This is a genomic window from Rhodovulum sp. 12E13 (assembly GCF_003340565.1).
Lineage (GTDB): Bacteria > Pseudomonadota > Alphaproteobacteria > Rhodobacterales > Rhodobacteraceae > HLUCCA09.
Window position 1 is genome coordinate 167479 of sequence record NZ_QPLK01000003.1, and the last position, 111708, is coordinate 279186.

At 71.8% G+C, this 111708-nt stretch carries 99 protein-coding genes, 1 tRNA gene and 1 pseudogene (1 of these 101 only partly in view); 52 read left to right on the plus strand and 49 right to left on the minus strand.

The annotated features are described in order from the left end of the window. Together fabG and DLJ49_RS04045 are read right to left on the minus strand one after the other, a co-directional pair. Positions 1–4: the 5' end (the start) of a 3-oxoacyl-[acyl-carrier-protein] reductase gene (fabG, locus tag DLJ49_RS04040; protein WP_115392233.1), read on the minus strand. 734 nt of this gene lie to the left of the window's left edge; the window shows 4 of its 738 coding nt (coding positions 1–4); it begins with the start codon at positions 2–4; its stop codon lies off the left edge, out of view. Between the two features lie 139 nt (positions 5–143). Continuing rightward, positions 144–449 carry a BolA family protein gene (locus DLJ49_RS04045; RefSeq protein WP_115392234.1) on the minus strand — a complete coding sequence of 102 codons (306 nt, stop codon included), beginning with the start codon at positions 447–449 and terminating at the stop codon, positions 144–146. A gap of 138 nt (positions 450–587) precedes the next feature. On the opposite strand from DLJ49_RS04045, the gene DLJ49_RS04050 reads away from it, so the two are divergent. Then, entirely contained in the window at positions 588–1217 is a 630-nt protein-coding gene (locus DLJ49_RS04050; RefSeq protein WP_115392235.1) for a J domain-containing protein, read from the plus strand. Positions 1218–2188: 971 nt separating this feature from the next. Here the strand turns inward: DLJ49_RS04050 and DLJ49_RS04055 are convergent. Together DLJ49_RS04055 and fabD are read right to left on the minus strand one after the other, a co-directional pair. Next, the gene (locus DLJ49_RS04055; protein WP_115392236.1) at positions 2189–2653 is read right to left on the minus strand and encodes a hypothetical protein; all 465 of its coding nucleotides are present in this window, start codon (positions 2651–2653) and stop codon (positions 2189–2191) included. 282 nt (positions 2654–2935) lie between these two features. Then, the gene (gene fabD, locus DLJ49_RS04060) at positions 2936–3877 is read right to left on the minus strand and encodes an ACP S-malonyltransferase (protein WP_115392237.1); all 942 of its coding nucleotides are present in this window, start codon (positions 3875–3877) and stop codon (positions 2936–2938) included. A 524-nt stretch (positions 3878–4401) separates the two neighbouring features. On the opposite strand from fabD, the gene rpsF reads away from it, so the two are divergent. From rpsF to DLJ49_RS04080, 4 genes are all read left to right on the plus strand, one after another. After that, positions 4402–4755, plus strand: a complete 354-nt coding sequence (gene rpsF / locus DLJ49_RS04065) for a 30S ribosomal protein S6 (protein ID WP_115392238.1) — start codon at positions 4402–4404, stop codon at positions 4753–4755. Positions 4756–4779: 24 nt separating this feature from the next. Beyond that, the gene (gene rpsR, locus DLJ49_RS04070; protein ID WP_115392239.1) at positions 4780–5004 is read left to right on the plus strand and encodes a 30S ribosomal protein S18; all 225 of its coding nucleotides are present in this window, start codon (positions 4780–4782) and stop codon (positions 5002–5004) included. A gap of 10 nt (positions 5005–5014) precedes the next feature. Continuing rightward, positions 5015–5650 (plus strand): 50S ribosomal protein L9, encoded by a 636-nt coding sequence (gene rplI / locus DLJ49_RS04075; protein WP_115392240.1) that lies wholly within the window; start codon positions 5015–5017, stop codon positions 5648–5650. A 130-nt stretch (positions 5651–5780) separates the two neighbouring features. After that, on the plus strand, positions 5781–7001 hold the full coding sequence (locus DLJ49_RS04080; RefSeq protein WP_115392241.1) for a PQQ-dependent sugar dehydrogenase: 1221 nt from the start codon (positions 5781–5783) through the stop codon (positions 6999–7001). A gap of 46 nt (positions 7002–7047) precedes the next feature. Here the strand turns inward: DLJ49_RS04080 and DLJ49_RS04085 are convergent, their stop codons facing one another. The 5 genes from DLJ49_RS04085 to dksA all read right to left on the minus strand — a co-directional run bounded on the left by DLJ49_RS04085 (position 7048) and on the right by dksA (position 10812). Beyond that, positions 7048–7500, minus strand: coding sequence for a hypothetical protein (locus DLJ49_RS04085; protein WP_115392242.1), 453 nt, complete (start codon positions 7498–7500; stop codon positions 7048–7050). 131 nt (positions 7501–7631) lie between these two features. Beyond that, positions 7632–8957: a trigger factor gene (gene tig / locus DLJ49_RS04090; RefSeq protein WP_115392243.1), complete on the minus strand. Its 1326-nt coding sequence runs from the start codon at positions 8955–8957 to the stop codon at positions 7632–7634. A gap of 31 nt (positions 8958–8988) precedes the next feature. Continuing rightward, positions 8989–9073: transfer RNA gene (locus tag DLJ49_RS04095), tRNA-Leu, on the minus strand. Positions 9074–9164: 91 nt separating this feature from the next. Further along, a complete protein-coding gene (locus DLJ49_RS04100; protein WP_115392244.1) occupies positions 9165–10322 on the minus strand; it encodes an FAD-dependent oxidoreductase in 1158 nt (385 codons plus the stop codon). A 67-nt stretch (positions 10323–10389) separates the two neighbouring features. Next, the gene (dksA, locus tag DLJ49_RS04105; RefSeq protein WP_115392245.1) at positions 10390–10812 is read right to left on the minus strand and encodes an RNA polymerase-binding protein DksA; all 423 of its coding nucleotides are present in this window, start codon (positions 10810–10812) and stop codon (positions 10390–10392) included. Between the two features lie 260 nt (positions 10813–11072). Here dksA and DLJ49_RS04110 point away from each other — a divergent pair, with 260 nt between their 5' ends. Continuing rightward, entirely contained in the window at positions 11073–11927 is an 855-nt protein-coding gene (locus DLJ49_RS04110) for an AAA family ATPase (RefSeq protein WP_115392246.1), read from the plus strand. Positions 11928–11969: 42 nt separating this feature from the next. Here the strand turns inward: DLJ49_RS04110 and DLJ49_RS04115 are convergent, their stop codons facing one another. Beyond that, positions 11970–12809, minus strand: a complete 840-nt coding sequence (locus tag DLJ49_RS04115; RefSeq protein ID WP_115392247.1) for a lytic murein transglycosylase — start codon at positions 12807–12809, stop codon at positions 11970–11972. Positions 12810–12881: 72 nt separating this feature from the next. Then, positions 12882–13562: a cupin domain-containing protein gene (locus DLJ49_RS04120; RefSeq protein ID WP_115392248.1), complete on the minus strand. Its 681-nt coding sequence runs from the start codon at positions 13560–13562 to the stop codon at positions 12882–12884. Positions 13563–13750: 188 nt separating this feature from the next. Here DLJ49_RS04120 and DLJ49_RS04125 point away from each other — a divergent pair, with 188 nt between their 5' ends. Continuing rightward, positions 13751–15052 (plus strand): O-acetylhomoserine aminocarboxypropyltransferase/cysteine synthase family protein, encoded by a 1302-nt coding sequence (locus DLJ49_RS04125; protein ID WP_115392249.1) that lies wholly within the window; start codon positions 13751–13753, stop codon positions 15050–15052. A 47-nt stretch (positions 15053–15099) separates the two neighbouring features. On the opposite strand, the gene DLJ49_RS04130 is transcribed toward DLJ49_RS04125, so the two are convergent. After that, entirely contained in the window at positions 15100–15840 is a 741-nt protein-coding gene (locus DLJ49_RS04130; protein ID WP_233488710.1) for an SIMPL domain-containing protein, read from the minus strand. A gap of 102 nt (positions 15841–15942) precedes the next feature. Here DLJ49_RS04130 and DLJ49_RS04135 point away from each other — a divergent pair, with 102 nt between their 5' ends. Further along, entirely contained in the window at positions 15943–19413 is a 3471-nt protein-coding gene (locus DLJ49_RS04135; RefSeq protein WP_147277259.1) for a hypothetical protein, read from the plus strand. A gap of 676 nt (positions 19414–20089) precedes the next feature. On the opposite strand, the gene DLJ49_RS04140 is transcribed toward DLJ49_RS04135, so the two are convergent. The 9 genes from DLJ49_RS04140 to DLJ49_RS04180 form a co-directional block, all read right to left on the minus strand. Continuing rightward, positions 20090–20602, minus strand: a complete 513-nt coding sequence (locus DLJ49_RS04140) for a CarD family transcriptional regulator (RefSeq protein ID WP_115392251.1) — start codon at positions 20600–20602, stop codon at positions 20090–20092. A 258-nt stretch (positions 20603–20860) separates the two neighbouring features. Then, positions 20861–21196, minus strand: a complete 336-nt coding sequence (fdxA, locus tag DLJ49_RS04145) for a ferredoxin FdxA (RefSeq protein WP_115392252.1) — start codon at positions 21194–21196, stop codon at positions 20861–20863. A 64-nt stretch (positions 21197–21260) separates the two neighbouring features. Then, positions 21261–21611 carry an RNA-binding S4 domain-containing protein gene (locus DLJ49_RS04150; protein WP_115392253.1) on the minus strand — a complete coding sequence of 117 codons (351 nt, stop codon included), beginning with the start codon at positions 21609–21611 and terminating at the stop codon, positions 21261–21263. Positions 21612–21694: 83 nt separating this feature from the next. Continuing rightward, positions 21695–24928: a helicase-related protein gene (locus DLJ49_RS04155; RefSeq protein ID WP_115392254.1), complete on the minus strand. Its 3234-nt coding sequence runs from the start codon at positions 24926–24928 to the stop codon at positions 21695–21697. Between the two features lie 186 nt (positions 24929–25114). After that, complete coding sequence (gene nusB / locus DLJ49_RS04160; protein ID WP_115392255.1) at positions 25115–25600, minus strand: transcription antitermination factor NusB; 486 nt, start codon at positions 25598–25600, stop codon at positions 25115–25117. Then, complete coding sequence (locus DLJ49_RS04165; protein WP_115392256.1) at positions 25597–26145, minus strand: 6,7-dimethyl-8-ribityllumazine synthase; 549 nt, start codon at positions 26143–26145, stop codon at positions 25597–25599. The genes nusB and DLJ49_RS04165 overlap by 4 nt, the downstream gene beginning before the upstream one ends. Continuing rightward, on the minus strand, positions 26145–27257 hold the full coding sequence (gene ribB, locus DLJ49_RS04170) for a 3,4-dihydroxy-2-butanone-4-phosphate synthase (RefSeq protein WP_233488712.1): 1113 nt from the start codon (positions 27255–27257) through the stop codon (positions 26145–26147). Before ribB ends, DLJ49_RS04165 begins: the two co-directional genes overlap by 1 nt. Before the next feature lie 350 nt (positions 27258–27607). After that, positions 27608–28561, minus strand: a complete 954-nt coding sequence (locus DLJ49_RS04175; protein ID WP_115392257.1) for an alpha/beta fold hydrolase — start codon at positions 28559–28561, stop codon at positions 27608–27610. Between the two features lie 13 nt (positions 28562–28574). Beyond that, positions 28575–28865: an SCP2 sterol-binding domain-containing protein gene (locus DLJ49_RS04180; protein ID WP_115392258.1), complete on the minus strand. Its 291-nt coding sequence runs from the start codon at positions 28863–28865 to the stop codon at positions 28575–28577. Between the two features lie 140 nt (positions 28866–29005). Between DLJ49_RS04180 and DLJ49_RS04185 the strand changes: the two genes are divergently transcribed. Next, positions 29006–29620, plus strand: coding sequence for a tetratricopeptide repeat protein (locus DLJ49_RS04185; protein WP_115392259.1), 615 nt, complete (start codon positions 29006–29008; stop codon positions 29618–29620). Between the two features lie 119 nt (positions 29621–29739). On the opposite strand, the gene DLJ49_RS04190 is transcribed toward DLJ49_RS04185, so the two are convergent. Both DLJ49_RS04190 and DLJ49_RS04195 read right to left on the minus strand, forming a co-directional pair. After that, on the minus strand, positions 29740–31044 hold the full coding sequence (locus DLJ49_RS04190) for an NAD(P)/FAD-dependent oxidoreductase (RefSeq protein ID WP_115392260.1): 1305 nt from the start codon (positions 31042–31044) through the stop codon (positions 29740–29742). Next, positions 31044–32456, minus strand: coding sequence for an aspartate aminotransferase family protein (locus DLJ49_RS04195; protein WP_115392261.1), 1413 nt, complete (start codon positions 32454–32456; stop codon positions 31044–31046). The genes DLJ49_RS04190 and DLJ49_RS04195 overlap by 1 nt, the downstream gene beginning before the upstream one ends. Positions 32457–32709: 253 nt before the next feature. On the opposite strand from DLJ49_RS04195, the gene DLJ49_RS04200 reads away from it, so the two are divergent. Genes DLJ49_RS04200 through DLJ49_RS04230 form a run of 7 tightly spaced genes read left to right on the plus strand, consistent with a single transcriptional unit; the run spans position 32710 to position 40947 of the window. Next, positions 32710–33798, plus strand: a complete 1089-nt coding sequence (locus DLJ49_RS04200; RefSeq protein ID WP_199533295.1) for a polyamine ABC transporter substrate-binding protein — start codon at positions 32710–32712, stop codon at positions 33796–33798. 55 nt (positions 33799–33853) lie between these two features. Beyond that, positions 33854–35029, plus strand: coding sequence for an ABC transporter ATP-binding protein (locus tag DLJ49_RS04205; protein WP_115392262.1), 1176 nt, complete (start codon positions 33854–33856; stop codon positions 35027–35029). Positions 35030–35033: 4 nt separating this feature from the next. Next, the gene (locus DLJ49_RS04210; RefSeq protein ID WP_115392263.1) at positions 35034–35915 is read left to right on the plus strand and encodes an ABC transporter permease subunit; all 882 of its coding nucleotides are present in this window, start codon (positions 35034–35036) and stop codon (positions 35913–35915) included. Beyond that, positions 35912–36760, plus strand: a complete 849-nt coding sequence (locus tag DLJ49_RS04215; RefSeq protein ID WP_115392264.1) for an ABC transporter permease — start codon at positions 35912–35914, stop codon at positions 36758–36760. Before DLJ49_RS04210 ends, DLJ49_RS04215 begins: the two co-directional genes overlap by 4 nt. After that, positions 36757–38097: a glutamine synthetase family protein gene (locus DLJ49_RS04220; protein WP_115392265.1), complete on the plus strand. Its 1341-nt coding sequence runs from the start codon at positions 36757–36759 to the stop codon at positions 38095–38097. Before DLJ49_RS04215 ends, DLJ49_RS04220 begins: the two co-directional genes overlap by 4 nt. 4 nt (positions 38098–38101) lie before the next feature. After that, positions 38102–39445: an NAD(P)/FAD-dependent oxidoreductase gene (locus tag DLJ49_RS04225; RefSeq protein WP_115392266.1), complete on the plus strand. Its 1344-nt coding sequence runs from the start codon at positions 38102–38104 to the stop codon at positions 39443–39445. Then, the gene (locus DLJ49_RS04230; RefSeq protein ID WP_115392267.1) at positions 39442–40947 is read left to right on the plus strand and encodes a class I adenylate-forming enzyme family protein; all 1506 of its coding nucleotides are present in this window, start codon (positions 39442–39444) and stop codon (positions 40945–40947) included. The genes DLJ49_RS04225 and DLJ49_RS04230 overlap by 4 nt, the downstream gene beginning before the upstream one ends. Here the strand turns inward: DLJ49_RS04230 and DLJ49_RS04235 are convergent, their stop codons facing one another. Then, positions 40948–42081: a DUF6456 domain-containing protein gene (locus tag DLJ49_RS04235; RefSeq protein ID WP_115392268.1), complete on the minus strand. Its 1134-nt coding sequence runs from the start codon at positions 42079–42081 to the stop codon at positions 40948–40950. A 225-nt stretch (positions 42082–42306) separates the two neighbouring features. Between DLJ49_RS04235 and DLJ49_RS04240 the strand changes: the two genes are divergently transcribed. After that, positions 42307–42600: a DUF6477 family protein gene (locus tag DLJ49_RS04240; RefSeq protein ID WP_115392269.1), complete on the plus strand. Its 294-nt coding sequence runs from the start codon at positions 42307–42309 to the stop codon at positions 42598–42600. 92 nt (positions 42601–42692) lie between these two features. Here the strand turns inward: DLJ49_RS04240 and DLJ49_RS04245 are convergent, their stop codons facing one another. From DLJ49_RS04245 to purS, 4 genes are all read right to left on the minus strand, one after another. Next, on the minus strand, positions 42693–44285 hold the full coding sequence (locus DLJ49_RS04245; RefSeq protein ID WP_115392270.1) for a trimethylamine methyltransferase family protein: 1593 nt from the start codon (positions 44283–44285) through the stop codon (positions 42693–42695). A 141-nt stretch (positions 44286–44426) separates the two neighbouring features. Then, on the minus strand, positions 44427–45101 hold the full coding sequence (gene purQ / locus DLJ49_RS04250; RefSeq protein ID WP_115392271.1) for a phosphoribosylformylglycinamidine synthase subunit PurQ: 675 nt from the start codon (positions 45099–45101) through the stop codon (positions 44427–44429). 10 nt (positions 45102–45111) lie between these two features. Then, positions 45112–46155 (minus strand): alcohol dehydrogenase catalytic domain-containing protein, encoded by a 1044-nt coding sequence (locus tag DLJ49_RS04255; RefSeq protein WP_115392272.1) that lies wholly within the window; start codon positions 46153–46155, stop codon positions 45112–45114. 118 nt (positions 46156–46273) lie between these two features. Beyond that, on the minus strand, positions 46274–46513 hold the full coding sequence (gene purS, locus DLJ49_RS04260; RefSeq protein WP_115392273.1) for a phosphoribosylformylglycinamidine synthase subunit PurS: 240 nt from the start codon (positions 46511–46513) through the stop codon (positions 46274–46276). 184 nt (positions 46514–46697) lie between these two features. Between purS and guaA the strand changes: the two genes are divergently transcribed. The 10 genes from guaA (at position 46698) to DLJ49_RS04315 (ending at position 57257) form a co-directional block, all read left to right on the plus strand. Beyond that, the gene (gene guaA / locus DLJ49_RS04265) at positions 46698–48299 is read left to right on the plus strand and encodes a glutamine-hydrolyzing GMP synthase (protein ID WP_115392274.1); all 1602 of its coding nucleotides are present in this window, start codon (positions 46698–46700) and stop codon (positions 48297–48299) included. Between the two features lie 270 nt (positions 48300–48569). After that, on the plus strand, positions 48570–49466 hold the full coding sequence (locus tag DLJ49_RS04275) for a DMT family transporter (RefSeq protein WP_115392276.1): 897 nt from the start codon (positions 48570–48572) through the stop codon (positions 49464–49466). 175 nt (positions 49467–49641) lie between these two features. Then, positions 49642–50847, plus strand: coding sequence for an OmpP1/FadL family transporter (locus DLJ49_RS04280; protein ID WP_115392277.1), 1206 nt, complete (start codon positions 49642–49644; stop codon positions 50845–50847). Between the two features lie 187 nt (positions 50848–51034). Beyond that, positions 51035–51916 carry an ATPase gene (locus DLJ49_RS04285; RefSeq protein WP_115392278.1) on the plus strand — a complete coding sequence of 294 codons (882 nt, stop codon included), beginning with the start codon at positions 51035–51037 and terminating at the stop codon, positions 51914–51916. Positions 51917–51950: 34 nt separating this feature from the next. Further along, on the plus strand, positions 51951–52898 hold the full coding sequence (gene metA / locus DLJ49_RS04290; RefSeq protein ID WP_115392279.1) for a homoserine O-succinyltransferase: 948 nt from the start codon (positions 51951–51953) through the stop codon (positions 52896–52898). Continuing rightward, a complete protein-coding gene (locus DLJ49_RS04295) occupies positions 52849–53829 on the plus strand; it encodes an alpha/beta fold hydrolase (protein ID WP_115392280.1) in 981 nt (326 codons plus the stop codon). The genes metA and DLJ49_RS04295 overlap by 50 nt, the downstream gene beginning before the upstream one ends. 85 nt (positions 53830–53914) lie before the next feature. Then, the gene (ppk2, locus tag DLJ49_RS04300) at positions 53915–54811 is read left to right on the plus strand and encodes a polyphosphate kinase 2 (RefSeq protein WP_115392281.1); all 897 of its coding nucleotides are present in this window, start codon (positions 53915–53917) and stop codon (positions 54809–54811) included. Further along, the gene (locus DLJ49_RS04305; RefSeq protein ID WP_115392282.1) at positions 54804–55421 is read left to right on the plus strand and encodes a TetR/AcrR family transcriptional regulator; all 618 of its coding nucleotides are present in this window, start codon (positions 54804–54806) and stop codon (positions 55419–55421) included. Before ppk2 ends, DLJ49_RS04305 begins: the two co-directional genes overlap by 8 nt. 160 nt (positions 55422–55581) lie before the next feature. After that, positions 55582–56517, plus strand: coding sequence for a glycosyltransferase family 2 protein (locus tag DLJ49_RS04310; RefSeq protein WP_158547387.1), 936 nt, complete (start codon positions 55582–55584; stop codon positions 56515–56517). A 200-nt stretch (positions 56518–56717) separates the two neighbouring features. Further along, the gene (locus DLJ49_RS04315) at positions 56718–57257 is read left to right on the plus strand and encodes a GNAT family N-acetyltransferase (RefSeq protein WP_115392284.1); all 540 of its coding nucleotides are present in this window, start codon (positions 56718–56720) and stop codon (positions 57255–57257) included. Between the two features lie 134 nt (positions 57258–57391). Here DLJ49_RS04315 and DLJ49_RS04320 read toward each other — a convergent pair whose 3' ends face one another. The 6 genes from DLJ49_RS04320 to DLJ49_RS04345 all read right to left on the minus strand — a co-directional run bounded on the left by DLJ49_RS04320 (position 57392) and on the right by DLJ49_RS04345 (position 64682). Then, entirely contained in the window at positions 57392–58171 is a 780-nt protein-coding gene (locus tag DLJ49_RS04320; protein ID WP_115392285.1) for an HpcH/HpaI aldolase family protein, read from the minus strand. Continuing rightward, entirely contained in the window at positions 58171–59268 is a 1098-nt protein-coding gene (locus DLJ49_RS04325; RefSeq protein ID WP_115392286.1) for an ABC transporter ATP-binding protein, read from the minus strand. Before DLJ49_RS04325 ends, DLJ49_RS04320 begins: the two co-directional genes overlap by 1 nt. A gap of 30 nt (positions 59269–59298) precedes the next feature. Then, entirely contained in the window at positions 59299–60966 is a 1668-nt protein-coding gene (locus DLJ49_RS04330) for an alpha-glucosidase (RefSeq protein WP_115392287.1), read from the minus strand. A 9-nt stretch (positions 60967–60975) separates the two neighbouring features. Continuing rightward, on the minus strand, positions 60976–62205 hold the full coding sequence (locus DLJ49_RS04335; RefSeq protein ID WP_115392288.1) for a carbohydrate ABC transporter permease: 1230 nt from the start codon (positions 62203–62205) through the stop codon (positions 60976–60978). 15 nt (positions 62206–62220) lie between these two features. Then, entirely contained in the window at positions 62221–63210 is a 990-nt protein-coding gene (locus DLJ49_RS04340; RefSeq protein WP_115392289.1) for a carbohydrate ABC transporter permease, read from the minus strand. Between the two features lie 128 nt (positions 63211–63338). Continuing rightward, positions 63339–64682: an ABC transporter substrate-binding protein gene (locus DLJ49_RS04345; RefSeq protein ID WP_115392290.1), complete on the minus strand. Its 1344-nt coding sequence runs from the start codon at positions 64680–64682 to the stop codon at positions 63339–63341. A 323-nt stretch (positions 64683–65005) separates the two neighbouring features. Here DLJ49_RS04345 and DLJ49_RS04350 point away from each other — a divergent pair, with 323 nt between their 5' ends. The 10 genes from DLJ49_RS04350 to DLJ49_RS04395 all read left to right on the plus strand — a co-directional run bounded on the left by DLJ49_RS04350 (position 65006) and on the right by DLJ49_RS04395 (position 74380). After that, positions 65006–66034, plus strand: a complete 1029-nt coding sequence (locus DLJ49_RS04350) for a substrate-binding domain-containing protein (protein ID WP_115392291.1) — start codon at positions 65006–65008, stop codon at positions 66032–66034. 321 nt (positions 66035–66355) lie between these two features. Then, positions 66356–67681, plus strand: coding sequence for a GH1 family beta-glucosidase (locus DLJ49_RS04355; RefSeq protein WP_115392292.1), 1326 nt, complete (start codon positions 66356–66358; stop codon positions 67679–67681). 23 nt (positions 67682–67704) lie between these two features. Continuing rightward, a complete protein-coding gene (locus DLJ49_RS04360; RefSeq protein ID WP_115392293.1) occupies positions 67705–68718 on the plus strand; it encodes a glucokinase in 1014 nt (337 codons plus the stop codon). 192 nt (positions 68719–68910) lie between these two features. Next, the gene (locus tag DLJ49_RS04365; RefSeq protein WP_115392294.1) at positions 68911–69558 is read left to right on the plus strand and encodes an STAS domain-containing protein; all 648 of its coding nucleotides are present in this window, start codon (positions 68911–68913) and stop codon (positions 69556–69558) included. Next, positions 69555–69932, plus strand: a complete 378-nt coding sequence (locus DLJ49_RS04370; protein WP_115392295.1) for a response regulator — start codon at positions 69555–69557, stop codon at positions 69930–69932. Before DLJ49_RS04365 ends, DLJ49_RS04370 begins: the two co-directional genes overlap by 4 nt. Continuing rightward, on the plus strand, positions 69932–72211 hold the full coding sequence (locus DLJ49_RS04375) for a chemotaxis protein CheA (protein ID WP_115392296.1): 2280 nt from the start codon (positions 69932–69934) through the stop codon (positions 72209–72211). Before DLJ49_RS04370 ends, DLJ49_RS04375 begins: the two co-directional genes overlap by 1 nt. A 5-nt stretch (positions 72212–72216) precedes the next feature. Beyond that, positions 72217–72687, plus strand: a complete 471-nt coding sequence (locus DLJ49_RS04380; protein WP_115392297.1) for a chemotaxis protein CheW — start codon at positions 72217–72219, stop codon at positions 72685–72687. Further along, positions 72684–73586 (plus strand): CheR family methyltransferase, encoded by a 903-nt coding sequence (locus DLJ49_RS04385; protein WP_115392298.1) that lies wholly within the window; start codon positions 72684–72686, stop codon positions 73584–73586. Before DLJ49_RS04380 ends, DLJ49_RS04385 begins: the two co-directional genes overlap by 4 nt. A 3-nt stretch (positions 73587–73589) precedes the next feature. Then, positions 73590–73976 carry a response regulator gene (locus tag DLJ49_RS04390; protein ID WP_115392299.1) on the plus strand — a complete coding sequence of 129 codons (387 nt, stop codon included), beginning with the start codon at positions 73590–73592 and terminating at the stop codon, positions 73974–73976. Continuing rightward, entirely contained in the window at positions 73976–74380 is a 405-nt protein-coding gene (locus tag DLJ49_RS04395; RefSeq protein WP_115392300.1) for a hypothetical protein, read from the plus strand. The genes DLJ49_RS04390 and DLJ49_RS04395 overlap by 1 nt, the downstream gene beginning before the upstream one ends. Positions 74381–74646: 266 nt before the next feature. On the opposite strand, the gene DLJ49_RS04400 is transcribed toward DLJ49_RS04395, so the two are convergent. Both DLJ49_RS04400 and DLJ49_RS04405 read right to left on the minus strand, forming a co-directional pair. Next, entirely contained in the window at positions 74647–75186 is a 540-nt protein-coding gene (locus tag DLJ49_RS04400) for a chemotaxis protein CheD (protein ID WP_115392347.1), read from the minus strand. Beyond that, a complete protein-coding gene (locus DLJ49_RS04405) occupies positions 75183–76244 on the minus strand; it encodes a protein-glutamate methylesterase/protein-glutamine glutaminase (protein ID WP_115392301.1) in 1062 nt (353 codons plus the stop codon). Before DLJ49_RS04405 ends, DLJ49_RS04400 begins: the two co-directional genes overlap by 4 nt. Positions 76245–76597: 353 nt before the next feature. On the opposite strand from DLJ49_RS04405, the gene DLJ49_RS04410 reads away from it, so the two are divergent. Beyond that, the gene (locus DLJ49_RS04410) at positions 76598–77695 is read left to right on the plus strand and encodes an AbrB family transcriptional regulator (protein WP_233488715.1); all 1098 of its coding nucleotides are present in this window, start codon (positions 76598–76600) and stop codon (positions 77693–77695) included. Between the two features lie 146 nt (positions 77696–77841). Further along, positions 77842–77988, plus strand: coding sequence for a hypothetical protein (locus DLJ49_RS21655; protein WP_158547388.1), 147 nt, complete (start codon positions 77842–77844; stop codon positions 77986–77988). Between the two features lie 67 nt (positions 77989–78055). Here DLJ49_RS21655 and ndk read toward each other — a convergent pair whose 3' ends face one another. Next, positions 78056–78478, minus strand: a complete 423-nt coding sequence (ndk, locus tag DLJ49_RS04415; protein ID WP_115392303.1) for a nucleoside-diphosphate kinase — start codon at positions 78476–78478, stop codon at positions 78056–78058. 197 nt (positions 78479–78675) lie between these two features. Between ndk and DLJ49_RS04420 the strand changes: the two genes are divergently transcribed. Further along, positions 78676–80538 carry an ABC-F family ATP-binding cassette domain-containing protein gene (locus DLJ49_RS04420; protein WP_115392304.1) on the plus strand — a complete coding sequence of 621 codons (1863 nt, stop codon included), beginning with the start codon at positions 78676–78678 and terminating at the stop codon, positions 80536–80538. 176 nt (positions 80539–80714) lie between these two features. On the opposite strand, the gene DLJ49_RS04425 is transcribed toward DLJ49_RS04420, so the two are convergent. The 3 genes from DLJ49_RS04425 to DLJ49_RS04435 form a co-directional block, all read right to left on the minus strand. Then, positions 80715–81305 (minus strand): retropepsin-like aspartic protease family protein, encoded by a 591-nt coding sequence (locus DLJ49_RS04425; RefSeq protein ID WP_369932485.1) that lies wholly within the window; start codon positions 81303–81305, stop codon positions 80715–80717. Positions 81306–81469: 164 nt separating this feature from the next. Continuing rightward, positions 81470–82102, minus strand: coding sequence for a MarC family protein (locus DLJ49_RS04430; RefSeq protein ID WP_115392305.1), 633 nt, complete (start codon positions 82100–82102; stop codon positions 81470–81472). 217 nt (positions 82103–82319) lie between these two features. Beyond that, a complete protein-coding gene (locus tag DLJ49_RS04435; protein WP_115392349.1) occupies positions 82320–84182 on the minus strand; it encodes an ABC-F family ATP-binding cassette domain-containing protein in 1863 nt (620 codons plus the stop codon). Positions 84183–84434: 252 nt separating this feature from the next. On the opposite strand from DLJ49_RS04435, the gene DLJ49_RS22825 reads away from it, so the two are divergent. The 8 genes from DLJ49_RS22825 to DLJ49_RS04475 all read left to right on the plus strand — a co-directional run bounded on the left by DLJ49_RS22825 (position 84435) and on the right by DLJ49_RS04475 (position 90875). Continuing rightward, positions 84435–85001, plus strand: a complete 567-nt coding sequence (locus tag DLJ49_RS22825) for a DUF4177 domain-containing protein (protein ID WP_115392306.1) — start codon at positions 84435–84437, stop codon at positions 84999–85001. A 388-nt stretch (positions 85002–85389) separates the two neighbouring features. After that, entirely contained in the window at positions 85390–86382 is a 993-nt protein-coding gene (gene cobS / locus DLJ49_RS04445) for a cobaltochelatase subunit CobS (protein WP_115392307.1), read from the plus strand. Continuing rightward, positions 86379–87347, plus strand: a complete 969-nt coding sequence (locus DLJ49_RS04450) for a serine/threonine dehydratase (protein ID WP_115392308.1) — start codon at positions 86379–86381, stop codon at positions 87345–87347. Before cobS ends, DLJ49_RS04450 begins: the two co-directional genes overlap by 4 nt. A 218-nt stretch (positions 87348–87565) precedes the next feature. Next, on the plus strand, positions 87566–87979 hold the full coding sequence (locus tag DLJ49_RS04455; protein ID WP_147277260.1) for a hypothetical protein: 414 nt from the start codon (positions 87566–87568) through the stop codon (positions 87977–87979). Between the two features lie 286 nt (positions 87980–88265). Continuing rightward, on the plus strand, positions 88266–88499 hold the full coding sequence (locus DLJ49_RS04460; protein WP_158547389.1) for a hypothetical protein: 234 nt from the start codon (positions 88266–88268) through the stop codon (positions 88497–88499). Between the two features lie 53 nt (positions 88500–88552). Then, positions 88553–89116, plus strand: a complete 564-nt coding sequence (locus DLJ49_RS04465) for a hypothetical protein (protein ID WP_115392311.1) — start codon at positions 88553–88555, stop codon at positions 89114–89116. 70 nt (positions 89117–89186) lie between these two features. Continuing rightward, on the plus strand, positions 89187–89663 hold the full coding sequence (locus tag DLJ49_RS04470; protein ID WP_115392312.1) for a hypothetical protein: 477 nt from the start codon (positions 89187–89189) through the stop codon (positions 89661–89663). Positions 89664–90011: 348 nt separating this feature from the next. Next, entirely contained in the window at positions 90012–90875 is an 864-nt protein-coding gene (locus DLJ49_RS04475) for an urea carboxylase-associated family protein (protein WP_115392313.1), read from the plus strand. Between the two features lie 204 nt (positions 90876–91079). On the opposite strand, the gene putA is transcribed toward DLJ49_RS04475, so the two are convergent. After that, the gene (gene putA, locus DLJ49_RS04480; protein WP_115392314.1) at positions 91080–94550 is read right to left on the minus strand and encodes a bifunctional proline dehydrogenase/L-glutamate gamma-semialdehyde dehydrogenase PutA; all 3471 of its coding nucleotides are present in this window, start codon (positions 94548–94550) and stop codon (positions 91080–91082) included. Between the two features lie 159 nt (positions 94551–94709). Between putA and cobT the strand changes: the two genes are divergently transcribed. From cobT to DLJ49_RS04495, 3 genes are all read left to right on the plus strand, one after another. Next, positions 94710–96614: a cobaltochelatase subunit CobT gene (gene cobT, locus DLJ49_RS04485; protein WP_115392315.1), complete on the plus strand. Its 1905-nt coding sequence runs from the start codon at positions 94710–94712 to the stop codon at positions 96612–96614. Then, positions 96614–98407 (plus strand): aminopeptidase P family protein, encoded by a 1794-nt coding sequence (locus DLJ49_RS04490; protein ID WP_115392316.1) that lies wholly within the window; start codon positions 96614–96616, stop codon positions 98405–98407. Before cobT ends, DLJ49_RS04490 begins: the two co-directional genes overlap by 1 nt. Before the next feature lie 82 nt (positions 98408–98489). Next, a complete protein-coding gene (locus tag DLJ49_RS04495) occupies positions 98490–98837 on the plus strand; it encodes a DUF427 domain-containing protein (RefSeq protein WP_115392317.1) in 348 nt (115 codons plus the stop codon). Positions 98838–99376: 539 nt separating this feature from the next. Here DLJ49_RS04495 and DLJ49_RS04500 read toward each other — a convergent pair. Beyond that, positions 99377–101008 carry a chloride channel protein gene (locus DLJ49_RS04500; RefSeq protein WP_233488734.1) on the minus strand — a complete coding sequence of 544 codons (1632 nt, stop codon included), beginning with the start codon at positions 101006–101008 and terminating at the stop codon, positions 99377–99379. A 244-nt stretch (positions 101009–101252) separates the two neighbouring features. Here DLJ49_RS04500 and DLJ49_RS04505 point away from each other — a divergent pair, with 244 nt between their 5' ends. Beyond that, complete coding sequence (locus tag DLJ49_RS04505; protein ID WP_115392319.1) at positions 101253–102629, plus strand: FAD-binding oxidoreductase; 1377 nt, start codon at positions 101253–101255, stop codon at positions 102627–102629. Positions 102630–103113: 484 nt separating this feature from the next. Here the strand turns inward: DLJ49_RS04505 and DLJ49_RS04510 are convergent, their stop codons facing one another. From DLJ49_RS04510 to DLJ49_RS04540, 7 genes and pseudogenes are all read right to left on the minus strand, one after another. After that, entirely contained in the window at positions 103114–105219 is a 2106-nt protein-coding gene (locus DLJ49_RS04510) for a 3'-5' exonuclease (RefSeq protein WP_115392320.1), read from the minus strand. Positions 105220–105529: 310 nt separating this feature from the next. After that, positions 105530–105910, minus strand: a pseudogene (locus DLJ49_RS22320) (response regulator transcription factor); the annotation flags it as partial. Positions 105911–105962: 52 nt separating this feature from the next. Further along, entirely contained in the window at positions 105963–106475 is a 513-nt protein-coding gene (locus DLJ49_RS04520; protein ID WP_115392322.1) for a hypothetical protein, read from the minus strand. Between the two features lie 229 nt (positions 106476–106704). Continuing rightward, complete coding sequence (locus tag DLJ49_RS04525) at positions 106705–108552, minus strand: DUF294 nucleotidyltransferase-like domain-containing protein (RefSeq protein ID WP_115392323.1); 1848 nt, start codon at positions 108550–108552, stop codon at positions 106705–106707. A 166-nt stretch (positions 108553–108718) separates the two neighbouring features. Next, entirely contained in the window at positions 108719–110506 is a 1788-nt protein-coding gene (locus tag DLJ49_RS04530; protein ID WP_115392324.1) for a sodium:solute symporter family protein, read from the minus strand. 18 nt (positions 110507–110524) lie between these two features. Further along, the gene (locus DLJ49_RS04535; RefSeq protein ID WP_115392325.1) at positions 110525–110785 is read right to left on the minus strand and encodes a DUF4212 domain-containing protein; all 261 of its coding nucleotides are present in this window, start codon (positions 110783–110785) and stop codon (positions 110525–110527) included. A 104-nt stretch (positions 110786–110889) separates the two neighbouring features. Next, the gene (locus DLJ49_RS04540; protein ID WP_115392326.1) at positions 110890–111579 is read right to left on the minus strand and encodes an adenylate kinase; all 690 of its coding nucleotides are present in this window, start codon (positions 111577–111579) and stop codon (positions 110890–110892) included. Between the last annotated feature and the right edge of the window lie 129 nt (positions 111580–111708).

Sequence of the window (111708 nt, forward strand, 5' to 3'; positions counted from 1 at the left end):
ACATGTCCGTCTCCTTCTCGTCGCCGGCCGCCCCGCGCCCAGGCAGGCGCCGGCCCGCACTTCCCGCCCGTGCCCGGGCACCGTCTCGTTCGCCGCCGTCCGTCACCTGGTCCGACGCGCGCGACCGCGCGCGCCCCGCTCCGTCAGGGCACGTCGATGTCGAGGGCGAGCGCGTGGATCCGGCCCACCAGATCCTCGCCCAAAGCCGCGTGCACCGCCCGATGTCGCGCGAGGCGCGGCTGTCCGCGGAACGCCTCGGCGCGGATTTTCACCTGGAAATGGCTCTGACCGCCCTCGCGGTAGCCGGAATGGCCCCGGTGGCTCTCGCTGTCGTCGATCACGACCAGCTCGGCGGGCGCGAAGGCCTCTCCAAGCCGGGCGCGGATCTCCGCCGTGACAGGGCCCTCGGCGGGCACCGGGGACGCGGCGGAGTCGCTCTCTGCCGACATTTTCGGCACCTCCCTCTTCTCATGCGCGCGCCAGTGACTAAACTCACGCGTCCGAGTCGGGGATAGCCCTCGCGGCGCGCCCCCCGCAAGAGCACGAGTCCCGCGCCGAGGGCGGCGCCGCAGGAGAGGCAGCGTTCCATGACCAAGCCCGATCCCTTCGGATTCGACATTCGCGCAAGCGTCGACAAGAAGAAGCGCAATCGCGGGCGGCGCGGCATGTCGGGCGCCTTCGAAACCTCGCAGCGCGTCTGCGACCATCCCGGCTGCGAGGAGCGCGGGCTGTACCGCGCGCCCAAGTCGCCCGACGTGCTCGACGACTACTACTGGTTCTGCAAGCAGCACGTCCGCGAGTACAACCTCAAGTGGAATTTCTTCGAGGGCTCCACCGAGGAGGAGTTCTCCGCCCAGATCGACAAGGACCGTGTCTGGGGCCGCAAGACCAAGTCGTTCAAGCAATCGGCCGAGGAACGCGCCTGGGCCCGGCTTGGTGTCGACGACCCGCACCAGGTGCTGGGCGACAACGCGACCCGCAACCCCGGAAAGTCGGTCACGGGCACCCGCAGGCTGCCACCCACCGAGCGCAAGGCGCTCGAGATCCTCGACGCCAGGGACCACTGGACGAAGGCCGAGGTGCGCAAGTCCTACAAGGCGCTGATCAAGGTGCTGCACCCCGACATGAACGGCGGCGACCGCTCGGACGAGGAACGCCTGCAGGAGGTCGTCTGGGCCTGGGACCAGATCAAGGACAGCCGCAACTTCCGCGATTGAGGCACGAGCGCGGCGGCTGGCGCCGCGCCGATCCGGGGCATGCCCGGGCGCTTCCCTCGGGGGGTCGGGCCGCCCGAGCTGCCCGCGTCCCCTCGGACCGACGGCCTCGCGGCAGCGCCCGGCGACCGCATGATGCCGCGCGCGACCCGAGCGAGGCCGCCATCGACCCGGGATGGCGACCGGCTGGGCCGTGGCGGGCGAGAGCCGCGCCGCCAGCCGGCCGACCCGGCGCCCCCGTCTTCTTCTTGCTCGAAATATCCCGGGGGTGCGGGGGCTGGCCCCCGCTGCCACGGCACCGTCCGATCCCGCCCTGCCCGCACTCGCACAAAGGGGGCACACAACCGGACAGGACGGGCCGCAGGAGCTCGCGCAACGCGCGGCCGCTCCCGGGGGGCCGTCCCCCTGAGTCCGGCCCGCGCCCGGGAGCACCCGCCCGAGAGCGCACCCGAAGGCGCGCGCCCCGGACGGGGCACTCGTTACCAACACCACTGGTCAACAACGGGGCCCGTCCGCGGGCGGGCCGGATGACCCGCGCCCCTCGGGGCCGTTCGCAGCCATCCCCCCAGGACGGCGTCGAGGACAGGTATGGCGGGGCATGGTGACGGGCGCTGGGCGAGGATCGTGCCTTCTTTCGGTTTCTTCGGCCCATGCGTTGCACGAATGTGGCCGTGGATGCGCAGACCGCGACAGTGGCGGGCGCGGCGTCCGGGTCGTCGCCCGCGCAGCGACGGTAAAGGCCGGGCCGGAAACAATGCGTGTCCTCGGCCTGCATCGATGACGGAACCCGCGCAAGGCGGTCCGCCGGCAGACACAGTCGCGCCCCATGCCCTTGCGGCATCTTCCGTCGCTGCGGCGGCGCGAAGCACATGTCGGCCCCTGCGGCGCCATCACGGGCACCGCCGCCAGACCCCCGCCGGCGCCGCGAGCCACCTGCGCGACGCGGTGTGCCGGGCGGTGCACCGCCGAGGCGGTCAGCGTGCGGCGCGGGCGAGCAGGTGAAGCGCGGCCATCGCGACGGCCCAGACAGCGCCGAGCAGGGGCGCAGCGGCCACGGCGAGGGGTGTCACCACGGTCGCTGCGCCGAGGCGGATGGCTTCCGTCACCGGAGAGCCCCCCGACAGGAGCGTGGGCACGCCCGAGAGCACACCGCCGATCAACCCGGCGAGCAAGGTGGCCAGCACCCCGCCGAAAGCGGCAAGCGGCCAGCCCGCAGTCCCGCGCCTTCCGAACAGGCCCGCCAGCGCGGCGCCGGCGACGAGGCCGCCCACGCCGTGAAACAGGATGACCTCGCCGACGAACAGCCAGACCCCGGTCGATCCGGTCGCCGCCTGCCGGTCGCCGTAAAGGAAAAGAAACGCGAACAGTGCCGCGACCGACGCCATCCCCGCGGCGACGATCGCGCGCGCCGTCCAGCCGGCCGGCTCGGTTTCGTCCATCGCGCCCTCCCCTCCTGCCCAGGCCGGCCGCAAACGCGGTGTCGACCCGTCGCCTCCCACGTGACGACGCCTCGCCCGCGTCGCCGGTGCCCCGCTGCCGAGGCCGCATCGCCAACCGGGGCGAAAACCGTACCCACCAGGCAGGCCCGCCGCGCGCCCGCGCCGCGCCGGACGCGATCGACGCGGTGTGCCCGACCAGCGCTCCTCGCCAGCGCTCCGCGCCACGGCTTCGGGCAAGCGTCGCGCCGCTCCTGACGCCCGGCCTCAGGGCAGCGCGGCGACTCAGGGCAGCGCGGCTGCCGCAGCGGCCCGCACCTCCTCAGCCGTGCCCACCGTGCGGGTCGCGAGCGCGCGATCGATCCGCCGTGCCATGCCCGACAGAGCCTTGCCCGCGCCGATCTCCCAGATCTCGCCCACACCCTGCCCCGCCATCCAGGCCACGCTCTCGCGCCAGCGGACAGTGCCCGTCACCTGCTCCACGAGCAGCCGTCGGATTTCGTCGGGCTCCGTGACCGCCTCGGCGCGCACGTTGCTTACCAGCGGCACGGCCGGCGATCTCAAGTCCACCTCCTCGAGCGCTGCCGCCATCGCCTCGGCTGCCGGCTGCATCAGCGCACAGTGAAACGGCGCAGAGACCGGCAGCGTCACGGCCCGCTTGGCGCCCCGCGTGTTCGCGATCTCCACCGCGCGTTCCACCGCGCCCCGATGCCCCGATATCACGACCTGCCCCGGGTCATTGTCGTTGGCCGCCTCGCAGACCTCGCCGGCGGCGGCCTCTTCCGCGACCGATCTTGCATCGTCGAGCCCCAATCCCAGGAGCGCCGCCATCGCGCCCACGCCGACCGGCACCGCCTCCTGCATCGCGCGCCCCCGCAGCCGCAGCAGCCGCGCCGCGTCGCCCACGCCGATCGCGCCCGCCGCGCAGAGCGCCGAATACTCGCCCAGCGAATGACCGGCGACGAAGGCGGCGGCCTCGACGCCCACGCCCTCGGCGCGCAGGGCCGCCATCGCCGCCATCGAGGTCGCCATGAGCGCCGGCTGGGCATTGGCCGTCAGCGTCAGCGTCTCCGCGTCGCCCTTCCAGATCAGCGCCGACAGCCCCTCGCCGAGGGCCGCATCGACCTCTTCGAAGACGGAAGCCGCTTCCGGCCACCCTTCGGCAAGGTCGCGCCCCATCCCGATCGCCTGCGCCCCCTGGCCCGGAAACACGAACGCCCGCATCATCGGCTGCCCTCCTCGTCGTCCCGCCGCGCAGCCCTCCCTAGACACGGTGCGCCCCGGCGGCAAGGCGCCGCCCGGTGCGCCCCGCCAGACAGCCCGCCCCCGCTACCCTGCGCCAACGCCGTCTCGTCCGAAGCCCGCCGTGGCCTGGGGCAAGCACGAGGGCGGCGCAGCAGCAGGCCGAGGGCCCGCTGGTCGCGCGCGGCCGGGGCGGACGCAACCCGGTCGCCAATGACGCGGACGCGTTGTCGGGTGCGGGGCACTGGCGCGCGCCTGTTCCGCGATGCGCCCGGCGCCGTCGGCCTTTTCCGTGTGGCCGCCCGGTCACGGCCCTGCCCGCCGTGGCCCTGGCCGTCGATGGGTGCGCCAGCCGCGCTTCTGCACCCTGCCCTTGCGCACCCGCCCCATCCGTGCAATAGCCCGCGCCACTTCCGCGAAGATCGACGACCGGCGCAGCCTCTCGTGAGCGGGGCGCGGAAGCCCCTGACCCGCTCTTTGAAGTGCGCCCGAGAAAGGGAAACCGCAGCATGCCGCTCTACGAGCATGTCTTCATCGCGCGCCAGGATCTCTCCAACGCGCAGGCCGAGGGGCTGATCGAGCACTTCGGCACCGTCCTGTCCGACCACGGCGGCAAGGTCGTCGGCTCGGAATACTGGGGCGTCAAGACGATGGCCTACAAGATCAACAAGAACCGCAAGGGCCACTACGCCTTTCTGCGCACCGAGGCGCCCGCCGAAGCGGTGCAGGAGATGGAGCGCCTGATGCGGCTGCACGACGACGTGATGCGCGTGCTTACCATCAAGGTCGACGCCCACGAGGAAGGCCCCTCCATCCAGATGCAGAAGCGCGACGAGCGGGATTCCCGTCGCGATCGCCGCTGAGCCCAGAGAGAAAGGACAGGACACATGGCCAAGCCGTTTTTCCGCCGCCGCAAGGTCTGCCCGTTCTCGGGCGACAACGCGCCGAAGATCGACTACAAGGACACCAAGCTGCTGCAGCGTTACGTCTCCGAGCGCGGCAAGATCGTGCCCTCCCGCATCACCGCGGTATCCTCCAAGAAGCAGCGAGAGCTTGCCCGCGCCATCAAGCGCGCGCGCTTCCTTTCGCTTCTGCCCTACGCCGTCAAGTAAGGAGCCCGACATGGACGTCATCCTGCTCGAACGCGTCTCCAAGCTCGGCCAGATGGGCGAAGTCGTCTCCGTCAAGGAGGGCTATGCACGCAATTTCCTGCTGCCGCAGGGCAAGGCGCTGCGCGCGTCCAAGGACAACATCGCCCGCTTCGAGGCCGATAAGGCCCAGCTCGAGGCGCGCAACCTCGAGACCCGGAAGGAGGCCGAAAAGCTGGCCGGTTCGCTCGAGGGCCAGAGCTTCGTGCTGATCCGCCAGGCCGCCGATTCCGGCGCGCTCTACGGGTCCGTCACGCCGCGCGACACGGCCGATGCCGCAGCAGAGGCCGGTTTCACCATCGACAAGCGCCAGATCGACCTCGGTCGCCCGATCAAGGAGCTCGGCCTGCACACCGTCGTCGTGCACCTGCACCCCGAGGTCGAGGTCGAGATCAAGCTCAACGTCGCCCGCTCGCAGGAAGAGGCCGAGATCCAGGCCGCCGGCAAGTCGATCCAGGAGCTGGCCGCCGAAGAAGAGGCACAGGCCGAGTTCGAGATTGCCGAGCTGTTCGACGATATCGGCGGCGCCACGATGGACCAGTTCGACGATCCGCGCGGCCCCGAACCTCGGGAGAGCGAGGACGGCGAAGGTCGCAACGAGCCGCTCTGACGGCTCGCCTCACGCCGACTTGCGAGACAGTGAAGGGTCGTGCCGCAGGCGCGGCCCTTTCTGCATTCAGCCGCCGGAACATCCCTGTCAGGCGCGACGTTTTTCGCTCGCACCAAGGCAAGGAGAATGAATGCTACGCCAAACCGCGTCCGCGCTGGGGCTGACCGCGGCGATCGCCGCCGCCCCCGTTCTCGCGCAGGACAAGGTCGAGGAAGGGCCCGAGGAGCGGCCCGACGTCGAGCCCGCCTTCGCCGAGCAGACCAACGCCCCCGCCCTCGACAGCGATGTCGAGATCGCCACGCAGACCATCGCGGGCGACCTCGTGCATCCCTGGGGCATCGCCGTGCTTCCGGGCGATGCGGGCTATCTCGTGACCGAGCGGCCCGGCCGGCTGCGCCACGTCGCCCGGGACGGCACCCTCTCGCAGCCTGTCGAGGGCGTGCCGGAGGTCTACAACGAGGAACAGGGCGGCCTCCTCGACGTGACGCTCGCGCCCGACTTCGACGAGAGCCGCCGCGTCTACCTGACCTATGCCAAGCCGATGGGCGACGGCATGTCGGGCACGGCAGCGGCCTATGGCACGCTGAGCGAGGACCGCACAAGGCTGACGGACGTGCAGGAGATCTTCACGCAGGAGCCGCCGTCGCCCACGCCGATGCATTACGGCTCGCGGCTGGTGTTCGACGGCGAGGGCCATCTCTACATCACGACGGGCGAGCACTTCACCGAGGAAGAGCGTCACTACGCCCAGGACATGGACAAGACCTACGGCAAGGTCGTGCGCCTGACGCCCGAGGGCGAGGTGCCCGAGGGCAACCCCTTCGCGGGCCAAGGCACGCCTCAGGAACAGATCTGGTCGCTCGGCCACCGCAACATCCAGGGCGCCGCGATGCGGCCCGGAACGGACGAGTTCTGGATTATCGAGCACGGCCCCGCCGGCGGAGACGAGCTGAACCTGATCAAGGCCGGCGCCAACTACGGCTGGCCCGAAGTGACCTACGGCAAGAATTACGACGGCTCGCCGGTCACGGGCGGCGACTACCGCCACGAGGAAGCCGGCTTCACTCCGCCCCGCTACTACTGGGATCCGGTGATCGCGCCGGGCGACATGACGTTCTATCAGGGCGAGCTGTTCGCCGAGTGGCAGGGCGACGTGCTCGCCTCGGGCCTGGTCTCGGGCGGACTTGCCCGGCTCGAACTCGATGGCCCGACCGTCGTGGGCGAAGATCGCCACGTCTCCGACCTCGGCCGCGTCCGCGACGTGGCGATCGACCAGGACGGCTCGATCCTCGTCATCACCGATTACGAGGACGGGCGTCTCGTCCGCCTCACCCCGCAATCGGCGTCGTGAGGGGCGTTGTGCGCCGGGCCCCGGATGGCCCGGCGCCTGCCATCGCTCACGGCCCGCAGCGCTGCATCACCTCGTTCGGCACGAAGCTCTCTTCGGAGTCCGAGCGCACGAAGAGGTCGCCGCCGGTCAGTCGCTCCAGCGACAGAGTCCGCGGCCCCTGGTGGCGCGTGTCGATTCGGCAGGTCGAGAGCGGCACCAGAAGCCGGCCGCCCTCCCACGTCATCTTGCCGATGCTCTCGCACAGGACAGGCCCTATCTGGATGCCCACCGCCGAGATCACCAGCAGGTCGTCGACACTGTCGGTGCCGCACCGGCCTGGCGCGGCGTAGCGCCCGATCAGGTTGTCGCGGAAGTAGGGCTCCGGCAGGGGCTCCTCCGAGATATCACCCGGCAGCGCCGACCACGGCGCGGAGTCATCGCCGCCATCCTGGGCGGCTGCGCCGAGCGGAAGGGCCACGAGAGCCGCAGCGGCGGCGGCGGCGAAACGTCTTGTTGGCATGGGCAATGGCCTCCTTTTCTTCGCAGGGAAACGCGCGCCGCCCGGTTTCGTTCGCTTGCCCCGAACGCCCATGAAAAAGGGCCGCCCGAAGGCGGCCCCAATGTCTGTCGGTCCGATCGGGGAACGTTGGGTCACTCGTCCTCGAGCTTGTCCACCGCTTCCTTCAGGGTGTCCTTGTCGACCTCCCTTTCCTCGATCTCGGCCATCTCGAAGATGTAGTCGACCACCTTGTCCTCGAACAGCGGCGCGCGGATCTGCTGCTGCGCCTGCGGGTTCTTCTGCACGAACTCGAAGAAGGCCCGCTCCTGACCGGGATATTGCCGCGCCTGATTCATCAGCGCCTGCGTCATCTCGGCGTCGGTCACCTCGACCTCCTTCTGGCGACCGAGCTCGGCCAGCAGAAGCCCCAGCTTCACCCGTCGCTCGGCGAGCTTGACGTGCTCGTCGGTCGGCTCGATCTCGGGGTGGTCGTGGCCCTGCACGTCGGGGTTGTCCTCGTGCCAGAGCTGGTGGGCGATCTGCTTGGCCTCGGCGTCGACCAGCGTCGGCGGCAGGTCAAAGCTCACCTGCTCGTCGAGCGCGTCGAGCAGGTGCCGCTTCATCACCGCCCGTGCGGCATTACCGTATTCCGACTCGAGCCGCTCGCGGATCTGCCCCTTGAGCGCCTCGAGATCCTCGGCGCCGAACTGCTTGGCGAGATCATCGTCGATCTCGGCCTTCGCCGGGGCCTTGACCGCCTTGATCGTGCAGTCGAAGACCACATCGCGCCCCTTCAGGTGCTCGGCCCCGTAATCCTCGGGGAAGGTGACCTGCACCTCGGTCTCGTCACCGGCGGTCACGCCGACCAGCTTCTCCTCGAACCCGGGGATGAACTGGCCCGAGCCGAGCACGAGCGGGAAATCCTCGGCCGCGCCGCCCTCGAAGGCCTCGCCGTCGAGCTTGCCGACGAAGTCGAGCACCACCTGGTCGCCCTCTTCCGCGGCGCCGTCCTTGTCCTCGAAATTCTTCGCCTGCTCGGCCAGCCCCTCGAGCGCCTCCTGGATATCCTCGTCGGTGGCCTTGACGACCAGCTTCTCGAGCTTGAGCCCCGACAGGTCCGGCTCGTCGATCTCGGGCAGCTTCTCGTACTGCATCGAGACGACCACGTCGTCGCCTTCCTGCCAGTTCTCGCCCACCATCTCGACCTGCGGCTGCAGCGCGGGGCGGTCGCCCGTTTCCTCGAGGTGCCTGTTCATCGCGCCGTCGACGGCTTCCTGCATGGCTTCGCCCAGAAGGCGCGTGCCGAACTGCTTCTTCAAGAGCGCCAGGGGCACCTTGCCCTTGCGAAAGCCCTTCATCTCCACCTCTGGCTGGGCCTCGCGCAGCTTGGCGTCGACCTTCTCGTCCAGCTCGGCGGCGGGGATGGTGATGTGATAGGCCCGCTTCAGCCCCTCGTTGACGGTCTCCGTCACCTGCATCGCGTCTCGTCCTTCTCGTCAAACCCTTCGGTGGTGCGGGTGGAGGGACTCGAACCCCCACGCCTCGCGGCGCTTGGACCTAAACCAAGTGCGTCTACCAGTTCCGCCACACCCGCAAGCAAGGCGGGCGGCCCCGGCAGGGGCCGCCCAGATTGGCGGTGTCCTTATCAAGGCCGTCCCGGCGATGCGAGAGCGAAAACGAAGGCGTCAAGCCGTCACGTCATGCCCGTAGAGCCAGTCGAACCGCCCCAGCACCGCGCCCGGCGCGAGCCGGTCGGCCGCGCGGAGCGCGGCGTGCGCCGCGGCCGCCCGCGCCCCCCGCAGGTGATAGTTGCGCGCGTTCGCCGTCGCCGCGTCGACGATCCGCAGGGTGCGGGGGCGGCGCACCCCCTGCCAGGCCGCGAGTGCCGCCGCATCGCCGTCGTGCGCGTCGAGCGTCGCGGCGAGCGTCCAAGCATCCTCCAGCGCCATGCACGCGCCTTGCGCGAGGAACGGCAGCGTCGGGTGCGCCGCATCGCCGAGGATCGCCACGCCGGGGGCGTGCCACCGCCCCGCGACGGGGTGCCGGAACAGGCCCCAGAGCATGCAGCGCTCCACCCTGCCCAGCCACTCCCGCACCGACCCGCCGAAGTCGCGGAAGGCCGCGCGCAACTCGTCGGGGTCGCCCGCGTTGTGCCAGCCCTCTTCGGCCCACTCGGCCCGCTCCTCCACCGCCACGATGTTGAGCAGCCGCCCGCCCCGCAGCGGATAGGCGACGAGGTGCCGCCCCGGCCCCATGAAGACCTGCGCCTCCGAAGCCACGCCCTCGGGGCACGGGATCAGCGCGCGCCATGCCACCTGCCCCGTGAAGCGCGGCCGCGCCTCTCCCACGAGCTCCGCCCTGACCCGGCTGTGCAGGCCGTCGGCACCGACGAGCAGGCCGGGCCGCAACGCGCCGCCGTCGGCCATCCGCACCGTCGCGCCCCGCTCGCCCAGCGTCAGCGCCTCGACCCGCGCGCCGAGCTCGATCGTCACGCCAGCCTCGCGCGCGCCCCGTTCGAGCACCGCGATCAGGTCGGCCCGGTGGACCAGCGCAAACCGCCCCCGCCCGGCCAGCGCCATCCGCAGCACCCGCCGCCCCGCCGCGTCGCGCAGCACCACCGCCGCGCTCTCGCCCGATGCCGCGCGGAACGCCTCGCCCAGCCCCAGCGCGTCGATCACGCGGCCACCGTTGGGCGAGACCTGCAGCCCCGCGCCCACCTCCGAGATTGCCGGCGCCTGCTCCAGCACCGTCACCCGCGCGCCCCGGAGCGCGAGCGCCCGCGCCGCGGCAAGCCCCGCGACGCCGCCGCCCGCCACGGTCACGTCGCGCCCGTTCACCCCCATCCCGGCCCCCGAACGCAAAGCGCCGGAGCCTCGGCCCCGGCGCCTCGTCTTTCCCGACGTTCCGGCATCAATCGTCCCGGTGCACCTTTTCGCGGCGCTCGTGCCGCTCCTGCGCCTCGAGGCTCAGCGTCGTGGTCGGCCGCGCATCGAGCCGCTTCAGCGAGATCGGCTCGCCCGTGTCCCGACAGTAGCCGTATTCGCCCTCCTCGATGCGCCGCAGCGCCGAGTCCACCTTGGCGACCAGCTTGCGCTGCCGGTCGCGGATGCGCAGCTCCAGTGCGCGGTCGGTCTCCTCGCTCGCACGGTCGGCAATGTCGGGAATGTTGCGGGAACCGTCCTGCAGACCCTCCAGCGTCGTGCGCGTCTCCTCCAGAAGCTCGGCCTTGATCTTCAACAGCTTGCGCCGGAAATATTCCAGCTGTCGTTCGTTCATGAAGGGCTCGTCCTCGGCCGGACGATAATCTGCCGGTAGAAATACTTCCTGCTTCACGCCTGATCCCTCTCGCTCGCCCGCCCCATCAGAACCGGGGAGAGCGGTCTCGGGCGCCCCCTCACCGGCATGCGTCCTCGAAACAGGCAACTGGCCTCGCATGGGGGGCCTCATACTGCATGGCCTTGCCCTTGTCACGCCCGTTCGGAAGCTATTTCATCGCCTTACATGACATGGCCCGGCGGGCTTGCACCCCCCGCCGCGGTCGGGCAGCCTGCGGCCCGCCGCGCGCCGAAACCAGCCGGGAGCTATGGCCTTCGATGAGCGTCACCACGCAGTTCGCCTCGACCGACACCTACATCGTCCCCGACGACCTCGCCGTCGCCGTCAACGCCGCCGTCACGCTCGAGCGGCCACTGCTGGTCAAGGGCGAGCCAGGCACCGGCAAGACCGAACTCGCCCGCCAGGTCGCCCTCTCGCTGGGCCTGCCGCTGGTCGAATGGCACATCAAGTCGACGACCCGCGCCCATCAGGGCCTATACGAATACGACGCCGTCTCGCGCCTCCGCGACAGCCAGCTCGGCGACGAGCGGGTGCACGACATCGCCAACTACATCCGCCGCGGCAAGCTGTGGGAGGCGTTCGCCGCAGAGCGCAAGGTGGTGCTGCTGATCGACGAGATCGACAAGGCCGACATCGAGTTCCCCAACGACCTGCTGCAGGAGCTCGACCGGATGGAGTTCCACGTCTACGAGACGGGCGAGACGATCCGGGCGCGGCACCGCCCCGTCGTCGTCATCACGTTCAACAACGAGAAAGAACTGCCCGACGCCTTCCTGCGCCGCTGCTTCTTCCACTACATCCGCTTCCCCGACATGGAGACGATGAAGCGCATCGTCGAGGTGCACCATCCCGGCATCCGGGAGCGGCTGCTGACGGTGGCGTTGACGCAGTTCTACGAGATCCGCGAGCAGGCGGGCCTGAAGAAGAAGCCCTCGACCTCCGAGGTGCTCGACTGGCTCAAGCTGCTGCTTGCCGAGGATCTCGACGCCGACGCCCTGCGCGCCGACCCGGCCGCCGCGCTGCCCCGCCTGCACGGGGCGCTTCTGAAGAACGAGCAGGACGTCGCCCTGTTCGAGCGGCTGGCCTTCATGGCCCGCCGCGAGCAACGCTAGGCCCGCCGCGCGCAACGCTCGCCGGCGCGGCAGCCCGCCAGCCTACCCGTCGATGCGCGCCCCCATCTCGGCCAGCGCGCGCTGGTAGACGCTCGCGGCGTTCCACTCCTGCAACACGCGGAAGTTGTGGGTGCCCGGCTGATAGCTCTCTCCGGGCCGCCATCCCTTGCGCCGCAGGTAGTTGGCGGTCGAGGCGAGCGCGTCGGCCTGGTCGGTCAGGTCGACCCGTCCGTCGCCATTGGCGTCCTGACCGTAGGTCAGCGCATTGCCCGGCAGGAACTGCGTATGCCCGAGTTCGCCATGCCTTGCCCCGATCGTGCCGGCCGACATCATGCCCCGGTCGATCATCTTGAGCGCGCCGATCAGATGGGGCGTGAAGAACTCCGGCCGGCGGCAATCGTAGGCGAGCGTCGCCGTCGCGTTGAGCACGTTCGAATCGCCCATGAACCGGCCGAAGCCGGTCTCCATACCGTGGATGGCGATGATCACGCCCGCCGGCACCCCGTAGGCCCGCTCGAGCGAGCCGTAGAAGTTGGGGCTCTGTGCGAGCCGCTGCCGGCCCTGGCGCGCGATCACGTCACAGCCGCGCTTGGCGCAGAACTCGTCGTAGCTCAGGCGAAAGCTGAGCTGGTTGCGGTCGGCCCGGATCGTGGCGCTGGCATAGCGCGTGCCCATCAGCGCCTCGATGCCCCTCTGGCTCACCCCCGCCGCCGCCGCCTCGCGCGCAAAGTCCTGCTTCCACGCCTCGAAGCCCGACGCATCGTCGCCGCACGGGGCCGCATGCGCGGCGGTGGCGAGCAGCGCCGTGCCGAGCAGCGCGCTCAGACACAGGGCGGCAGCGAGGCCGGCACGCCGACGCGGGGTCTGCAACTCGGGATGCATGGGTCTCCTCCCCCTCTGGAACGCGCGCAAGACTACCCGACATGCCCCCCGATCCAAAGCCGCCGATGGTCCTCAGCCGAGGTCGAGCCCGATCGGCGCGGCGAGGTGCCCCTCCTTGACCCAGAGCCGCGCGCCCTCCGGCCCGGCGACGGCCTCGAGCCGCCCGGCCGCCGGCAGCCGCAGCCAGTCCCACGGGCCCATCGCGGCGCCGCCCTCGGAATACCCCCCCTCGAGCACGAACAGCTCGGCCCCGCCCGGCAACTCTCGCTTCACCTCGGCCCCCGGCGCCCAGACCTCCAGCCGCACGGCCTCGCGCGTGTCGCGGTGCAGCACTTGCGCCGCGACGCCCGGCTGATCGCCTGCGGGCGCCGCGCGCGTCGGGTCGAGCCGGGTCTGCACGAGGGTGCGGTCGGACGGGTCGAACTGGTGGAGCTTGACGAGGATCACCGCGCCCTCGGCCGCCGCCGGCCGGTGCGACGTGCCAGGCGGGTTGCGAACGTAGGCGCCCGCGGGAAAATCGCCGTCCTCGTCCTGGAACGTGCCCTCGAGCACCAGGTATTCCTCCCCCCCGTCGTGGGTGTGCGGGGAAAAGGCCGAGCCCGGCGCGAAACGCACCAGCGATGTCGCGCGTGCCACCTCGTCGCCCAGCCGGTCGAGCATCCGCCGCTCGACCCCGGTCGAGGGGCTGCCCACCCACGCGCCCTCGGCGAACCGCACCCGCGCCGGCCGGTCGAACTCCGCGTTGATCCGCATGTCGGTCTCCCTTCGCGATTCCGTCCCGCGTCCTATCCCTGATCGCGACCAATGTCCCGTCCCGGCACGGGGCGCGCAAACGGCGGTCCCGAATCGCGGGCCGCGGCGCCGGTTGCGGCCCGCGCGCCATTGCCGCCGCCTGCCCCCTCCCGTAGCGTACGCGCAAAACGTATCCGAGGGAGGCCCCCATGCCTGACACGCCCAGCTACGGCTTCGACACGCTGCAGATCCACGCCGGGGCGCGCCCCGACCCGGCTACAGGCGCGCGGCAGACGCCGATCTACCAGACCACGGCCTACGTCTTCCGCGACGCCGAGCACGCCGCCGCCCTGTTCAACCTGCAGGAAGTCGGCTTCATCTATTCGCGCCTGACCAACCCCACCGTCGCCGTCCTGCAGGAGCGGATGGCGACGCTCGAGGGGGGCGCGGGCGCGGTCTGCTGCTCGTCGGGGCACGCCGCGCAGATCATGGCGCTGTTCCCGCTGATGGGGCCGGGGCTCAACGTGGTCGCCTCGACCCGCCTCTACGGCGGAACGGTCACCCAGTTCAGCCAGACCATCAAGCGCTTCGGCTGGTCGGCCCGGTTCGTCGACACCGACGACCTCGACGCGGTCAAGGCGGCCATCGACGACGACACGCGCGCCATTTTCTGCGAATCCATCGCCAATCCGGGCGGTTACGTCACGGACCTCGACGCGATGGCGAAGATCGCCGACGAGGCCGGGCTGCCGCTGATCGTCGACAACACGTCGGCCACCCCCTACCTGTGCCGCCCCATCGAGCACGGCGCGACGCTGGTCGTCCACTCGCTCACCAAGTTCCTCACCGGCAACGGCACCGTGACAGGCGGCGTGATCGTCGACTCGGGCAAGTTCGACTGGGCCGCCTCCGGCAAGTTCCCCTCGCTCAGCGAAGCCGAGCCCGCCTATCACGGCCTGAAGTTCGCCGAGACGTTCGGGCCTCTCGCCTTCACCTTCCACGGCATCGCCGTGGGCCTGCGCGACCTGGGCATGACGCTCAACCCGCAGGCGGCCCACTACACCCTGCTCGGCATCGAGACGCTCTCGCTGCGCATGCAGAGGCATGTCGAGAACGCGGTAAAGGTGGCGACATGGCTCGAAAACGACCCGCGCGTCGAGTCGGTCACCTATGCCGGTCTGCCGTCGTCGCCCTATCACGCGAGGGTCGCCAGCATCTGCCCCAGGGGCGCCGGCGCGCTCTTCACCTTCGCGCTGAAGGGCGGCTTTGACGCCTGCGTGCGGCTGGTCGACAACGTCGAGATCTTCAGCCACGTCGCCAATCTCGGCGACACCCGCTCGCTGATCATCCACTCGGCCTCGACCACCCACCGACAGCTCACGCCGGAACAGCAGGTGGCAGCCGGCGCCGCGCCCAACGTGGTGCGCCTCTCCATCGGGATCGAGGATGCCGACGACCTGATCGCCGATCTCGACCAGGCGCTCGGCAAGGCCGTCGCGCAGGCCGCCTGAGGCGAGACGCGCAAGGCCGCCGGGGCGCAGACCCGGCGGCCGCCAGCTCACTCCGGCGCGATCTTCCACACCATGCGCACCCGCGCGGTGACATCGAGTTCGCCCTCGGCGACGGGCACCGCCCCTGCGTCGGACATCGCCATCTCGGCCCGCATCATCGGGCGCGGCTGCCCGCCTCCCGTGTCCTCGAGACGCACGAGCGGCCCCAGCGACACGCCGGCTGCATCGGCAAAGAGCCCGGCGCGGCGCTGCGCCTCGGCAACGGCGGCGCGGCGGGCCGCGTCCTGCACCGGCTGCGGCTCGGACAGACCGAAGGAGAGCCCACGAAAGACGTTGGCCCCGCTCCCAACCGCGGCATCGAGGACCGCGCCAAGGCTGTCGAGCGCGCGCACCCGCGCCGTGACGGTGGTCTCGGCGACGTAGCCCACGATCTCGCGCGGCTCGTCGCGCGAGCCGTACTCTCCCCGCCAGCGCGGCGAGAGCGACAGCGCGCTGGTCTGCAGGTCGCGCGCCGCGATGCCCTGCTCCGAGAGCCGGTCGATCACCGCCTGTGCGGACTGCGACATCTCCGCCACAGCCGCCTCGGCGCTCTCGGCCTCGGCCGTCACGCCGAGCGTGATCGTGGCCATGTCGGGGGCGGCCGAGGCGCGCCCCTCAACCACGACCTCTATCCGGCGCGAGTCCGCGGCGATCGCGCCCTGGGCGAACGCGGGCAGAGACATGGGCGCCGCAAGTGACAGCGCAGCAAAGGCCGTGGCGATGGCACGGGCGAATCTGGCGGCAGGCATGGTAAACCCTTTCCGATCCGAGCGTTAACCCGCCCGTCGGCCGGGCGGTCGGGGGCAGTTTTCTTTCCATTCCCCCGAATCCTGCTATAAGTCGCGGTCAACGTGAACTGCAATGACTGCCCGGCGGGCGCCGCCGGAGAGCACGCCGAGGCCATGGCCGCCACTTTCGCCCTCCATCTCGACCATGACGGTGTCTCGCTCCTGCGTCTGGCAGAGGGCGATGCCGAGATAGATACCTCGCAGCCCCCGCTCGCGACGGCCGGCCTCGACGACGACGATTTCGACGCCCGGGTGGGCCGGATGCAGGCGCGCGTGGCCGAGGCCGACGGCGGCGAGGCGGCGGTGGTGCTCATCCTGCCCGACAGCCAGATCCTCTATACCCGCACGCGCGCCAGCGGTCTCGACCGCGAGGCCGACGAGGGCCGCGTGCGCAATGCGCTCGTCGGCGCCACGCCCTACGACCTCGCCGAACTGGTCTACGACTGGCACGAGGTCGACGGCGTGCTCGAGATCGCCGTTGTCGCCACCGAGACGCTCGACGAGGCGCGCGCCTTCGCCGAGGCACACGGCGTTGCGCCCGCCGGCGTGCTCGGAGAGGCGGCACAGGGTGCCTTTCCCGGCCGCCCCCGCTTCGGCGGGGCACCGCACGACGATACACCGGCGCCCGCCCCGGACACGTCCGCTCCGGCTGCCGCGCCCGACCCGGTCGGCGAGGTCAACATCGCCGCGCCAGGCGCCACCGAGCCGGAAACCGCAAAGCCGGACATCGCCACGCCCGCCACCGAAGAGCCGCAGCCGGGTCGGCCCGCCGGCGCGGCGAGCGCCCCCGATCGCCCCGGCGACGGAAGAGCGCCGCCCCCCGCTGAGACATCGAAGGAGACGCCCGCAGGCGCGTCGCCGCTCGGCGGCGCGACCGACATTGATGCGCCGCCCCGCGCCGAGCCTCCGCCTCTCGCCGCACCCTCGCCAGCGGCAATTCGGGGGCCTGCATCCACGCCTCTGCCGACTTTCTCGACGATACGCCGTGATGCGCCTCAATCCGGCCCTGAGTCGGGCCCGGAGCCGAATCCGAAGACGACGACGGACGCCGCCCCCGCGCCGGGTGCCGCATCGCAGACGGCGATCCCGGCAAGCGCCTCGGAATCTCCCGCCAGCGGAAAGGGCAACGAGACCGGGGTGCCGAAGGTGAAGCCGGTCGAGACCGGCGACGCAGCGGCAGCCTCGGCCGCAAGCCTCGCGTCCGGTCGCGGAGCTCGCCGGGCAGGGTTCGGCGCGCTGGCCGGATCGGTGCTTGGCACCCTGGGCGGCAAGAGGCGCGGCCATGACGCGGGCGCCGCCTCCTCTTCTCTCTCGCGGCCCTCTGTGGAGCCCGCCCTCAGCGCGCAGAGCGAACCGCCCGTGTCGGCCGCAGACCGAGCGTCACCGCGGCATCCTCGCCCCTCGGCCAAGCCCGACACCATCGCGCCCCGGCTCGGCTCCGCCTCTGCAGAGCCCCCCGGTGCACGCCGCTCGGGGTCATCGCCCGCGGCCCCCGAGGCACAGCCGGCACGCCCCGACCCGGTGCGCCGGATCCAGCAGAGGGGCGATGCCTCGCTTCCCGCGCCGACCGGCCCTGCGCCCTCCACTGCCGGAGAGATGGACGAAGCCTCGAGCCTCACCGTCTTCGGCGCGCGCCGCATGCGCGCCGAGCCCCCCGCACGCGGCGGTCGCGCGCTCGGTCTCGTGCTCACACTCGCGCTCCTGGCGCTGATGGGCCTCGTCGCTCTCTGGTCGCTCTGGGTCGACGGCGGCGACGGCCCCGACACGGTGGCCGAGAGCCCTTCGGACACGCCCGCGATCACCTCGTCGGTCACCCCGCTCGATGCCGAGCCTCCCACGCCTGACGCCGGGGCCACGGGCGAAGAGACGCGGCAGGCCGTGGCGCCCCCCCCTGCCGACATTGAACCGGCGCCGGCACTGCCCGAGGATGCCCCGGCAGACCCCGTCATGACACCTGAGACGGCCAACCCTGCAGCAGACGGCCCCGGCGAGAGCGGGCCGGCCCCGGCCGAGCCGCGTGACCTCGCGGCCATCAGCCCCGACGAAGGCGGCACAGCCCCCGCGACCAGCCCTGCGCGCCTCCCACCGGAGGCATCGGTGAGCGATCCGTCTGTCGCGGTGCGCGACGTCTCTCCCGATCCGCTCGACCGGGCCGAGGCCGAGGCGGCCTATGCGGCGACCGGCATCTGGCAGCGTGCGCCCGAGCGCGGGCCCGTCCCGCGCGTCACTGCCGATCCCGCGCTGACACTCGCCGCCGTCGATCCCTCGCGACTGACGCAGGCCCCGCCGGCCGTGCCCGACGCACCGGGCCAAGCCGCCGCGCCGGCGCTTCCGGCCGCGCCGCTGCCGCCCGGCACACTGCTCGACGCCGACGGCTTCGTGATCCCCACCGACGAGGGCGCGCTCGCGCCGGGCGGCTACACCGTCTACGAGGGGCAGCCCGGCATCGTCCCGCCAGCCCGCCCCGGCACGGGCGAACCGGACGCCACCGACGCCCGCGCAGACGAGGCCGCCGCGCCGGTGGCGGATGACACGCCCGCCACGGCGGAACAGGAGGTGGAACAGGACCCGCTGGCACAGGTCCGTCCGACCGCGCGGCCTGAAGACGCCACGCTCCCCGAGACGGCCGATCCCGCCGCGTCCGATGCCGCGGCAGACGGCACCATCGACGCTCCCGACATCCGGCCGCGCTCGCGGCCTGGGCTGCAGGCGGGCGGGTCCGCCGCCGCGCCGGTCACCGGGATGGAGACAGGCACCGAGACGGACACGGCAACGGGCACGGAGTCCGGGGCGGGCACCGCGCTCGACGCAGCCCCCGAGGCTGGCGACACCGAGGCGGGCGACCCCGTTGCGCCGGCGGACGAAAGCGCGGCCGGGCTCGCCGCTGCGCCGGAGGCGCGGCCGCGCCCCCGCCCCGAAACGCTGGCGGACGAGGCGGCCGCGCTCACCGCCGAGGCCGAGCGCGCCGCGGCGGTCGCCCGCGAGGAGGCCGCGGCCGCAGCCCGCGAGATCGCCGAGGCCGAACTCGACTCCGATTCGCCCTATGCCGTTGCCGCCGCCCCGGCCCCGCGCGCACGGCCCGCCAACATCGCGCAGATCGCGGCGCAGGCCCGCGCCAGAAGCGCGGCCGAGACCGAGCGGCAGGCCACGGCGCGCGCCGCGGCGACGCCCCAGCCGTCCCCGCCATCGGTGCAGACCGCCTCCGCCGCCGCGGCCGCCCCGCCTCCCCAGGAGCCTTCACGCGGACCTGCGGTGGCGCGCAGTCAGCGTGTGCAGCCCGATGTTCCCTCCTCGGCCCTCGTCGCGCGTCAGGCGACCGAACGTAACGCCCTGCGCATGAACGCTGTCACCCTCATCGGCGTCTACGGCTCGGCCGGCCAGCGCCGCGCCCTCGTGCGGCTGCCCTCGGGGCGCTACGTGAAGGTGCAGGTGGGCGACCGGCTCGACGGCGGGCAGGTCGCGGCCATCGACCGCGACGCCGTCCGATATGTCAAGCGCGGGCGCGACGTCTTGCTCCAGATGCCATCGGGCTGACGCCGCCAGGCCAGGCGCCTTGGGGGTACGGCCCGACCGCCCTGCCCATGACGCCTATCCCGCGCGCCTTTCGCCCGTGCGCGCCACTGCCATCGGGCCAGATGGGGACGACGCCCACGCAACGCGACACCCTGCCCGCGCCATCTTGCTGGGGCAAGATCCCGCCCATGTGGGGCTGTCTCAACTTCGCCGAGATCTAGCCCGCATGAGATTTCCCCTTTTCGAGGCAAGCGACAGGGAAAGAACCTTCCATAGCCGAGCCGCACCCGAGCGTGGAACTCTGGCCGCCCGGCATGCCGGTGGCGGCGAACGAAGGCTGGATCGGCGGTGCGCGATCTTGCCACTGCGTTCGAGACGGAGCTGGCGCGCCAGTTCGACGGGTCCCGATGTGGCGCAGGGCGGGCGAAGGCGCACCAGACCTGCAAGGCCGCCGCCTCCTGCGCCCCCCGCGCGCCGACGACCGGGCAGGCCGGCGATCGGGCGGGGCGCCTGATCCCGCCGCAGGCGGGCGAAAGAGAATTCCTCAATTCTCTTGCAAATCCCTTCTTTCAAGGGATTTGCCCCCCGCGCCGGCGGGCGGCCGAGCGGCCGAGCGGCGCTCCGTAGCGCGCGGCCACGAAAAAGGGCCGCACCTTTCGGCACGGCCCGTCCCTCTGCTCGGCAAGCCGAGGCGACGTCAGGCAGCGGCGCGGCCCACCAGCACCTCGTCGATACGCGCCTGGGCATCGGTCTCGCCTGTGCCCGAGACAGCCGCCAGTTCGCGCGTCAGCCGGTCGCGCGCGGCCTCGTAGAGCTGGCGCTCCGAGTAGCTCTGCTCGCGCTGATCGTCGGCGCGGTGCAGGTCGCGCACGACTTCGGCGATCGCGATCAGGTCGCCCGAATTGATCTTCTGCTCGTATTCCTGCGCCCGGCGCGACCACATCGCCCGCTTGACCTTGGCCTTGCCCTTGAGCGTGACCATCGCCTTCGACACGACATCGGGCGACGAAAGCGAGCGCATGCCGACCTCGGTCGCCTTGTGGGTGGGAACGCGCAGCGTCATCTTGTCCTTGTCGAAGGAGATCACGAACAGCTCCAGCGAGATGCCGGCGATCTCCTGCTCCTCGATGGAGATGATCTGCCCCACCCCGTGCGCGGGGTAGACCACGTAGTCGTTGGGGCGAAAGTCGTGCTTCTTGTTCTTGGTCATGCGTTCCCCTCAAGAACCCTCACGTCCGAGCCTAGAAAACCGCCACCGGAAACGATCGCCTCCGGAGCGGCTTCGGGCGTGTGCGCAGCTTGAACCGCCGAGCAGTCAGGCAGTGCGCTCGGCGCGCGTCAGGTGTGTTACCATAGCCACGTTGATATAGCACAATGACACGGCGATTCCCAGCCTGCCGTGGCATTTCGCCCGGGCCCTCGGGATACCGGCCGGCCTGCAGGCGCTCCCCGCGCATTCCCGGCGTGCTCAGCCGCCCTCGCCCGGATTCTCCGAGAACAGTTCCATCTTGCCCGGCTTGCCGTCGTTGGCGTCGGCCTCCGGCAGCGGGTCCTTCTTGGTGATGATGACCGGCCACATCTCGGAATACTTGCGGTTGAACTCCACCCATTTCTCCATCTCGGGCTCGGTGTCGGGGCGGATGGCGTCGGCCGGGCATTCGGGCTCGCACACCCCGCAATCGATGCACTCGTCTGGGTGGATCACCAGCATGTTCTCGCCCTCGTAGAAGCAGTCGACGGGGCACACCTCGACGCAGTCGGTGTACTTGCAGGCGATGCAGTTCTCGGTGACGATGTAGGTCATTTGGTATCTCCGAATTGCAGCTTTTCAGCTACGACAGAGAGCCGGCCGCTGCAACTGATCGAGGTCACGTATCGGGCAGGTTGCGACGATCTTTCTTGGTCGGACGCGGCCCGCCGGCCTTCGGCCCGCCGGGGTCGGACGGCGGCGGGGGCGGCGACAGATCGTCGTAACAGGCCTGCGCCTCGCGGGCCGGGCCGCGCCGCACGGGCAATGCCACGATCCGCACCACGCGGACCGCGCGCCCCTGGGGAAAGGTCAGCGTGTCGCCGGGGGCGATCGCGCGCGAGGGCTTCGTGACCCGCTGGGCATTCACCCGCACCTTGCCCTCGGCCACGAGCTTCGCGGCGAGCGCCCGTGTCTTGAAGAAACGCGCCTGCCAAAGCCACTTGTCGAGTCGCAGGCTGCCCTCGGTCAACGGCGCATGCGGACCTGCCCGGGGCTCGCCGCCCGTATCGACGCGCGCCGGGTCCTCCGCGCCGTCTGCCGCGCCGGCGAGTATCAGGTCTTGTCCTTCAGCCCCATCAGGGCGGCAGCGAAGGGATTGTCGGGGTCGATCGCCTTCTCTCGCTTCGGCGGGCGGGCCTCGTAGCTCTTGGCCCCCTGCGGCTTGCCGCGGCCCTTGTCGCCCTTGGCGCCCTTCGGCCCGCGTTCGCCCCTGGGGCGCTCGCCCCCGGCCTGTTTCGGTGGACGGCCGCCCTTGCCCTGCCGGTCGCGGCCGCCGCGCGCGCCGCCACTCTGCCGCTTGGGCGCCCAGGTAAAGGTGTAGAAGACCTCGACCTCGGCGGACGCACCGGCGGCCTCGGCCTCCGCACTGCCGCTGCCGGCACCGGCGTCCTGCATACCAGCCTCCGCCTGCGCGTGCGCCGGCTCGGCCGGACCCTGCAGCGCCATCTCCCCCTCCTCGGGCGGCATGCCGGTCCGGGCGGACGGGTCGACGGTCTCTGGGACCTCGGGCGTGTCCGGCACCTCGGGCGTGGCCGGCTCCGGGGGAGTCTCGGGCGGCGCCTCCGGGACCGGGTCTGGCGTTGGCGGCACTTCCGGGCCGGGTGGCGGCGGTGTCTCGGAGGGGCCCGGCGGGATCTCCGGCGTGTCGGACGAGGAGACGCCCGACGGGTCGGCCCGTGCGGGGCTCTCGGCATCGAGCGGCGAGGGCTCCACAACCGCCTCCGCATCGGCGGCATCGCCCGCCGGCACCACCGTGACGGACGGGTCGGCCGCCACAGCAGCCGCGTCGCCCGTAGCCGTGGAGAGGCGTTCGCCCGCGCTCGTGCTCACGGCCGGATCCGGCGCGCCGAAGGCGCCGCCGTCGCGTGCCCCGCTGGCGGCGGGATCCGTCGGCCGCACCTTGGGTCTCTCGCCCTTCTCGGCGCGATAGCCCAGCCCCTGCATGAGGTCGGCGAACTGCTCCAGCGTCATGCCGGTGATCGACAGCATGTCCGGCGTCGCCTCGAAGCCGCTCCGCGTGTCCTGCGCGCGGATCTGGTCCGCCAGCCGCTCCAGCATGTCGATCCGGATGGCGCGCGCGCCGGCGGCCCGATAGCCCGACAGAGGCAGGTAGCCCTGGGGCACCCCCTGCGGCACCGGGATCGTCACGAGGCCCGGTGGCGGGCTCTCGGGGAACTCGTCGAACCCCTCCCAGAGCGACCACAGGACAAGCCGCAGCCGCGTCGGTGCCGGCTTGAGCAGGGCGGGAAGAAACACCGTGAACTGCCCGAAGCGCACCCCATGCTTGCGCAGGGCGCCACGGGCCGTCTGGTCGAGCGCCTTGACGTCGGCCGCGACCTGCCCCTGCCGCGGCAGGATACCGAAGCCTTCGACCAGCTGGAAGGCGAAGCCGCGCGCCATGCCTTCCAGCGCCTCGTCGGCCCTGAGCGCCAGAAGCGGCTCGAACAGCGTCGCCACCTTGCGGTCGACGAAATGCTGGAGACGGCGCGTGACCTTCTCGGCCACCTCCGCCCCCGCCTCGTCGTCGACGAAGGCCGCGACCTGGGGCTTCAGCGCGTCAGCCCCCTTCACGAGCTTGCCCACCGCCTGGTCGCCCCACATCAGGCCACCCTGCTCGGTATAATCGATCTCCGTGTCCGGCGCGTTGTAGAAGCGGTCCGCCTTGAGGTGAAACTGCGGCTTCAGCGCGCTCGCCGCCGCCTGCCGCAGCGTCTTGGCCTCGTCGCCCGAGGCGTGCTTGTCGAGCGTGAAGCGAAACCCCTCGAGCCGGCCCGTATACTGGCCCTCGACGCTCACCTCGCCCGTTTCCGTCACCTCCGCCACGAGGCTCTCCTTCTGCTTCAGCCGGCGCATCAGAACGCTGGTGCGCCGGTCGACAAATCGCTGCGTGAGCGCGCCGTGCAGCGCGTCGGACAGGCGATCTTCTATCGCGCGGGTCGCCTCGCGCCAATGGCTTTCGTCGTCGAGCCAGCCCGGGCGCTGCGCGACGTAGGTCCAAGTGCGAATGTAGGCCAAACGTTTCGACAGCGCGTCGATCTCGCCCTCGGTGCGGTCGATCCGCCGCACCTGCTGGGCCATCCAGTCGTCCGGCACGCGACCGTATTCGTGCAGGAAGCCGAAGAGCTTCTCGACGAGACCTGCGTGCTCTGCATGGCTGATGCCGCGAAAGTCGGGGATGCGGCAGACGTCCCACAGGAGCTGCACGTCCCTCGGCTGCACGGCCCGCTCGCGAACCTCGCGGATCTCGGCCACGGTCTTGAGCGCCGAGAGGTCGTCGGCCTCGCGCGCACGCACAAGCCGCCCGTTCGCAGCGTCGTTCTCCGGCGGAGCCGCTTCCAGCGAAGCGATCAGCCGGTCGAGCGAGCCGAACTCGAGCCGCGCGTTGCGCCACTGGAGGCGCTGCACGGGGGTGAAACGGTGCTCCTCGATCGCCTCCACAACGGCGTCGTCCAGAGGCGGCGCCTCGCCCGTCACCCCGAACGTGCCGTCCGTCTTGTAGCGCCCCGCCCGGCCGGCGATCTGCGCCAGCTCGTTCGGCGCGAGCTGCCGCATCCGCCGCCCGTCGAACTTGCGCAGGCCCGAGAAGGCCACGTGCCGCACGTCGAGGTTGAGCCCCATCCCGATCGCGTCGGTCGCCACGAGGTAGTCGACGTCGCCGTTCTGGTAGAGCTCCACCTGCGCGTTGCGCGTGCGCGGGGAAAGCGCCCCCATCACCACCGCGCAGCCCCCCTTCGTGCGCCGGATCAGCTCGGCCATGGCATAGACGTTCTCGACCGAGAAGCCGACGATGGCCGAGCGCGGCGGCATGCGGCTGATCTTCTTCGAGCCGGCATAGGCGAGGGTCGAGAAGCGTTCGCGCCGCATCACCTGCGCGCCCGGCACCTCGGCCGCGATGGCGCCCCGCATCGTGTCGGAGCCGAGAAACAGCGTCTCGTGCAGGCCGCGGGCATGGAGAAGGCGATCGGTGAAGACGTGGCCGCGCTCGGGGTCGGCGCAGAGCTGGATCTCGTCGACCGCGAGGAAGTCGGCGCCGATCTCGGTCGGCATCGCCTCGGTGGTGCAGACCCAGTAGGCGGCGCGCGGCGGCACGATCCGTTCCTCGCCGGTCACGAGCGCCACGACCGAGGGGCCGCGCAGCGCAACGCACCGGTCGTAGACCTCGCGCGCGAGCAGCCGCAGCGGCAGGCCGATCACGCCCGTCCGGTGGGCCAGCATCCGCTCGATGGCGTAATGGGTCTTGCCGGTATTCGTCGGGCCGAGGACGGCGGTGACGTGACCTCGCTGCATGGCCCCTCGCGCACTTCGGCTGTCGATCCGGATGTATAGACGCCGCCCGGCGGGGGCAACCGGGCGACCGGGCGGAGAGGACCGCCGCCAAATTCCTTGAAGAAGGAATTTGCAAAAGTCTTCGCGAAGACTTTTGCCGGCGGCGATCATGGCGCGCTCCTGTCCACGCCGGCCGGAGACGGTCGCTCAGAACGCCTCGGGTTTCGCCTCTCGGGCCATGTGGTCGAGCACGGCATTGACGAATCGCGGCTCGCGGCCCTCGGGGAAGAAGGCGCGGGCGACCTCGACGAACTCGACGATCACCACCCTTGGCGGCGTCTTGTCCGACAGAAGCTCGGCCCCCGCGGCGCGGAACAGGGCGCGCAGGGTAGGGTCGATCCGGTCGATGGGCCATTTAGCCACCAGAGCCCGGTGGGTCATCTGGTCGATCCGGGCCTGCTCGTTTACCGCCCCGTCGACGAGCGCGCGGAAGAGGTCGATGTCGCCCTCCACCATCTCTGCACCCTCGGGGGTGGTGGCACCGAAGCGGTAATCCTCGAACTCCTTTTCGACGGCCGTCGTCGTCTGGCCCGAGACCTCCATCTGGAAGAGCGCCTGCACGGCATAGAGGCGCGCGGCCGAGCGGCGGCGCCGGGCCGCCTCGCGCGCGGCGTTCCTGTCCTGCGCGGTCATACGGCGGGCGTCCCCTCGCTGCCGCCCGCCATCAGGGTATCCTCGCCCCGGGGCAGAAAGCCCACGCCGGCACGCGGCGGCCCGAAGCGGCGGGCGAGCGCGATCAGGTGAAGGCAGGCGGCCGCCGCGCCGCCGCCCTTGTCCTGCCCGGCAGGATCGGCGCGCACCCCCGCCTGCTCGGCATTCTCCACCGTCAGGATGCCGTTGCCGATGCAGGCACCTTCCAGCCCCAGAAGCATCAACCCGCGGGAACTGTCGTTGCACACGGTCTCGTAATGCGTCGTCTCCCCCCGGATCACGCAGCCCAGGGCCACGAAGCCGTCGAAGTTCGACTGCCGCCAGGCGATGCGCACCGCTGGCGGGATCTCGAGCGCGCCGGGCACCTCGATCGTCTCGTGAGTGGCGCCCGCCGCCTCGAGCTCGGACCGGGCCCCTGCCAGCAGGCCGTCGGCGATATCGCGGTAGAACGGCGCCACGACGATCAGAACCCGGACGGGCCGGTCGAACGCGGGACGGGGAAGGGTGTAGTGCTGCGCGCCTGCCATCAGCCGAGCTCCGATATCTTGCGGGTGCCGACGATCTCGAGCCCGTAGGCCTCGAGCCCGACGACCTTGGGCGTTGGGGAATTGGTGAGCAGCACCATTCGAGACAAGCCCAGCGACGACAGGATCTGCGCCCCGAGCCCGTATTGCCGCAGCGTCCCCGACGTGGCCTCGGTCTCGGCCGAGAGCTGCATGTGCAGGTCGCGCAGCAGCACCAGCACGCCCCGCCCCTCTTTCGCGATGGTCTCCATCGCCTCGGCGAATTCGCGGGCGCGCCCTTTCGGCCCCGTGCCCACGATGTCGAGCAGCGGGTCGAGCGCGTGCATTCGCACCAGCACCGGCTCGGGCCCCGAGATGTCGCCCTTGACCAGCGCGATGTGCTCGGCGCCCTGCGTGACGTCGGCATAGATGCGCATCTGCCAGCGCCCGCCGAACTCGCTCTCGATCTCGCGCTCCTCCCTGACCGACACGAGGTTGTCGTGGCGGCGCCGGTAGGCGATCAGGTCGGAGATCGTGCCGATCCGCAGGTTGTGCCGCTGCGCGAAGGCCACGAGGTCGGGCAGCCGCGCCATCGTGCCGTCCTCGTTCATGATCTCGCAGATCACGCCGGAGGGGTTCAGCCCGGCCAGCCGCGCGATGTCGACCGCGGCCTCGGTGTGTCCGGCCCGCACCAGCACGCCCCCCTCGCGGGCGCGCAACGGAAAGATGTGGCCGGGCGTGGCGATGTCGGCTGCCGTCGCCGCCCCGTCGATCGCGACCGACACGGTGTGCGCCCGGTCCGATGCCGAGATGCCCGTGGTCACCCCCTCGCGGGCCTCGATCGAGACGGTGAAGGCCGTCTCGTGACGCGACGAGTTGGTCGATGCCATCAGCGGCAGCCCCAACCGGTCGATCCGCTCGCCGGTCAGAGACAGACAGATCAGGCCGCGTCCGTAGGTTGCCATGAAGTTGATCGCGTCGGGCGTGGCCATCTGCGCGGGGATCACGAGATCGCCCTCGTTCTCGCGGTCCTCGTGGTCGACGAGGATGAACATCCGCCCGTTGCGCGCATCGGCGATGATCTCCTCGACCGGAGAGATCGCGTCGTGAAACGGGCTGTCTGGCGTATCGGGCAAGGGGGCCTCCGGGGCGCGCGTCGCGGCAGTGCCGGCGGCAGATAGCCCAACGCGCCGATCTTGGCCAGAGCTCGATCGGCCCACGCACGCGCGACCCGGCGGGCGGCCGATGCGCCGCCGGATGGCCCGCCGCGGTCGCGCATCCGGCAATCCCAATGCCGACGCGCCTCAACGGGCCATGCCTGCGGGGCCCTCCAAGGAACACCGGCAGGCGCGCGGCCACCGGTCGCGGCGCCGGCACGCTCACGCCGTCATGCCCACCGCATCCATCTGGCCGCCGGGGCCTGCTCGGCCTGCCTGCGGTCTGCATCGCACGCGCCGCCCCGCCGGCCCCGGGGCCCCGCGCCGGATCAGCCCGCCGCGCCCGCCTGGTCGAACATCTCCGCCGCCGCGTCGAAGAAGCGCTCCCGCACCTCTTCCCGCTCCATCATGATCTCGTGCTCGGCGCCGGGCTCGATCACCAGCCGCCCCGCCGGCCAGCTGCCCATGCGAACCCGCATGTCGGCCAGATCGACGATCCGCTCGTTCTCGCCCGCGACGCACAGCCCCGGCAGATCGGGAGCGCGCAGCCGCCTCAGCGCCCGCACCTCGCGCAGCGCCTCGTTGACCCAGGCCATCGACGGCCCCCCGAGCGCGAGCTCCGGGTGGGCGCGCAACGCCGCCTGCATCCAGTCGAACATGGCCCGGTCGGTCGTCAGCATGTTGCCTTCGAACGCCGCCGCGAGCAGATAGTTCTCGGGGCTCGAGGTGGGCACGACCCGCCCGCCGAGGCCCGCCGGCCGGGCGAGCGTCGTCACCGTCCATGCGAGCGAGCGCATGTAGGCCGAGAGCCTGATGCCCCACATCGGGCCCGAGAAGACAGCGCTCGCCACCGGCAGGCCCGAATGGACCGCGCGCAACCCGATCGCGCCCCCCATCGAATGGCCGATCAGGTGCCAGGGCCGCGGCAGCGAGAGATCGTCGGCCGCCTGCACCATGGCGGCGACATCCCGCTGGTAATCGTCGAAGCGTTCGATATGCCCCATGCGACGGTCGGGCAGGAACCGGTCGGTCAGCCCCTGGCCCCGCCAGTCGATGGCCAGCATGCCGTAGCCGCGCGCCGCCAGCGCGCGCCCCGCCGGCCCGTATTTCTCGACGAACTCGGTGCGGCCGGGAAACAGCAGCGCCGTGCCGCGCCCCCCCTCGCCCAGAAGCGCGATGCGCACGCGCGCCCCGTCTCCGGGCCGGCCCGGCGCCTCGACCCAGAAGGCGCGGGCGCCCGGGTCGGCGTCGGCGATCTCGTCGAAGAAGGGGGCGGGCTCCACGCCGGCGTGGCGCTCAGCCGAGCACGGTGCCGAGCTTCATCGCAAGCCCCATGTCGCCGTCGACCGAGAGCTTGCCGGTCATGAACGCGGCGGTGGGGTTGGTCTCGCCGTCGAGGATCGCCCTGAACGTGTCCACGTCCGCGGTCAGCACCACGTCGGCCGCCTCGTCGGCGGCGCGCACGCCGCCGTCGTCGAGCATGATCGCGCCCTCGCCGGGGATCATGAACTTGGCCGTGCCGCCGATCTCGGCGCCGGCGAACTTCTCCTGCAGCGCGACCACAGCCTGGTCGATCACGTCGCTCATCCCTGTCTCCTGTCGCTCGCGGCCCCGACGGCCGCCCCTCCCCGCCTGTCCCTCGCACGCCGCGCGCGCGCCGGCAATCGTGACGGGTCTCACGGCAAGCGGCGCTTGGCAGGGCGCAATCCGGTGCTACACTCCCGCCCATGCCGCCGCAACGCACCAGTCGCCCCACTCTCCTCGTCACGGTCGTCGCCGCTGCGCTCGCGTGGTCCCCGGGCCACGCCCAGGACGGCGCCGCGCCCGGCGTGTCCCCCCCTGCCGCGACCGAACCGGGGGCCGAGGAGAGCGGCCTCGACCGCCTCTTCGCCCGGCTCGCCGAGCCAGACCAGCCCGGCTGGCAACAGATCGAGCGGGCCATCGTGGCAGAGCTGTCGAAGTCGGGCTCCCCGGCGATGGACCTGCTGCTGCAGCGCGGACGCGACGCGCTGGAAGAGGGCGATATCGACATCGCGCTCGAGCATCTGACCGCGCTGACCGACCACGCTCCCGACTTCGCCGAAGGCTGGAACACCCGCGCCACCGCCCATTTCCAGGCGGAGCGGTACGGGCTGGCCATGCGCGACCTTTCCCGTGCGCTCGAACTCGAGCCGCGCCATTTCGGCGCGATGATCGGTCTCGCCACGATCCTGCGCGAGGTGGGCCGCGAGGAAGAGGCGCTCGACGTGCTGCGCCGCGTGCACGCGATCAACCCGCACCGCCCCAACGTCACTCAGGGAATCGAGCAGCTCTCCGACGCCCTCGAGGGCGAGACGATCTGACACCGAGTCGGCCGCGCCGCCACGCCGTGTCGCGCCTCCAGCATCCTCGTCCGACTAGTCCGGGGGGTCGCCCGGCACGGGCGACGGGAAGCTTCCCCTCCATGCCCGTGGGCGTCGCCTCAGAGCCGGTCGCGCAAGGAAAACCACGCCATGGCCAGCGCGAGCAGCGGCGTGCGCAAGGCCCGCCCGCCGGGAAAGCGCGGCGCGGGCAGACGCCCCATCAGGTCGAAGCGCTCCGCCTGCCCCGCGATCGTCTCGGCCGCGACTTGCCCCGCGAGCGTGGCCATTCCCACGCCGTGGCCCGAATAGCCCGAAAGCGACAGCACGTTCGGCGCCACCCGCGCGAAATGCGGCATCCGCGTGCGGGTGATCGCCAGCGTGCCGCCCCAGGCGAAGTCGATCCGCGTCCCGGCCAGTTGCGGAAAGACCTTGAGCATCGGCCGGCGCACCAGCGCGGCGATGTCGCGCGGAAAGCGGTAGCCGTAGGTCTCGCCGCCGCCGAACAGCAGGCGGTGGTCGTCGGAGAAGCGGAAGTAGTTCACCACGAACCGCGAATCGGCCACCGCCCGGTTGCCGGCGATCAGCGCCTCCTGTCCCTCGGGGCCGAGCGGCTCGGTCGCCACCACGAAGTTGTTGATCGGCATCACGTGGCGGCCGACCTCGGGGATCAGCCCCCCCAGATAGCCGTTGCAGCCCGCCACCACCCAGTCGGCCCGCACCACGGCCCGATCGGTCGACAGCCGCACCTCCGCCCCCCGCTCGACGCGGGTCACCCGGCTCGTCTCGAACAGGCGCACGCCCGCCGCCTCGGCCAGACGCGCCAGCCCGAGCGCGTAGGCCAGCGGGTCGAGATGGCCCGCGCCCTCGTCGAGCGCGCCGCCATGGTAATCCCTGCTCGCCACGATCTCGCGGATCCCGGATTTCGAGAGCGGGCGCATCTTCTCGTAGCCGTAGTCGCGGGCGAGCTTCTCGACATAGGCATGGGTCTCGCGCACATGCGCGCGCTTGTGATCGGCGTGGACGATACCGGGATGGAACGGCACACCCACCTCCGGGCGTTCCGCTGTCTCGCGCACGAGCCGGACCGCCTCGCGCCCCATCGCCCAGAGCGCCAGCGCGTCGTCGCGCCCGACCATCCGCTCGAGCGCGTCCTGCCCCACGCGCTGGCCGGTGCCCACCTGTCCGCCGTTGCGCCCCGAGGCGCCCGCGCCAACGCGGCTCGCCTCGAGCAGCACCACGTCGTAGCCGCGGCCCGCGAGGTGCCACGCCGCCGAGAGGCCGGTGAAGCCGCCGCCCACAACCGCCACGTCGGCGCGGATCTCGCCCTCGGCCGGCGGCCGCGCGGGCGGGATCAGGCCGGGCTTGGCGGCGTAGAACGAGTCGGGGTAGCGGCCGGGCGTGTCGTTGGCCGTCAGCAGATCCATCAGGCGGCCTTGAGCATGCCCTCGGCACGCAGCTTGTCGTGCGCCATGTCGAGTGTCCGCACCGCCCGCTCGATCAGCAGGTCGATCTCGTCGGGCGTGATCACCAGCGGCGGCGCGATGATCATGCGGTCGCCCACATGCCGCATGATCAGGTTGTTGCCGAAGCTGATCTCGCGCGTGATGAAGCCCGCCTCGCCCACGGGCCCGGCGAAGGGCGCGCGCGCCGCCTTGTCGGGCGTCAGTGCGAGCGAGGCCATCAGCCCCTTCGACACCGCCTCGCCCACCAGCGGGTGGTCGGCGAGCGCGCCCCACTTCTCGGCGAGATACGGCCCGGCCACGTCGTGCACGTGGTCGACGACACGCTCCTCCTCCATGATCCGCAGGTTCTCGGACGCGACCGCGCAGGCCACCGGGTGACCCGAATAGGTGTAGCCGTGGAAGAACTCGCCCGCCTCGTTCAGCACCTCCGCGATGCGGGTCGAGACGATCGAGCCGCCGATCGGCTGGTAGCCCGACGACAGGCCCTTGGCGATCGTCATGATGTCGGGGGCCAGCCCGTAGCCCTCGGAGCCGAACCAGTGCCCCGTCCGGCCGAAGCCGGTGATCACCTCGTCGGCAATGAACAGGATCTCGTGCTCGGCGAGGATGCGCTTCACCTCGGGCCAGTAGCTGTCGGGCGGCACGATCACGCCTCCGGCGCCCTGCACCGGCTCGGCGATGAAGGCGGCGACGTTTTCAGCGCCCACCTCGGCGATCTTCGCCTCGAGCTGGCGGGCACGGGCGATGCCGAATTCCTCGGGGCTCATCTCGCCGCCCTCGGCGAACCATGCCGGCTGGTCGATATGCACGACGTCGGGAATGGGCAGCCCGCCCTGCCCGTGCATCGCCTGCATGCCTCCCAGAGACGCGCCGCCCAGTGTCGAGCCGTGATAGGCGTTGCGCCGCGAGATGATGACCCGCTTGCCGGGCTTGCCCATCTCGGCCCAGTAGTGCCGCACGAGGCGGATGTTGGTGTCGTTCGCCTCCGAGCCCGAGCCGGCGAAGAAGACATGGTCGAGGTCGCCCGGCGCCAGCCGCGCGACGGTCGCGGCGAGCGCGATGGCGGGCACATGCGTCGTCTGGAAGAAGGTGTTGTAGTAGGGCAGCTCCTGCATCTGGGCGTAGGCCGCCTCGGCCAGTTCGGTGCGGCCGTAGCCCACGTTGACGCACCACAGCCCAGCCATCCCGTCGAGGATCTCGTTGCCCTCGCTGTCGGTCAGCCACACGCCCTCGCCCTTCGTGACGATCCGCACGCCCTTGGCGGCGAGCTCGCCGTGATGGGTGAAGGGGTGCAGGTGGTGGGCCGCGTCGAGAGCCTGGAGCGCGGCGGTGTCGAGCCCGCCCGTGGCGGTGCGATTGGGGATGGCGGTCATGCGTCAGTGTCCTGCATCTCGGGCCCCGCACGGGGGCCGGATTTCGGCGATGCCGGTGACATGCGCCCCCCGCCCGGCCCTGTCAATGCGCAGCCCGGCGCCGCCATGCCGCCCCGCTGCCCGCATGTCGAGCGCCATGCGAACGGCATGCGGGCGGGTGCTGTTTCCTCTGTTTCCTCCCGGCAGAATCGCCTAGCGTGCCTGTCAATCAAGACGAACGGGGCCCACCGCCCCGCCAACACGGGAGAAGGCGATGACCTTGAAAACTTCGCTGGTCGCGCTCGCAGCCGGCCTCGCGGCGACCGCCGCGGCGGCCCAGGAGCAGGTGCGCGTCTACAACTGGTCGGACTATATCGACGAGGAGCTGCTGACCGAGTTCGAGGAGGAGACGGGCTACGACCTGATCTACGACGTCTTCGACTCCAACGAGCTGCTCGAGACCAAGCTGCTCGCCGGCGGCTCGGGCTACGACGTGGTCGTGCCCACGGGCACCTTCCTGCAGCGGCAGATCTCGGCGGGCGCGTTCCAGCCGCTCGATTACGACAAGCTGCCGAACGCCGAAAACCTGTGGGACGTGATCCGCGACCGGACGGAAAAGTACGACCCCGGCCACGAGTACTCGATCAACTACATGTGGGGCACCACGGGCCTCGGCGTGAACGTCGACGAGGTCCGCGCAATCCTCGGGGAGGACGCGCCCATCGACTCGCTCGCGCTGATCCTCGACCCCGCCAACATGGAGAAGCTCGCCGAATGCGGCGTGCACTTCCTCGACGCGCCGACCGAACTGATCCCCGCCGCGCTCACCTACCTGGGCGAAGAGGGCGACAGCCAGGACCCCGAGGTGATCGCCAAGGCCGAACCGGTGCTGACGGCGGTGCGCCCCTACGTGACGAAATTCCACTCGTCGGAATACATCAACGCGCTGGCCAACGGCGACATCTGCGTGGCGATCGGCTGGTCGGGCGACGTGCTGCAGGCGCGCGACCGCGCCGCCGAGGCCGACAACGGCATCACCATCGAGTATCACATCCCCAAGGAAGGGGCGCTGATGTGGTTCGACCAGATGGCGATCCCTGCCGATGCGCCGAACCCCGAGGGGGCGCATGCCTTCCTCAACTTCATCATGGATGCCGAGAACATGGCGCAGGCGTCGAACTACGTCTATTACGCCAACGGCAACGAGGCCTCGCAGCAATTCCTCAACGAGGACGTGATCGGCGACACCGCGATCTACCCCGACGAGGAGACGCTGGAGAACACCTACACCACCTCGCCCTGGCCGCCGCGCGTGCAGCGCGACGTCACGCGCATGTGGACGCGCATCAAGTCGGGCACCTGAGCCCGGCCCGGGCCGCGCCACCCGGCGCGGCCCCATCCCTTCCGGACAGCGACGGATGAACCAGCCCAGCTCTCCGCAGACGCCGGCCCAGCCGGCCGGCCCCGGCCCCGCTACGGCCTTCCACCCGTGGGACGACCCCGAGGCGGTGCCGCTCATCCGTTTCCAGGGCGTCACCAAGCGCTTCGGCGACTTCACCGCCATCGACGACATCGATCTCGACATCTATCCGCGCGAGTTCTTCGCGCTCCTCGGCCCCTCGGGCTGCGGAAAGACCACGCTCATGCGGATGCTCGCAGGCTTCGAGTCGCCAAGCCTCGGCGCGATCACGCTCGAGGGGCGCGACATCGTGCGTGTCCCGCCGCACAAGCGCGCCGTCAACATGATGTTCCAGTCCTACGCGCTGTTCCCGCACCTGACGGTCGAGCAGAACATCGCCTTCGGGCTCAAGCGCTCCGGCATGGAGAAGGACGCGATCGAGGCCCGCGTGGCCGAGATGCTGCGCATGGTGCAGCTGCAGAAGTTCGCCACGCGCAAGCCGCACCAGATCTCGGGCGGCCAGCGCCAGCGCGTGGCGCTCGCGCGCGCACTGGCCAAGGCGCCGAAGCTGCTGCTGCTCGACGAGCCTCTTGGCGCGCTCGACAAGAAGCTCCGCCAGCAGACCCAGTTCGAGCTCGTCGACATCCAGGAAAAGACCGGCACCACCTTCGTCATCGTCACCCACGACCAGGAAGAGGCGATGACGGTCGCATCGCGCATCGCGGTGATGAACGAGGGCCGGATCGCCCAAGTCGACACGCCGGGGCGCATTTACGAAAGTCCCGCAAGCGTTTACGTCGCAGACTTCGTGGGTGACGTGAACCTGATCGAGGGCAATGCCCGCCCCATCGGCCAGGGCATGGCCGAGATCCACTGGCGCGAGGGCGTGCCCGCCATCCGCGGTCAGGCGGCCGAGCCTCTGGCCGAGGGCGACCGGGCGACGCTGGCCATCCGACCCGAGAAGATCACGGTCAGCCGCGAGCGGCCCGAGGGCCGCAACAACGTGGTGCAGGGCCGCGTCCACGACATTGCCTACCTGGGCAACATCTCGACCTATCACGTCCTTCTGCCGGACGGCGTGATCGTGCAGGCGCTCGTGGCCAACAGCCGCCGCATCGCCCGGCGCGACTTCACCTGGGAAGACGAGGTGTGGCTGTCGTGGTCCGACACCGCCGGCGTCGTGCTGACGCGGTAGGCCGATGGATTTCCGCCGCGTCTCGCTGATCGCCCTGCCCTATGCGTGGCTTCTGCTGCTCTTTCTCGTGCCGTTCGGCATCGTGCTGAAGATCTCGCTCAGCGACTACGCGCTCTCGATCCCTCCCTACACGCCGACGCTCGACATCACCGGCGGCTGGCCGGCCATCCGCGACTTCCTCGGCCAGCTCGACGTCGAGAACTACGTCTTTCTCACCGAGGACGATCTCTACTGGAAAGCGTATCTGAGCTCCCTGAGGATCGCGCTGATCTCGACCTTCGTGACGCTGCTGATCGGCTATCCGCTCGCCTACGCCATGGCCAAGGCCCCGCGCGAATGGCAGCCGACGCTGCTGATGCTCGTCATCCTGCCCTTCTGGACGTCGTTCCTGATCCGGGTCTATGCGTGGATCGGCATCCTGTCGTCGCAGGGCTACCTCAACCAGACGCTCGCCTTTCTGGGGCTCGAGCCGGTGACCGTGCTGAACACCAACGTCGCGGTCTATATCGGCATCGTCTACACCTATCTGCCCTTCATGGTCCTGCCGATCTACGCCACGCTCGAGAAGATGGAGGGCGACCTGATCGAGGCCGCGCAGGACCTCGGCTGCACGCCGACGGAAGCCTTCTGGCGCGTCACCCTGCCCCTCTCGCGCCCCGGCATCATCGCGGGCTGCTTCCTCGTCTTCATCCCCGCGGTGGGCGAGTTCGTGATCCCCTCGCTGCTGGGCGGCTCGGAGACGCTGATGATCGGCAAGGTGCTGTGGGAGGAGTTCTTCAACAACCGCGACTGGCCGGTGGCCTCGGCCGTGGCTGTCGTGCTGCTGCTGATCCTCGTCATTCCGATCGTGCTGTTCCAGAAGAACCAGGAGAAGGAGCAGGAATGAGCCGCTTCACCTGGTTCAACGCCACCGCGCTGACCTTCGGCTTCGCCTTCCTCTACCTGCCGATGGTCATCCTGATCGTCTATTCCTTCAACGAGTCCCGGCTCGTCACCGTCTGGGCCGGGTTCTCGACCAAGTGGTATGGCGAGCTGTTCCGCAACGAGCAGTTCCTCGATGCCGCCTGGGTCACGCTGCGCGTCGCCTTCTTCTCGGCCACCATCGCCACGGTGCTCGGCACGATGGCCGCCTACGTGCTGGTGCGGGGGGGCCGGTTCTTCGGGCGCACCCTGTTCTCGGGGATGATCTACGCGCCCCTCGTCATGCCCGAGGTCATCACCGGCCTGTCGCTGCTGCTGCTCTTCATCTCGATAAACCTCGACCGCGGGATCTTCACGATCATTCTCGCGCATACGACCTTCTGCATGGCCTACGTCTCGGTCGTCGTCTCCTCGCGCCTCGTGTCGTTCGACCGCTCGGTGGAGGAGGCCGCGCTCGACCTCGGCGCGACGCCCTTCGACGCGTTCCGCTCGGTCACGCTGCCGATCATCATGCCGGCGGTCGTCTCGGGGTGGCTGCTGGGCTTCACGCTCTCGCTCGACGATCTCGTGATCGCGTCGTTCACCGCCGGGCCGGCGGCGACGACCCTGCCGATCCAGATCTTCTCGTCGGTGCGCCTGGGTGTCAGCCCCGAGATCAACGCGCTCTCGACCATCCTGATCGGCATCGTCGCGCTCGGGGTCGTCACCGCCTCGCTGATCTCCAAGCGCAATCTCGTCCGCCAGGCCCGCGACGCGCGCCGCGCCATCCAGGCCGGGGCGGAGGACGCGCGGGAGGCACGTGCAACATGAGCGACTTCCTGAGCGAATACGAGGCTCATGTCGCGGCACACGGCACCCCCGAGCGCATCGAGTGCATGCTGTGCGACATGAACGGCATCCTGCGCGGCAAGTGGATTCCCGCCGCCGCGGTCGACAAGCTTGCCGGCGGCCATGTGCGCCTGCCGCTGTCGACCTATGCGCCCAACATCCTCGGCGAGGAGGTGCCCGAATCGGGCCTCGGCATCGTCGTGGGCGACCCCGACGGGCGGCTGGTGCCGGTGCCGGGCACGCTCAAGCCCGTACCGTGGACGGCCTCCCCCGCCGTGCAGGTGCTGGTCGAGATGACCGAGCTCGACGGCACGTCTTCGCCCTATTCCCCGCGCGAGGTGCTCGGCGCGGTGCTCGCCCGCTACGCCGCTCGCGGCTGGCGCCCGGTCGTGGCCACCGAGCTCGAGTTCTACGTCGTCCAGAGCCGCGAGCGGCCCGACACGCCCCCCCAGCCGCCCGAGCCCAACTTCGCCGCGCAGAACTACGACCTCGAGACGCTCTCGCAGCACGACGCGATGCTGACAGAGATCCTCGCCGCCTGCGCCGCGCAGGGCATCGACACCGACACGCTGGTGGCCGAGTACGGCCCCGGACAGTTCGAGATCAATTTCCACCACACCGACGACGTGTTCGCCGCCGCCGAGATGGCGCTGATCTTCCGCCGTCTGGTGCGCGAGGTGGTCGAGGATCACGGGCTGGAGGCCACCTTCATGGCCAAGCCCTACGCCGACAGCCCCGGCAACGGGATGCACGCCCATGTCTCGGTGCTCGACTCGCGCGGCGACAACGTGTTCTCGGCGCCCGGAGGCGTCGGCCCGACGCTCGGCCACGCCATCGCCGGGGTGCTGGCGACGATGCCCGATTGCCAGGCTATCTTCGCGCCGCATCTCAACAGCTACCGCCGCTTCCAGCCGATGTCCTTCGCGCCCTGCGCGCCCGACTGGGCGCTCGACAACCGCGCTGCGGGCGTGCGGGTGCCGGCGACGACGGGAGAGGGCGCGCGGCTCGAGCACCGCATCGCGGGCGCCGACGTGAACCCCTACCTCGCCCTCGCCGCCATCCTGGGCGGAATGCTCTGGGGGATCGACCGTGAGACTCCCTTGCCGCCGCCCTGCGATTCGCCCGACCACGCGCCGCCCGACCGGCTGACCGCCGACTGGGTGACGGCGGTCGACCGCTTCGCCGCCTCCGACATCGCCGCCGACATCTTCGGCACCCGCTATCGCGACGCCTACGCCGCCGTGCGCCGCGACGAGATTTCCAAGCTGACGACGCAGATCACGCGGCTGGAATACCGCACTTACCTCACGAGGCTGTAGAGCGATGCCCCTCGACCGGATCGTGGAGCCCGTGGCCTACGGCCCCCTGCCCGACCGCGACAATTACTGGCGCACGACCGCCGAGCCGCCTGCCGTCCCCCGCCTCGAAGGGGCGCAGGAGGCCGAGTTCGCCGTGCTCGGCGCGGGGTTCACCGGGCTGTCGGCGGCGCTGCGGCTGGCCGAGGCGGGCGCCGACGTGGCCGTGGTCGACGCGCACGGGCCGGGCTGGGGCGCCTCGGGGCGCAACGGCGGGTTCTGCTGCCTCGGCGGCGCGGTGCTCGGAAGCGCTACCATCGCCCGCCGCTACGGGCGGTCGGCCGCGCGGGACTGGGCCAACGCCGAGCGTGCGGCGGTCGACCTCGTGGCCGAGACGCTCGAGACCCGCGGCATCGACGCCGACCGCCATTCCGACGGCGAGACACTGCTCGCCCACGCCGCCTCGCGCCGGCCCGACCTCAAGGAGCGGGGGGAAGAGATCCGCGCGCTCTACGGCCTCGACGCGACCCTTCACGGGAAGGACGAGCTCGCCCAACTGGGCATGGCCTCGCCCGAGTTCCATGGCGCGGTGACGGTGCCCATCGGCTTCGCCCTGAACCCGCTGAAATACGCCACAGGCCTCGCCGGGAGTGCGCGCACCGCCGGCGCCCGCCTCTACGGCGACAGCCCGGTGACGAGGATCGCCCGCGAGACCGGCGCCTTCGTGCTGAAGACGTCGACTGGAGAGCTCCGCGCCCGCAAGCTGCTGATCGCCACCAACGGCTATTCGAGCGAGGACGTGCCCGCATGGCTGCGCGGCCGCTACCTGCCGACGCAGTCGAACATCCTCGTCACCCGCCCGCTGACGGGCGACGAGCTGGCCGCGCAGGGCTGGACGAGCCGGCAGATGTGTTACGACACCCGCTATCACCTGCACTACTTTCGCCTGATGCCGGACAACCGGATGCTCTTCGGCGTGCGCGGCCGCGTCCGCTCGACCCGCGAGGTATGGGCGCAGACCCGCCGGCAGGCGCGCGCCGATTTCGACCGGATCTTTCCCGCCTGGGCCCATGTCGAGACGCCGCATTTCTGGCAGGGTCTCTTGTGCCTGTCGCCCAAGCTGGCGCCCTACGTCGGTCCTGGGGGGGCTCACGGCGCCTATGCCGCGCTCGCCTACCACGGCAACGGCGTGGCGATGGCGAGCCTTTCGGGCCGCCTGATGGCCGATCTCGCCCTCGACCGCGCGCCGGCGATCCCGCGCGTCATGTCGGCACCGATGGGCCGCTTCCCGCTCGGCCGGCATCGCCGCTGGCTGCTCTGGGGCATGTGGCATCTCCACCGCCTGCAGGACATGGCGCGAGGCCGGGCATGACCCTGTCGGTCGTCGAGAGCCGGTTTGCCCCGCCGCCCGAGAGTTTCAATCTCGCGGCCTACGTGCTCGGCCGGGCGGAGGCGCTGGCCGACAAGACCGCGCTCGCCGTGATCTCGCCCGAAGGCGCGGCGCGCTGGCACTACGGCACGCTCCTGCAGGCCGTGCAGGGCATCGCCACGGGCCTGCGCGCGCAGGGCCTCGCCCCGGGAGACCGCGTGCTGATGCGGCTGGGCAACGAGGTGGAGTTCCCGCTCTGCTTTCTCGGGGCGATCTGGGCGGGGCTGATCCCCATTCCGGCCTCCGCCGCGCTCACGGTGCCCGAGATCACCCGCCTCGCCAACGACCTGAAGCCGGCGTTGATCGTCGCCGCGCCCGACGTCAGCCTGCCCGACCCCGCGCCCTGCCCCGTTCTGCCCGCGCTCGCCCTGCGCGAGATGGAGACGGAGCCGCCGGCCGCGCCCGAACTCGGGTCGCCCGACCGGCCTGCCTTCATCGTCTATACCTCCGGCACCTCCGGGCGACCGCGCGGCGTGATCCACGCCCACCGCGCCGTCTGGGCGCGGCGCATGATGTGGGACGGCTGGTATGGCCTGCACGAGTGCGACCGCCTGCTCCATGCCGGCGCCTTCAACTGGACCTACACGCTCGGCACCGGCCTGCTCGACCCGTGGGCTGCCGGCGCCACCTCCCTGATCCCGCGCGAAGGGGTGGACCCGGCGCAGCTGCCGCTGCTGCTCAAGCGGTTCGATGCCACGATCTTTGCAGCTGCACCAGGAGTTTACCGCCGCCTTCTCGCGCAACACACGAAGATCGACGCGCCGAAGCTGCGCCACGGCCTCTCGGCCGGTGAAAAGCTGCCGGACCGCACTCGCGCGGCCTGGGCGGCGGCCACGGGCACCGGGGTGCACGAGGCGCTCGGGATGTCGGAATGCTCGACCTTCGTCTCGGGCAGCCCCGCGCGCCCCGCGCCCCCCGGCGCCACGGGCTACCCGCAGGCGGGGCGCACCCTGGCCGTGCTGGGCGAGGACGGCCGCCCCGTGCCCCGCGGCACGTCCGGCACGCTCGCCGTCCACGCCGCCGATCCCGGCCTGATGCTGGGCTATCTCGACGCGCCGGAGGAGACCGAGGCGCGCTTTTCGGCCGACTGGTTCCTGACCGGCGACACGGTGACGATGGCCACGGACGGCGCCATCACCTATCTCGGCCGCAGCGACGACATGATGAACGCGGGCGGCGTGCGCGTCTCGCCGCTCGAGGTCGAGGCGGTGCTGGCCGAGCACCCCGGCATCGCCGAGGTGGCCTGCGCCGAGGTAGAGGTGAAGGCCGACACGACCGTCATCGCCGCCTTCTATACCGGCCCCGCCCCCCTGCCCGAGGCCGAGCTTGCCGCCTTCGCCGCCGCCCGGCTCGCCCGATACAAGCAGCCGCGCCTCTACGAGCACCGCGAAAGCCTGCCGACATCGGGCAACGGCAAGCTCGACCGCCGGGCGCTGCGCGGCTGATCAGCCGATCAGCCCGCCGCCCGGCCCGTATGTCTCCTGGTAGTGGCGGTGGAGCCGCTGCAGCGCGATGCGCAGCACGATCTTGCCGGAGCGGGCCGACCAGCCCATCCGCTTCTCGGTCGCCTCGAGACCCTCGAGATAGCAGCAGACGCGCAGCGCCGTGTCGCCGAGGCCGGGCCCGAGATCGCGCAGGGCGGCAGCCACGCGGGCGCGCGCACCTTCGGGGCCACGCAACGGGTCGGAGCCGGAAAAGCCGCCGCGACCGCCGCCGGTCAGAAACCTCTCCCAGTTCTGCGCGACCTTGGGGCCCATCTGGGCCAGCTCGAAATCCTCGCGCAAGCGTTCGGCCGCCGCGACGAGCTCGGGTGCGAGGAAGGGCGTGCCGTCCTTCTCGCGGCGGCGCGCGAGGGAGGTGACCGGGCTCTCGGCCATGTTGTAGCGCATCCGGCGGGGCTGGGTGCGCCCGTCCTCGGCCACGTCGCGCTCGCCCCAGTCGCGGTGCTGCTCGGCGAAGGGCGCGGCCCCTTCCGCCATGCCCTGCCGCCGCGCCGTTTCTTCGGCCAGCAGCCGGCGCAGCGCCGTGCGCCCCGTCGCGGTGATGCGGTAGCGGGCCACCCGACCGGAGGTGGAGCAGGCGATCCATTCGTTGAGCGCGAAGGCCTGCGCCACCGCGCGGTCCAGCACCGCCGTCCGCACGGTCTGGCCCCCCTCGGTCTCGCGCAGCACGGCGGCCTTGTCCATGTCGGGGGCGACGGCGAGCAGCGCGCCCGGCTCCGACAGGCGGCGCAGCACGCGGCGCGCCTCGCGGTTCAGGGTCTCCTCGTCGCATAGGCGGGCGGTCGGTGTGAACTGGGCCGTCATTCTGTCCGTCTCCTCGTGAGTCTCGGGAGCGGAGCGCGCGAGCGCGGCGTGACACTGGCCGAGCCGGGCGAGCGCCTCGTCGACCAGCGGGTCGTCGCGGCGGCTCTCGAGCCGGCGGATCTGGCGGAGGATCGTGGAGGCGTGGCAGCCCTCGTGCCGGGCCACTTCCCGAATAGAGAGCCCCCCTTCGGTGTGGCGCAGGTAATGGCGCGCAGCGGCAGGCACCCAGCCGGGCACGTCACCCGCCGCGGACCCGCTTCCGTCACGCTTCATCAGCCCTTCCCCCTTCACTGGTCCCGTCCCCCAGACCTGACCTGTCACGCGGCGCGGATTAAACCGTGGGTTGTATTGGTTACCCCATGGTTAACGCGGCACCGCCTGTGGACAGAATTGTTGAAAAGTATCTAACAATCCTCGCTGCACCGTGCGGTTTTATCCCCAGACCGCAACACCCGCATAGGTTGTGTAGCTTGTCGGCATCGCTCAAGGAGACTGCCGATGACCGCTATCCTGGAAACGCTCGCCGTTACCCGCCGCCCCCGCCTGCTGGTGCGCGCGGCCCGCTTTGGCATCGAGGAATACAATCGAAACAGGGATTTGCGCCGCATCCTTCGGGGCGAAACCCTGCCCGGCCCGAGCGACGCGCTGCCGCGTCTGATCGACATGGAGGCGGCGCAGGAGGACACGCGCAAGCGAGGCGACGCGGCATACTCGATCGCCCGCCATCTCGAGATCCTGATTGCGCTGATGGCCGAATCGCGGCTGGTCCGCGGCACTGCGCCGCAGGCCTGAGTGCCGCAACGGGAACCATTCTGTAATCCCGGCCACCGCCCCGGCCCTGGCCCCGAGGGGGGGCCTGTCGGCCGGGGCGAGGCGCCGTTCTCTCAGATGAACGCGTCGGGCTGCGACGCCTTGCGCTCGGCGACGAAGGCTTCGAGGGCCTCGCGCACGCCCGGATCGAGCGGCGGCGCCTCGTAGTCGCCGAGCAGGCGACTCACCCGCGCTTCGGCGAGCGCCTCGGTATCGCGCGCACCCTCGTCTTCCCACGTCTCGAAAGGCTTGTAGTCGAGCACGTCCGACTTCCAGAACGCGTCCTTGAAATGGGCCTGGGTATGGGCACAGCCGAGGTAGTGCCCCCCCGGGCCCACTTCGCGGATCGCGTCCATCGCCTGCGCCGCCTCGCCCGCGTCGACGCCCGCGGCGAGCCGGTGCAGCACGCCGAGCTGGTCGGCATCCATCACGAACTTCTCGTAGGAGGCGACGAGCCCGCCCTCGAGCCAGCCGGCCGCGTGCAGCATGAAGTTGACGCCCGCGAGCAGGCCCGCATTGAGCGAATTGGCGCTCTCGTAGGCGGCCTGCGCGTCGGGCAGCTTGGATCCGTTGAAGGCGCCGGCCGAACGGTAGGGCAGCCCGAGCCGCCGCGCGAGCTGCCCCGCGCCGTAGGTGATCTGCGCCGCCTCCGGCGTGCCGAAGGTGGGCGCGCCCGAGTTCATGTCGATCGAGGTGACGAAGGTGCCGAAGATCACCGGCGCGCCGGGACGGACGAGCTGGGAATAGGCCACCCCCGCCATCACCTCGGCCAGCACCTGCGTCAGCGTGCCCGCGACCGAGACCGGCGCCATCGCGCCGCCCACGACGAAGGGCGAGACGATGCAGGCCTGGTTCGCCTCGGCATAGGCCTCGAGCGCCCCCATCATCACGTTGTCGAAGGTGAGCGGCGAGTTGATGTTGACGAGCGAGGTCATCACCGTCCGGCCGTCGAGGCCCCCGCCCTCGTGCCTGCCGAACAGGATGTCGGCCATCTCGATGCTGTCGCGGGCGCGGGACGGCTCGGTCACCGAGCCCATGAACGGCTTGTCCGAGAGCGTCATGTGCGCCAGCAGCATGTCGTAGTGGCGCTTGTTCACCGGAACGTCGGTCGGCTCGCACACGGTGCCGCCCGAATGGTGCAACCATTTCGACATGTAGGTCAGTTTCACGAAGTTGCGGAAGTCCTCGAGCGTCGCGTAGCGCCGCCCGCCGGCGCGGTCCCGCACGAAGGGCGGGCCGTAGACGGGCGCGAGCACGAGGTTGCGCCCGCCGATGGTCACGTTCCGCTCGGGGTTGCGCGCATGCTGCTCGAAATGCGCGGGCGCAGTGGCGCAGAGCTGCCGTGCAAGGCCCTTCGGCAGGCGCACACGATCTCCCGAGACATCGGCGCCCGCCTCCTTCCAGCGGGCGAGCGCACCGGGATTGTCGGGAAAGGCGACGCCGATCTCCTGCAGCACCGTCTCGGCATTGGCCTCGATGATCTCGATCGCCTCCGCCGTCAGCACCTCGAAGTCGGGGATGTTGCGCTCGATGAAGCGCGCCGCTTCGATCCGCAGGGCCGAGCGTTCGGCCCGGCGGGCCGCGCCGCCCCCGCTGCCGCGCGATCGGCGCCGCCCGCCGCGTGCCGCGCCTCCATCTTCGCCGAGGTTCTCCGCCGCGTCCGACATGCCCGATCCTCCCGTGCTCGCCCGAGTGTGTGCGAAATAGCGCCCCGACCCGTCAAGACGATGCGCCGCAGCGCCCCCTCATGGCGGAAAACCGACATGGGGCACCCCACGCGCCCCGGAAGGGCGCCTGACCTGCCGCGCTCAGGCGGCGGCGAAGGCCCCGGCGAGCCCGGCGAAGACGGCCGCGCCCTGCTCGGAGCCCGTGGCCGCGTCGACCGCCCTCTCGGGATGCGGCATCATCCCGAGCACGCGCCCGTTCTGCGACAGCACGCCGGCGATGCGGCGGGCCGAGCCGTTGGCCGCGTCGGTTTCGTAGCGGAGCGCCACCCGCCCCTCGCCCTCCAGCCGGTCGAGGGTGGCGGTATCCGCCTGGTAGTTTCCGTCATGGTGGGCGATGGGCAACGCGATCCGAGCCCCCGCGCCCCAGCCCCGCGTGAAGGCGGTCTCGCCATTCTCCACGATCAGCGGCTCGGCCGGGCGGCAGACGAAGCGCAGGCCGGCGTTGCGCATCAGCGCGCCCGGCAGCAGCCCCGCCTCGGTCAGCACCTGAAAGCCGTTGCAGATGCCCAGCACGTGACCGCCCCGCCCGGCGAAATCCTTCACGGCGCGCACCACCGGCGAATGCGCCGCGATCGCCCCGCAGCGCAGGTAGTCGCCGTAGGAAAAGCCGCCGGGCAGGCCGACCACGTCGACCGGCTCCGGCAGCGCGGTATCCTTGTGCCAGACGGCGCTCACGCGAAAGCCGGCCTTGCGGAACGCCTCGTGCAGGTCGCGGTCGCAGTTGGAGCCGGGAAAGGTGATGACGGCGGCGTGCATGGGCGCTCCCTCAGGCGGCGAAATTGGTGATGACGGCCACGCCAGGTGGCGCGGGCCCGTCGAATCGGGCGAGCTCGGCCGTGGCCTCGGACAGGGCCACGCGCCGGGCGATCAGAGGCGACAGGTCCACCCCGCGGGCGGCGACGAGAGAGAAGAGCGAGGGGAATCGATGCGCCGGCATACCCCGCGTGCCGTAGACCGCAAGCTGGCCGGAATAGACCGCATCCCACGGCAGCGCCATCGTGGCATGCGAGCCCGCGGGCATCCCCACCTGCACCATCCGGCCGAGTTTCCTCAGCGACCTCAGCGCATTGGCCGTGGTCTCGACCACGCCAAGCGCCTCGAGCGCCACATGCGCCCCGCCGCCGGTGATCTCGCGCACGGCGGCCACCGGATCGCCCTCTGCCGCGTTCACCACCGCCTCCGCCCCCTGCGCGCGCGCGTGATCGAGCCTTGCCGCCACCACGTCGACCACCACCACCCGCGCGCCCATGGCCCGGGCAAGCATCAGCGCCGACAGCCCCACGCCACCCGCGCCCCAGACCGCCAGCCACTCGCCCGGGGCGAGGGCCGCCCGCCCCGTCAGGGCCTGCCACGCGGTCGTCACCCGGCAGCCCATCGCGGCGGCCAGAGCAGGGTCGAGCCCCTCGGGCAGCGCGGCGAGGTTGGCGTCGGCATGATCGACGGCGACGTATTCGGCGAAGGCCCCGTCGACCGTGAAGCCCGGCAGCACCTGGCCGGCGCAGGTCGTCTGCTGGCCGGCGGCGCAGGCCGGGCAAGCCCCGCACGAGAGGATGAACGGCGCGATCGCCCGATCGCCCACGCGCCAGCGCGTCACGCCCGGGCCGACGGCCACCACCTCGCCGCAGAACTCGTGGCCGGGCGTGTGCGGCAGCCTCACGTCGGGGTCGGACCCCGTCCAGGCATGCCAATCCGACCGGCAGATGCCGCATGCAAGCACCCGGAGCACGACACCGCCCGGCGGCGGTGCGGGGTCGGGCGCGGCCCCGATCTCCAGCGGCGCCCGCCAGGCCCACAGGCGCGCCGCCCTCATGCCGGCGCTCCCGCCCCGGCAGGGCGTCGGGCGCCCTTTCGCCCGCGCGGCCCGATGCACCGAAAGCGAGGTGCAGGCCCCTCTCCGGCCAGAGAGCCCTGCCTGCGGGCGCTGCGCGTCACGACAGCTCGACCCGGTAGCTCTCGATCACGGTGTTGGCGAGCAGTTCCTCGCACATGCGCCGCACCTCGGCCTCGGCGGCGGCCCGGTCGGTCGCCGCGAGATCGAGCTCGATCACCTTGCCCTGGCGCACGCCCTCGACGCCCGCGAACCCGAGCGTGCCAAGTGCCGAGCGCACCGCCTCGCCCTGCGGATCGAGCACGCCATCCTTCAGCATGACCGTGACCGTCGCCTTCATGACCGTCTCCCTGCTCTGGCCTGCCCTGCTCTATCCCGCCCGCCGGCGCAGGGAAAGGGCGTGCCGTGCCTGTCCCTTCCCGCGCCGTATCGTCCCGGTCCGGGTATTCCGGGGCAGACGCGGGAGCCGATGGGAGGGGACGCGCCCCCTTGCGCGCCCGCAGGGCCGGGCCTAAGCGGGAGCCATGTCCGCGCCCGAGACGGCCGATGTGGCCCCGCATGTCCACCACCAGCGCCTGCTGATCGTCGATTTCGGCAGCCAGGTGACCCAGCTTATCGCCCGCCGCCTGCGCGAGCTCGGCGTCTATTGCGAGATCCATCCCTACCAGAAGGTTGACCACGCCTTCCTCGCCGCCTTCGCGCCGCGCGCCGTGATCCTGTCGGGCGGACCCGACAGCGTGACGCGCGAGGGCGCACCGCGTCCGCCGGAGCGGCTCTGGGAGATGGGCGTGCCGGTGCTCGGCATCTGCTACGGCCAGCAGGCGATGATGGACGCGCTCGGCGGACGGGTCGAGGCGGGCGCGCCGGGCAAGGGCGGCACCGCCGAGTTCGGTCGCGCCTCCGTCACGCCGGCCGAGACGCCCCTGCCCCTGCTCGCGGGCTGGTTCGAAGGCGGGGCAGAGCCCGTCTGGATGAGCCACGGCGACCATGTGGCCGAGCTCGCCCCCGGCTTTCGCGTTTACGGCACCTCGCCGGGTGCGCCCTTCGCCATCACCGGCGACCCCGAGCGGCATTTCTACGCCGTGCAGTTCCATCCCGAGGTGCACCACACGCCGAAGGGCCGGGTACTCCTGCAGAACTTCGTGCGCGAGGCGGGCTTCACCGGCGACTGGACGATGGGCGCCTACCGTGACGAGGCCATCGCGCAGATCCGCGCGCAGGTGGGCGATGCCCGGGTGATCTGCGGCCTTTCGGGCGGGGTCGATTCGGCCGTCACAGCCGTGCTGATCCACGAGGCGATCGGCGACCAGCTCACCTGCGTCTTCGTCGATCACGGCCTGCTGCGCAAGAACGAGGCGGAAGAGGTCGTGGGCGTGTTCCGCGACGCCTACAACATCCCGCTGATCCACGCCGATGAATCCGACCTCTTCCTCGACGCGCTCGAAGGCACGACCGACCCCGAAGCGAAGCGCAAGACGATCGGCCGCCTCTTCGTCGAGGTGTTCCAGAAACACGCGGCCGAGGCCGGCGGCGCCGAGTTCCTTGCCCAGGGCACGCTCTATCCCGACGTGATCGAGAGCGTCAGCTTCGCGGGGGGCCCCTCCGTCACCATCAAGTCGCACCACAACGTGGGCGGGCTGCCCGAGAAGATGGGGATGAAGCTGGTCGAGCCCCTGCGCGAGCTGTTCAAGGACGAGGTGCGCGCCCTCGGCCGCGAGCTCGGCCTGCCCGACAGCTTCATCGGCCGCCACCCCTTCCCCGGCCCCGGCCTCGCCATCCGCTGCCCCGGCGAGGTGACGCGCGACAAGCTCGCGATCCTGCGCGAGGCGGACGCCGTCTTCATCGACCAGATCCGCCGTCACGGCCTCTACGACGAGATCTGGCAGGCCTTCGCCGCGCTTCTGCCCGTGCGCACCGTGGGCGTCATGGGCGACGGGCGCACCTACGACTACGCCTGCCTCCTGCGCGCGGTGACGAGCGTCGACGGGATGACAGCCGACTACTATCCCTTCTCCCACGACTTCCTCGGCGAGACGGCCACGCGCATCATCAACGAGGTGCGCGGGATCAACAGGGTGAGCTACGACATCACGTCGAAGCCTCCCGGCACGATCGAGCTCGAATGACCGGCCCCCGATGACCGATGGCCCGGCGGGGAACGACGCGCCTGAAATCCTTCCTTTCCATGCCGCGGCACGGGCCGCGGTCAGGTGCGTCTCGCTCCCGACGGCCGAGATCGCACCGCGCCTCCGACCCGCCCCGCGCGAGCCCGGCCGGCCCACGATGCTCAGCGAGGCACCCGCCCGCGGCGCCAAGGCTGCGGTGATCGTCCGCACGGCCATGGCCCCGGGGGCAAATACGGGCACGGCGCGCGGCGGCCGCGTCCGGCAGGACCGATGACGGACGCGCGCGCCCCGTCCCGCCCCCCCGTCACGGCCGAGCCGGCATCGCGCCCGCTCGTCGCGGCTGCCTGGATGACGGGGGCCATCGCCTCCTTCTCGGCCATGGCGGTTGCCGGCCGCGCCGTCTCGCTCGACCACGACACGTTCGAGATCATGCTCTACCGCTCGCTGATCGGCCTGGCGATCGTGCTGGCCGTGGCCGGCGCCTGGGGGCGGCTCGGCGAGATCACGACGCGGCACATGGGGCTGCACGCGATCCGCAACTGCGCCCACTTCGCGGGGCAGAACCTGTGGTTCTTCGCCCTTCCCCTGATCCCGCTCGCACAGCTTTTCTCGGTCGAGTTCACCGCGCCGATCTGGGCCACCCTGCTCGCGCCGCTGGTGCTGGGCGAGCGGCTGACGCGGGCACGCGTGCTCGCCGCGCTGCTCGGCTTCGCCGGCGTGCTGGTGGTGGCCCGCCCCGATTTCGGCACGCTCGAGCCGGGCATTCTCGCCGCGGCGGGCGCGGCGCTCGGCTTCGCCGGCTCGGCGCTGTTCACCCGCAGGCTCACCCGCTCCGAGACGGTGGTCTGCATCCTGTTCTGGCTCTCGGCAATGCAGGCCGTGCTCGGCCTCGCCTTCGCCGGGGCCGACGGCGACATCGCGCTCCCCTCGGCCACCGGCCTGCCCTGGCTCGCGCTGATCGCGCTGTCGGGCCTGTGCGCCCATTACTGCCTGACCACGGCACTCTCCCTCGCGCCGGCCGGCGTGGTGATGACGATGGACTTCCTCCGCCTGCCTGTCATCGCCGTGATCGGCATGGTCTTCTACGGCGAGCCGCTGGAACTCGCCGTCGCCCTCGGCGCGGCGCTGATCCTCGGGGCGAACTGGGTCAACATCCGCCGCGGCTGAGCCCGCGCGCCCGCTACAGCCCCAGGTTGTGGCAGCCCTGCCGCAGACGACTCGCTTGCGGCGGGCTGACGCAGCGTTCGAATTGCTCCTGCAACCGCCGGACGGAAAAGTCCGGGGATCGGATGAAAAAGGCGCCGCCTCTGCCCATCGGCGCGGCACCGCACGGAGGAGGAGCATGATCCGTACCTTTCTGGGAGCCGCGCTGGTGATCGGCGCATCCCCCCTCGCCGCTTTCGCCGGCGGGCTCGACCGCACGGGACAGCCCGTCGGCATCCTGTTCGAGCCGGGCAACTACGCCGAGCTGTCCTTCGCGCGCACGATGCCGTCTTTCTCGGGCAGGGGCACGGGCCTGGTATCGGCCTGGCCTCTCAATCCCACCGGGCGCATCCCCGCCGGCACGGCCTATTCCGGCGTCGCGCTCGACTTCAGCAATCTCTCGGCCGGCGTGAAAGTCGACGTGACCGAGCGGCTCTCGGCAGCGATCCTCTTCTCGCAGCCCTTCGGCGCCGATATCGAATACAACGGCGACAGCGACACGACCGAGCTGGGCGGCACCGAAGCGGTGGCCGACAGCGACCAGCTGACCGCGATGCTGCGCTGGCGGTTCGACGACAACTGGTCGGTCCACGGCGGCCTGCGGATCGATCGCGGCTCGGGCGAGATCACCCTGTCGGGCCTCGCCTACGGCATCCCCCAGGCGGCGGTGCCGCCGGGCGCGCCGCCCTTCGCCGGGGGCTTCAACGGCTATTCGGTCGAGCTCGACCAGCGCACCGACGTGGGCTGGCTGGCGGGCGTCGCCTACGAGATCCCCGAGATCGCGCTGCGGGTGGCACTGACCTACAACTCGCCCATCGTGCACGATTTCGAGACGACCGAGTTCTACCTGGGGCGGAAGATCGGCAAGAGCACGACCGAGGTGGAGCTGCCGCGCTCGGTCAACATCGACTTCCAGACCGGCATCGCCGAGGACACGTTGCTGTTCGGCTCCTTCCGATGGGCGGAATGGTCGGAGTTCCGGATCGACCCAGAGCTGTTCACCGCCGCCTCTCGCGGCGGCCTCGTGAGCCTGCAGGACAGCCGGACCTGGACGCTCGGCCTGGGCCGCCGCTTCACCGACGCCTTCGCGGGACAGGTCTCGATCGCCTGGGAGGAGACCGACGAGAACGACCTCATCTCGCCGCTGGCGCCCGACAACGGGTATTTCGCGCTCGGGCTCGGCGGCTCCTACGACGTGGCCGAGAATGTCACCCTGTCGGCGGGCGCGCGGTATACCTGGGTCGGCAATTCGCGGCCCGAGACGGGCACGCCCGACACGCCACGGGCGACCTTCGACGACAACTCGGCCCTGACGCTCGGCGTCTCGATCGGCTACCGCTTCTGACCGACGGCCGGGGCCGGGCGCAAATTCCTTGTCGAAAGGAATTTGCCAAAAGCCTTCTGAAAGGCTTTTGCCGCCGGCCCCGACGCGGTCGCGCCGACGGGGAGGGGGCGGAGCGGAGGCCGGCGCGGGAGCGGCGGCCGGCGAAACGGCTGGCGCGCGCGCGCCGGGGGCGTTAGAGCGCGGAGCGATGCGACATGCGCCCCTTCTCTACGACAGCCCCGCCGCGTGGGAGGCGGCGCCCTCCCGACGCGTGGCCCTGTTCGGCATGTCGGGCCTCGGCAAGACGCACCTCGCCTCGCTCTTGCGCGAGGCGGGCGGCTGGTTCCACTACTCGGTCGATTACCGGATCGGCACCCGCTACATGGGCGAATTGATCGCCGACAGCTTCAAGCGCGAGGCGATGAAGGTGCCGCATCTCGCGCACCTGCTGCGCTCGGACTCGATCTACATCGCCTCGAACATCACGTTCCACAACCTGGCGCCGCTCTCGACCTATCTCGGCAAGCCGGGCGATCCCGAAAAGGGCGGCCTGCCCATCGCCGAATACCGCCGCCGCCAGGCCGAGCACGAGGAGTCGGAGATCTCGGCCCTTCTGGATGCGCCGAAATTCATCGCGAAGGCAGAGGAGATCTACGGCTATCCCCATTTCGTCTGCGACACCGGCGGCTCGATCTGCGAAGTGGTCGACCCGCACGATCCGGACGACCGCGTGTTGCAGGCGCTGGCGGGCGCGATGCTGCTCGTCTGGATCGAGGGGAGCGAGGCGCACCGCGAGGAGCTGACCCGCCGCTTCCGCCGCGCGCCCAAGCCCATGGCCTACCAGCCGGCCTTCCTGACCGAGACGTGGCAGGCCTATCTCGCCGAGACGGGCTGCGCCGAGGCGCAGGTCGACCCCGACGCCTTCGCCGTCTATGCCTACGGTCGTGCCCTCGCCCACCGCCAGCCGCGCTACGCCGCGATGGCGCGGCACTGGGGCGTGACCGTCACCGCCGAGGAGGCGGCCGGCGTGACCGACGAGGCGGCGTTCGTCGCGCTGGTCGCCCGCGCGCTTGAACGCGCGCAGCCTTAGGCGTATCTGCCTCGCTCTCCCGTGGACGTAACCGATGCCGATCAAGCTGCCCGAAGACCTGCCCGCCTATTCCGTCCTCAGCCGCGAGGGCGTCATGGTCATGGGCGAGGACCGCGCCGCCCGGCAGGACATCCGCCCCCTGCGCATCGGCCTGCTCAACCTGATGCCCAGGAAGATCCAGACCGAGACGCAGTTCGCCCGCCTGATCGGCGCGACGCCCCTTCAGATCGACCTGCAGCTGATCCGGATGACCGAGCACCAGACGCGCAACACCGCCGCCGAGCACATGCAGGCGTTCTACCGCCCGTTCCAGGAGGTCAGGCACGAGCGGTTCGACGGCCTCATCATCACCGGCGCACCGATCGAGCACCTGCCCTACGAGGAGGTGACCTACTGGGACGAGCTGCGCGAGGTCTTCGACTGGACGCAGACCAACGTGCATTCGACCTTCGGGGTGTGCTGGGGCGGCATGGCGATGGCCTATCACTTCCACGGCACGCCAAAGCACATGCTGCCGGCCAAGGCCTTCGGCTGCTTCCGCCACGCCAACCGCGCTCCCGCCTCGCCCTATCTCAACGGCTTCTCCGACGACTGCATCGTGCCCGTCTCGCGCTGGACAGAGATGAAGCGCGACGAGATGCAGGCGGCGGGCCTGTCGGTGCTGCTCGACAGCTGGGAGGTGGGCCCGTGCCTCGTGGAAGACGTGGCGCACCGCGCGCTCTACATCTTCAATCACCTCGAATACGACAGCACGACGCTGGGCGAGGAATACGAACGCGACGTGGAGGCGGGCAAGGACATCGCGGTTCCGGTCAACTACTTCCCCGGCGACGATCCGCGCCTGCCGCCGCTGAACCGCTGGCGGAGCCACGCCCACCTTCTATATGGCAACTGGATCAACCAGATATACCAGACAACGCCATTCGACCCCGATGACATCGGAAAAGGCCCCGCCGAAGCGGCGCGCGCCGCCGCGCGCTAGCGCGCCAGACGCACCCGGCCCCCTGTCGGGCGCGACGCCTCCGCCGCCCCGCATCGCCACCTCGCCCGACGCCTACCCGCCCACGGGGCGCTTCGTCGAGGCAGGCGGCCGGCGCGTGCACGCCCATGTCTCGGGGCCGGAGGGCGCGCCGGCGGTCGTCCTGATACACGGAGCGTCGGGCAGCGGGCGCGACTACACGTTCGACCTCGCTCCCCGCCTCGCCCTGCGCTACCGCGTGGTGGCGTTCGATCGCCCCGGCCTCGGCCACACCCCCGCCCTGCACGCACGCGGCGAAAGCCCGGCCGAGCAGGCAGCCCTGCTCGACGATGCGACGGCGGCGCTCGGGATCGGGGGCGCGGTGATCGTCGGCCATTCCTACGGCGCGGCGGTCGCGATGGCCTGGGCACTGGAGCGGCCCGCCCGCGCAGCCGGCATCGTCTCGCTCGCGGGCGCCACCATGCCATGGCCCGGCGGGCTGGGGCCCTGGTATGCCATCGCCTCGTCGGGCCTCGGCGGGGCGACGGTGGTGCCGCTCGTCTCGCGCCTGGCCACGCCCGCGCTGATCCACCGCTCCATCGCGGCCGTGTTCGCGCCGCAGGCGCCGCCGCCGGGCTATGCCGCTCATATCGGCGTGGGCCTCACCCTGCGGCCGGCCACGCTGCGCGCGAACGCCCGGCAGGTGAACACGCTGCGCCCCCACATCGTCGACATGGCGGCGCGCTACGGCGGCCTCGACCTGCCGGTCGAGGTGGTCCACGGCACCGCCGACGAGATCGTGCCCGTGCGCATCCACGGCGCGCGCATGGTCGAGCGTATCGCCGGCGCCCGCCTCACGCTGCTTCCGGGCGTGGGCCATATGCCCCACCATTCCGACCCGGACGCCGCGATCGCCGCCATCGACCGCGTCGCCGCCCGCGCCGGGCTGACCTGACACGACACCGGGGCCGCCGTTGCGCCGCCCCCGCCGCGCGGCCATAGTGACGGCCCATCGGGCGCGGGCGGAGAGCCGGGAGACCATGCAGAAACGTGTGCCGAGCAAGACGCTCCCCAGGCCGTTCGACGGCGCCATCTCGCGCTTCTACGAGAATGAGGCGCCCGAAGAGGTGCGCGAGGCCGTCCGCGCGGCGGAGGGCAAGACGATCCTCGTGCCCCCCTACCCCTATGCCGAACGCATGGACAAGGACGCCTACGCGCGCGACCTCGAGGCGCTCCAGGTCGAGCTCGCCAAGCTGCAGGCCTGGGTCAAGGCGACGGGCGCGCGCCTGTGCATCCTGTTCGAGGGGCGCGACGCCGCCGGCAAGGGCGGCACGATCAAGCGCTTCCGCGAAAACCTCAACCCCCGCGTCGCCCGCGTCGCCGCGCTGCCTGCGCCGTCCGACCGCGAGCGCAGCCAGTGGTATTTCCAGCGCTACATCGCCCACCTGCCCGCGGCCGGCGAAATCGTGCTGTTCGACCGCTCGTGGTACAATCGCGGCGTGGTCGAGAAGGTCTTCGGCTTCTGCACCGACGAGGAGCGGGCGCGCTTTTTCCGACAGGTGACGCCCTTCGAGCGGGCGCTGGTGCAGGAGGGGATCGTGCTGGTGAAGCTCTGGCTCAACGTGGGCCGGGCCGAGCAGCTCGGCCGGATGCTCGCGCGCGAGGGCGACCCGCTCAAGCAGTGGAAGCTCAGCCGCATCGACGTCGAGGGCCTGCACCTGTGGGACGCCTACACCGCGGCGATCGGCGAGACGCTCACCTACACCCACGAGCCCGACATGCCCTGGACCCTGATCCGCTCCGACGACAAGCGCCGCGCCCGCCTCGCCGCCATCCGCACCGTGCTGGGCCGGGTGGACTACCACGGCAAGGAGCCGGATGTCGTCGGCACGCTCGACCCGGCGATCTGCGGCGGCCCCACCCCGTGGCATGGCTAAGCGCGGCTATCACCACGGCAATCTTCGCCAGGCTCTCGTCGACGCCGCTCTGCAGCTCATCGAGGAGAAGGGTCCGCAGGGCTTTACCCTCACCGAGGCGGCCAAGGCGGCGGGGGTGACGCCGGCGGCCGTCTACCGCCATTTCGAGGGGCGCGACGACCTGATCGCCGAATGCGCGCTGCAGGGTTACGAGATCTTCGCCGAGGTGATGGACTACGCCTATGCCACCGGCGGCCCCTCGGCACTTGCGAAGTTCGAGGCGACGGGGAGGGCCTATCTCGCGTTCGCCGCCAAGCACCCCGGCCATTACCAGGCGATGTTCGAGTCCGGCGTGTCGGTCAACCGCACGCCCGAGCTGGCGCGCGCGGCCGAGGCGGCGCGCGGCGTGCTCGAGCGCGCCGCGGAGGAGCTGTCGCAGCACATCCCCGCAGAGCGGCGCCCGCCGCCGCAGATGTTCTCGGCCCATGTCTGGGCGATGTCGCACGGGGTGGTCGAGCTCTACATGCGCGGCGCGCCGGGCGGGCGGGCGCCCTTCCCGCCCGAGGATCTGCTCGAGACCGGCATCGGCATCTACCTGCGCGGCCTCGGCCTGATCCCGGCCGATACCTGATCCGTTCCGCCCGCCGGCATCGGTGCCGCCGCGTCGCATCTTGCGCGCCCGCAGCGGCCTGTTGGCCTTCCCGGGCCGCGACGCTAGACAGGGCGCAGGGGGACCAGCGGGGAGACAGATGCGGGTAGCAGTGGGCGCGATCACGCGGCGGCGGCCGCACATGTTCGCCGATCTTCTCGCGAGCTTCGTCGAGATGCGCCGGCCCGGGGGCTGCGAGGTGATCTTTCTCTTCGCCGAGAACGACGACGCGCTCTCGGTCGGCCCGCAGGTCGACGACTTCCGCGAGAACGTGCCCGAGGAGGTGCGGCTCGAGCTCGAGCCTCGCGCAGGCATTCCCCATGCCCGCAACCGCGTCCTCGACATGGCGCTCGCCGCAGATGCCGACCTGCTCACCTTCGTCGACGACGACGAGGTGGTCACGCGCGACTGGCTGGTGGAACTCGTGGAGGGGATGGAGCGGCGGCGCCTCGATCTCGGCGGTGGCCCCGTGCGCCTGACCGCTGCGTCCGAGACGATGACCGCCTGGAACGCCGCCGTCTTTCGACACCTGACTCACCGCGCCCGGCGCCGCAACGGCGACCGGGCGAAGGCAGCCGCTTCGGGCCGCGACCATCTGATCAACATCTACACCAACAACTGGGCGCTGCGCCTGTCGACCCAGCAGCGACTCGGCCTGCGGTTCGACGAACGGCTCGAGGTCTCGGGCGGCTCGGACACCCGCTTCAGCCTCCAGATGAAGCGCGCCGGCGCCCGCATCGGCTGGATTCCCGATGCATGGGTGGAAGAGCCGACGCCGCTCAAGCGACTGACCCTGCGCTACCATTTCAGCCGGGCGCGCGACCAGTCGACCAACGCGGTCCGCCTGAGCCGCAAGGGCCCGCTCCGCGCGCTCTGGCATGCGGTGGCGCGCGGCGTCGACGCGCTGCTGTTCCTGCTCGCAACGCCCGTCGGCGGACGGTTCGCCGTGGCGCGTGCGGTGCACAAGCTCGGCGCCGCCACGGGCGCGCTGCGCGGCGCCGTGGGCGGGCGGTCGCGCCACTATGCCCCGGCGGCCGCCGAGTTCCACGCCGAGGCCGAGAGCACGGCCGGGCGCTGACCGGCGGATGCGGTCGGACCGGGCGGGACGGGCCATCGTGTGCACTGCCTGTGCAGGAAACGGGCCGGTGCGGGGCATGGCTGCACGGAGGCGGGCCCGGCGCGGCGCGGGTGGCCTCGCCGATTCGTCGCTTGACGCAAGGTCGAGGTGCGCGCCTCAAGGGACGGTATCGCGAACAGGGCACGCGCAGGGAGGGGAGAATGGATCTCGCCGATGGAGCCGGCGGCAGGGAGCGCGAGATCGTCGATCTCTTCGCCACCACCTTCACCGCCTCGGAGGGGGCCGAGGAAGGCGCGCTGATCGGCCGGCTCGTGCGCGACCTCCTCGACCGGACGCCGCCGGACGAGCTCCGCGTCTTCACCGCATCCGACGAGGGCGCGCTGGCCGGCGCCGTGATCTTCACCCGGCTGCGTTACGCGGGCGACGCGCGCAGGGTCGTCCTGCTGTCACCCATGGCGGTCGGGCCAGGATGGCAGGGCCGGGGAACAGGGCAGGCGCTGATCCGCCACGCGCTCGACACGCTGCGGGCCGAGGGCGCCGACGTGGCGCTGACCTATGGTGACCCCGCCTTCTACGGCAAGGTCGGCTTCGGCCCCGTGACAGAAGCCACGGCCCCGCCCCCGCAGCCGCTGTCGCAGCCAGAGGGCTGGATGGGGCAGGCGCTGGACGGGGGCGATATTGCCCCGCTCACGGGCCCCGCGACCTGCGCCGCGGCGCTCGACGATGCCGCCTACTGGTAAGGTCCGCCCGAAAGCCGGCTTGGCGAGATGACCCTCGCCCAAGGCGCGCCGACGGCCTCCGCCGCCGCTGACGACACCCGACGCGAGGCCACCCATCGCGGTCGGCGCGCGGGATCGTCTCGGGCCGGGGCGCCTCAGCGCGCGAGGCCGTCGCGCGCCTCCGTCGCAAGCTGCCCGAGAGTGGCGGCAAGCGCCGAGGCGTCGGCTCCCACCCCGAGGAAGCGTGCGCCGAGGCGGGCGAAGTCCATCGCCTCCTGCATGTCGAAGGCCACGATGCCGGGCGCCTTGCCCGCCCGACGGGTCGCGTCGAGCGCCCCCTCGATCGCGCGGCGCACTTCCGGGTGGCCGGGGGCACCGAGATGCCCCATGTCGGCCGACAGGTCCGCCGGGCCGACGAACACCCCGTCGATCCCCTCGACGGCGGCGATGGCGCCGGCGCTGTCGACGGCGCGGCGGCTCTCGACCTGCACCATCACGCAGATCTCGGCATCGGCGGCCGTGGCGTAGTCGGCGACCGCCCCCCAGCGCGAGGCGCGCCCCACCATCGCGCCCACGCCCCGCATACCGCGCGGCGGGTAGCGGCAGGCTGCGACGGCGGCGGCCGCCTCCTCCGCCGTTTCGACCATCGGCACCAGCACCGTCTGCGCCCCGAGATCGAGCGCCTGCTTGAGCAGAACCGGGTCGTTGGCCGCCACCCGCACCACCGCCGGGCAACCCGCTGCCTCGAGCGCCTGCAATTGCGCCTGCACGGTGGTGACGGTGTTGGGCCCGTGCTCGCCGTCGATCAGACACCAGTCGAAACCCGCGCGCCCGGCAATCTCGGCCACGCCCGCATCGGCGAGCGTCAGCCACAGCCCGGTCTGCACCTCGCCGCGCGCCAGCGCCGCCTTCAGACGGTTCGGCGGCAGCACCATCAGCGGTAGAGCAGCGACAGGCCGTCGGCGAACAGGTGAACCTTGGCCGGGTCGGCCGACATGTGCACCGTCCGGCCCCGCATGTCGGAGTGGATGCCGTTGAGCTTGGCGATCACCTGCTCCTGCTGGCCGATCGCGTCCTTCTGGAAGTAGAGCACCGTCACCTCGCCGAGGCTTTCGGCGATGTCGACGGTACCCGAAAACGCCCAGTCGTCGCCGTCGACCGGGTGGAAATCCTCCGGCCGGATGCCGACCTTCACCTTCCGTCCCTTGTCGTCGTCGCGCGACGGGTAATTCGACAGGACAGCGCCCTTGCCGCCATCGATGTGCACCTTCGTCTGGTTGCCGGTCTCGACGATCTCGCCCGGCAGCAGGTTCATCGCGGGCGAGCCGATGAACTGGGCGACGAACTCGTTCTGCGGCTTCTCGTAGAGCTCGAGCGGCGCCCCGACCTGGCTGATGCCGCCACCCGCGAGCACCACGATGCGGGTCGCGAGCGTCATCGCCTCGACCTGGTCGTGGGTCACGTAGATCATCGTCGAGTCGGGCATCGACTCCTTGAGCTGCGCGATCTCGATCCGCGTGGCCACCCGGAGCGCCGCGTCGAGGTTCGAGAGCGGTTCGTCGAAGAGATACACCTTCGGGTCGCGCACGATGGCCCGCCCGATCGCCACCCGCTGCCGCTGGCCACCCGACAGCGCCTTGGGCAGACGGTCGAGATAGGGCTCGAGCTGGAGGATGCGGGCCGCCTTGTTCACCGCCTCGTCGATCTCGGCCTTCGACTTGCCGGCGAGCTTGAGCGAGAACGACATGTTGTCCCGCACGGTCATGTGCGGATAGAGCGCGTAGGACTGGAACACCATCGCGATGCCGCGCTGCGCGGGCGGCATGTCGTTGACGCGCACGCCGTCGATGGTCAGGTCACCACCCGTGATCTTCTCGAGCCCCGCCACCATCCGCAGAAGGGTGGACTTGCCGCAGCCCGACGGCCCGACGAAAACGATCAGCTCGCCCTGCTTGATGTCGAGATTGATGTCGGAGAGGACCTTCACGTCGCCGTAGGCCTTCTCCACGTCGGTCATTGTCAATCCGGCCATGCCGATCGTCCTCCCTCGTGTTCTTCTTGGTCAGCCGCTCTCGGCCAGCGCGAAACAGGCCTGCCAGGGCGGCAGCACCGTTCCGCGGTCGTCGGTCTTGCACTTGAAGGGCGCCCCCCGGTCGATGCGCCATTCACCGGGCGGGAAATCGACCGGCCGCGCACCATTGGACAGGTTGAAGGCGCAGAACAGCCGCACGCCCTCGTGCTCGCGGATCAGCGAGAGATAGCTGTCCTCGGCGTCGATGATCTGCATGTCGCCCTTCTGCAGAACCCGGTGCGCCTTCCGGAAGGCGATCATCTGGCGGTAGAAGGCGAGCGTGCTGCCCGGCTCTCGGTCCTGCACCGAGACAGCCCGCTCGAGATGCTCCATCGCCACGGGCAGCCACGGCCGCGCATCCGAGAAGCCGCCGTTCTGCTGGTCGGCGACCCACGGCATCGGCGTGCGCGACCCGTCGCGGCCCTTGAACTTCGGCCAGAAGCGCTTGCCGTAGGGATCCTGCAGGTCCTCGTAGGCGACGTAGGCCTCGGTGAGCCCGAGCTCCTCGCCCTGGTAGAGGCAGACCGAGCCCTGGATCGCCATGAGCAGCGCCGCGTAGCTGCGCCGCGCCTCTTCGGAGAGAGTCCAGCGAGTGGCGTGCCGCACCACGTCGTGGTTGGAATAGGCCCAGCACGCCCAGCCATCGGTCACGATCTGCTGGTAACGGGTCAGCACCGCGGCGACCTGCGTGCCTGCGGGATAGGTGTTCGACAGGAAGTCGAAGTCGTAGCACATGTGCAGCAGGTCATCGCCCGCCGTATAGGCCGCCTGCACCTGCATCCCCCGCTGGCTCTCGCCCACCTCGCCCACGCTGGTCGCCGCCGGGTATTCGTCCATCACCGCGCGCAACCGGCGCAGGAAGTCGATGTTCTCGGGCTGGGTCTTGTCGTGCAGGTGATCCTGAAAGTTGTAGGGGTTCACCGCGGGTGCGGTGTTGTCGTTGCGGTGCGCCGGGTCGAGCGGCGGGTTGTCGCGCAGCTCCTTGTCGTGGAAATAGAAGTTGACCGTGTCGAGGCGAAAGCCGTCGACCCCGCGATCCAGCCAGAAGCGCGCGGTGTCGAGCAGTTCGTCCTGCACGTCCGGGTTGTGAAAGTTGAGATCCGGCTGCTCGGCGAGAAAGTTGTGCAGGTAATACTGCATCCGCTCGCCGTCCCACTGCCACGCCGAGCCGCCGAAGATCGACAGCCAGTTGTTGGGCGGCGTGCCGTCGAGCTTGGCGTCGGCCCAGACATACCAGTCGGCCTTGGGGTTGTGCCGCGACGATCGGCTCTCGCGGAACCACGGATGCTCCGACGAGGTGTGCGACAGCACGAGGTCGATCAGCACCTTCAGCCCCAGCTCGTGCGCCCGCTGGATCAGCGCGTCGAAATCGCCGAGCGTGCCGAAGAGCGGATCGACGTCGCGGTAGTCCGAGACGTCGTAGCCGTAGTCGAGCATCGGCGAGCGGAAGAACGGCGAGATCCAGATCGCGTCGACGCCCAGCGACGCGACATGCGGCAGGCGGTGGATGATCCCCGCGAGATCGCCCACGCCGTCGCTGTTCGAGTCCTGGAACGACCGCGGATAGATCTGGTAGATCACGGCGCCGCGCCACCAGTCGCGGTCGATACCGGTCTGCGCCTGGCGCGCGGGCGCCGTCGAGGGATCGAGGAAGCTCACGAAATCTCCTTACTTGACCGAGCCCGCGAGCAGGCCGCGCACGAGGAAGCGCTGCATCGAGAAGAACACGATCAGCGGCACCGCGATCATCACGAAGGCCGCCGCGGCGAGGATATGCCACTCGCCCCCGCGCGAGCCGAGCAGGTTGGTCACCACGAAGCGGGTCATCACCGTGCTCTCGGTATCGGCGGGCAGGAAGACCGAGGCCACGAGCAGGTCGTTCCATGTCCACAGGAACTGGAAGATGGCGAAGCTGGCCAGGGCGGGGAACGACAGCGGAAGCACGATCTTCCAGAAGATCTCGAAGTCGGTGGCGCCGTCGACGCGGGCGTTCTCGATGATGTCGCGCGGCAGGCCGACCATGTAGTTGCGCAACAGATAGACCGCAAGCGGCAACCCGAAGCCCGTATGCGCCAGCCAGATGCCGAGGAAGCTCTTCCCGATACCGAACCATTCGTGAATGATCGTCAGCGGCACGAAGGCGAGCTGCAGCGGCACGACGAGCAGGCCGACCACGATGGCGATCAGCAGGCCGCGGCCCGGAAAGTCCATCCAGGCCAGCGCGTAGGCCGCGAACGCGGCGATGACGATCGGGATGACGGTCGCGGGGATCGAGACGGTCAGCGTGTTCACGAACGGGCCGAACAGCGCCTCCTCCGAGAACAGCAGGTCGTCGAGGCTGCGCCCCTGCTCGAGTGCCTCGGCCCGGTCCTCGGCGTCCATGTCGGTCAGGACCTCGGCGTAGTTCTCCAGCGTGATCTGCGGCGGCGCGATGAGCGCCATGGGCAGGTTGAGCGCCCCCTCCATCTGCTCGGGCGATCTGGCGATCAGCGTGCCGTCACGCTCCACCGTGACCGCGACGCCGTCGCGGGTCTCGGCGGTCTCGCCGGGGGCGAGGTTGGCCCCCCGCAGGCGCGACACCCCGAAGGCGTCGACGGTGGCGCGGCCCACCACGTCGTCGGGCAGCGCCGCGCCCGACTCGCCCTCGAACACGTTGGTCTCGAGCAGCCACCCGCCGCCCTCGCCCTCCTGCTGGTCGTCGACCGGAACCTCGACGACGAAGGTCAGCGGGGCGCCCTGCAGCGCCATCCACCACCCGGTCTCGGATATCGCGTCCTGGTCGCGCAGCGAGGTGACGAGCAGCCCCACCGTCGGCACGATCCAGACGATCACGAGAAGCAGCGTCGCCAGGTGCGTGGCGATCCCGAGGCCCGATTTCTGGCCGGCGATATTGTCCATGACGCTCCCCTCCCCTCAGCGCAGTTCCGCGCGGGCCTGGCGGATGTTCCAGACCATCACCGGCAGCACGAGCACCATGATCACGATCGAGATCGCCGTGGCGAAGCCGTAATTGCCGCTGTCGAAGTAGCGCATCATCTGAGTCGGCAGGATCTCGAGATTGCGATACTGGTTCCCCATCGCCGCGACGATGTCATAGACCTTGAGCACCAGGATGGTGATCGTCGTCCAGACCACCACGATCGTGCCCATGATCTGCGGCACCTTGATCTTGAAGAAGATCTGGAAGGGGTTGGCCCCGTCGAGGATTGCGGCCTCGATCGTCTCCTCGGGCACGCCGCGCAACGCCGCCGAAAGGATCACCATGGCGAAGCCGGTCTGGATCCAGATCAGCACGACCATAAGCAGGAAACTGTCGATGATCTGCCCGTCGACCAGCGTCACGCCCTCCTCGGCGCCGAACAGGCCGCGCAGGGCGTTGATCACGCCGATGTCGATGTCGGGGTGATAGACGAAGCTCCAGATCAGCGAGGCGCCGACGAAGCTGATCGCCATGGGCATGAACACCAGCGATTTCGCCAGGTTGCCCCACGACAGCCGGTCGGTCAGCTGGGCCGCGAGCAGGCCGAAGGCGGTCGAGGCCGCCGGCACGACGAGCACCCAGAGCATGTTGTTGAGCAGCGAGACGCGGAAGGTCTCGTTGGCGAAGATCTCGGTATAGTTGCGATACCAGCCACCGTCCTCGGCGACGCCCGACGTGACCGACAGCCACGCCGAATAGAACACCGGCACCACGAGGTAGAGCCCGAGCGCGAACATCGCCGGAAAGAGAAAGAGCCACGGCCGGATCGCGTTGGCGCGGTTGATGTTGCGCCCGATATTCTCGCCCCGTGGCGGGTAGACCACGTTGTCGAGCACCCAGTTGGATGCCCAGAAATAGGCGAACATGCCGCCCACGCCGATCAGGATCGTGAAGATCCCCGACAGGATCACCGAGTCGAGCATCCGCCCCTCCCTTTCGTTCGACCGCCGGATTCCATGGCCCGCCGTCGTGGCGCACCCGTTCCGGTCTGTGTGTCGGTGTAGCGCGCGCGGCCGGCCGGCGCCGGGCCGCGCGCGCCGGAGCCGTCAGCTCACTTGATGGCGTCCCAGGCGGCCTGGATGCTCTCGGCCTCGGCCTGGGCGTCGCCCGAGCGCATGTACTCGACCATCCCGGTCCAGAAGGCGCCGGCACCGATCTCGGAGGGCATCAGGTCGGAGGCGTCGAAGCGGAACGAGGTGGCCGACAGCAGGATCTCGCCCATCCCCTTGAGCGTGTCGTTGGCGTAGAGGTCGGTGTTCACGCCCGAATGCGGCGTGAGGAAGCCCGACTGCGCCATCCACAGCTCGTGCGCGATCGGCGTCTTGAGGAACTCGATGAACCCGCGGGTCGCGTCGGAATCATCGGTGATCGCCCACGCCGTGCCCGCGCCCAGCACAGGGCTGCCAAGATCTTCGGCCTCGAAGGGCGGGAAGTAGAAGAAGTCGAATTCCGCGTCCTCGGGGAAGAAGGTCGGGATGAACGATGCCTGCTTGTGCATCAGGCAGTCGGGCGGGAACTGGAACAGACCGTCCGGCGCGTTGCGGAAGTCGTTGGCGACGATTTCGGCCGGCGACATGCCCGTCCATTCCTCGTTACGCGCGAAGGAGCCGAAAAGCTCGATGGCGTTGACGACCGGCTCGGACGAGAACGGGATGTCGTTGGCGACCCACGCGTCGTAGGTCTCCAGCGGCTGGGTGCGCAGCATGATGTCCTCGACCCAGTCGGTCGCGGGCCAGCCCGTCGCCCCCTCCGACCCGATGCCGATGCACCAGGGCGTGAAGCCGTCGGCGAGCGCCTGCTCGCTCAGGCCCACGAGCTCTTCCATCGTGGTGGGTATCTCGTAGCCCAGTTCGTCGAAGATCGGCGGCGAATACCAGACGAGCGATTTCACGTCGACCTTGTAGAAGAAGCCGTTGAGCGCCTCGCCCCCCGCCTGTTCGTTGGCCGAGGTGGCGAGGTCGACCCAGCTCTGGCCGGCCGCGTAGTTGTCGCGGATCCAGCTCGCCGTCTCCTCGCCGAGCGGCGCGACATGGCCGGCGGCCGCGAGGTCGGCCAGCAGGCCGGGCTGCGGGATCACCGCGAGATTGGGAAGGCCGCCGGTCTGGGAGGCGCGGCGAATCTCGCTTTCGAAGCTGTCGGAGCCGGAATACGCGACCGTCGCGCCGGTCGCCGCCTCGAAATAGTCGATCACGCTCGTGACGAGGTCGAGGTCGTCTCCGATCCACGGGCCGGAGATGGTGATCTCGGCGCCGTCGAAATCATTCTCCGCGGCGAAGCTCTCGTAGCTCGCCCAGTTGAAATCGCCCTCGCCGACGGGAAAGACGAGATCCTGCGCCGCCGCGGATCCCGCGCAGAGAGCCAGGCCGGCGGCACCGGCCATAAGACGGTTCTTCATGGTTAACCTCCCGTGTTCGCGCCCGAGCCACCGGGCCTGGCGCTTTATTGGAGCGGCTCCAGGCGCGCACCCAAACCGCTTTGGATGACCGGCACGATACCCGCGCCGGTGAGGGTGTCAATGCAGGACAGGGAGCGAATCGCCCTGAATTTCCGCGACTGTCAGCGCTAACTGCCCTGCATCGGGCGCAGCGCGAACCGCCGCTTTGACCGGGGCGCGACGCTGCGCTAACGGTGTGGGATCGCCAGACCGCGGCATCCGGGCCGGCCGCGCATCGCCCGCGGCGACAGTCAGACCCGCAGACTGGCCATTTTCATGCGACCATGACTCTCCGAACCCTCGCCGAAAGCCTCGGGCTCAGCCCCACTACCGTCAGTCGCGCGCTGAACGGCTATGGCGACGTGGCTCCGGCGACGCGCGCGCGGGTCCAGGCGGCGGCACGGGCACAGGGCTACGCGCCGAACCCGCGCGCCCGGTCGCTCGCCACGGGCCGGGCGATGGCGATCGGGCATGTCATCCCGGCCACATCGCGGCACGAGATCGTCAATCCTGTCTTTGCCGACTTCATCGCCGGCGCAAGCGAGACCTATGCCGCCGCGGGCTACGAGATCGTGCTGTCGGTCATGCCCGAAGGCGACGAGGCGGAGGGCTATCGCCGCCTTGCCCGGTCGCGGCGGATCGACGGGCTGCTGCTGCAGGCGCCCCGGCCCGACGATCGGCGGATCGCCCTGCTTGCGGGGCTCGGCCTGCCCTATGTCGTGCACGGCCGCGCCTCGCAGGAGGCGGCCCCCTACGGATGGCTCGACATGGACAACCGCCGCGCCTTCGCCCGGGCGACGCGCCACCTGACCGGGCTCGGCCACCGCCGCATCGCGCTGCTGAACGGGCCCGCGGGGATGGACTTCGCCACCCGCCGCGCCGCCGGCCACGCCGCCGCGCTGGACGAGGCGGGCATCGCTCTCGATCCGGCGCTGGTGCGCCACGAGCCGATGACGGAGTTCTACGGCTACACCGCAGCGCGCGCGTTGACGGGCCTCGCGGTGCCGCCGACCGCCTACCTGACCTCGTCGCTGCTGATCGCGATGGGCGTGCGCCGCGCGATCGAGGAGGCCGGGCTGCGCCTCGGCCACGACGTCTCGCTCGTCACCCACGACGACGGGCTGAGCTACCTGCCGAACGGCGCGCCGGGCCGGCCGCTCTTCACCGCGACGCGGGCGCCGGTGCGCGAGATGGGGCGCGAAGCGGCGGCGATGCTGCTTTCGGCCATCGCCGAGCCCCGGCGCGCCCCGCGCACCCGGCTGATCGAGGCCGAGTGGGTCGAGGGGCCATCGACCGGTGCGGCCCCTCGCTGAGGCGCAGCCTTCGCCCCGCCCGACCGGGGCGCCGAGAGCGGCGGCGCGCCACGGGGACGCTGCCCCCGGTCGCCCGGTCCGGGCGACTCCCCCGGGATATTTGAAGCAAGAAGAAGCAGGGCCGCCGGGGCCGCGGCGCGCGGCACAAAGCAATGGCGAGGGCGCGGCGGCCGGCGGCCGGTGGGCGGTGGGCGGTGGGCGGTTTCCCGGGAGCGACGGGCGGTCTCCGGTGGGCCGGGTTGCATCTCACCCTTGCCCCCCCCTAGACCGGGCCGGCGGCCGCGTTGGCGCCACCACCCATCCGCTGCCCGGAGGAGCCCCATGCAGCACCGCCGATCCGACTTTCCGACAGGCTTCCTCTTCGGCGCCGCCACGTCGTCCTACCAGATCGAGGGGCACGCGCACGGGGGCGCCGGCCGCACCCACTGGGACGATTTCGCCGAGACGCCGGGCAACGTGGCGGGCGCGGAAACGGGGGCGCTGGCCTGCGATCACTACCATCGCTACGGTGCGGATCTCGATCTCGTGGCCGGCGCGGGGCTCGACGTCTACCGCTTTTCGACCTCCTGGGCGCGGGTGCTGCCCGAGGGACGGGGGGCGCCGAACCCCGACGGCCTCGATTTCTACGACCGGCTGGTCGACGCCTGCCTCGAGCGGGGGCTGAAGCCGGCGCTGACGCTCTATCACTGGGAGCTGCCCTCGGCGCTGGCCGATCTCGGCGGCTGGCGCAACCGCGACGTGGCCGACTGGTTCGCCGACTTCGCCGACGTCGTGGCCGCGCGTATCGGCGACCGCGTCTGGTCGGCCGCGCCGATCAACGAGCCGTGGTGCGTGGGGTGGCTGTCGCATTTCGCCGGTGTGCACGCGCCGGGGCTGCGCGACATCCGCGCGACGGCCCGCGCGATGCACCACGTGCTGCTGGCCCACGGCCGGGCGGTGCAGGCGCTGCGGGTGCGCGGCGTGGGCAACGTGGGCGGCGTGTTCAACTGCGAATACGCCGACGCTGCCGACCAGAGCCCCGAGACCGCCCGCGCCGCCGAGACCTACGACGCGATCTACAACCGTTTCTTCCTGGGCGGCATCTTCCGCAGGGAATACCCCGAACCGGTGCTCGCCGGCCTCGCCCCCCACCTGCCCGGGGGCTGGGAGCGGGATTTCGACACCATCGCCCAGCCGCTCGACTGGGTGGGCCTGAACTACTACACGCGCAAGCGCATCGCCGCGGCCCCCGGCGCCTGGCCCGCCCTTGCCGAGCAGGACGGCCCCTTGCCGAAAACGCAGGTCGGGTGGGAGATCTACCCCCAGGGCCTCGGGCATTTCCTGCGCATGATCCACCACGACTACGCCGGCGGGCTGCCGATCTACGTCACCGAAAACGGCATGGCGCGTGACGACACGATCGGCCCCGACGGTTCGGTGGCCGACCCCGAGCGCACCGCCTATCTCGACGCGCATCTGGCCGAGGTGCGGGGGGCGATCGACGCCGGCGTGCCGGTGCGCGGCTATTTCGTCTGGTCGCTGATCGACAATTTCGAGTGGGCGCTGGGCTACGGGCCGCGCTTCGGCCTCGTGCACGTAGACTACGCCGACTTGAAGCGCAGGCCCAAGGCATCCTACCACGCCCTGGCCGCGGCACTGAGTTCCTGAGAGCGGCCGAGGGAGGACGAGGGATGGCCGACCAGACCGAGCGCAGGATCGAGGCGGCGACCGGGCGCGTCCTGGTGGCGGATATCGGCGGGACGAACACGCGCGTTGCGCTGGCCGAGGGCGGCCGGCTCGTGCCGGGCAGCGTCCGGCGCTACCGCAACGCGCAGTTCGGCGGCCTTGAGGCGGTGCTCGGCCGCTTCCTCGAAGAGACCGGCGCCGCCCGTCCCGCGGCCGCCTGCCTCGCCATGGCGGGGCCTGTGCACGAGGGGCGCGGGCGGCTGACCAACCTCGCATGGACGCTCGATACCGAGGTTCTGGCCGCGGCGACCGGGGCCGAGACGGTCGACCTGCTGAACGACCTGCAGGCCCAGGGCCACGCGATCGGGCATCTCTCGCAGGAAGCGATGCAGGTCGTCCTGCCGGGTCCGCCGCCGCGGCTCGACGCGCCGCAGCTCGTGGTGGGGATCGGCACCGGCTTCAACGCCGCGCCGGTCTACAACACGCCGCGCGGGCGGCTGGTGCCGGCCTCGGAGGCAGGTCACGCCACGCTGCCCGTGCGTACCGAGCAGGATCTCGAGCTTGCGCGCTGGATCACCGCGCGCCACGGCTTCTGCTCGATCGAGGACGCGCTGTCCGGGCGCGGCCTGCCCTGGATCCACGACTTTCTCTGCGAGCGCGACGGCGTGCCGGGAGGGGCCGACTCGGCCGGCGTGCTGAAGCGGGCGGCCGAGGGCGAGGGCGACGAGGCCGCCCGCGCGCGAGCGGCGGTGGCCAGCTTCGTGCGGCTTGCGGGCGGGGTCTGCGGCGATCTCGCGCTCACGCTCCTGCCCTTCGGCGGCGTCTTTCTGGTAGGCGGGATGGCGCGGGCGATGGCGCCGCATATGGGGCTCGGCTTCGCCGAGGCGTTCCGCGACAAGGGGCGCTTCGGCCCGTTCATGGAGCGGTTCGCCGTCACGCTGGTGCGCGACGACGACGCGGCGCTGATCGGCTCGGCGGTGCATCTCGATGCGCTGCTCGCAGCCCGGGCGCGGAGCTAGCCAGGGCTGGGCCGCCAGACGCGGGGCCGGCAAGGGCGCGCAGGGGCCTGCCCGCCCGTAAGGCGATCTTAACGGCTGCAACCCTACACCCCTCGGGCGACGTGAACCGAGAGAAGGGTGCCCCGTGTTTTCCGCGAGACCGCCGATGCCAGCCCGTTCCGCGCCCGTCGCGCGCGGCGAGCGGGGTGCGCCATGAGCGCGCCCGCCACCTTTCCCCTGCCAGCGCGGCTCGATCTCTCCACCGCCGCGATGCTGGCCGAGGGGCTGCGCGCGCACCGGGGGGCCGATCTCGCGCTCGACGCGGGTGATCTCACGCATCTCGGCACGCCGGGCCTGCAGGTGCTCCTGTCGGCTCGCAGGAGCTGGGGGGCTGCCGGCCACGCGCTCAGCATCGAGAATGCGCCCGAAACGCTGGCCGAGCAGCTGGCGCAGTTTGGCCTGCGCGAGGACGACCTCGTCACCGCCGGCGCCACGGCTCGGGCGGCGGGTGACCCGCACCCGCCGCCCGAGCCGCCCCCTGCCCCACCGGCTCTCGGCGCCCCCGATGCCGCCGCGGGCTCCGAGGCCGCGCCGGAGGTGAGCGCCGCGCCCGACACGACCGCCGAAATCGCGTCGCCGAATGACGGTGACGGGCAGCAGACGGCCGATCCCGGGATGGTCACCTACGCGGGGCCCGACCTGCCCGCGCCGGGCGAGGCGCCGGCAGCCGCCGCGGCCGACCTCCCCGATCTATCCGACCTATCCGACCTGTCCGCGCCCGATCTCGCCTCCCCGGCGGGCGACGACGGAAGGGACGCGGCCACGACAGACGGCGACACCACCGAGGGAGACCGCTCATGAGCCTGCAAATCCTCGCGGTGGACGACAGCCGCACCATCCGCGACATGCTCAAGATGGCGCTGACCCAGGCGGGCTTCGAGACCAGCCTCGCCGAGGACGGCATGCACGGCCTCGAGGTGCTCGACGGAATGGCGCCCGACGCGATCATCACCGACATCAACATGCCCCGTATGGACGGGTTCGGCTTCATCGAGGCGGTCCGCGCGCAAGACAAGCACCGCGCGACGCCGATCCTCGTGCTGACGACGGAAAGCGCGCCGGAACTCAAGGCGCGCGCCCGGGCGGCGGGGGCCACGGGCTGGATCGTCAAACCCTTCGACCCAGAAAAACTGGTGCGCGCGCTGCGCACCGTCGCCGGACCGGGAGGCGCGTGATGTCCGACCCGATGGCCGAAATCCGTGCCTCCTTCTTCATCGAGTGCGAGGAACTGCTCGAGGCGCTGCAGGACGGTCTCGCCGCGATGGATGGCGGCGACACCGACGCCGAGACCATCAATATCTGCTTCAGGGCCGTCCACTCGATGAAGGGCGGCGCCGGTGCCTTCGGCCTCGAATCGCTGGTGCGCTTCGCCCATCGCTACGAGACGGTGATGGACGAGATCCGCGCCGGCCGGCTGGCGCCCGACCGCGACGCGATGATGCTGTTCTTCCGCGCGGCCGACGTGCTCTCCGACATCGTGCGCACAAGCCGCGACGGCGAGCACATCGACGAGGCCGAGGTCGAATCGGTGCTCGGCCAGCTCGAGGCGCTGGCCGGCGGGGCGCCCGAGGAAGAGGAGGAAGAGGTCGCCGATTTCCAGCCGATGGGCCTTGCCATAGACCTCGACGGCACGCCCGAGCTGCCCGCCGACGCACCCTGGACGATCCGCTTCGCCCCGCATGCCGAACTGTTCCGCTCCGGAAACGAGCCGCAGCATCTGCTGCGCGCCCTCGCCGCCCTCGGCGAGGCGCAGATCGTCTGCCGGCAGGACGATCTGCCGCCTCTCGACGAGATCGAGCCCGAAGCGCCGTATCTTGCGTGGGAGATCACGCTCGACACCGATAAGGGCGAGGAAGAGATCCGCGAGATCTTCGACTTCGTCGACGGCATCTGCACCCTCGAGGTGTCGGGCGGGCCGAGCGGCCCGGCCTTGCCGCCCCTGCCCGACCTGTCGGACCTGCCCGGCACGATCGACGACGGCGAGGCGCCCGTGGTGCCGCAGGCCGAGGCGCCCGTGCCAGACGGCACGGCGCGGCGCATCACCCTCAGCGAACCTGCCGGCGACACCTCCGGGGACGGGCCCGGCACGCCGCTGCCGTCTGCGGGCGGCGAGGCGCCAGAGCCCGCCGGCCCTCCCGCGGCGCCGCCTACCCGGTCTGCCGCCTCGGCCGACCCCGCGGGCGGGAGCGGCGCAGGCGGTGGCGCCGGCAACGGCGAGGCGCGCCAGTCCCAGGCTGCCGCGCAGACCAAGCCCACGGTGCGGGTCGACCTCGAGCGCATCGACCGCCTCGTGAATCTCGTGGGCGAACTCGTGATCAACCAGGCGATGCTCAGCCAGAGCGTGCAGGAAGCCGGCATTCCCTCGAACTCACCCGTCTCACAGGGCCTCGAGGAGTTCATGCAGCTCACGCGCGACATCCAGGACAGCGTGATGATGATCCGCGCCCAGCCTGTGAAGTCGCTGTTCCAGCGCATGTCGCGAATCGTGCGCGAGGCCTCCGCCGCCGTCGACAAGCGCGTGCGTCTCAAGACCGAGGGCGAAGCGACCGAGGTCGACAAGACCGTGATCGAGCGTCTCGCCGATCCGCTGACGCACATGATCCGCAATGCTGTCGACCACGGCCTCGAAAGCGGCGAGAAACGCCGCGCGGCGGGCAAGTCCGAGGAAGGCGTCGTCACCCTCACGGCGGCGCACCGCTCCGGGCGCGTCGTCATCGAGGTGGCCGACGACGGCGGCGGCATCAACCGACCGCGCGTGCGCCAGATCGCGGAGGAAAAGGGCCTCATCCCCGAAGGCCTGTCGATGACCGACTCGGAGATCGACAACCTGCTCTTCATGCCCGGTTTCTCCACCGCCTCGCAGATTTCCGACCTGTCGGGCCGCGGGGTAGGCATGGACGTGGTGCGCTCCTCGATCCAGGAGCTCGGCGGCCGCATCACCATCGCCTCCGAGCCGGGCGTCGGCACGACCTTCTCGATCTCGCTGCCGCTGACGCTGGCGGTGCTCGACGGCATGGTCGTTCGCGCGGGCGGCGAGACGCTGGTGGTGCCCCTCGGCGCCATCGTCGAGACCCTGTCGCTCGCCGACGAGGAGATCCGCTCGATCGGGCCGGGCCGGAACGTGCTGCATATCCGCGACACCTTCGTGCCGCTGCTCGATCTCGCAGTCGAGCTGGACTATCGCGGCCCGCTCGAGAGCTATGATGGCTCCGTCGTTCTCCTGATCCAGCAGGAAGACGGGGCGCGCGCCGCTCTCGTCGTCGACTCGATCGAGGAGCAGCGACAGGTCGTCATCAAGGGTCTTCAGGACAGTTACGGTCACGTGCCCGGGATCGCCGCCGCCACGATCCTTGGCGACGGCCAGATCGCGCTGATCCTGGACCCTGTCGACCTGATGTCGAACGTCGCGGGGCGCAGCCGCGGCGCCGTGCCCTCCCTCGATCTCGCAGGATGACGCTCATGACCGATCACGCCGTCTCCCCCGACGACCGCTCCGAGCTCGAGCTGCTCTCGTTCCGCGTGGGCGAGCAGGAATACTCCGTCGACATCATGTCGGTGCGCGAGATCCGTGGCTGGACGAGGGCCACACCGCTGCCCCATTCAGAGCCCTTCGTGCGCGGCGTCATCAACCTCCGCGGCGCCGTTCTGCCGATCATCGACCTCTCCTGCCGCCTCGGCATCGGCGCCACCGAGACGACCGAGCGCAACGTCATCATCGTGGTTCAGATGGAGGGGCAGTCGATCGGCCTGCTTGTCGATGCCGTCTCCGACATCCTGTCGATCCCGCGCAGCGACCTGCAGGCGCCGCCCGACATGCTGGCCGACGCCGCGCACAGCTTCGTGCGCGCCCTCACGGTCGTCGAGGGGCGCATGCTGCGCATCCTCGATTTGCATTCCGTCTATCCCCAGCGCGAAGGCAACGCCGCGTGACCGGTGCACCCGCCCTCTCGCCCGCGCCGAGCGCCGGCCGCCTCGACGGGCCGGACCTGGCGCATTTCGATACGATCGCGGCGCGCGCGCATCGAGAGGCCGGGCTTGTCCTGCCGCGCGACAAGGCGCCGATGGTGCTGGCCAGGATCGGCAAGCGCCTGCGCGCGTCGGGCCACGCCACGCTCGCCGAGTATTGCGCGTTCCTCGACAGCGAGGCCGGCGTGGAGGAGCGGCGCGAACTCATCTATACCCTGACGACCAACGTCACGAGCTTCTTCCGCGAGCAGCACCATTTCGACGGCCTGCGCGAGCGCATCCTCCCCGGGCTCGTCGAGCGGGCGCGGGCGGGCGGCCGCGTCCGGCTCTGGTCGGCAGGCTGTTCCTCCGGGCAGGAGCCCTACAGCCTCGCCATGGTCGTTCTCGACGCGCTGCCCGAGGCCGCCCGCTGCGATCTGCGCATCCTCGCGACAGACATCGACCCCTACGTGCTCGCCGAGGCGCGCAAGGCCGTCTACCCCGAGGCGCAGGTCGAGCCGGTGCCCGAGGCCATGCGCCGCCGCTTCCTCGAGCCGGCACCGGGGCGCGACGGCACACGGGCCTGGCGCGTGGCCGAGCCGGCACGCAGCCTCGTGGCCTTCCGCGAGCTCAACCTGCTCAAGGAGTGGCCGATGCGCGGCCGCTTCGATGCAATCTTCTGCCGGAACGTCGTGATCTACTTCGACCGCGAGACGCAGCGCTGCCTTTGGGAGCGGTTCGCCGCGGCGCTGGCGCCGGGAGGGCATCTCTTTCTCGGCCATTCCGAGCGGATCGATACCGCCGCCACCGACGCCTTCCGCGTGGTGGGGACGACCATGTACCAGCGCGCCGCGCCCGGCGCGCAGAACCAGACGAGGGGCTGAGGCATGGCTTTGCGCGATCAATTGCACGTCATGGTGGTCGACGACATGTCGACCAGCCGGGGCCTGATCCTGCAGGCGCTGGACAGTTTCGGTGTCCGCAACGTCCAGTACGCGGCCGACGGGCCGTCGGCACTGCAGGCGCTCGGCAAGCAACCTGCCCACCTCGTCCTGTCCGACTACAACATGCCGGGCATGGACGGGCTGCACCTGCTGCACGCCCTGCGCAGCGACGCCAGGCTCAAGGGCGTCGGCTTCATCCTGATCACCGGCAAGGCCGACCGGCAGATCATCGAGGCCGGCAAGAAGCTCGGAATGAACAACTTCATCAAGAAGCCGTTCCAGCCAAAGGATCTGCTCGCATCGATCGAAGCTGTTGTCGGCAGGCTGTGATGGCGGACGGGATGCAGGAGACGCCCGACGCCGCGCGGGGCCGGAGCGAGGACGGCCTGCTGTCGGCCGCCCAGTTGAAGGCGCGCCTCGCGGACGAACTCGCCACCCTCGCGCGCGACATGGCCGCGTTCCAGCACACGCTCTCGGTCGTGCTCGAGGCGGGGCGCCTGTCAGCGGACCAACTGCGCCAATTGCAGGATCTCGACCGCGCCACGCAGATGCTCGACAACCTGCACCGGGTCGCAATCGCGCTCGCCGCCGCCCATCCACACCCTGTGGCAGCCACCGAGCTCGACTCGCTCGTCACGCTGGCCGAACTCAAGAGCCGGCTTGCCGGCGCTCCCACCGCCCCAGCCTCGACCGACCGCAGGGATCCCTCCGACGACGAGGTCGCCTGGCTCTGACATGCAGGCACCCTGCACTTAGCCTCCGAGCGATGGACGGGCTCCCGCTCGGCCGCCCCTGTCGCGACCGGTGACCGCCCGCGGGCTCAGCCGTGCCCCCGATATCCCCGCCCCGTGATACCCCCGCAGTGTCTCGGCGGAGACCGATGATGTCGCGACGAGGCCAACGCAGGCGCGTGTGGGGTGACGCCAAGCCGCGGCACGGGACTTCACCCGTCCCGTCGGCACGAGTCCGAGCTGCCGGGATCGGCTGCGCCAGGCCCCGCTCAGAACAGCTCGATGTCGTTGCCCGGTGCAGCGGGAAGGCGGGGCGGCACGATCTCTTCCTGCGGGACGTGGGACCCCTCGATCAGCAACTGCCGGGCGCGCCCCGTGAAGGGCCAGAACTGCACCCGGCGGCCCTGCGTGCCGCCGAGGCTGGCCGAGAGACACGGAATCCCCTCGCGCTCGAGAAAACCGCGGGCGAACTCGGCGTTGCGCGCGCCCACGTCCGACAGGCCCGCGATCATCCGCGCCCCGCCGAAGAGCTTGGCCTGCAGCCGGTCGCGCGCTCCGCCCGCGCGGAGGATCCCGTTGATCAGTAGCTCCATCGCGTTGACCCCGGCCGAGGCGCGCTGCAGGTCGGCATCGGGCGCGTCGGGCAGAACGATATGGTTCATCCCCCCCACGCGCGACTGCGGATCCCAGATGCAGGCCGCCACGCACGAGCCCAGGATGGTGGTAAGCAGCGCATCGGGCGTGGCGGCAACCACATGCTCCCCCTGCCCGACATGGATCCTGGTCTCGACCGGCTGGGGGCGCGTCATGCCGCGCCCGCCCGGCCGGCAGGCCTGGCCCGCGATCCGCGCCCCGTCGCGCGCAGGATGCTGCCCGCGATGGCGTCGAGCCGGCATACCTCCGCCACGCCACCCAGCTCGGCGGCGACGCGCGGCATGCCGTAGACGACGCAACTGGCCGCGTCCTGCCCGATCGTGCGGGCCCCGGCCGCGCGCAGCGCGGCCATGCCTTCTGCCCCGTCGCGGCCCATTCCGGTCAGGATCACCGCCACGACATGGTCGGCATGGCAAAGCCCCGAGCGGAACAGCACATCGACCGACGGGCGATGCCCGCTCACCTTGTCGCCGGCTTCGAGCCCGCAGCGGAAGCGACCGGGCGCGCCCTCGAGCACGAGGTGCGTCTCGCCCCCCGGGGCGAGATAGACGCGCCCCGGCCCGACCGGCGCGCCGGGGCGCGCGAGCGCGACCTCGGGGCAGACCTGCCCCTGCAGGCGCTCGGCGAAGCTGGCGAGAAAGCTCTCGGGCATGTGCTGGGTGATCAGCACGGGCGGCCCCCCGGCGGGCAGGCCGCCGAGAACCCGCTCGAGCGCGTCGACCCCACCGGTAGAAGCGCCGATCAGCACGACCCGCCCGTTCCAGACATACGGTGAGGCATCCGCGGCCGGCGCCGGACGGCGCGGCGCGGGCGGTCTGCCCACCGAGGCGCCAGCGGCGACGAAGACCCGCTCGGCGAGGGCGGCGAGCGCCTCTGGTGCGGCAAGCGTCGGCTTGCCGAGGGCGTCGACGGCGCCGAGCGAAAGCGCTTCGACCGCCGAGCGGCTGCCCTTGTGCGTCTCGGACGAGAACATCACGACCGGCATCGGCCGCAGGCGCATGATCTTTTCGAGGAACGAGATGCCGTCCATGCGGGGCATCTCGACGTCGAGAGTGATCACGTCGGGGTCGGTGCCCTTGATGACCTCCCGGGCTTCATAGGGGTCGCCCGCCTCGCCCACGACGTCGAACCGCCCGTCGTCGCGCAGCACCTTGCCGATCATCGCCCGCATGGTGGGGGAATCGTCGACGACCACGACACGCTTGCGCTGCATGCACACTCCATCCGCGGCGCCCTTGCAGGGCAGGGGCGCGACGGGGCCCGGTCCCGTCGGGTGACGTTGTGGCACCGATCCCTGAACAGCCGCTTAACGCGCGCCGGCGGCGCCACTGGCCGCCAGCGCCCGCGGATCGGCGCTCCCCGGAACGACAGGGAGCGCCGCCAGCCCGTGCGCCCCGTCGTGGGTCGCTGGCACGTCGCAGCGGGCCGGCGGAGACGCGGCGGCGGCAGCGGGGCTGCGCCCGGAACGCCCGGGATCGGGGCCGGAGCGGGGCCGGAGCGGGGGGCGGAGCAGCGGCGAGGGCGATCCGGCTTGCCCCCTCCGCACGCCCGTGCAACGAGCAGAGCATGGTCTCTTCCCGACTGATGCCGCTGCTGCCCCCGCCGGCAGACCGGCCGCGCGTGGTCTTCGCGCTCGCGCTCGGCCTCGCCGGGGGTGGTCTCGCCACGCTCGTCGGCCTGCCCCTGCCCTGGATGCTGGGGCCGATGCTGGTCTGCGCCGCCGCTGCGCTCGGCGGGCTGCCGGTGGTGGGGCCGGTGGCGGCACGGCCCGTCGTGATACCGGTGATCGGGGTGATGCTGGGGGCGGGATTCTCGCCCGGCATCCTGGGCGAGCTGGGCGGATGGGCCGGCACGTTCGTGCTGCTGCCGCCCTTCCTGATCGCGGGCGGACTCTCCTCGTGGCTCTGGTTCCGCACGGTCGGCGGCTACGACGCGCGCACGGCCTTCTTCTGCGCCGCGCCGGGAGGGCTGAACGAGATGATCATCCTCGGCGCCGAGGCGGGCGCCGACGAGCGCCGCATCGCGCTGGCCCATGCGCTGCGGATCTTCGTGGCGATCACCGCCGTCGCGCTCGGCTTCGCCCTGCTCGGCGGAACGACGACCGCTGGGCTCGACGCGGCGCATACCGGGTTCGCCGACCTCGGCCCCCTCGACGCGGTGATGCTGCTCGCCTGCGCCGTGGCCGGCGTGCCGATGGCGCGGGTGCTGCGGCTGCCGGCGCCCGCGCTCTTCGGGCCGATGACGCTGTCGGCGGCGCTGCATCTCACCGGGCTGGTCACGGTGCCGCCGCCCACCGTGCTCGTCGGCGTCGCGCAGCTCGTGATCGGGACGGTGCTCGGCTGCCGCTTCGTCGGCGCGAGCCTGCGCGAGACCGGACGCGACATGCTGCTCGGCGCCGGGGCGACCCTCCTGCTGCTGATGGTGACGCTGGTCTTCGCCAGCCTCGTCGCCGCGCTGACGCCTGCGCCGTGGAGCCAGGTGGTGCTCGCCTATTCTCCCGGCGGTCTGGCCGAGATGAGCCTTCTGGCGCTCGCCAAGAACCAGGACGTGGCCTATGTCGCGACGGCCCATATTGCGCGCATCGTGCTCATTCTGCTCGCGATCCAGCCTCTTCTGCGCCTGCTCGGCGAGCGGCTGCCACCACCCCCACCCCCGCGCGGCTGATCGATCTGCAACAGGCCCCGCCCGAAAGGTCCGGGGCCGACCGGACCCGTTGCGGCGGGAGGGCGCGCATGCGCCACTCTCGGGCAGGACGGCGAAGACTGTCCCGCATATCACACCGCCCCGAGCAGACGACAGGACCAGGCGACATGCCCTCTCCCACCACCGATCAGCCGGCGCCCGCGCCCCGGCGGCCCAGCACCCGCCAGGAGGCCGACCGCCGCGAGTCGCACCTGAAGACCTCCGAGGCCGAGCCCGCGCCGAAGCCCGCCATCAACGACTGGGCCAGCCTCTGAGCTGACGGCACGAAAAAGGCCGCCAAAGCATGGGCTTGGCGGCCTTTTCATACGTGGCGATCCGGGATCAGCCGACGATCTCGGTCTGCGCGAAGAAGAACGCGATCTCCTCCGCCGCCGTCTCGGGCGCGTCGGAGCCGTGCACCGAGTTCTCGCCGACCGACTGGGCGAACTCCGCCCGGATCGTGCCCGGCGCGGCGTCGGCGGGGTTGGTCGCGCCCATCACCTCGCGGTTCTTGGCGATCGCGCCCTCGCCCTCGAGGACCTGCAGCACGACCGGGCCCGAGGCCATGAACTCGCACAGCTCTCCGTAGAACGGGCGCTCGGCATGGACCTTGTAGAATTCCTGCGCCTGCTCGAGCGTGAGCTTCACCCGCTTCTGGGCGACGATGCGCAGGCCCGCCTCCTCGAACTTGGCGTTGATCCGGCCGGTGAGGTTGCGGGCGGTCGCGTCGGGCTTGATGATGCTGAAGGTGCGTTCGGTCGCCATTGTTCTCTCTCCTGTCCGGGGGCGTGCGGGCGCCCCTGTCGAAAACCGGCGCCCCGGTAGCATGGGGCATGGGCGGGGGAAAGGCGCTTTCCCGCGGGGCCGGGCGCGGGCATTGCGCTGCGTGGATCGGCCCGCCCCCGCGCGCCCCTCGCCTGCGCCCGCTTGCACCGTGTCGCGCGGGCGGGTAGCTCGCGGCCATGGCGCGCGCTCCCCTGATGCAACTCACCGACGTCTCCCTCGGCCTCGGGGCCGACCGGCTGTTCGACGGCCTCGATCTCGTGATCCAGCCGGGCGACCGGGTGGCGCTGGTGGGCCGCAACGGTTCCGGCAAGTCGACGCTGCTTCGGGTGATGGCGGGGCTGGTCGAGCCCGATGCCGGGGCCCGCGTCGTGCCCGCCGGCGTGTCGGTGGGCTACATGGAGCAGGAGCCCGACCTGACCGGCTTCGCCACCCTCGGCGATTTCGCGAGCGCCGGGCTGGAGCCGGGCGAGGCGTGGCGGGTGGAGGCGGCCGCCGAGGGGCTGGGGCTGGCGCTCGCGGCTGACCCTGCGCGCGCCTCGGGCGGCGAACGGCGCCGGGCGGCGCTCGCGCGCCTGCTCGCCGCCGAGGCCGACCTGATGCTCCTCGACGAGCCCACCAACCACCTCGACATCGGCGCGATCCAGTGGCTCGAGGAGCGGCTGGCCGCGACCAGGGCCGCCTACGTGCTGATCTCGCACGACCGCGCCTTCCTCAGCCGCCTTACCCGCGCCACGCTCTGGCTCGACCGCGGCACGGTGCGTCGGCAGGAGGCGGGGTTCGAGGCGTTCGAGGCATGGCGCGAGAAGGTGTGGGCCGAGGAAGACGCCGCCGCCCACAAGCTTGACCGCCGGATCAGGTCGGAGGCGCGCTGGGCCGTCGAGGGAATCAGCGCGCGGCGCAAGCGCAACCAGGGCCGCGTGCGACGCCTGCAGGAGATGCGCGCCGAGCGGGCCGCGCAGATCAGGCGGCAGGGCACGGCGGCGATGGAATTCGGCTCGTCCGGCAAGACCGGCAAGCTGGTGGTCGAGGCGCGCGGCATCTCCAAGAGCTACGGCGACCGCCCGGTCGTGCGCGATTTCTCGATCCGGGTGGGCCGGGGCGAGCGGCTGGCGCTGGTGGGGCCGAACGGCGCGGGCAAGACGACGCTCCTGAAGATGATGATCGGGCAGCTCGCCCCCGACACGGGCGAGGTGCGGATGGGCACGAATATCGAGCTTGCCGTGTTCGACCAGGCCCGAGCGGCGCTCGCCCCCGACGCGACGCTGTGGGAGAGCCTGACGGGCGACCCGGCCATGCGCATCTCGGGCCGCGCCGACCAGGTGATGGTGCGGGGCGAGCCCCGCCACGTCGTGAGCTACCTCAACGACTTTCTCTTCACCGACGAGCAGGCCCGCGCGCCCGTCCGGGCGCTGTCGGGCGGCGAGAAGGCGCGGCTCCTGCTGGCGCGGCTCATGGCGCACCCCGCGAACCTGCTGGTGCTCGACGAGCCCACGAACGACCTCGACATCGAGACGCTCGATCTGCTGCAGGAGCTCGTCTCGGAGTTCGACGGCACGGTGATCCTCGTCAGCCACGACCGCGACTTCCTCGACCGGACGGCGACGACGACCGTGGCGATGGAGGGCGACGGGCACGCGGTCGTCTATGCCGGCGGCTGGTCGGACATGCAGGCGCAGCGGGCGGCGGGCGGGGCCGGGCCGGCCTCTGTGGGACCGGCGGGAAAGGCGAAGCCGGCACGAACGGCGACGCGCAGCAAGGCGCCCGCCGCCCCCGCGCCAGACCGCGGGCCCGCTGGCCCTGCGCCGGCGCTCAGCTTCACCGAAAGGCACCGGCTCGAGGCGCTGCCGGGCGAGATCGAACGTCTGGAAGCCGAGATCGGCAAGCTCGAGGCGCTGCTGTCGGATTCGGGCCTCTACACCCGCGAACCGGTCAAGTTCGCCAAGGCGACGGAGGCACTGTCAGAGCGTCAGGCCCGACTGTCGGCCGCCGAGGAGGAGTGGCTGGCGCTGGAGGAGAAGGCGGAAGCGGCGGGCGGCTGACGCCAACCGCCTTGCGAGTCGGCCTGCTTTCCGCCCCCGGTCGGGCCGGTCGGGCCGGGCGCCCCGACTTCGGTCGGGCCGGGCGCCTGCCGACCGGCCTCGGGCGAGAGGCGTCGATCCGGTGGGCTTGCTCACCCGCGCCCGATCCTGCCGGAACGCGCGACCCGCAGGGGCCGTCAGCGCACCAGCGTCAGGGCGCCGCCCCCGATGCGCACCTCGCTGAAGCGATCGAGATAGGTCATGCCAAGCAGCGAGCCGGTCATCTCGCCGCCATTGACGACCGCCGGCACGCCCGTGTCGGCGATGCCGCCAAGGCGCACCTCGTCGAGCCAGACGCGGGCGGTCGAGACCATGCCGTTGGCCGTGCGCGCCGCGCCCACGAAGGCGAGTTCGCTCGGGTCGAGGCCGACGCGGCGGGCGTCGTCGGCCGAGAGCACGATGTCGGTCGCGCCGGTATCCACCACGAAGCGGACAGGCGTGCCGTTGACCTCGAGGACCATGCGGTAGTGCCCGTCGGCCGAGCGCGGCACGACCACGCGCCCCTCGTCGGTGAACACCGATTGCTGCGGGGTCACCGTCCCCTGCAGATCCGACCACAATCCATAGCCCGCGATCACGCCGATGAAGATCAGCGCCCACAGGCCCGCCTGCCGCAACCCCTGCCCGAGGCTCTGCCGGTGCGAGAGGAAAAAGTAGCCGGCCAGCACCGAGCCGAGCAGCACGAGGTAAAGAAGCGAGGCGGTCTGTTCGCCGGTCATCTCGGGCATGGTGGCCTTTCTCGTCGTGGCCGGGCGCGGTCGCCGCCCCGGTCTCACAGATAGGGCGGCCTGCGACAGGCTGCCAGAGCCGGCATGCATGGGCGCGGCGCATGGGCCGCCGTGCACCGAGACACCGGGCGGCGGGCACGCGGCTCCGGTCAAGATCGGCCCGCTCAGGCCGGGATGAGCCCCGCGCCCTCGATCCCGTCGAGCACGAACTGCACCGACAGCGCGGCCAGCAGCATGCCCAGGAGTCGCGTGACCACCAGGATGCCGGTCGCCCCCAGCGCCCGCTCGATCAGGCCCGAGGCGAGGAACAACAGCAGCACCAGCGCCAGCACCGCCGCCATGACGAGGTGCACGCCGACAAGGTGCAGCGCGCGCCCGTCCGCCGGGGCCTGCCCGGCCAGCAGGATCATCGAGGCGATGGCGCCCGGCCCCGCGATCAGCGGGATGGCGAGCGGAAAGACCGAGGGATCGGGACGATCGTCGTCGTCCTCCGCGCTCTGCTGGCGCCGGCGCGTGCGCCGGTCGAACAGCATGTCGAGCGCAGTGAGGAACAAAAGGATCCCGCCGGCAATCCGGAAGGCGGGCATCGAGATGCCGACGAAGCCCAGAACCGCCTCGCCCGCCAGCCCGAACAGTGTCAGCAGCCCCAGCGCGATCAGGCAGGCCCGCAGGGCGATCGCCCGCCGCCGCGCGCCCGTCTCGCCCGCGGTGAGCGCCACGAAGAGCGGGGCCATGCCTATGGGGTCGATCACGACGAAGAGCGTGACGAAGGCCGAGAGGAGGAAGGTCGGGTCCATGCCGAAGACCGCCCTAGACCGACCTCCGTGCCGGCTCAAGCGCTCTCTCCCCTCCCGCTCCGCACCCGCGACCGCGTCCTCGCCGGCGGGCCGCGGCGACGCGCCCGGCCCTCCTTCTTCTTGCCTCAAATATCCCGGGGGAGTCGCCCGGCACGGGCGACGGGGGCAGCGCCCCCCGATCGCGGCTGCCGCCCGCGCGAGGCGCGCCGCCCTTGCGTCAGGCCGCTTCCTCGGCCGCCTCCAGCCGTTCGGCGGCGCGCATCCAGAGCGCCTCGGCCTTGTCGATCGCCTCCATTACCTCGGCGTACTTCGCCTGCCACGCCTCGCGCCGGGCCTCCATCCCCTCCTCGTAGGCGGACGGGTCGCCGAGGCGGCGGGCAAGCTCGTCGCGCATTTCCTCGAGCTTTTCCATCCGCGCCTCGCAGCGCCGCAGCTCGGCCCGCATCTCCTTGAGATCGGCGTGCGAGGGCCGGGCCGGCCTGGCCGCTGCCTTCGCGGGCTTGCGCCCTGCCACCGGCTGATCCTGCCCCAGCAGCATCATCCGGTAGCTCTCGAGGTCGCCGTCCCAGGCCGTCACCCGGCCGTCCTTCACCAGCCACAGCCGGTCTGCCACGAGCGACAGAAGGTGCATGTCGTGGCTGACGAGGATCACCGCGCCGGTATAGGCGTTGAGCGCCTCCACCAGCGCCTCGCGGCTCTCGATGTCGAGGTGGTTGGTCGGCTCGTCGAGGATCAGCATGTGCGGCGCGTCGAGCGTCGCCAGCAGGAGCGACAGCCGCGCCTTCTGCCCGCCCGACAACCGGCCGACCTCGGTCTCGGCCTGCGCGGCGGTCAGCCCGAACCCCGCGAGGCGGGCGCGCAGCCGCTTCGGCTCCTCGCCCGGGCGGTCGCGGCGCAGGTGTTCCAGCGGGGTTTCCTCCACCCGCAGCTCGTCGACCTGGTGCTGGGCGAAGTAGCCGACCCGCAGCTTCTGGGTGAAGCGCAGGTGCCCCTCCATCGGGTCGAGGCGCTTCGACAGCAGCTTGGCCAGCGTCGACTTGCCCTCGCCGTTGCGCCCCAGGAGCGCGATCCGGTCGTCCTGGTCGATGCGCAGGGACAGGCGCGAGAGCACCGCGCAGCCGTCATACCCCACCGCAGCGGCGTCGGCCTGCACGATGGGCGGCGCGAGCTCCTCGGGCGCGGGAAAGGTGAAGGCGCGCAGGGCCGCCTCCTGCGGGGTGGCGATCGGCTTCATCCGCGCGAGCATCTTGAGGCGCGACTGCGCCTGCCGCGCCTTGTCGGCCTTGTAGCGGAAGCGGTCGACATAGCTCTGCAGGTGCGCGCGCCGGGCCTCCTGCTTCTTCGCCTCCGCCTCGGCCACGGCGATGCGCGCGGCGCGCGTCTCGGCGAACGTGTCGTAGGGGCCGGAATAGAGCGTGAGCCTGCGATCCTCGAGATGCAGGATATGGCCGACCGCGCGGTTCAGCAGCCCCCTGTCGTGGCTGATGACGAGCACGGTATGGGGGTAGCGGGCGAGGTAGCTCTCGAGCCAGAGCGCGCCCTCGAGGTCGAGATAGTTCGTCGGCTCGTCGAGCAGCAGCAGGTCGGGCGCCGAGAACAGCACGGCGGCCAGCGCCACCCGCATCCGCCAGCCGCCCGAGAAGGCCGAGCACGGCATCGCCTGCTCGGCGTCGGTAAAGCCCAGACCCTTGAGGATCGCCGCCGCGCGGCCCTCGGCGGACCAGGCGTCGATGTCGGCGAGCCGCGTCTGGATGTCGGCGATCCGGGCGGGGTCGGCGGCCGTCTCGGCCTCGGCGAGCAGGCCCGCGCGCTCGGTATCGGCGGCGAGCACCGTATCGAGGAGCGACACCTCGTTGCCGGGCACCTCCTGGTCGACGCCGCCGATCCGCGCCCGGGCGGGCAGCTCGATCCGGCCGCCCTCGAGGGCGAGTTCGCCCCGGATCAGGCGGAAGAGCGTGGTCTTGCCCGCGCCGTTGCGGCCGACGATCCCCACCTTGTGACCGGCGGGAATGGTGGCCGAGGCCGCCTCGAACAGCGGGCGGCCCTCGACCGAGTAGGAGATGTCATCGATGCGCAGCATGCGGGCGTGTGACACCGCCGCCGGCATGCTGTCAATTCGCCGGCGGCGCGCAGCCCCCACCGCGGCCGGAGACCGCGGCAGCGCCCCGAGAGCGCCCCCGAGAGCGCGCCGGTAGCGCCGCCCAGGGCGAACGGCGCCGGGCGCGGCCCGCGCAAGGGGGGCGGCTGCCGGTCGCCCGGCGCCCTCGCCGATTTGGACAGCGGCGCCCGTCTCGGCTAAACCGCGATTCGGGGTGAGGCTGGGAGCCACGCGATGACGCGCTACGAGTACAAGGTCGTGCCGGCGCCCGTGCAGGGGCGCAAGGCGCGCGGCGTGAAGGGAACGGCCGGGCGTTTCGCCCATGCGCTGGAAACTCTCATGAACGAGCTCGGCGCCGAGGGGTGGGAGTATGTCCGCGCCGACACGCTGCCCTGCGAGGAGCGGACCGGCCTGACCGGGCGCACCACGACCTACCAGAACATGCTCGTGTTCCGTCGCCCCCTCGGGGCGGCCGAAGACGAGGCGGCACCGGCCATCTCGGGCCTGCTGGCCGCGCCCCTTCCGGAAGAGGGGGGCGAGGCCCGCCCGGAATGGCGCGCGCCGCTCGCCGCCACCGCCGCCGAGGCCGGCCATCACCGCGAGCCGCCGCTGACGCGCGGCGCGCCCGACGCAAGCGACGGCGCGACCGCAGGCGCGACGGGGCGGCCGAGCGACACCTCCGAGGCCGCGCGCGCAGCCGCCGCGGCCCTGAGAACCTACCGCGCCGGATCGCCCCGGGGTGCCTCCGGAGACGACGACGACGGCGCGCGCGGCCGGGGGGGCGGCCTCGCCGCCGAGTAGCCTGCGCCGGTTCGCGCTGGCGCAAAGCATCGTCTGACCGCCCTTCGCAACGGCCGTTCGGGCGCGGGTGCGCTCCCTGGCGCGGCGCGGCCCCCCATGCGCCGCCGCGCCACGGATGCGGCGCAGGCGGATCCGGACAGGAACCACGCAGGCAGTGCGCCCTTGCCACGGGCATGTCGCATGGCGTGCGCGAGGAAGTGCGGCGGATGTCCTGAGCAGGGCCACCGGCAGGGGTCGGCGCCGATCGCACGCATCGGCCCGCGCGCCCGCCGGCCCTTTCCCGGCCTTCCCCTTGCAGCCTTCCGCGATATGTTGCACTCCCGCACGCGGCCGGCCGCGCCCCGGGCGAGCGGAGACGCACGGCCACCGCAGGACGAAAGGAGCCAGCATGGCGGACGGGATGAGCGAGGCGCAGGCACGGCCGACCGAGGAAATCTCGGTGCGCGAGGTCTTCGGCGTCGAGACCGACATGGACGTCAAGGGCTTCGCCGAGCCGACCGAGCGGGTGCCCGAGCGCGACCCGACCTACAAGTTCGACCCCGACACCACCCTCGCGATCCTCGCCGGCTTCTCGCACAATCGCCGCGTGATGATCCAGGGCTACCACGGCACCGGCAAGTCGACCCATATCGAGCAGGTCGCGAGCCGGCTCAACTGGCCCTGCGTGCGGGTCAATCTCGACAGCCACATCAGCCGGATCGACCTGATCGGGAAGGATGCGATCAAGCTGCGCGACGGCAGGCAGGTCACGGAGTTCCAGGAGGGGATCCTGCCCTGGGCGCTGCGCAATCCCTGCGCCATCGTGTTCGACGAATACGACGCCGGCCGCGCCGACGTGATGTTCGTCATCCAGCGGGTGCTCGAGGCCGACGGCAAGCTGACGCTGCTCGACCAGAACGAGGTGATCACGCCGCACCCCTCGTTCCGCCTGTTCGCCACGGCCAATACCGTGGGCCTCGGCGACACGACGGGCCTCTACCACGGCACCCAGCAGATCAACCAGGGCCAGATGGACCGCTGGTCGCTGGTCGCCACGCTGAATTACCTCTCCCACGACGCCGAGACGGCAATCGTGCTGTCGAAGGCGCCGACCTACAACACCGAGAAGGGCCGCCGGCAGGTGAGCCAGATGGTGACGGTGGCCGACCTGACGCGCACCGCCTTCATGAACGGCGACCTGTCCACCGTGATGAGCCCGCGCACGGTGATCGCCTGGGCGCAGAACGCGCTGATCTTCCGCAATGTCGGCTACGCCTTCCGCCTGACCTTCCTCAACAAGTGCGACGAGCTCGAGAGGCAGACGGTGGCGGAGTTCTACCAGCGCTGCTTCGACGAGGAGCTGCCCGAGAGCGCCGTTTCGGCCGCCGCTGCGGGCCGATGACCGTCGAGGGCCGCGCGCCCGTCATCCCCACCCGCGACGACATCGCCGCCGCGTATGCCCGCATCCGCCCGCATGTGCGGCGCACGCCGCTGCTGCGGCTCGAGGCGGGGGCGCTGGGCCTGCCCTTCCCCGTCACGCTCAAGCTCGAGCACCTGCAGGTGACGGGCTCGTTCAAGGTGCGCGGCGCCTTCAACAACCTGCTTTCGCGCGAGGTGCCCGAGGCCGGAATCGTCGCCTTCTCGGGCGGCAACCACGGCGCGGCGGTGGCCCATGCGGCGACCGCTCTCGGCCACCGCTCCACCGTCTACGTGCCCGCCGCAATCGCCCGGCCCGAAAAGCTGGAGCGGATGCGCGCCTTCGGCGCCGAGGTGATCGTGGCCGAGGGCTCGGTCGCCGACGTGCTGGCGCAATACGCCGACCATGCCGAGCGCACCGGCGCGCTGTCGGTCCACCCCTACGACACGGCGCCGACGCTGTGCGGCCAGGGCACTGTTGCGGCCGAGATCGAGGAGGAGGAGGCGCTCGACACCCTACTCGTCTCGACCGGAGGAGGCGGGCTGATCGGGGGGATCGCCGCCTGGTATGCGGGCCGCACCCGTGTCGTCTCGGTCGAGACCGAGGGGACGGCGACGCTGGCCCGCACGCTCTCCGAGGGGCCGGGCGTGACGATCCAGCCCACCGGGATCGCCGCCGGATCGCTCGGCGGGCCGTCGCTCGGCCTCGTTCCCGGGGCGGTGGTGGCGGCGCATGTGAGCGACGCCTGCGTGGTGTCTGACGCCGAGGTGGTCGAGGCCGGGCGCCGCCTGTGGGACGCCGCGCGCCTCGTGGTGGAGCCGGCCGCCGCCGCCACCCTTGCCGCGCTGATCTCGGGCGCCTGGGCGCCGGCGCGGGGCGAGCGCCTCGGCCTGCTGATGTGCGGCGCCAATGTCGAACCGGGCTGGATGCTGGCCGACGGCGCCGGCTAGCACGCGCCCGGGCGCACGGCCCGAAACCTTCCCGGCGCCCCCGCGTTAGACGCGGCATGGCCTGCCGTCCGCTGCGGCGCCTTGGCGCCGTCCCTGCCCTGCCCCCTACCCCTCCGAGCAGCGCGCCCCGGCCGGACCGGCGATGCGTGCGGGTCACGCACCCCGAATTGACGAAACGATTAATTGATTGGCAGCCTTTTACGATTATCGTTCAATCCATGTGCAGGGTTGTGACGATCGTGCTCGCCCTCCTCTCGGCCCTCGCGGCGCCGGCCGTCGCCATGCCGCTCAGCCCAGGCGGGCGGGCCGAGGCCTTCGCCACCTGTATCGGCACCTACACCGCAGAGGCCGCGCATCGGCGCCTGTCCGACGGGGCAGAGGCCGAGGCGGCCGCGGCACGGCAGGCCGCCTTTCGCGCCCTGGCCGAGGCCGTCGCACCGCACCTCGCCACCGCCTCGGGCCCAGCACCTTCGGAGATCGACCTCAGGGCGCGGACGGTCCAGGCGCGCATGGCGCAGCGGGCACGCCTGTCCGACGCGGCCTTCCATCCCGACGCGGGCCGCCGGGCGCGGGCGGCCGACGCCGCCGCCGAGAGCCGCGCGGCCTGCGACCGGCTTCTGCTGGGGGCCTGACGCAAGGTCGGGGCGCACCCGCTGTCGCCGCACCGCCAGGGGGAGGGCGGGCGCCTCCGGCACGCGTGGTCGGGGCGGAAAAGCCGGGGGCGCCCCTGCCCGTGACCGCGCCACGACGCCTTGCCATTTGCGCCCGCCGCCGGTGCCGTGCGAGGTTCGCGCCGTGCCATGCTTCCCGCCTCGTCCGCTCTTCGCTGCCGCCCTGCTCGCCGCGCTCCTTGCAGCCTTGCCGTCCGCGCCGCTCGACGCGGCACCCGGCGACGGGACAGACCCGGCCCGGGCCCGCGTGGCGGCCCAGTGCGCCGCCTTCTGGGCGGGAGCGGGACACCCGGACCGTGCGGCGCCCTTCCGCGCCCTGTCCGAGGCGGCGGGGGACGACCGTGCCTTTACCGAACGCTTCATCGCACGGACCCGACCGGCGATGGAGCGGCTCTCGGCAGAGCGCGCCACCTCGCCCCGCGCGGCGGCGCTCTGGGCGCGGCACGCGGCACTGTGCGGCGGGGCGGCCGACGAGGAGTGACGGCGCGGCGCGGGCCCTCGCGCTCGGAGGGCCACGCTGTCAGGATGCCGCCGATGAGTCGCCTTCGCCCCCTCCTGCCGTCCTGCCTGCCCGCCATGTACCTCGCGGTCGCCGTCGCGGCGGCCACCCCGGCCCTCGCCGCGGCCGATCTGGCCGACCGGGGCACGTTCGAGGCTGAGGCGCGCGCTGTCGTGCCGGCGGCGGGGCCGTCCTACCCCTATCTCCGCTGCGCCGCCCTGTACCGGGCGCTGCGGCTCGCCGCGCGGTCCACCGACGGGGCGGCCGAGCGCGCGTCGGCCACTCCCGGCGAGCGGGCGCTCATCGACGAGGCTGCGCGCGCCCGGGTCGAGCGGACGGGGCTGCGCCGGGTGCAGGTGGGCGCCCAGGTGGAGGGCGACATCGCGGCGCTCGGGCGACTGTACACCGGCCGCTTCGAGACGCTGGCCGAGCGGGACGCCGACCGCTGGTGGGACGACCCGCTGGTGGAGACCGACCTGCGCGCCTGCGGCCTGCTGCTCGAGAGCCTCGGCGCCGCCGGCCGCAGCGACGCCCCGCAGGCCGGACAGGGGGCACCGGACCCGGAGTTGAGCGCGGAGCCGGGCGCAGCGCAGCGCTGAGCGCAGGAGCGTTAACCATCGGTTAAGGTTCCGCTCGCCTGCGGCCCGGGCACGGTGGCACTCTGGCGCCATGACACGGCTGAGATTCATCCTCACCGCGACGGCGATCATGGTACTGATCGCGCTTGCGCTGCCCGCCCCCGCGGTGGCGCAGGCGCAGGAGCCGCGCGACCGCCGCGCGTTCGAGGCCGCGGCCGAGGCGGCGGCCCCCATGGCCGGCCGCTCCTACGCCTGGGCGCGCTGCGCGGGGCTCTACCGATCGGTGCGGCTCCATGCCGGGCGGCAGGCACTCGGCGAGACAAGGTGGGACTACGCCAGCCAGGTCGAGGCGGCGCTCCACCGCCGCGCCTCGCTGGAACGGGCCGAGGAGTTCGGCCAGGCGTGGCCCTCGGCACGGGTGTCGGCCGAGGTCGACATCGACGCGCTCGCCCGCCTCTACCTCGCCCGCTACCACGCGATGATCGCCGCGACTGGCCGGCCGTGGTCGCGCGATCCGCTCTGGGCACAGGACAACGCGACCTGCGGCGGGCTGCTCGACGGCCTTTGACGCCCTCTCGCCGCGGTGCTGCATGTCCTCGGGCTACGTCGCCCCGCGCGGCAGCCGAACGCCGCAGCGGCGGGCGGCGGGGCTGGCCGTTGGCCGATCCTTCGTGTCACAAGGAGCCATGCCGCGACCGACTCGAGAGACCCCTCCGGACCTCAGGCACGCCGCGAAAGGTGGGGCGCCCCACCGGGCGTCGCCGGCGCCTGTCCGCGTTCTCCCCGGTCCGGCGTGGCGACGAGGGCCACGCCTGCGCGCGGGCGCCATCGCCGGCGCCGGCCGGCACCCTGCCGGGCCCGACCGCCTGGCCCGGCCCACGGATCTGCCGCGGCACACCCGGACGGAGCGGCGAGGATGAAGCTTCGCCAGCCGCACCATGCCGCGCCGGGGGATGCCGCCGCGCGCCGCGCCGCCCGCCCCGTCGTGGCCTATCGGCCCGACACGCTGCCCCCGGTGGATCTTGCCGGCCTGCGCGCCCGCAAGGCGCGGCTGACGCAGCGACGGTCGGTCGTGGCCGCCCCGCGCGACGCCGCCTGCATCGAGGTGCCGGCCGGCGCCGTCTTTCGCATCGTCTGCACCGGCGGGCCGCAGGTGGGCGACCTCAACCTGTGGAACGCCCGCGACCTGACCGAGCGATTCTACGCCGGCAAGACGCGGGCGCTGCACGGCACCCACCTGTCGACCGGCGACCGGCTGTGGTCGAGCTTTCCGCACCTGCGGCCGATGGCGACGATCATCGCGGACAGCCTCGACTGGTACGGCTTCGACGCCGACGGCGCCTCGGTGCACGACGTGATCGGCACCCGCTGCGACCCCTACACGGCCCGCCTGCTGGGCGGGGCGGACTATCATCAGTGCTGCCACTCGAACCTGACCCGCGCGCTGGCCGCCGCGCGGGCGTTGGATCTCGACGTTGCGGAGGGGCTGGTGCACGACGTGCTCAACGTCTTCATGTGCACGGGCTTCACCGCCGACACGCACCAGTATTTCATGAAGGCGAGCCCGGTGCGCCCGGGCGATTTCCTGGAGTTCGTGGCCGGCATCGACCTTCTCGTGGGGCTGTCGGCCTGCCCGGGGGGCGACTGCTCGGCCGAGCATTCCTCCGACGCGGCGGCCTGCCACCCGCTCGTGATCGAGGTCGACACGCTGCCCGAGGGCGCGGAGGACGACTGGCAGCCGCCTGAGCCCGTGCCCTACGACCGAAGCCACGGCACCTAGGCGCCCCGACCCCGCGTCGCCCCGACCCGGCGTGGCCCTTACCCCGCGTCGCCCCGACCCGGCGTTGCGCCGGGGGGCCGCGGCGGGCCGTGCGTATTTCGAACAGAAAGAAGCAGCGCGCGCGGCGCCGGGCGTCGGCCGGCGTGCCGAGACCCTGCCGTCACCCGGGCGCGCGCACATGGAGCGCCGGCCGGCGGGCCTCGGTCAGCCGGCGAGGAGGTCGGCGTTGCCGCCGGCGGCTGTGGTGTCGACGCTGACGGCCACCTCGCGCACGCACCAGCGGGCGAAGTCGGCGCCCGTGAGCAGCGGCACGATGGGGCCTTGTCGCGCGGCGAGCGCGCGGGCGTAGGGCGCGGGATCGTCGCCCTCGTAGACGACCGCCGCGAGAGCGGGCAGCGCGGTGAGCGCTTCGGGGGCCACGTGGCCGTCGATCTCGGGCGAGCCGGGAGCGGCGGCGAGGGCCGCGGCCCCGGCCGCGCGGGCGGCGGCGGCCTGCTCCTCGGCGCGGGCGGCGCCGGGTCCGAGGCAGAGGACGGGGCCGCGCCCCACGGTGCCGTAGCGGTTGGATTCGCCGGTGGGACCGGGCAGGTCGGCCAGCCCCGCCGGGTCGAGCGCGGGCACGGCCAGCGCGGCCAGCGCCCCGGCCAGCCGCTGCGGGTCGGCCTCGGGGTGCGCCTCGGCGGCGGTTTCGGCGGGCAGACCGACCTGCGGGGCGGCCGTGAAGCGCGGCAGGTAGCGGGGGCCGCCGGCCTTGGGCCCAGTGCCCGACAGGCCGTGCCCGCCGAAGGGCTGGGAGCCCACGATGGCGCCGATCTGGTTGCGGTTGACGTAGACGTTGCCGACCGAGATGCGCGCGACCACCTGCTCGATGCGGTCGGTGATGCGCGAATGCATGCCGAAGGTCAGACCGTAGCCCTTGGCGTTGATCGCGTCGACCACGCGGTCGAGATCCTCGGCGCGGTAGCGGGCGATGTGCAGGACCGGGCCGAAGATCTCTTCCTCGAGATCCTCGATGCCCGAGACGGCGATGGCGGCGGGCCCGGCGAAGGTGCCGGGCAGATCGGGCGGATCGACCTGCCTCAGCAGGCGGCCCGAGGCGCGGGCGGCCTCGACATGGGCCGCGATCTTCGCCAGCGCGGTCTCGTCGATGACGGGGCCGACATCGACCGCAGGGTCGACCGGGTCGCCGATCACCAGCGCCTCCATCGCGCCGAAGAGCATGGCCATCAGATCGTCGGCCACCTCGTCCTGCACGTAGAGGATGCGCGCGGCGGAGCAGCGCTGCCCGGCCGACTGGAAGGCCGAGGCCACGATGTCGCGCACCGCCTGTTCCGGCAGGGCGGTGGAATCGACGACCATCGCGTTGAGGCCGCCCGTCTCGGCGATCAGGGGCGCGCCCGGCGCGGCCTCGGCGCGGGCGACCTCGATGCGCTTGGCCGTGGCGGTGGAGCCGGTGAAGGCGAGGCCCGCGACGCCGGGATCGGCGGCGAGGGCGGCGCCCACCTCGGCCCCGGTGCCGGGCACGAGGCGCAGGACATCCGCCGGCACGCCCGCCTCGTGCATCAGCGCCACGCCGAGCGCGGCGGTGAGCGGGGTGGTCTCGGCGGGCTTGGCCACGACGCCGTTGCCGGCGGCGAGCGCGGCGGCGATCTGACCGGTGAAGATGGCGAGCGGGAAGTTCCAGGGCGAGATGCAGGCGAAGACGCCGCGGCCCGCGACCGTCTCGCCCGCCGCGTCGAGCCGCCGGGCCTCGGCGGCGTAGTAGCGCAGGAAGTCGACCGCCTCGCGCAGTTCGGCCACGCCGTCGAGCAGGGTCTTGCCGGCCTCGCGGGTGCAGCGGGCGAAGATCTCTGCGGCGTTCGCCTCGTAGAGATCGGCCGCGCGCTCGAGCGCGGCGGCACGCTCCTCGACGGGTGCGTCCCAGGGCCGCGTCGCGGCGACGGCAGCGCGGGCAGCATCGGCGGTGGCGAAGATCGCCGTGCCCACCCTCTCGCCCGTGGCGGGGTTGAGAACGGCGGTCTCGGTGCCCTCGCCCTCGCCCGCGTGCCAGTCGCCGCCCGCGCGGCGGGCCACTTCCTCGGCCAGAAGATCGACCGTCTCTGGGTCGTCGAGATCCCAGCCGCGCGAGTTGCGGCGGGCGGGCGCGAAGAGCTCTGAGGCGAGCTGGATGCGGGCGGGCCGCACAAGCCCGGCCTCGACGGCGGCGAACGGGTCGGCCGCGATCTCGGCGGGGCTCATCGAGGCGTCGAAGATCTGGTTGACGAAGGACGAGTTGGCGCCGTTCTCGAGAAGGCGCCGCACGAGGTAGGCGAGCAGGTCGCGGTGGTGGCCAACGGGGGCGTAGACCCGGCAGCGATGCGCGTTGCCCTTGAGCACGTGATCGTAGAGCGCCTCGCCCATCCCATGCAGGCGCTGGAACTCGAACGAGGTGACGCCCGCGGCCTCGGCGTATTCCTGCACCGCGGCGACGGTGTGGGCGTTGTGGGTGGCGAACTGGGGGTAGATGCGATCGTCGCATCCCAGCAGCTTGCGCGCGCAGCACAGATAGCTTGCATCCGTCGCGGGCTTGGTGACCCAGACGGGGAAGCGGTCGAGCCCGGTGACCTGCGCGTGCTTGATCTCGGTATCCCAGTAGGCGCCCTTGACGAGGCGCACCATGATCCGGCGGTCGTGGCGCTCGGCCATGGCGTGGACACGGTCGATGACCTGCGCCGCACGGCGGTTGTAGGCCTGGATCACCACGCCGAAACCGTCCCACCCGGCGAGCGCCTCGTCGGCCACGACGTTCTCGATCACGTCGAGCGACAGGTCGAGGCGCGAGTCTTCCTCTGCGTCGATGTTGAGGCCGATCCCCGCCTCCTTCGCCTGGTGCACGAGCGAGGCGAGGCGCGGCACAAGCGTCGCCATCACCGTCTCGCGCTGGCGCGTCTCGTAGCGGGGGTGGAGGGCGGAGAGCTTGACCGAGATGCCGGGTGCGTCGCGGATGTCGCCGCCCGCCTCGGCGGCGATCGCCGCGATCGCGTGGGCGTAGGAGGCGTGGTAGCGCAGCGCGTCGGCGTCGGTCATCGCCGCCTCGCCCAGCATGTCGTAGGAAAAGGTGTAGCCCCTGGCGGCGAAGCCGCGGGCGCGGCTCATCGCGCCCTCGATGGTGGTGCCGAGCACGAACTGGCGGCCCATCTCGCGGATCGCGCGGGTGACGGCGGTGCGGATCACCGGCTCGCCGAGGCGCCGGACAGCGCCGCGCAGCGTGTCGGCGAGGCTGCCCGAGCGCTCCTCGCGCAGCACCGCGCCGGTGAGGTAGAGACCCCAGGTCGAGGCATTGACGAGGCTCGATTCGGACTGGCCGAGATGCGCGTCCCACCGGCTGCCTGCGATCTTGTCCTCGATCAGGTCGTCGATCGTGGCGGCGTCGGGCACCCGCAGAAGCGCCTCCGCAAGGCACATCAGCGCCACGCCCTCCTCCGACGACAGGCCGTATTCGCCGAGGAACTTCTCCATGATCGAGGGGTGCCCCTCTTCGCGGATGGCGCGCACCAACGCCTCGGCGCGCGCCTGGGTGGCCGCGCGCAGCTCCGGCACGGGCCCGTGCGCGGCGATCAGCGGCGCGAGGTCGACGGCGTCGTCGTCGCGCGGGTCGACGTCTGGCGAGGCGGGGAGGGTGCGCGTCTCGTTCATGCTCCGAGGGTGGGCCCCGTGCGACGCGAAGTCAAACCGGCAAGGGCGAGCATCGGCCGGCCGACGGCGGACGGGGCTGCGTGCGCCTCTCTCCCCCTGCCCCCATGGCGCCCGCCGCCCCGCCGGTCTAGATTGCGCCTCAGCACGAAGGGGGGCCGGATGAGCCGACGCGACGACAACCCGTCCGAACCGTTCAAGAAGGCGCTGGCCGAAGCCACGCGCGTGATGGCCGACGACCCGGAGCTCGGCGTGACCTACTCGGTCGACCCGCCGGGCCTGTCGGGCGACGCGCTGCGCCTGCCGCAGATCTCGCGCCGGATGACCCCGCAGGAGGTGCTGCTCGCCCGCGGCACGGCCGACGCCTACGCCCTTCGGCGCAAGTACCACGACGAGGGGGTGGCGGCGCGCTACCTGCCCCAGGGCCAGATGGCGCGCGACCTCTATGACGCGATGGAGACGGCCCGCTGCGAGGCGGTGGGCGCGCGCACCATGCCCGGCACCGCCGGCAACATCGACGCCCGCATCGGCGCCGAGGCCGAGCGGCGTGGCTACGCCCGGATCGACACTGCCACCGAGGCGCCGCTGGCGGTGGCGGCGGGCTATCTCATCCGCCAGCTCGCCACCGGCCGGCCCCTGCCCGAGGGCGCGCAGAACGTGCTCGACCTCTGGCGCGAGCACCTCGAGGGCTCGGCCGCCGAGACGCTGCCCGACCTCGAGACCTGCCTGACCGACCAGGCCGCCTTCGCACGCTTCGCTCGCCGCGTCATCGAGGATCTCGGCTACGGCGACCAGCTGGGCGACGACCCCGACACCGCCGACGACGAGGACCAGTCGGAAGATGCCTCGGCCGACGAGGAGGAGAGCCCGCAGGAGGGCGAGGACGAGGACGACAGCCAGGAGGACGCCGACGCCGCTCCCGACCGCGACCAGGAAACGCAGGACGACCCCGCCGAAGCGCAGGTGACGCTGGACGACGCCGCCGAGGCCGAGCTCGACGACCAGTCGGAGCTGCCCGAGGGCGAGGCGCCCCTCGAGCCGCCGCCCCCTGCCCCGCATTCCGAGGCCGATCCGGCCTATGCCGTCTACACGCCCGAGTTCGACGAGGAGATCCTGGCGACCGACCTCGCCGAGCCGCAGGAGCTGGAGCGGCTGCGCGCCTATCTCGACCAGCAGCTCGACCCGCTGAAGGGCGCTGTGGGGCGGCTCGCCAACAAGCTGCAGCGCCGGCTCCAGGCGCAGCAGAACCGCAGCTGGGAGTTCGACCGCGAGGAGGGCATCCTCGACGCGGGGCGCCTCGCCCGCGTGGTCGCCAACCCGACAACGCCGCTGTCGTTCAAGGTGGAGAAGGATACCGAGTTCCGCGACACGGTGGTGACGCTCCTGCTCGACAATTCCGGCTCGATGCGCGGCCGGCCGATCTCGATCGCCGCGATCTGCGCCGACGTGCTGGCGCGGACGCTGGAACGCTGCGCGGTCAAGGTCGAGATCCTCGGCTTCACGACGCGGGCGTGGAAGGGCGGGCAGGCCCGCGAGCGATGGCTGGCCGAGGGGCGGCCCGCCGGGCCGGGCCGGCTCAACGATCTGCGCCACATCGTCTACAAGCCCGCCGACGCGCCGTGGCGCAGGTCGCGCGACAACCTCGGCCTGATGATGAAGGAGGGCCTGCTGAAGGAGAACATCGACGGCGAGGCGCTGGAATGGGCGCACCGCCGGCTCGGGGCGCGGGGCGAGGCGCGCAAGATCCTCATGGTGATCTCCGACGGCGCGCCGGTCGACGACTCCACCCTCTCGGTGAACCCCTCGAACTACCTCGAGAAGCATCTGCGCGACGTGATCGCGATGATCGAGCGCAAGCGGATGGTCGAGCTTCTGGCCATCGGCATCGGCCACGACGTGACGCGCTACTACGACCGGGCGGTGACGATCACCGATGTCGAGCAGCTCGCCGGCGCCATGACCGAGCAGCTGGCCGCGCTGTTCGATACCGATCCCCGCGCCCGCGCCCGCTTCGCCGGGCTCAGGCACGCGGGAATGCGCCACACCGGGATGAGGAAGGCAGGCTGATGTTCCAGAGCTTCGAGAGCCTGACCCGCCCCGAGCAGGGGCCGCCGCGGCTCGCCGCGCTGCGCGAGGCGATGGTGGCCGAAGGGGTCGACGCCTTTCTGGTACCGCGGGCCGATGCGCACCAGGGCGAATACGTGGCGCCGCGCGACGAGCGGCTGGCCTGGCTGACGGGCTTCACCGGCTCGGCGGGTTTCTGCGCCGTCCTGGCAGATCAGGCGGGCCTGTTCGTCGACGGCCGCTACACGCTGCAGGCCGGGCAGCAGGTGGATTCCGCCGCATTCACGCCCGTCCCCTGGCCGCAGACGAAGCTCGCCGACTGGCTGTCGGAGCGTCTGCCGGGCGGCGGCACGGTCGGCTTCGACCCCTGGCTGCACACGGTCAGGGAGATCGCCGATCTTCGCGCAAAGGGTGAAGATCACGGGATAACCTGCCGGGAATCAATAAATCTCGTCGATGCGACATGGCCCGACCAGCCGGGCCCGCCGCGCGGCGCGTTCCGCGTCCACCCCGACTCGCTCGCGGGCGAGAGCCACGCCGACAAGCGCGCCCGCCTCGCCGCCGAGCTCGCCCATGCCGGCCACGGGGCCGCCGTGCTCACCTCGCCCGACAGCATCGCGTGGCTGCTCAACATCCGCGGCTCCGACATCCGCTGCAACCCGGTGCCCCACGCCTTCGCGCTGTTGCACGAGACCGGCCTGGTCGAGCTTTTCGCCGATCCCGCCAAGCTCACCGCCGAGGTGCGCGCCCATCTCGGAAAGGACGTCGCCCTGCATCCGCCGGAGGCCTTCGCCGGCCGCCTCTCCGAGCTGACCGGCCCGGTGCGGATCGACCCGGCCTCGGCGCCGGTGGCGGTGGAGCGCGCCCTGCCCGAGCCCGTCCACGGACCCGACCCCTGCCTGCTGCCCAAGGCGCGCAAGACCCCGGCCGAGATCGCCGGGATGGAGGCTGCCCACCTGCGCGACGCCGCCGCCATGTGCCGCTTCCTCGCCTGGCTGGACGAGGCCGCGCCCACCGGCGCGCTCACCGAGATCGACGTGGTGACGCGGCTGGAGGAGGAGCGCCGTCGCGCGGCCGAACTCGTCGAGATCAGCTTCGACACGATCTGCGGGGCCGGGCCGCACGGCGCCATCGTCCACTACCGTGTCACGCAGGAGACGAACGCCCCCGTCACGCCCGGCGAGCTGCTGCTGATCGACTCGGGCGGTCAATACGTCGACGGCACGACCGACATCACCCGAACCGTGGCCACCGGCCCCGTGACCGACGCCCAGCGCGCCGCCTTCACGCAGGTGCTCAAGGGCCTGGTCGCCATCCACCGCGCACGCTGGCCCCGCGGGCTGGCGGGCCGCGACCTCGACGCGCTGGCACGCATCGCGCTCTGGCGCGCGGGGCGCGACTACGACCACGGCACGGGCCACGGCGTCGGCGCGGCCCTGTCGGTGCACGAGGGGCCGCAGCGGCTGTCGCGCGTCTCCGACGTGGCGCTCGAGCCGGGTATGGTGCTGTCGAACGAGCCGGGCTACTACCGCGCCGGCGAGTGGGGCATCCGGCTGGAAAACATCGTCCACGTGGTGCCGGCCGCGGAACTGGAAGGGGGCGACGCGCGCGAGATGCTCGCCTTCGCCAATCTCACCTGGGTTCCGATCGACCGTCGCCTGGTCGACCGGGACATGCTCGACCGCGACGAGGCCGCCTGGTGCGATGCCTACCACGCCGAGATCCGCGCCAGGGTCGGGCCGCTGGTCGAGGGCGCGGTGGCCGACTGGCTCGCGCGGGCGACCGCGCCGCTCTGACGCGGCGACACGAAACCGTCACACGCCGGCGTCAGGCCGGCAGGGCGCGGGCGACACCGCGCGAGGCTCGAGGGAGGGCAGCATGGCCGACCATATCACCATTTCCAAGGCACCGGGCACCTGGGTGGTGCGCGCGGGCGGCGCCGTCATCGGCGAGACCACGCGGGCGCTCGAGCTGCGCGAGGGCGACTACCCGCCGGTCGTCTACTTTCCGCGCGAGGACATCGCGATGGCCTTCCTCGAGCCCGGCACGCGGGTCAGCCACTGCCCCCACAAGGGCGACGCGACGCATTACTCCATCGTCACCAAGAGTCGGTCGCTGTCCGACGCCGCCTGGTCCTACGAGACACCGAAAGAGGACGTCGCCCGCATCGCCGGGCACCTTGCCTTCTACACCGGCACCGACGAGGTGACCGTCGAGCAGCTCTGACGGGCCGCGCCCCGCGGCACGAGGCTGCCGGAGAGCGGCGCGCGCCGCGGCGGCCCGCGACGGCAGCTCGCGACGAGGGCCAGCCACTGGGGCCAGCAACGGGGGCCAGCAACGGTGGCCAGCAACAGGGGCCAGCGACGGGGGCCAGCGACGGGGACACGCTCCACCGAGCGCGGCCGTCGGGACCGGCTTGACGGGTCCGACGGTCCATGCCCTCCCCCGACCCGATCGCGCCGGCTGAGCAGGCGCGCCCCGAGCGGCCCTGCCCCGAGCGGCCCCGCACCGCAGCGTCCACCCCGCCGTCGTCGCAACGCCTGCCCGAGCGGCGCCGTCAGGCGCCCCTCGTCACCCCCTCGCACGCCGCCGTCACCTGCGCCAAGGGCCTGGCGCCCGGTGAGCCCGAGCGCCCTCCCGTCCCATCCGCGCGCCCGCGCCGGGGTGGCGCGCCCGCAGCCGCACCAGCGGCTGCCGGGCCCAACGCAGCGAGGCGCGCAGGCGCCGAGCGGAGGCGGGAGCACCCCCGGCGCCGTTCCTTTCCGTCAGGAGTGCTCCTCCGCCGCGGTCTCGGCGAGCGCGCGGTTGTAGGCGCGCAGGGCGTCGACATGGAAGAGCGCGCCCAGCAGGTCGGGCTCCGCCTCGCCCTTGCGCTGGCGCACGACGGGCAGGAAGGCGTTGCCCTCCCGGTCGAACATCGGCAGCGCGTCCTCCAGCGTCGCCTCCTGAGGCAGCCACACGCCCTGGGCCATGAGCTCGAGGCAGGCCGCCTCGGAGGCGGCGCGCGGCCCGTCCTTGGGCCGCATGAGGCTCTGCGCGGTATGCAGCGACATCAGGTAGGCCTGCGGCCCGGCGGCAAAGCGGATGCCGCGCCGCTCGAGCTGGGTGATGAAGAACGACATGTCGACCGCCCGGCTCGCGATCGCCGTCGAGGTCGAGACGGCGACCATCACCGCGAGGCCCGTCTGCCAGTCGCCGGTCAGCTCGAAGACGATCAGCGTGGTCGAGATCGGGGCGCCGAGCACGCCTGCCGCCACCGCTCCCATCCCGGCCAGCGCATAGAGCGTCGCGCTGCCCGACATCTCGGGCGCGAGCCCCACCGCGACATGGCCGAAGGCGAGCCCGGTCAGCGCCCCCACCATCAGCGAGGGCGAGAAGACGCCGCCGCCCATGCGCCCGCCCATGGTGATGGCCACCGCCGCGATCTTGACCGCGCAGAAGATCACCGCCGCGGCGAAGGTCAGATCGCCCGTCAGCGCGCGCGTCGTCGTCTCGTAGCCCACGCCGATGATGTGCGGGAACTGGATCGCCATCACGCCCAGCGCCACGCCCGAGAGGCCCGGGCGCAGCCAACGTGGCACGCGCGCGCGGGCACAGACCGAGGAGGCGATGTCGTCGGTCCAGAAGATCGCCTGCATCAGCGCCACCGCCACCAGACCGCAGACGAGTCCGAGGATCAGGAAGGCGGGCAACTCGACGTAGAAGTCGAGGCCGGTATCGGGCGTCAGCGTGAATTCGGTGACGTTGCCGAAAACCGACCGCCCGATCACCGTGCCCGCGACCGAGGCGATGACGATGGGGGCGAAGGCGTGCACGGCGTAGTGCCGCAGGATGACCTCGAGCGCGAAGATCGTGCCGGCGATCGGCGCGTTGAACGAGGCCGAAACCGCCGCCGCGACGGCGCAGCCGAGCAGGTCGCGGCCGGTGATCCCATCGGCGCGGATGCGGTCGGAGACCCAGCTCGCGATCAGCCCGGCGATATGCACCACCGGCCCCTCGCGGCCCGTCGAGCCGCCGGTCGAGAGCGTGATGAGCGAGGCGGCGGCCGAGGCAAGCCCCTCGCGCCGTTCCACCCGCCCCTCGTGGAGGGCTGCGCCCTCGATCACGTCGGCGACCGAACGCACCCGCCCGTCGCCGGTGAAGCGATCGAGGACCAGGCCCACCACGAGGCCGCCCGCCGCGGGCACGACGACCAGCCACCACCACGGCAGCGTCTCGGCGAAGGAATGGATGCGGCGAATGTCCTCGGCGCCGTAGACGAAGCCCTGCAGCCAGATGATCGACAGCCGGAACAGGACGGCCGCCGCGCCGGCCGCGACGCCGACGGCGAGCGCGATGAACCAGAAGCGCACCTGCGCCGGCCCCTCGGCGCGCACCGCGCGGAGCGCGCCGCGCAGGCTTTGCCATGCGTCGCCCGTCGTCCGCCCGAGGGGAAGCCTGTCGGGTCTGCGCTGTCTCTCTCGTCCGGTCACGCCCGTATCGTCGTTGGCCCGGCGCGTCGCGTGGTCCTGCCGGCACATGCGACCCGCCGGGGGCCGCGCGGGAACGGCCGTCGGCGCCGGGGCGCCGAGCCGCCGCCCTTTCTTCCGCTGCGGCCGTGGCTTAGGTATCGTGGCGCGACCATTGCACGGGGAGGCGGCCATGACCATGCACCAGGCGATCGCGGAGCTCGGCCATGTGCTCGGTCCCCGCCTCGTGACCGCCCGCGCCGATCTCGAGGCGCACGGCACCTCGGAGAGCCACTTTCCCCTCACCCCGCCCGACGCCGTCGTCTACCCAGAGACCGCCGAAGAGGTGGCCGAGATCGTCAGGCACTGCGCCCGGCTCGGGATGCCGGTGGTGGGCTGGGGGGTGGGCACCTCGCTCGAGGGCCACGCGCTCGCCGCGAAGGGAGGCGTGGCGGTGGATTTCTCCCGCATGAACCGGGTGCTGCGGGTCAGCGCCGAGGACATGGACTGCACGGTGCAGCCCGGCCTCACGCGCACGGGTCTGAACGAGGCGCTCAAGGCCACGGGTCTGATGTTCCCCGTCGATCCGGGCGCGGATGCCACGCTGGGCGGGATGGCGGCCTGCCGGGCGAGCGGAACGACGGCGGTGCGCTACGGCACGATGCGCGAGCAGGTGCTGGGGCTCGAGGTGGTCCTGGCCTCCGGCGAGGTGATCCGCACCGGCAGCCGCGCGCGCAAGTCGGCCTCGGGCTATGATCTGACCGGCCTTTTCGTGGGCTCCGAGGGCACCCTCGGGCTGATCACCGAGCTCACGCTGCGCCTTCACGGGCAGCCCGAGGCGGTCTCGACGGCGACCTGCGCCTTCCCGTCGGACGCCGCGGCCATCGACACGGTGATCGCCTGCATCCAGTATGGGCTCTCGCCCGCCCGCATCGAGTACATGGACGCCGAATCGGTCGCCGCGGTGAACGCCCGCGACGGCCTCGGACTGCCCGAGGCGCCGCACCTGTTGGTGGAGTTCCACGGCACCGAGGCGGGCGTCGCCGAGGAGACGGCACGCTTCGGCGAGCTTGCGGCAGAGGGCGGCGCCGAGGGCTTCCGCTGGTCGTCGCTGCCCGAGGAGCGCTCGGCGCTGTGGAAGATGCGGCACGGGGCCTACTGGGCGATCGTGGCCTCGCGGCCCGGCGCGCGCGCCATCGTCACCGACCTCTGCGTGCCGATCTCGCGGATGGCGGAGGCCATCGCCGAGACGCGCGAGGACATCGCGGCAAGCGGCATCCCCGGCCCGCTGGTGGGCCACGTGGGCGACGGCAACGTCCACGCCGCCCTTCTGGTCGACCCCGACCGGCCCGAGGAATGGGAGGTGGCGACGCGGCTGGCCGAGCGCATGGCCGACCGCGCCCTGCGCCTCGGCGGCACCGTGACCGGCGAGCACGGCGTGGGCATGGGCAAGCTCAAGCACATGGCGGCCGAACATGGCGCCGCCTGGGGCGTGATGGGCGCGATCAAGCGCGCGCTCGACCCGGCCGGCCTTCTCAACCCCGGCAAGGTGGTGCCGCAGGACCGCTGAGCGCGGGGGCTCGGCCCGGGCGCGCGCGGCGGCTGCGCGAGCCAGAAGCGGCTCGGGCTCGTGAGACCGGCGGACGACACAGGGCCATCCCTCGGGAGGACGCCGGGACGACCTGCGCAGCGGGCGGGACCGGCTCGATGCCTCCCGGCGGCGGGGCGCCTCGTCAGCGCCAGTGCACGGGAGGGATCGACGGGGCGCCCCCCCCCGCCCTCCGGTGCGCCTTGGCGGGCGCTCCCGCGGTTGGGCCCGGCCGCGGGCGCGAGGCGAGCGGCGCTTGCGCGGGCGGCGCGGCCGGCGCGTCTGCCGAACGGTCGCTCGCCGGGCCGGTTCAGCGGGGTCAGCCGGCAGCGGGCGCCGGGGGGCGTCCGAGGCGGCGGCAGGCGCGGCGGCAGGCGCGTCTGCCGAACGGTCGCTTTCACGGCCGCGTCAGGCGCGTCAGAGGGCGGCAGGCACGACCGGCGCGGTCCGCGCGGGCGGACGCGGCTCAGGCCGGGGCGGGTTCGGACGCGTTGGCGTCGCGCAGAAGGCGCGCATGGCGGCGCACGGCGGCGAGCGTCTGGCCGAAGGTCACGCAGCCCTGCGCCTCGAGCAGCGGAAGAAGACGCTCGAGCGCCGCGGCCGTCGCGATCGTGTCGCCCATGGCGGTGTGCCGCGCCTCGGGCGGGATCTCGATGCCCAGCCGCTCGGTCAGCGCATCCAGCGTGTGCGTCTCGGACTGGCCGAAGGCCACGGCCGACAGCAGCACCGTGTCGAGCACCGGGTGATCGAAGCGCACGCCCGACGCCGCCTCGTGCCGGCGCAGGAATTCGAGGTCGAAGGGCGCGTTGTGCGCCACCAGCACCGCCCCCTCTGCGAAGGCGTGGAACCGGCGTGCGACCGTCTCGATCGGGGGCGCTCCTGCCACCATCGCCCCTGTGATGCCATGCACCTCGCTCGCTGCCGCGGGGATCGACCGGCGCGGATCGACGAGCGATTCGAAGCTCTCGCCCTCCACCCGCCGCCCCCCGATCATGCGCAGGGCGGCGATCTGCACGATCTCGTCCCCCGACGAGGGCAGAAGGCCCGTCGTCTCGGTGTCGAAGACCACGCAGGTGAGGTCGCTCAGCCGCGTCTCGGCCAGTTCGCCCGAGGGGGCACGGTCCATCAGGTCGAAGTCGTAGACGGCACGGCGGGCCTCGGCCGGGCGGCGGGGCGACGCCGCCGCGGGGGCGGGAAGCGGCACGCAGAGGCGGGCGCCCCCGTCAGGACGCCGCTCTGGCCAGGCCTCGGTGCCGTGGGCCGCGAGCACCGAGCGGCCCGTCACGTCGGCCAGCCCGACCTCCAGCGGCTCGGCCAGCCAGCGCTCCAGATCGCCGAGGGGCAGCACCGCCCCCTCCCATGTGAGCGTCAGCAGCACGCCGCCCGCCTCGTCCGGGGCGAGCGCGAGCGCAAGGGCGCGGGCATCGGGACGGGCGGCGAGGCGCTCGGCGAGATGGGCGGCGAGCGAGACGAGCTGGTAGGCGTCGCAGCGGAGCGCGAGGTCGGGATCGGGCTCGGTGACGGTCAGCGCCACCCCTGCCGTTTCGGCCTGCGCGGCGATGCCGTCGGCCAGGTCGGCGGCGCGCGTCTCGGCCATCGGCCACCAGGCGCCGCGGGCGGCGTCGTAGCGATCGCCGAGCTCGGTGATCGCCGCAGCCAGCCGTTCGGCCTCGGAGAGCAGGGCAGCACGGCCCTCGGGCGCGGCCGCCGCGCCTGCGGCGAGCACCGTCTGGAGGTTGGCCGCGGGGCGGCGGATGCGCTCGAACACCTCCTCGAGCAGCGCCTCGCGCCCGGCATGGAGGGCGAGATCGGCGGTCACCGGGCGCAGCGTCAGCACGTAGCCCGGCGCTCCGGCGCGGCGCTGGGGCAGCTCGAGCAGGCGCATCCGGCCCGCGAGCACCTCGCCCGACTGGGCGCATGTGGCGATGAGGTCGGTCGCGGTGCCGGGCGCGGCGCGGGCAAGGCGGGCGCGGGCGGCCTCCAGGGGGCCGGGGCGCAGATGATCGGTGAGCGCCCGGTCGAGGCCCGGCGCGCGCTCCTGCGTCAGAAGCGCGGCGGCGGGACCGTTGTAGAAGACGATCTGGTGGTCGGCCGAGCAGAGCAGGACCCCCGCCGGCACGTCGGCCAGGAGCGCCTGCAGGCGGGCGTTCTCGACGGCGAGGCGGGTGGTCTCGCGCTCTACCGCCTCGGCCAGAGCGTTGCGCGTCTCGGCGAGCGTGCCGGCGACGGCCTGTGCCGCCGGGGCGAGATCGCCGAGATAGCGCGCGTCGTCCGGGTCGAGCGCACGGTCGAGTCCGGCATGGGTGCGGGCGCGCAGGGCGGCGGCGAGACGCTGGGAGGCGCGCGCCACGTGCTCGTCGAAGAGCATCCACATCCAGGCCGTCAGACCGAGGATGCCGAATCCGGCGACGAGGCCCGCGGTGACAATGGCGCCTGCGGGCCCGGACTCGTCGAGCCGCGAGAGACCGAGCCACAGCCCCCCGCCGAGCGCGGTCAGGATACCCGCGGCGAGGGCTGCGAAGAGCAGGAAGACCCGCAGCCGCAGGCCAAGCCGGGCGACAGGGTCAATCATCCCTGCGGCCTCCGGGCGCGGTGGCCTCCGCGCTCGGCGGGTCCTCCGGGTCGGGCGCGGAGGCAGCGCCGTGCGCAGAGCCTGCATCGGGGGCCGGCTCGGCGGGCCGGGCGCTCGCGGGCGTTTCGTCTCCGCGGGGCCGGCCTGCGGGGGTCGTGGCGTCCGGCGTCCGGCCCGCCGAAGCTGCGGACGCGACCGGCACCGAGCCGGCAGGGCGGGTCTGTGGCGCGGAGGCGGGCGCAGTCAGCGCGCGGTCCGGTGCGCCGGGCCCGGCCGGCGCCTCCGGGCGGGGCGCCTCGTCGGCCCCGGCGAGCAGCCGGCGGGCCTGCCCCATCAGGTCGCTCAGATCGAACGGCTTGGCCACGAAGGCGTCGGCGCCGAGCGCCAGCCCCTTGCGCCGTTCGATGGCCGCCCCGCGGGCGGTCATCATCAGGATGCGGGTGTCGGCGAGACCGGCGTCGAGGCGGATGCGCTGACAGATCTCGTAGCCCGAGACATGCGGCAACATCACGTCGAGGATCACCAGGTCGGGCCGTTCGGCCCGGATCGCCTCCCATGCCGCGGCACCGTCGGAGACCCGCGACAGGCGCCAGCCCTCGCGGCCGAGCGCCGTGGTGAGCGCCAGGGCGATGTTGTCCTCGTCCTCGACGATCAGCACGCGGGGAGCGTCGGTGACGTCGGTGACATCCATGTCTGTCTCCTCCCTCCTTCTGCGGCGGCGCGCGGGCCGCCCTGCCGCGCCCTCAGGCGCAGGCATGCTCCAGCGTCGTGTCGCCGGGCAGCGGGCTTGCCCAAGCGGCGCGCATGGCCGCGCCACGGTCGTCGAGTTCGGCCGAGGGGAGCGGCGCCATCACCCCCGCGCGGCAGTCGATCACCACCTCGACGCCCTGACGCCGCGTCCACCGGCCGTAGAAATACATGTCGGCCACGCGCTGGTGCGGCACCTGCGCGTTCGTGCGGATCGAGGCGGTGTCGAGCGCCGCGAAGCGGTCGACGAAGGGCGCGATCAACGTCCAGGGCTTCCAGACCACCGCTGCGTGGTTGGTGAACGTCACCTCGACCCCTTCGGGCAGGTCGCTCGCCATGCGGTCGAACCACGAGTATTCCGACCAGACCGCGTAGCCCAGAAGCGCCGCGCCCGCAGCGGCGGGCATCGCCCATCGCGGCAGGCGCCCGCCGGTGACGAGGTTGAGCCCCAGGACGATGCCGGCCGCTGCAAAGGCCGCGGCGATGGCGGCGATCAGTTCGAGGAACATGGGCTGGCTCCTGCCGACGCTCCCGAGACGACCGACCGCCCCCCGGAGCGACCGGGCTGCGGGGCGCGGCCCGGCTGCGGGGCGCGTCGGGGCGGCGAGGCACGTCGGGGCGGCGAGGCGCGACGAAGCCGCCGGGAGCAAATCCCTTCCAAAGGGATTTGCAAATTCCTTTCAAGGAATTTGCGCCCGGCGCCGGTGAACGCGGGCGGGATCGGGCGGGGCGACGGGGTCATCCGAGCATCCCCTTCCCCTGTCCCGCCGAGGACTGCATGGTGCGGATCACCACGAAGGCATCGCGCAGGTGGCTGCGCTGCAGGTCCGACAGGTCGGACGGCGCCATGAAGTTGTCGGGCCGGCGACCGGCGCGCACCTCCTCGGCCTGCCGCTCGAGCCGGGTCTCGGCAATCAGGTCGTAGGCGTCGATCAGGTCACGGCCCCCGGTGCCCGAGATCAGCCCCGCCTGCAGCGCCGCCTCGAGGCGGGCGCGCGTGTTCACCTCGGTGATCTGCCCGCGCAGCGCGTAGAGGCGGGCGAGGTCGACCACGGGCACGACGCCGTTCATCTTCAGGTCGACCTCGTTCTTGTGCTCGCCCGAGCGGACCGTCGCGAAGCCGCGGAACAGGCCGAGCGGGGGGGCGTGCTTGAGCGAGTTCGCCGTCATGTGCGAGACGAAGATCGAGTTCTTCGCAGCTGCCGCCAGCGTCGCTTCCTGAAGGTCGTCGAAAAGATGTCGGGCGCCGCCGATGGGGCGCAGGTCGAACATGACCGAGGCGAGCATCTGCGCCTCCTGGTCCGGCTCGGCGATCCAGCGCTCGAAATAGCCGCGCCAGACCCGCAGCGGCTGCCGCCAGCGGGGATTGGTCGCCATCATCTCGCCCGGGCAGAGCACGTAGCCGCAGGTCGCGAGCCCCTCGCAGACGAAGCTGGCGAAACGCTCGAAATAGCCCGCCGCCGCCTCGGGCGCGTCGTCGGCGAGGATCAGGCAGTTGTCCTGGTCGGAGATGCCGCTCTGCTCCTGCCGGCCCTGGCTGCCGCAGGCGAGCCAGAGATAGGCGGCGGGCGGCGGGCCGAGGCGGCGCTCGGCGAGCGTCAACAGGCGCCGGGTGCAGGCGTCGGCGATGTCGGTGACCAGCCGCGTCGTCACCTCGTGGCGATTGCCCGCGCCGACGAGCTGGGCGAGCAGTTGCGGCAGCCGGGCGGTCACCTCGGCCATCTCTGCGGCGGTCCCCGCGCGGGCGATGTCGCGCACCATGGCCGAGGCCGAGACCGCCTGGAAGCGGGTGAGATCGGTCTGCGTGAGAATGCCGATCACGCGATCGCCGTCGGTCACCGGCACGTGCCCGATGCCGCGCTCGAGCATGAGGTTCAGCAGGTCCGAGCCGAGCGCGGTGGGCGGCAGGGTCAACGGCCGCTCGGTCATGATCTTCGCCACCGGCGCGTCGGGCGGCAGGCCGCAGGCGAGCGCCTTGCCGGTCATGTCGCGCACGGTGACGATGCCAACAAGGCGCTCTTCGGCGTCGGTCACGGCGAGGCAGGAGACGCGGGTGTCGCGCATCAGGGCGGCGGCAGCCTGGATCCCCGTGGTGGGCCGCACGGTGACCGGCGAGCGCGCCATCAGGTCGCCCACGCGCTGCGTGGCGAGATCGCCCTTGCGCTCTGGCTGGGCGGGGCGCGCCCGGTCGAAGAAACGCGCGAAGGCGGGCGAGACCTCGATCTGGCGGTGGAACTCGGTTGCGGGCAGAAGGAGCAGGCGCGCGGCCTCGGTCGTGCGGGCGGTGGTGACGGCGAGCCCGCCGCGCACCAGGCCCCGCTCGCCGAAGGAGTTGCGCGCGGCGAGCAGCGAGACCGGGGCGCCGGTCTCGTCCGAGACCTCCACGCGCCCCTCAGCGATCAGGTACAGGCCCGCGAGCGCCTCGCCCGCCCGGTAGAGCACGGTGCCCTCCTCGGCCTCGACCTGCTCAAACGTCTCGGCCACGCGGGCGAGCTCGTCGGGGGCGAGGCTGTCGTAGGGATGTACCGTGGCGAGGAACGCCTGGCGACGGGCCGCGTCGGCGAGGGAGCTGTCGGCGTCGGTCATGCGGCCTCCGGGCGGCAGGGGCGGGCGCCGGGCGCGCGACGGCACGACGGCTCCGCTCACTCTAGCACGGGCGCCAGGGGCGCCCCATGCGTCGCGGCGCGCCTCCCTCGGGGAGACGCGCCGCGCTCGGGCCGGCCCCGGACGGGGCCGGGGCCGGCCTTCGGCGTCAGTGATCCGCGGCGGCTGCGCCGGCGCCACGCGGCACGCGGACACTCTCCACCAGATCCTGGATCTCCTGGGGCGGCGCCGCGGTGACGCGGCTCACCCCGATCGCCGTGGCAAAGTTCAGGATCGCCCCGATCGCGCCGAACGAGGTCGACTGCACCGTGAGGAACAGCGGGTCGCTGTCGTCGAACGTGTTCGTGCCGGGGATGAAGAACCACCCCTTGTGCAGGAAGATGTAGACGACCGTCACGATCAGGCCCACGAGCATGCCCGCCACGGCGCCGACATTGTTGATGCGCTTCGAGAAGATGCCCATCATCAGCGCCGGGAAGATCGAGGCCGCCGCGATGCCGAAGGCGAGCGCCACGGTCTGCGCGGCGAAGCCCGGCGGGTTGAGCCCGAGCCATGTCGCGACCGCGATGGCCACGGCCATGGCGATCCGGGCCGACAGCAGTTCCGCCTTTTCCGACATGTTCGGCGTCAGCTGCCCCTTCAGCAGGTCATGCGAGATGGCAGACGAGATCGCCAGCAGCAGACCGGCCGCGGTGGAGAGCGCGGCGGCGAGGCCGCCCGCGGCCACGAGGCCGATCACCCAGCCCGGCAGGTTGGCGATCTCGGGGTTGGCGAGAACCAGGATGTCGCGGTTGAAGTTGGTGAGCTCGTTGCCCTGCCAGCCGGCCGCCTCGGCGCGCTCCTGCATCTGCGGGTTCGCGTCGTTGTAGTACTGGATCCGGCCGTCGCCGTTCTTGTCTTCCCAGCCGAGCAGGCCCGTCTTCTGCCAGGTCTCCATCCAGGCGTAGTCCGCGTCGGTCTGGATCTGCTCGACCGAGACGGCCTGACCGGACGTGCCCTCGGGCCACATCAGCTCGGTGATGTTGAGCCGCGCCATGGCGCCCACGGCCGGAGCGGTGAGATAGAGCAGCGAGATGAACACCAGCGTCCAGCCGGCCGACCAGCGCGCGTCGGAGACGCGGGGCACCGTGAAGAACCGCATGATCACGTGCGGCAGGCCCGCGGTGCCGATCATGAGGCTGAGCGTGAACAGCACCATGTTGAGCGTGTCGGCGTGGTGGGCGGTGTATTCGGCGAAGCCGAGATCGGTGACGATCTGGTTGAGCGTGGCCAGCAGCGGCTCGCCGCTCTCCTGGTGCTCGCCGAAGAGGCCGAGCGCCGGGACCGGGTTGCCGGTCAGTTGCAGCGAGATGAAGATCGCGGGGATCGTGAAGGCGGTGATCAGCACCACGTACTGCGCGACCTGGGTGTAGGTCACGCCCTTCATGCCGCCGAACACCGCGTAGGCGAAGACGACGCAGGCGCCGATCAGAAGGCCCGTGGTGTTGTCGACCTCGAGGAAGCGGCCGAAGGCGACGCCCACGCCGGTCATCTGCCCGATGACGTAGGTGACCGAGGCCACGACCAGGCAGATCACCGCCACCATGCGCGCCGTCGGGCTGTAGAACCGGTCGCCGATGAACTCGGAGACGGTGAACTTCCCGAACTTGCGCAGGTAGGGCGCGAGCAGGAGCGCCAGCAGCACGTAGCCGCCCGTCCAGCCCATCAGGTAGGTCGAGTTGTCGTAGCCCACGAAGGCGATGAGGCCCGCCATCGAGATGAACGAGGCGGCCGACATCCAGTCGGCGGCCGTGGCCATGCCGTTGGTGACGGGGTGGACGCCGCGGCCGGCGGCGTAGAACTCGGACGTGGAGCCCGCGCGGGCCCAGATCGCGATCCCGATATAGAGGGCGAAGGAGGCGCCCACGAAGATCAGGTTGACAACGAATTGATCCATCTGTGCGTGTCCCTTCGCTTACTGCTCGTCGACGCCGAATTGGCGGTCGAGCCGGTTCATCCGCCAGGCGTAGAAGAAGATCAGCGCAAGGAAGACGAGGATGGAGCCCTGCTGGGCAAACCAGAAGCCGAGGTCGGTGCCGCCGACCTGGATGCCCGAGAGAAGCGGCCTGAGCAGGATGCCGAAGCCGAAGGACACGAGGGCCCAGATGACGAGGCACCAGGCGACGATGCGAAGGTTCGCCGTCCAGTAGCCCGATTTGTCCGTTTTGTCCGACATGGGGGTTCCTCCCGAATGTGGTGGTGCGGCGGCCCGCGGGCCGCTCGCGGTGGGGCTTCGGGAGTCCCGAAGCGTTTCGGCGGGGTCTCCCCCGCCGGACCTCGTCAGGCCGCGCGCGCCTTCGCGACCAGGGCGCCGAGCGCCTCCGTCACGTCGTCGATGGCGCCCATCGCATCGACCCGGGCGAGCTGGCCGCGGGCGTCGTAGAAGGCCGCGAGGGGCGCGGTCTCGGCGTGGTAGGCGTCGAGGCGCGCGCGCACCGTCTCGGCGGTGTCGTCGGGCCGGCGCTTGAACGCGGTGGCGCCGCAGCCGTCGCAGACCCCCTCCTGCGCTGGCCGCTTGAAGGCGTCGTGGTAGCCCTCGCCGCAGCCCGCGCAGGTGAAGCGGCCAGACACGCGGGCCACCATCGCCTCGTCCTCGACCTCGAGCGAAATCGCGGCGTCGACCGTCTGCCCCGTCTCGGCGATGAGAGCGTCGAGCGCCTCGGCCTGCGCCGTGGTGCGGGGGAAGCCGTCGAGGATGACGCCCCGGGCGGTGTCGGGATCGGCCAGCCTGTCGCGCAGGATGGCGAGCACGATGTCGTCGGAGACGAGGCCGCCGGCCTCCATCACCGCCTGCGCCTGCCGGCCGGCCTCGGTGCCCGCGGCGACGGCGGCGCGCAACAGGTCGCCGGTCGAGAGCTGCACGAGGCCGAAGCGCTCCTCGAGCCGGCGGGCCTGGGTGCCCTTGCCCGCGCCCGGCGGCCCGAGCAGGATCAGCACGGGCGGGGTGTCGGTCGATCCGGTGCCGTCCATCGCCTCACTCCCTGTTCAGTCTGTTTTCGACGAGGTCGTCGACGACGGTGGGGTCTGCGAGGGTGGAGGTGTCGCCGAGGGAGGCGTGGTCGTTCTCGGCGATCTTGCGCAGGATGCGGCGCATGATCT

Excerpts from the sequence above, each read along its gene's own strand:
- DLJ49_RS04285 (WP_115392278.1), top strand. The coding sequence starts at position 51,035 with ATGCGACATGCGCCCCTTCTCTACGACAGCCCCGCCGCGTGGGAGGCG.
- ndk (WP_115392303.1), bottom strand. The coding sequence starts at position 78,478 with ATGGCGACCGAACGCACCTTCAGCATCATCAAGCCCGACGCGACCGCC.
- DLJ49_RS04050 (WP_115392235.1), top strand. The coding sequence starts at position 588 with ATGACCAAGCCCGATCCCTTCGGATTCGACATTCGCGCAAGCGTCGAC.
- DLJ49_RS21655 (WP_158547388.1), top strand. The coding sequence starts at position 77,842 with ATGCCCTCTCCCACCACCGATCAGCCGGCGCCCGCGCCCCGGCGGCCC.
- DLJ49_RS04490 (WP_115392316.1), top strand. The coding sequence starts at position 96,614 with ATGTTCCAGAGCTTCGAGAGCCTGACCCGCCCCGAGCAGGGGCCGCCG.
- DLJ49_RS04085 (WP_115392242.1), bottom strand. The coding sequence starts at position 7,500 with ATGCCAACAAGACGTTTCGCCGCCGCCGCCGCTGCGGCTCTCGTGGCC.
- DLJ49_RS04475 (WP_115392313.1), top strand. The coding sequence starts at position 90,012 with ATGAAGCTTCGCCAGCCGCACCATGCCGCGCCGGGGGATGCCGCCGCG.
- DLJ49_RS04370 (WP_115392295.1), top strand. The coding sequence starts at position 69,555 with ATGAGCCTGCAAATCCTCGCGGTGGACGACAGCCGCACCATCCGCGAC.
- DLJ49_RS04255 (WP_115392272.1), bottom strand. The coding sequence starts at position 46,155 with ATGAGGGCGGCGCGCCTGTGGGCCTGGCGGGCGCCGCTGGAGATCGGG.
- DLJ49_RS04405 (WP_115392301.1), bottom strand. The coding sequence starts at position 76,244 with ATGCAGCGCAAGCGTGTCGTGGTCGTCGACGATTCCCCCACCATGCGG.
- DLJ49_RS04495 (WP_115392317.1), top strand. The coding sequence starts at position 98,490 with ATGGCCGACCATATCACCATTTCCAAGGCACCGGGCACCTGGGTGGTG.
- DLJ49_RS04185 (WP_115392259.1), top strand. The coding sequence starts at position 29,006 with ATGCCGCCGCAACGCACCAGTCGCCCCACTCTCCTCGTCACGGTCGTC.
- fdxA (WP_115392252.1), bottom strand. The coding sequence starts at position 21,196 with ATGACCTACATCGTCACCGAGAACTGCATCGCCTGCAAGTACACCGAC.
- DLJ49_RS04380 (WP_115392297.1), top strand. The coding sequence starts at position 72,217 with ATGACCGATCACGCCGTCTCCCCCGACGACCGCTCCGAGCTCGAGCTG.
- DLJ49_RS04340 (WP_115392289.1), bottom strand. The coding sequence starts at position 63,210 with ATGCTCGACTCGGTGATCCTGTCGGGGATCTTCACGATCCTGATCGGC.
- DLJ49_RS04115 (WP_115392247.1), bottom strand. The coding sequence starts at position 12,809 with ATGCATCCCGAGTTGCAGACCCCGCGTCGGCGTGCCGGCCTCGCTGCC.
- DLJ49_RS04335 (WP_115392288.1), bottom strand. The coding sequence starts at position 62,205 with ATGGACAATATCGCCGGCCAGAAATCGGGCCTCGGGATCGCCACGCAC.
- DLJ49_RS04400 (WP_115392347.1), bottom strand. The coding sequence starts at position 75,186 with ATGACGCGCCCCCAGCCGGTCGAGACCAGGATCCATGTCGGGCAGGGG.
- DLJ49_RS04180 (WP_115392258.1), bottom strand. The coding sequence starts at position 28,865 with ATGAGCGACGTGATCGACCAGGCTGTGGTCGCGCTGCAGGAGAAGTTC.
- DLJ49_RS04310 (WP_158547387.1), top strand. The coding sequence starts at position 55,582 with ATGTTCGCCGATCTTCTCGCGAGCTTCGTCGAGATGCGCCGGCCCGGG.
- DLJ49_RS04455 (WP_147277260.1), top strand. The coding sequence starts at position 87,566 with ATGTGCAGGGTTGTGACGATCGTGCTCGCCCTCCTCTCGGCCCTCGCG.
- DLJ49_RS04345 (WP_115392290.1), bottom strand. The coding sequence starts at position 64,682 with ATGAAGAACCGTCTTATGGCCGGTGCCGCCGGCCTGGCTCTCTGCGCG.
- DLJ49_RS04435 (WP_115392349.1), bottom strand. The coding sequence starts at position 84,182 with ATGCTGCGCATCGATGACATCTCCTACTCGGTCGAGGGCCGCCCGCTG.
- tig (WP_115392243.1), bottom strand. The coding sequence starts at position 8,957 with ATGCAGGTGACGGAGACCGTCAACGAGGGGCTGAAGCGGGCCTATCAC.
- DLJ49_RS04505 (WP_115392319.1), top strand. The coding sequence starts at position 101,253 with ATGACCATGCACCAGGCGATCGCGGAGCTCGGCCATGTGCTCGGTCCC.
- DLJ49_RS04155 (WP_115392254.1), bottom strand. The coding sequence starts at position 24,928 with ATGCAGCGAGGTCACGTCACCGCCGTCCTCGGCCCGACGAATACCGGC.
- DLJ49_RS04375 (WP_115392296.1), top strand. The coding sequence starts at position 69,932 with ATGTCCGACCCGATGGCCGAAATCCGTGCCTCCTTCTTCATCGAGTGC.
- DLJ49_RS04360 (WP_115392293.1), top strand. The coding sequence starts at position 67,705 with ATGGCCGACCAGACCGAGCGCAGGATCGAGGCGGCGACCGGGCGCGTC.
- DLJ49_RS04510 (WP_115392320.1), bottom strand. The coding sequence starts at position 105,219 with ATGATTGACCCTGTCGCCCGGCTTGGCCTGCGGCTGCGGGTCTTCCTG.
- DLJ49_RS04055 (WP_115392236.1), bottom strand. The coding sequence starts at position 2,653 with ATGGACGAAACCGAGCCGGCCGGCTGGACGGCGCGCGCGATCGTCGCC.
- DLJ49_RS04350 (WP_115392291.1), top strand. The coding sequence starts at position 65,006 with ATGACTCTCCGAACCCTCGCCGAAAGCCTCGGGCTCAGCCCCACTACC.
- DLJ49_RS04295 (WP_115392280.1), top strand. The coding sequence starts at position 52,849 with ATGACATCGGAAAAGGCCCCGCCGAAGCGGCGCGCGCCGCCGCGCGCT.
- DLJ49_RS04430 (WP_115392305.1), bottom strand. The coding sequence starts at position 82,102 with ATGGACCCGACCTTCCTCCTCTCGGCCTTCGTCACGCTCTTCGTCGTG.
- DLJ49_RS04305 (WP_115392282.1), top strand. The coding sequence starts at position 54,804 with ATGGCTAAGCGCGGCTATCACCACGGCAATCTTCGCCAGGCTCTCGTC.
- DLJ49_RS04450 (WP_115392308.1), top strand. The coding sequence starts at position 86,379 with ATGACCGTCGAGGGCCGCGCGCCCGTCATCCCCACCCGCGACGACATC.
- ppk2 (WP_115392281.1), top strand. The coding sequence starts at position 53,915 with ATGCAGAAACGTGTGCCGAGCAAGACGCTCCCCAGGCCGTTCGACGGC.
- DLJ49_RS04245 (WP_115392270.1), bottom strand. The coding sequence starts at position 44,285 with ATGTCGGACGCGGCGGAGAACCTCGGCGAAGATGGAGGCGCGGCACGC.
- rpsF (WP_115392238.1), top strand. The coding sequence starts at position 4,402 with ATGCCGCTCTACGAGCATGTCTTCATCGCGCGCCAGGATCTCTCCAAC.
- DLJ49_RS04225 (WP_115392266.1), top strand. The coding sequence starts at position 38,102 with ATGCCCCTCGACCGGATCGTGGAGCCCGTGGCCTACGGCCCCCTGCCC.
- DLJ49_RS04355 (WP_115392292.1), top strand. The coding sequence starts at position 66,356 with ATGCAGCACCGCCGATCCGACTTTCCGACAGGCTTCCTCTTCGGCGCC.
- DLJ49_RS04220 (WP_115392265.1), top strand. The coding sequence starts at position 36,757 with ATGAGCGACTTCCTGAGCGAATACGAGGCTCATGTCGCGGCACACGGC.
- DLJ49_RS04215 (WP_115392264.1), top strand. The coding sequence starts at position 35,912 with ATGAGCCGCTTCACCTGGTTCAACGCCACCGCGCTGACCTTCGGCTTC.
- DLJ49_RS04520 (WP_115392322.1), bottom strand. The coding sequence starts at position 106,475 with ATGTTCCTCGAACTGATCGCCGCCATCGCCGCGGCCTTTGCAGCGGCC.
- cobT (WP_115392315.1), top strand. The coding sequence starts at position 94,710 with ATGAGCCGACGCGACGACAACCCGTCCGAACCGTTCAAGAAGGCGCTG.
- DLJ49_RS04110 (WP_115392246.1), top strand. The coding sequence starts at position 11,073 with ATGAGCGTCACCACGCAGTTCGCCTCGACCGACACCTACATCGTCCCC.
- DLJ49_RS04390 (WP_115392299.1), top strand. The coding sequence starts at position 73,590 with ATGGCTTTGCGCGATCAATTGCACGTCATGGTGGTCGACGACATGTCG.
- DLJ49_RS04165 (WP_115392256.1), bottom strand. The coding sequence starts at position 26,145 with ATGGCAGGCGCGCAGCACTACACCCTTCCCCGTCCCGCGTTCGACCGG.
- DLJ49_RS04240 (WP_115392269.1), top strand. The coding sequence starts at position 42,307 with ATGACCGCTATCCTGGAAACGCTCGCCGTTACCCGCCGCCCCCGCCTG.
- DLJ49_RS04190 (WP_115392260.1), bottom strand. The coding sequence starts at position 31,044 with ATGGATCTGCTGACGGCCAACGACACGCCCGGCCGCTACCCCGACTCG.
- DLJ49_RS04080 (WP_115392241.1), top strand. The coding sequence starts at position 5,781 with ATGCTACGCCAAACCGCGTCCGCGCTGGGGCTGACCGCGGCGATCGCC.
- guaA (WP_115392274.1), top strand. The coding sequence starts at position 46,698 with ATGTCCGCGCCCGAGACGGCCGATGTGGCCCCGCATGTCCACCACCAG.
- DLJ49_RS04275 (WP_115392276.1), top strand. The coding sequence starts at position 48,570 with ATGACGGACGCGCGCGCCCCGTCCCGCCCCCCCGTCACGGCCGAGCCG.
- DLJ49_RS04100 (WP_115392244.1), bottom strand. The coding sequence starts at position 10,322 with ATGGGGGTGAACGGGCGCGACGTGACCGTGGCGGGCGGCGGCGTCGCG.
- DLJ49_RS04235 (WP_115392268.1), bottom strand. The coding sequence starts at position 42,081 with ATGAAGCGTGACGGAAGCGGGTCCGCGGCGGGTGACGTGCCCGGCTGG.
- DLJ49_RS04410 (WP_233488715.1), top strand. The coding sequence starts at position 76,598 with ATGGTCTCTTCCCGACTGATGCCGCTGCTGCCCCCGCCGGCAGACCGG.
- DLJ49_RS04530 (WP_115392324.1), bottom strand. The coding sequence starts at position 110,506 with ATGGATCAATTCGTTGTCAACCTGATCTTCGTGGGCGCCTCCTTCGCC.
- fabD (WP_115392237.1), bottom strand. The coding sequence starts at position 3,877 with ATGATGCGGGCGTTCGTGTTTCCGGGCCAGGGGGCGCAGGCGATCGGG.
- purQ (WP_115392271.1), bottom strand. The coding sequence starts at position 45,101 with ATGCACGCCGCCGTCATCACCTTTCCCGGCTCCAACTGCGACCGCGAC.
- DLJ49_RS04395 (WP_115392300.1), top strand. The coding sequence starts at position 73,976 with ATGGCGGACGGGATGCAGGAGACGCCCGACGCCGCGCGGGGCCGGAGC.
- DLJ49_RS04140 (WP_115392251.1), bottom strand. The coding sequence starts at position 20,602 with ATGACCAAGAACAAGAAGCACGACTTTCGCCCCAACGACTACGTGGTC.
- rpsR (WP_115392239.1), top strand. The coding sequence starts at position 4,780 with ATGGCCAAGCCGTTTTTCCGCCGCCGCAAGGTCTGCCCGTTCTCGGGC.
- purS (WP_115392273.1), bottom strand. The coding sequence starts at position 46,513 with ATGAAGGCGACGGTCACGGTCATGCTGAAGGATGGCGTGCTCGATCCG.
- putA (WP_115392314.1), bottom strand. The coding sequence starts at position 94,550 with ATGAACGAGACGCGCACCCTCCCCGCCTCGCCAGACGTCGACCCGCGC.
- DLJ49_RS04425 (WP_369932485.1), bottom strand. The coding sequence starts at position 81,305 with ATGCCCGAGATGACCGGCGAACAGACCGCCTCGCTTCTTTACCTCGTG.
- DLJ49_RS04045 (WP_115392234.1), bottom strand. The coding sequence starts at position 449 with ATGTCGGCAGAGAGCGACTCCGCCGCGTCCCCGGTGCCCGCCGAGGGC.
- DLJ49_RS04120 (WP_115392248.1), bottom strand. The coding sequence starts at position 13,562 with ATGCGGATCAACGCGGAGTTCGACCGGCCGGCGCGGGTGCGGTTCGCC.
- DLJ49_RS04320 (WP_115392285.1), bottom strand. The coding sequence starts at position 58,171 with ATGGTGCTGCCGCCGAACCGTCTGAAGGCGGCGCTGGCGCGCGGCGAG.
- DLJ49_RS04315 (WP_115392284.1), top strand. The coding sequence starts at position 56,718 with ATGGATCTCGCCGATGGAGCCGGCGGCAGGGAGCGCGAGATCGTCGAT.
- DLJ49_RS04130 (WP_233488710.1), bottom strand. The coding sequence starts at position 15,840 with ATGCCTGCCGCCAGATTCGCCCGTGCCATCGCCACGGCCTTTGCTGCG.
- DLJ49_RS04280 (WP_115392277.1), top strand. The coding sequence starts at position 49,642 with ATGATCCGTACCTTTCTGGGAGCCGCGCTGGTGATCGGCGCATCCCCC.
- DLJ49_RS04125 (WP_115392249.1), top strand. The coding sequence starts at position 13,751 with ATGCCTGACACGCCCAGCTACGGCTTCGACACGCTGCAGATCCACGCC.
- DLJ49_RS04535 (WP_115392325.1), bottom strand. The coding sequence starts at position 110,785 with ATGTCGGACAAAACGGACAAATCGGGCTACTGGACGGCGAACCTTCGC.
- rplI (WP_115392240.1), top strand. The coding sequence starts at position 5,015 with ATGGACGTCATCCTGCTCGAACGCGTCTCCAAGCTCGGCCAGATGGGC.
- DLJ49_RS04525 (WP_115392323.1), bottom strand. The coding sequence starts at position 108,552 with ATGACCGACGCCGACAGCTCCCTCGCCGACGCGGCCCGTCGCCAGGCG.
- DLJ49_RS04540 (WP_115392326.1), bottom strand. The coding sequence starts at position 111,579 with ATGGACGGCACCGGATCGACCGACACCCCGCCCGTGCTGATCCTGCTC.
- cobS (WP_115392307.1), top strand. The coding sequence starts at position 85,390 with ATGGCGGACGGGATGAGCGAGGCGCAGGCACGGCCGACCGAGGAAATC.
- DLJ49_RS04205 (WP_115392262.1), top strand. The coding sequence starts at position 33,854 with ATGAACCAGCCCAGCTCTCCGCAGACGCCGGCCCAGCCGGCCGGCCCC.
- DLJ49_RS04365 (WP_115392294.1), top strand. The coding sequence starts at position 68,911 with ATGAGCGCGCCCGCCACCTTTCCCCTGCCAGCGCGGCTCGATCTCTCC.
- DLJ49_RS04230 (WP_115392267.1), top strand. The coding sequence starts at position 39,442 with ATGACCCTGTCGGTCGTCGAGAGCCGGTTTGCCCCGCCGCCCGAGAGT.
- DLJ49_RS04325 (WP_115392286.1), bottom strand. The coding sequence starts at position 59,268 with ATGGCCGGATTGACAATGACCGACGTGGAGAAGGCCTACGGCGACGTG.
- DLJ49_RS04200 (WP_199533295.1), top strand. The coding sequence starts at position 32,710 with ATGACCTTGAAAACTTCGCTGGTCGCGCTCGCAGCCGGCCTCGCGGCG.
- DLJ49_RS04195 (WP_115392261.1), bottom strand. The coding sequence starts at position 32,456 with ATGACCGCCATCCCCAATCGCACCGCCACGGGCGGGCTCGACACCGCC.
- DLJ49_RS04465 (WP_115392311.1), top strand. The coding sequence starts at position 88,553 with ATGAGTCGCCTTCGCCCCCTCCTGCCGTCCTGCCTGCCCGCCATGTAC.
- metA (WP_115392279.1), top strand. The coding sequence starts at position 51,951 with ATGCCGATCAAGCTGCCCGAAGACCTGCCCGCCTATTCCGTCCTCAGC.
- DLJ49_RS04420 (WP_115392304.1), top strand. The coding sequence starts at position 78,676 with ATGGCGCGCGCTCCCCTGATGCAACTCACCGACGTCTCCCTCGGCCTC.
- DLJ49_RS04210 (WP_115392263.1), top strand. The coding sequence starts at position 35,034 with ATGGATTTCCGCCGCGTCTCGCTGATCGCCCTGCCCTATGCGTGGCTT.
- DLJ49_RS22825 (WP_115392306.1), top strand. The coding sequence starts at position 84,435 with ATGACGCGCTACGAGTACAAGGTCGTGCCGGCGCCCGTGCAGGGGCGC.
- DLJ49_RS04470 (WP_115392312.1), top strand. The coding sequence starts at position 89,187 with ATGACACGGCTGAGATTCATCCTCACCGCGACGGCGATCATGGTACTG.
- nusB (WP_115392255.1), bottom strand. The coding sequence starts at position 25,600 with ATGACCGCGCAGGACAGGAACGCCGCGCGCGAGGCGGCCCGGCGCCGC.